The organism is Endozoicomonas sp. 2B-B, from assembly GCF_053470045.1.
Genome location: NZ_JBLZMU010000001.1, coordinates 3,145,331 through 3,260,673 on the forward strand (window position 1 = coordinate 3,145,331; position 115,343 = coordinate 3,260,673).

74 protein-coding genes (2 of these 74 running past the window's edge) are annotated in these 115,343 nt (G+C 48.4%); 39 read left to right on the top strand and 35 right to left on the bottom strand.

Annotated elements, in window-relative coordinates; genetic code table 11:
• From ACOMHB_RS12075 to ACOMHB_RS12090, 4 genes are all read right to left on the bottom strand, one after another.
• On the bottom strand, positions 1-632 hold the start of the coding sequence (locus ACOMHB_RS12075; RefSeq protein WP_448216796.1) for a serpin family protein. Its footprint begins 730 nt before the window's first position; 632 of the gene's 1,362 nt are visible here — the first part of the coding sequence; its start codon is at positions 630-632; its stop codon lies off the left edge, out of view.
• A 227-nt stretch (positions 633-859) separates the two neighbouring features.
• Positions 860-1,270 (bottom strand): serpin family protein, encoded by a 411-nt coding sequence (locus ACOMHB_RS12080; protein ID WP_448216797.1) that lies wholly within the window; start codon positions 1,268-1,270, stop codon positions 860-862.
• 77 nt (positions 1,271-1,347) lie between these two features.
• Positions 1,348-2,721 (bottom strand): serpin family protein, encoded by a 1,374-nt coding sequence (locus tag ACOMHB_RS12085; protein ID WP_448216798.1) that lies wholly within the window; start codon positions 2,719-2,721, stop codon positions 1,348-1,350.
• Positions 2,722-3,039: 318 nt separating this feature from the next.
• Positions 3,040-4,137: a serpin family protein gene (locus ACOMHB_RS12090; protein ID WP_448216799.1), complete on the bottom strand. Its 1,098-nt coding sequence runs from the start codon at positions 4,135-4,137 to the stop codon at positions 3,040-3,042.
• 633 nt (positions 4,138-4,770) lie between these two features.
• Between ACOMHB_RS12090 and ACOMHB_RS12095 the strand changes: the two genes are divergently transcribed.
• Entirely contained in the window at positions 4,771-5,754 is a 984-nt protein-coding gene (locus tag ACOMHB_RS12095) for a transposase (protein ID WP_448216800.1), read from the top strand.
• 285 nt (positions 5,755-6,039) lie between these two features.
• On the opposite strand, the gene ACOMHB_RS12100 is transcribed toward ACOMHB_RS12095, so the two are convergent.
• Both ACOMHB_RS12100 and ACOMHB_RS12105 read right to left on the bottom strand, forming a co-directional pair.
• Positions 6,040-6,516 (bottom strand): hypothetical protein, encoded by a 477-nt coding sequence (locus tag ACOMHB_RS12100; RefSeq protein WP_448216801.1) that lies wholly within the window; start codon positions 6,514-6,516, stop codon positions 6,040-6,042.
• 58 nt (positions 6,517-6,574) lie between these two features.
• On the bottom strand, positions 6,575-7,105 hold the full coding sequence (locus ACOMHB_RS12105) for a YchJ family protein (protein ID WP_422137834.1): 531 nt from the start codon (positions 7,103-7,105) through the stop codon (positions 6,575-6,577).
• 70 nt (positions 7,106-7,175) lie between these two features.
• Here ACOMHB_RS12105 and ACOMHB_RS12110 point away from each other — a divergent pair, with 70 nt between their 5' ends.
• Together ACOMHB_RS12110 and dinG are read left to right on the top strand one after the other, a co-directional pair.
• Positions 7,176-7,460, top strand: coding sequence for a DUF1145 domain-containing protein (locus tag ACOMHB_RS12110; protein WP_422133512.1), 285 nt, complete (start codon positions 7,176-7,178; stop codon positions 7,458-7,460).
• The gene (gene dinG / locus ACOMHB_RS12115; protein ID WP_448216802.1) at positions 7,453-9,603 is read left to right on the top strand and encodes an ATP-dependent DNA helicase DinG; all 2,151 of its coding nucleotides are present in this window, start codon (positions 7,453-7,455) and stop codon (positions 9,601-9,603) included. The genes ACOMHB_RS12110 and dinG overlap by 8 nt, the downstream gene beginning before the upstream one ends.
• Before the next feature lie 101 nt (positions 9,604-9,704).
• Here the strand turns inward: dinG and ACOMHB_RS12120 are convergent, their stop codons facing one another.
• Complete coding sequence (locus ACOMHB_RS12120; RefSeq protein ID WP_448216803.1) at positions 9,705-9,935, bottom strand: hypothetical protein; 231 nt, start codon at positions 9,933-9,935, stop codon at positions 9,705-9,707.
• A 151-nt stretch (positions 9,936-10,086) separates the two neighbouring features.
• Here ACOMHB_RS12120 and ACOMHB_RS12125 point away from each other — a divergent pair, with 151 nt between their 5' ends.
• From ACOMHB_RS12125 to ung, 5 genes are all read left to right on the top strand, one after another.
• Positions 10,087-10,236: a hypothetical protein gene (locus ACOMHB_RS12125; RefSeq protein ID WP_448216804.1), complete on the top strand. Its 150-nt coding sequence runs from the start codon at positions 10,087-10,089 to the stop codon at positions 10,234-10,236.
• Positions 10,237-10,256: 20 nt separating this feature from the next.
• Positions 10,257-11,355 (top strand): peptide chain release factor 2 gene (gene prfB / locus ACOMHB_RS12130; RefSeq protein WP_448216805.1). Its coding sequence is split into 2 segments (ribosomal slippage): positions 10,257-10,331 and positions 10,333-11,355, totalling 1,098 coding nucleotides; the frame shifts between segments, so codons are not numbered across the junction.
• Positions 11,356-11,456: 101 nt separating this feature from the next.
• The gene (lysS, locus tag ACOMHB_RS12135) at positions 11,457-12,950 is read left to right on the top strand and encodes a lysine--tRNA ligase (protein WP_448216806.1); all 1,494 of its coding nucleotides are present in this window, start codon (positions 11,457-11,459) and stop codon (positions 12,948-12,950) included.
• A gap of 208 nt (positions 12,951-13,158) precedes the next feature.
• Complete coding sequence (locus ACOMHB_RS12140; RefSeq protein ID WP_422133518.1) at positions 13,159-13,893, top strand: TetR/AcrR family transcriptional regulator; 735 nt, start codon at positions 13,159-13,161, stop codon at positions 13,891-13,893.
• A 332-nt stretch (positions 13,894-14,225) separates the two neighbouring features.
• Positions 14,226-14,903 carry a uracil-DNA glycosylase gene (gene ung / locus ACOMHB_RS12145; RefSeq protein WP_422133519.1) on the top strand — a complete coding sequence of 226 codons (678 nt, stop codon included), beginning with the start codon at positions 14,226-14,228 and terminating at the stop codon, positions 14,901-14,903.
• Positions 14,904-14,941: 38 nt separating this feature from the next.
• Here the strand turns inward: ung and ansA are convergent, their stop codons facing one another.
• From ansA to ACOMHB_RS12170, 5 genes are all read right to left on the bottom strand, one after another.
• Positions 14,942-15,955, bottom strand: a complete 1,014-nt coding sequence (gene ansA, locus ACOMHB_RS12150) for an asparaginase (protein ID WP_448216807.1) — start codon at positions 15,953-15,955, stop codon at positions 14,942-14,944.
• Between the two features lie 19 nt (positions 15,956-15,974).
• The gene (gene recD, locus ACOMHB_RS12155; protein WP_448216808.1) at positions 15,975-18,044 is read right to left on the bottom strand and encodes an exodeoxyribonuclease V subunit alpha; all 2,070 of its coding nucleotides are present in this window, start codon (positions 18,042-18,044) and stop codon (positions 15,975-15,977) included.
• Positions 18,041-21,799 carry an exodeoxyribonuclease V subunit beta gene (recB, locus tag ACOMHB_RS12160; RefSeq protein WP_448216809.1) on the bottom strand — a complete coding sequence of 1,253 codons (3,759 nt, stop codon included), beginning with the start codon at positions 21,797-21,799 and terminating at the stop codon, positions 18,041-18,043. Before recB ends, recD begins: the two co-directional genes overlap by 4 nt.
• Positions 21,796-25,128, bottom strand: a complete 3,333-nt coding sequence (gene recC / locus ACOMHB_RS12165; RefSeq protein WP_448216810.1) for an exodeoxyribonuclease V subunit gamma — start codon at positions 25,126-25,128, stop codon at positions 21,796-21,798. Before recC ends, recB begins: the two co-directional genes overlap by 4 nt.
• A gap of 143 nt (positions 25,129-25,271) precedes the next feature.
• Positions 25,272-25,556, bottom strand: coding sequence for a hypothetical protein (locus ACOMHB_RS12170; RefSeq protein ID WP_317141800.1), 285 nt, complete (start codon positions 25,554-25,556; stop codon positions 25,272-25,274).
• 137 nt (positions 25,557-25,693) lie between these two features.
• Here ACOMHB_RS12170 and ACOMHB_RS12175 point away from each other — a divergent pair, with 137 nt between their 5' ends.
• On the top strand, positions 25,694-31,606 hold the full coding sequence (locus tag ACOMHB_RS12175) for a transporter substrate-binding domain-containing protein (RefSeq protein WP_448216811.1): 5,913 nt from the start codon (positions 25,694-25,696) through the stop codon (positions 31,604-31,606).
• A gap of 148 nt (positions 31,607-31,754) precedes the next feature.
• Here the strand turns inward: ACOMHB_RS12175 and speD are convergent, their stop codons facing one another.
• On the bottom strand, positions 31,755-34,052 hold the full coding sequence (speD, locus tag ACOMHB_RS12180; RefSeq protein WP_448216812.1) for an adenosylmethionine decarboxylase: 2,298 nt from the start codon (positions 34,050-34,052) through the stop codon (positions 31,755-31,757).
• Positions 34,053-34,593: 541 nt separating this feature from the next.
• Positions 34,594-35,649 carry a CAF17-like 4Fe-4S cluster assembly/insertion protein YgfZ gene (ygfZ, locus tag ACOMHB_RS12185; protein ID WP_448216813.1) on the bottom strand — a complete coding sequence of 352 codons (1,056 nt, stop codon included), beginning with the start codon at positions 35,647-35,649 and terminating at the stop codon, positions 34,594-34,596.
• Positions 35,650-35,897: 248 nt separating this feature from the next.
• Between ygfZ and ACOMHB_RS12190 the strand changes: the two genes are divergently transcribed.
• The gene (locus ACOMHB_RS12190; RefSeq protein WP_422133527.1) at positions 35,898-36,188 is read left to right on the top strand and encodes an FAD assembly factor SdhE; all 291 of its coding nucleotides are present in this window, start codon (positions 35,898-35,900) and stop codon (positions 36,186-36,188) included.
• Positions 36,169-36,612, top strand: coding sequence for a hypothetical protein (locus tag ACOMHB_RS12195; protein WP_448216814.1), 444 nt, complete (start codon positions 36,169-36,171; stop codon positions 36,610-36,612). The genes ACOMHB_RS12190 and ACOMHB_RS12195 overlap by 20 nt, the downstream gene beginning before the upstream one ends.
• A gap of 21 nt (positions 36,613-36,633) precedes the next feature.
• Here ACOMHB_RS12195 and ACOMHB_RS12200 read toward each other — a convergent pair whose 3' ends face one another.
• The 4 genes from ACOMHB_RS12200 to ACOMHB_RS12215 all read right to left on the bottom strand — a co-directional run bounded on the left by ACOMHB_RS12200 (position 36,634) and on the right by ACOMHB_RS12215 (position 41,399).
• A complete protein-coding gene (locus ACOMHB_RS12200; protein ID WP_448216815.1) occupies positions 36,634-37,869 on the bottom strand; it encodes a hypothetical protein in 1,236 nt (411 codons plus the stop codon).
• A gap of 391 nt (positions 37,870-38,260) precedes the next feature.
• Positions 38,261-39,127, bottom strand: coding sequence for a hypothetical protein (locus tag ACOMHB_RS12205; protein ID WP_448216816.1), 867 nt, complete (start codon positions 39,125-39,127; stop codon positions 38,261-38,263).
• A 76-nt stretch (positions 39,128-39,203) separates the two neighbouring features.
• A complete protein-coding gene (locus ACOMHB_RS12210) occupies positions 39,204-39,590 on the bottom strand; it encodes a hypothetical protein (protein WP_448216817.1) in 387 nt (128 codons plus the stop codon).
• Between the two features lie 609 nt (positions 39,591-40,199).
• A complete protein-coding gene (locus ACOMHB_RS12215) occupies positions 40,200-41,399 on the bottom strand; it encodes a hypothetical protein (protein WP_448216818.1) in 1,200 nt (399 codons plus the stop codon).
• 635 nt (positions 41,400-42,034) lie between these two features.
• Here ACOMHB_RS12215 and ACOMHB_RS12220 point away from each other — a divergent pair.
• Positions 42,035-42,799, top strand: a complete 765-nt coding sequence (locus ACOMHB_RS12220) for a helix-turn-helix transcriptional regulator (RefSeq protein WP_448216819.1) — start codon at positions 42,035-42,037, stop codon at positions 42,797-42,799.
• Between the two features lie 222 nt (positions 42,800-43,021).
• Positions 43,022-44,314, top strand: coding sequence for an MFS transporter (locus tag ACOMHB_RS12225; protein WP_448216820.1), 1,293 nt, complete (start codon positions 43,022-43,024; stop codon positions 44,312-44,314).
• Positions 44,315-44,361: 47 nt separating this feature from the next.
• On the opposite strand, the gene nadB is transcribed toward ACOMHB_RS12225, so the two are convergent.
• On the bottom strand, positions 44,362-45,990 hold the full coding sequence (nadB, locus tag ACOMHB_RS12230; RefSeq protein WP_422133534.1) for an L-aspartate oxidase: 1,629 nt from the start codon (positions 45,988-45,990) through the stop codon (positions 44,362-44,364).
• A gap of 669 nt (positions 45,991-46,659) precedes the next feature.
• On the opposite strand from nadB, the gene rpoE reads away from it, so the two are divergent.
• From rpoE to acpS, 13 genes are all read left to right on the top strand, one after another.
• A complete protein-coding gene (gene rpoE / locus ACOMHB_RS12235) occupies positions 46,660-47,247 on the top strand; it encodes an RNA polymerase sigma factor RpoE (protein WP_422133535.1) in 588 nt (195 codons plus the stop codon).
• 128 nt (positions 47,248-47,375) lie between these two features.
• Positions 47,376-48,056: a sigma-E factor negative regulatory protein gene (locus ACOMHB_RS12240; RefSeq protein ID WP_448216821.1), complete on the top strand. Its 681-nt coding sequence runs from the start codon at positions 47,376-47,378 to the stop codon at positions 48,054-48,056.
• Positions 48,057-48,060: 4 nt separating this feature from the next.
• Positions 48,061-49,191: a MucB/RseB C-terminal domain-containing protein gene (locus ACOMHB_RS12245; protein ID WP_448216822.1), complete on the top strand. Its 1,131-nt coding sequence runs from the start codon at positions 48,061-48,063 to the stop codon at positions 49,189-49,191.
• Positions 49,188-49,667: a SoxR reducing system RseC family protein gene (locus tag ACOMHB_RS12250; RefSeq protein WP_422409017.1), complete on the top strand. Its 480-nt coding sequence runs from the start codon at positions 49,188-49,190 to the stop codon at positions 49,665-49,667. Before ACOMHB_RS12245 ends, ACOMHB_RS12250 begins: the two co-directional genes overlap by 4 nt.
• Positions 49,668-49,819: 152 nt before the next feature.
• Positions 49,820-51,241: a DegQ family serine endoprotease gene (locus ACOMHB_RS12255; RefSeq protein ID WP_448216823.1), complete on the top strand. Its 1,422-nt coding sequence runs from the start codon at positions 49,820-49,822 to the stop codon at positions 51,239-51,241.
• Between the two features lie 188 nt (positions 51,242-51,429).
• The gene (lepA, locus tag ACOMHB_RS12260) at positions 51,430-53,229 is read left to right on the top strand and encodes a translation elongation factor 4 (protein WP_448216824.1); all 1,800 of its coding nucleotides are present in this window, start codon (positions 51,430-51,432) and stop codon (positions 53,227-53,229) included.
• 160 nt (positions 53,230-53,389) lie between these two features.
• Entirely contained in the window at positions 53,390-54,208 is an 819-nt protein-coding gene (lepB, locus tag ACOMHB_RS12265; RefSeq protein ID WP_448216825.1) for a signal peptidase I, read from the top strand.
• Positions 54,209-54,304: 96 nt separating this feature from the next.
• Positions 54,305-54,682, top strand: a complete 378-nt coding sequence (locus ACOMHB_RS12270; RefSeq protein ID WP_422133542.1) for a DUF4845 domain-containing protein — start codon at positions 54,305-54,307, stop codon at positions 54,680-54,682.
• On the top strand, positions 54,679-55,368 hold the full coding sequence (rnc, locus tag ACOMHB_RS12275) for a ribonuclease III (RefSeq protein WP_422133543.1): 690 nt from the start codon (positions 54,679-54,681) through the stop codon (positions 55,366-55,368). The genes ACOMHB_RS12270 and rnc overlap by 4 nt, the downstream gene beginning before the upstream one ends.
• A complete protein-coding gene (gene era / locus ACOMHB_RS12280; protein WP_422133544.1) occupies positions 55,365-56,306 on the top strand; it encodes a GTPase Era in 942 nt (313 codons plus the stop codon). The genes rnc and era overlap by 4 nt, the downstream gene beginning before the upstream one ends.
• Entirely contained in the window at positions 56,306-57,019 is a 714-nt protein-coding gene (recO, locus tag ACOMHB_RS12285; RefSeq protein WP_422133545.1) for a DNA repair protein RecO, read from the top strand. The genes era and recO overlap by 1 nt, the downstream gene beginning before the upstream one ends.
• The gene (pdxJ, locus tag ACOMHB_RS12290) at positions 57,016-57,762 is read left to right on the top strand and encodes a pyridoxine 5'-phosphate synthase (protein WP_448216826.1); all 747 of its coding nucleotides are present in this window, start codon (positions 57,016-57,018) and stop codon (positions 57,760-57,762) included. The genes recO and pdxJ overlap by 4 nt, the downstream gene beginning before the upstream one ends.
• Positions 57,759-58,133 carry a holo-ACP synthase gene (acpS, locus tag ACOMHB_RS12295; protein WP_448216827.1) on the top strand — a complete coding sequence of 125 codons (375 nt, stop codon included), beginning with the start codon at positions 57,759-57,761 and terminating at the stop codon, positions 58,131-58,133. Before pdxJ ends, acpS begins: the two co-directional genes overlap by 4 nt.
• A gap of 297 nt (positions 58,134-58,430) precedes the next feature.
• Here acpS and ACOMHB_RS12300 read toward each other — a convergent pair whose 3' ends face one another.
• Complete coding sequence (locus tag ACOMHB_RS12300; protein WP_448216828.1) at positions 58,431-59,246, bottom strand: hypothetical protein; 816 nt, start codon at positions 59,244-59,246, stop codon at positions 58,431-58,433.
• A gap of 257 nt (positions 59,247-59,503) precedes the next feature.
• On the opposite strand from ACOMHB_RS12300, the gene ACOMHB_RS12305 reads away from it, so the two are divergent.
• A complete protein-coding gene (locus ACOMHB_RS12305) occupies positions 59,504-60,487 on the top strand; it encodes a transposase (protein ID WP_448216829.1) in 984 nt (327 codons plus the stop codon).
• Positions 60,488-60,921: 434 nt separating this feature from the next.
• On the opposite strand, the gene ACOMHB_RS12310 is transcribed toward ACOMHB_RS12305, so the two are convergent.
• The 4 genes from ACOMHB_RS12310 to ACOMHB_RS12325 form a co-directional block, all read right to left on the bottom strand.
• Positions 60,922-62,486 (bottom strand): IS3 family transposase gene (locus ACOMHB_RS12310; RefSeq protein WP_448215008.1). Its coding sequence is split into 2 segments (ribosomal slippage): positions 60,922-62,033 and positions 62,033-62,486, totalling 1,566 coding nucleotides; the frame shifts between segments, so codons are not numbered across the junction.
• A 249-nt stretch (positions 62,487-62,735) separates the two neighbouring features.
• A complete protein-coding gene (locus ACOMHB_RS12315; protein ID WP_448216830.1) occupies positions 62,736-63,494 on the bottom strand; it encodes a hypothetical protein in 759 nt (252 codons plus the stop codon).
• Positions 63,495-64,110: 616 nt separating this feature from the next.
• Complete coding sequence (locus ACOMHB_RS12320; RefSeq protein ID WP_448216831.1) at positions 64,111-67,866, bottom strand: DUF4116 domain-containing protein; 3,756 nt, start codon at positions 67,864-67,866, stop codon at positions 64,111-64,113.
• 119 nt (positions 67,867-67,985) lie between these two features.
• Positions 67,986-71,786, bottom strand: a complete 3,801-nt coding sequence (locus tag ACOMHB_RS12325; protein WP_448216832.1) for a DUF4116 domain-containing protein — start codon at positions 71,784-71,786, stop codon at positions 67,986-67,988.
• Between the two features lie 269 nt (positions 71,787-72,055).
• Here ACOMHB_RS12325 and ACOMHB_RS12330 point away from each other — a divergent pair, with 269 nt between their 5' ends.
• Both ACOMHB_RS12330 and ACOMHB_RS12335 read left to right on the top strand, forming a co-directional pair.
• On the top strand, positions 72,056-75,175 hold the full coding sequence (locus ACOMHB_RS12330) for a hypothetical protein (RefSeq protein ID WP_448216833.1): 3,120 nt from the start codon (positions 72,056-72,058) through the stop codon (positions 75,173-75,175).
• A gap of 300 nt (positions 75,176-75,475) precedes the next feature.
• On the top strand, positions 75,476-76,000 hold the full coding sequence (locus ACOMHB_RS12335) for a hypothetical protein (RefSeq protein WP_448216834.1): 525 nt from the start codon (positions 75,476-75,478) through the stop codon (positions 75,998-76,000).
• 102 nt (positions 76,001-76,102) lie between these two features.
• Here the strand turns inward: ACOMHB_RS12335 and ACOMHB_RS12340 are convergent, their stop codons facing one another.
• Positions 76,103-79,810, bottom strand: coding sequence for a DUF4116 domain-containing protein (locus ACOMHB_RS12340; RefSeq protein ID WP_448216835.1), 3,708 nt, complete (start codon positions 79,808-79,810; stop codon positions 76,103-76,105).
• Positions 79,811-80,148: 338 nt separating this feature from the next.
• Between ACOMHB_RS12340 and ACOMHB_RS12345 the strand changes: the two genes are divergently transcribed.
• Positions 80,149-83,268, top strand: coding sequence for a hypothetical protein (locus tag ACOMHB_RS12345; protein WP_448216836.1), 3,120 nt, complete (start codon positions 80,149-80,151; stop codon positions 83,266-83,268).
• A gap of 76 nt (positions 83,269-83,344) precedes the next feature.
• Here ACOMHB_RS12345 and ACOMHB_RS12350 read toward each other — a convergent pair whose 3' ends face one another.
• The 8 genes from ACOMHB_RS12350 to ACOMHB_RS12385 all read right to left on the bottom strand — a co-directional run bounded on the left by ACOMHB_RS12350 (position 83,345) and on the right by ACOMHB_RS12385 (position 101,918).
• Positions 83,345-87,058, bottom strand: coding sequence for a DUF4116 domain-containing protein (locus tag ACOMHB_RS12350; RefSeq protein ID WP_448216837.1), 3,714 nt, complete (start codon positions 87,056-87,058; stop codon positions 83,345-83,347).
• Positions 87,059-87,305: 247 nt separating this feature from the next.
• Positions 87,306-90,965: a DUF4116 domain-containing protein gene (locus ACOMHB_RS12355; RefSeq protein WP_448216838.1), complete on the bottom strand. Its 3,660-nt coding sequence runs from the start codon at positions 90,963-90,965 to the stop codon at positions 87,306-87,308.
• A 186-nt stretch (positions 90,966-91,151) separates the two neighbouring features.
• Positions 91,152-91,364, bottom strand: coding sequence for a DUF4116 domain-containing protein (locus ACOMHB_RS12360; protein WP_448216839.1), 213 nt, complete (start codon positions 91,362-91,364; stop codon positions 91,152-91,154).
• Complete coding sequence (locus ACOMHB_RS12365) at positions 91,303-94,695, bottom strand: PEP/pyruvate-binding domain-containing protein (RefSeq protein ID WP_448216840.1); 3,393 nt, start codon at positions 94,693-94,695, stop codon at positions 91,303-91,305. Before ACOMHB_RS12365 ends, ACOMHB_RS12360 begins: the two co-directional genes overlap by 62 nt.
• Positions 94,696-94,851: 156 nt before the next feature.
• Complete coding sequence (locus ACOMHB_RS12370) at positions 94,852-95,229, bottom strand: hypothetical protein (protein ID WP_448216841.1); 378 nt, start codon at positions 95,227-95,229, stop codon at positions 94,852-94,854.
• On the bottom strand, positions 95,217-98,471 hold the full coding sequence (locus ACOMHB_RS12375; protein ID WP_448216842.1) for a PEP/pyruvate-binding domain-containing protein: 3,255 nt from the start codon (positions 98,469-98,471) through the stop codon (positions 95,217-95,219). The genes ACOMHB_RS12370 and ACOMHB_RS12375 overlap by 13 nt, the downstream gene beginning before the upstream one ends.
• Before the next feature lie 77 nt (positions 98,472-98,548).
• Positions 98,549-98,947, bottom strand: a complete 399-nt coding sequence (locus ACOMHB_RS12380) for a hypothetical protein (protein WP_448216843.1) — start codon at positions 98,945-98,947, stop codon at positions 98,549-98,551.
• Positions 98,948-99,215: 268 nt separating this feature from the next.
• A complete protein-coding gene (locus tag ACOMHB_RS12385; RefSeq protein WP_448216844.1) occupies positions 99,216-101,918 on the bottom strand; it encodes a response regulator in 2,703 nt (900 codons plus the stop codon).
• A gap of 149 nt (positions 101,919-102,067) precedes the next feature.
• Between ACOMHB_RS12385 and cysM the strand changes: the two genes are divergently transcribed.
• The 6 genes from cysM to glpK all read left to right on the top strand — a co-directional run bounded on the left by cysM (position 102,068) and on the right by glpK (position 110,428).
• Positions 102,068-102,958 carry a cysteine synthase CysM gene (gene cysM, locus ACOMHB_RS12390; RefSeq protein WP_448216845.1) on the top strand — a complete coding sequence of 297 codons (891 nt, stop codon included), beginning with the start codon at positions 102,068-102,070 and terminating at the stop codon, positions 102,956-102,958.
• Between the two features lie 243 nt (positions 102,959-103,201).
• Entirely contained in the window at positions 103,202-104,542 is a 1,341-nt protein-coding gene (rlmD, locus tag ACOMHB_RS12395) for a 23S rRNA (uracil(1939)-C(5))-methyltransferase RlmD (RefSeq protein ID WP_448216846.1), read from the top strand.
• A 56-nt stretch (positions 104,543-104,598) separates the two neighbouring features.
• A complete protein-coding gene (relA, locus tag ACOMHB_RS12400; RefSeq protein WP_422133567.1) occupies positions 104,599-106,845 on the top strand; it encodes a GTP diphosphokinase in 2,247 nt (748 codons plus the stop codon).
• On the top strand, positions 106,842-107,663 hold the full coding sequence (gene mazG, locus ACOMHB_RS12405; protein ID WP_448216847.1) for a nucleoside triphosphate pyrophosphohydrolase: 822 nt from the start codon (positions 106,842-106,844) through the stop codon (positions 107,661-107,663). Before relA ends, mazG begins: the two co-directional genes overlap by 4 nt.
• 314 nt (positions 107,664-107,977) lie before the next feature.
• A complete protein-coding gene (locus ACOMHB_RS12410; protein ID WP_422133569.1) occupies positions 107,978-108,793 on the top strand; it encodes an MIP/aquaporin family protein in 816 nt (271 codons plus the stop codon).
• A gap of 126 nt (positions 108,794-108,919) precedes the next feature.
• Positions 108,920-110,428, top strand: a complete 1,509-nt coding sequence (glpK, locus tag ACOMHB_RS12415; protein WP_448216848.1) for a glycerol kinase GlpK — start codon at positions 108,920-108,922, stop codon at positions 110,426-110,428.
• A gap of 69 nt (positions 110,429-110,497) precedes the next feature.
• On the opposite strand, the gene rarD is transcribed toward glpK, so the two are convergent.
• Positions 110,498-111,424 (bottom strand): EamA family transporter RarD, encoded by a 927-nt coding sequence (gene rarD / locus ACOMHB_RS12420; protein ID WP_448216849.1) that lies wholly within the window; start codon positions 111,422-111,424, stop codon positions 110,498-110,500.
• A 195-nt stretch (positions 111,425-111,619) separates the two neighbouring features.
• On the opposite strand from rarD, the gene ACOMHB_RS12425 reads away from it, so the two are divergent.
• Positions 111,620-112,519: a hypothetical protein gene (locus tag ACOMHB_RS12425; protein WP_448216850.1), complete on the top strand. Its 900-nt coding sequence runs from the start codon at positions 111,620-111,622 to the stop codon at positions 112,517-112,519.
• 11 nt (positions 112,520-112,530) lie between these two features.
• On the opposite strand, the gene trmJ is transcribed toward ACOMHB_RS12425, so the two are convergent.
• Positions 112,531-113,292, bottom strand: a complete 762-nt coding sequence (trmJ, locus tag ACOMHB_RS12430) for a tRNA (cytosine(32)/uridine(32)-2'-O)-methyltransferase TrmJ (protein ID WP_448216851.1) — start codon at positions 113,290-113,292, stop codon at positions 112,531-112,533.
• Between the two features lie 207 nt (positions 113,293-113,499).
• Here trmJ and cydD point away from each other — a divergent pair, with 207 nt between their 5' ends.
• Positions 113,500-115,275, top strand: a complete 1,776-nt coding sequence (cydD, locus tag ACOMHB_RS12435) for a heme ABC transporter permease/ATP-binding protein CydD (RefSeq protein ID WP_448216852.1) — start codon at positions 113,500-113,502, stop codon at positions 115,273-115,275.
• Positions 115,265-115,343, top strand: the beginning of a protein-coding gene (cydC, locus tag ACOMHB_RS12440) for a heme ABC transporter ATP-binding protein/permease CydC (RefSeq protein WP_448216853.1). It continues 1,613 nt past the right edge of the window; 79 of the gene's 1,692 nt are visible here — the first part of the coding sequence; the start codon lies at positions 115,265-115,267; its stop codon lies off the right edge, out of view. The genes cydD and cydC overlap by 11 nt, the downstream gene beginning before the upstream one ends.

Sequence of the window (115,343 nt, forward strand, 5' to 3'; positions counted from 1 at the left end):
CAAAATAGATCGTTGAGTTCTTGAGCAAGGCTTTGTAATGATGCACGGTCGGAGAAGTTGACGTTATCTCGAATATCGGCGTTTATTTGTTCAAGCTTTTTTTTATAAGTTTCCTGAAGAGTATGCCTATTGGAGACAAGCAGGCAATTGGCAATACAGTATTGGTCCTGTCCAGAGGCTGTCGCGCCTGATGCTGTGGCACCGAATGGCCCAGAATAATCCTCTCCCAGACACTTTTGAAGCAATTGCCGGGTTTCATCAGTGGCCCCCATCAGTAACAGTGACAGTGTCTGAAAAATGCCATCAGGGGACAGGACCAGATTTTCAGGAGTTGCCTGTGCTGCACGCCTGAATATATCTATGGCAAGACCCAGAGTCCCGTGTGATTCATCTGCCTGTGCACCGGGATTTAAATCATGACCCTCATCAGCAGAATCAGAACCGTCTTTTGTTCGACATAAATAGCAGGGTTCAGATTCTTTAAATAAGTCATCACTGTACTCACGGTCGCACTTTATACAGTTCACTGCCAGAAGTTGTGAGGGTACGAACAGGAAGCAGAGCAAACAGGATAACACTGAAACGTACCTGCACTGCCTGGCTATATTGGAAGCCTTGCCTGGTGAAGCCATGTATGTACCTTGTCGTCTTAATCTTCGGTTAGGAATATCGTCCCTATCTTATGAACCGCTACCCTGCAGAATGGTCAACCTAGTGTTAAATCAGGCACTCAATATAGGATGGTTTCCTGGTTAGCGCCAAAAAAACAAATCAGTTTGAAGATTAAAATCTTTCTAAGCCACATTCTTCTTCGTTTGCAACAAAGGGTGGGGGGGTCGTGAGGCTCCCCCAACCCCGATTACTGGGTACCCGATCCTGAAGTACCTGCTCCTGATTTCCGGGGATCAAGTATCTGCCCGATGAAGATGATTTTTTTTGTTATTTTATTACGCAATATATAAATAAATGGCCGTGTAAATTCAATGGGCTTAGGGCTATTCATACTAAATCCTCTCGAACAACCGATATGTGTTACAGCAGCGGCTTCGGTTCCTTGTTCGTTAACTTCTATGGCGCTGTGTTGATTAAACACATTAATTAAAACAGGTACAGGCTCCGATAGCATGGTTCCTAAGCTGAGTGTATTTGTAAAAAGAGAATGTAAAGTTGTTTGAGTCAATGCCTTTATCGAAAGCCAGACCCTATCGGAATATTTGCTTAGTAAAACCACGTTTGTACCTTGTTGACTTAATTTTAGGGTTGGTCTCAAATCAGAGTGTGTTGACTTTATACAAAATCAGCGAGGGAGCCAAGAGGATCTCCTGATCCCGATTAACGGGTTCAGGATCATGAAGTGTCTCTGAGATAAAATATCCGCCCAATATAGATGATTATTTTTGTCATTCTGTTACGCAAGATATAAATAAAGGGTCGATCAAATTGGATTGGTCGTATTGTATCTCCCTCGTGTGTTCTCTCAAAATCAGTGTGCGTTAAGGTTGCGTCCGGGGCTGCCTGGTCACTATACACATTCATACGAGCAGGCATCGTTGGTATAGCTCCTGAACTCAGATCACTGGTAACAACTGAAAGTAAACCTGAACCTGAACGACTTAAAGCTTCGCTCAAGTGAGTGCTTGTATCAACGCGAGAGGGTGGAAGTCCGTGAGTTGTCGTTGAAATGGACTTTTCGGAGTCTAATGACGATAATAATGCCTTTATTATTTCTGAACTTAGTCCATAAAGCACTATCCCTGCCGGTGGTATAATCAATACCATTTCTTCATTTCCCCAGTTGGGGTAGGGAAAGGAAAATGCCTCCCAATCATTGTGATGGGCGTATTGGGAAGGTCTGATTTCTTCATCCACAATTCTACGCAAAGTGGCGGCCTGGTCGTTAGGTAATGAGGTAAATAAACCTGCTGCATTTTGGGTCCCAAAAGACCTTTCACGCAGCCCTATGAAGTAATAAGCACTTATGAGTTCTGTGGACCAGGATCGGGGCCAGACGTTGGAGTTGCAGAAACGTTGAATTATACCGCTGGTTAACTGGCAAAATAGACTGTTGAGCAACAGGGCTAAGTTTTTTATAGGCCCACGGTTGGTGAAGTTGACATTACTACGAGCATGGCGGTTTGCTTCTTCAAGTCTCTCTCTGTAAATTGCCAGAGGATCAGGCTGACTGGCTGCGAGCCAGTCAGTCATATTCCGGTTTTTCTCCTGTCCGGATTCTGTAGCGCGTGATGATGCTGCACCGGTTGGCTCAGAAGAATACTCTCCCACATAAATTTGACGCAATTGCTCGGCCGCACCGTCAGCACCCACATGTAGCAGCAACATTGCCACTGTCTGAAAAAGGCCATCGGGGGAAATGACAAAATCTCCACGAATATTTGCGGCAACATGGCCAAGTACATTGATGGCATAATCAAGATTTCTCTGGGATCCATTCACTTGCGCACCAGGATCTGAATCAGGGTTTACTCCTGTCGCCCCCTGGGGAGGTGCTGTGTCATGTTGAGGGGGCTGACTCTCAGCTTCTCTATTACATGACGCTGTTGGGCAAAATTTAAAGTCTTCCTGATCGTAATTGAAGCCGCATTGCTCACAAGTCACAGCCAGAAGTTGCGAAGGCAATAAGAATATGTGGAGTAAACAGACCAATACCAGGTCGACTCTGTAATGGCAGTCTGGATCGGAAGATTTTCTGAGTAAAACCACGCTTGTACCATGCTGCCTGAAGTTTTAGGGTGAGCTGGAATAACCTTCCTGTTTTTTTATGGAACGTTATTTTGCCGAACACTCAATCGAGTGTGAAATCCATAGTCCAATATAGGGTGGTTTTCTGATCAGCGTCCAGATAAAAACTAAAACAATTTGAAGGACATAGAGTGTCGACGTCGTATAAAACAAATGTCCATTGTCTTTTGATTGCTTATATCCCTCATTAAATCTTTGGAAGTCCCATTGACCTTCGCTTGCGAGGAAATCAGCGAGGGATTTATGAGGCTCTCCTGATCCCGGTCAGCGGGTTCACAATCATGAGGCGTCTCTGGGATAAAATAACCGACCAATGTAGATGATTCTTTTTGTTATTCTATTACGCAAGATATAAATAAAGGGCAGATCGAACCGGATTGGTTGTATTGTATCTCTCTCATGGTTTCTGTCAGAATCAGCGTGTGTTAAAGCTGCGCCCCGGGTACCCTGTTCACTAAGTATATTCGAACGAACTGTCAGATCTGGCATAGCTCCTGAGCCCAGATCACTGCTAGCAATAGAAAGTAAACCTGAACCCGATCGACTTAGAGCTTCACTCAAGTCAGTGTTTTTATCAACTTCAGAGGGTGGGAATTCGGTAGTTGTCGTTGAACTGGATGAAAAGGGTTCCTTGGAGTCGAACGAGGATACCAAGGCCGATATTATGTTACACTTTAGCCCATAAAGAAACACCCCTGCCGGGGGTAAAACCAAAATTATTTCATTGTCTTCCCGGAAGGGAAAGTTAAATGCTTTCCAATTATTGTGACGTGCGTATTGAGAAGGATTGGTTTTTCCTTCGATAATTCTTTTTAAAGCGTCTGCTTGATCATTGGGTAAGTTAAATAAATAGGCACTATCGGTCCCAAAAGACTTTCTCCACATCCCTATGAAGTATAAATAGCATGCGTGTTCTATGGAGAAAGATAACTGAAAGGAGTAAGCATCGGGAGTGCAATAATCTTGAACAATACCATGGGTTAATTGGCAAAATAGTCTGTTAAGCAGTTGGCCAAGGGTTTGGGTTTGTCCGCGATTGGTGCAGTCGACATTACCAGGAGTATTGTCGACTTGTTTAAGTCTTTCTCTATAAACTGCCAAAGCCTCAGGTTGACTGGCTGCGAGCATGATAATCGAAGAAGGGTCTTTGTTCTTTCCACCGGCTGTTGCGCCTGCACCGGATGGCTCATAATCATAGCCTGGCCAATAAATTCGACGCAATTGCTCGTCCGTACTGTTGGTACCCGCTTGTAACAGTAACAGCGTCATTGTCTGCAAAAGGCTGTCAGGGGACATGACAAAATCTTTAAGGATATTTGCTGATGCCTGGTAAAATACCTTCATTGCAAAATCAAAATTTCCCTGGGATCCATCCACTTGTGCAACATGATTTGAATCAGGTTTAACTGGTGTTGCCCTTTCAGGAGGTGCTGTGTCATGTTGAGGGGGCTCACTCTCAGCTTCTATGTTACACGACGGTGTTTGGCAGGATGAAAGGGTTTCATCATCGTAATCCAGACCGCAATTTCCACAAGTCACAGCCAGAAGGTGTGAGGCTGGCAACGATAAATAGAATAAGCAGAGCAATACCAGAAGGATCCTGTAATGGCAGACTGAATTGAAAAAATCACTGAGCAAAACCACGTCTGTACCTTCTTACCTTGGTTTAAGGTTTTTTACTTGCCATAACCTCTCTGTCTACCGAACCCTTGCCCTATGGATGCGATCAACTGAATACGAAATCCGAAATTCAATATAGGATAGTTTCCTGGTTGTATCCCATCCAGAATTCAATCCACTCGTCGGGTAATTACATAGCCATTGGATTTGACGGTCAGTTTAAAAAGTTGCCTCGTCAGCAATATCTGTGGGGCATTTCTGGTTCGGGCAGCTTGCCCAGTACATGAAAATTAAAAATGAAAATTAAAAAGACACCCATAAATTTGCTTTACCATCCACCTGGTCTACTTTTTCACCCATCACTGATTTTTTACCCAAACAGGTGAGTTCATGGCTCAGGCCCGCAATACTCTGATTGACCCCGGTTCAACGCCTTATTACCACTGTATGGCAAGATGTGTTCGTCAGGCTTACCTCTGCGGAGAGAACCACCTGACTGGCAAGAACTACGAGCATCGCCGCCAGTGGGTGGTGGATAAACTTCGGGAACTGGTTTCAGTCTTTGCTATCGAAGTCTGCGCTTACGCTGTCATGTCGAACCATTATCATGTGGTTTTGCACATCAATCAGCCATCTGCCAGAGGCTGGTCACGGAATGAAGTGCTTCATCGTTGGACGACCTTGTTCAGTGGTCCGCTTCTGGTGCAAAGGCATCTGGCCGCTGACAAACTGGGCAGCGCTGAGTTGGCCCGTATTGATGAATATGCTGAGGAATACCGGCGTCGTTTAACGGATATCAGCTGGTTTATGCGCTGCCTGAATGAATATCTTGCTCGTGAGGCCAACAAAGAAGACGAATGTAAAGGACGCTTCTGGGAAGGTCGCTTTAAAAGCCAGGCATTGCTGGACGAAGCAGCGTTACTGACCTGCATGACCTACGTTGACTTGAATCCGATTCGGGCTGGTAAGGTAGAAACACCGGAAGAATCAGACTACACGTCGATTCAGGAACGCGTGGAGCAGGTTACACACTCTGAGACTAAAAATCAGCCGCTGACCCTGAAACTTTTTTGTTTGCAGGGCCAGAATACGGATGTTGCCCTTCCATACCTTCTTCACGATTATCTGGAACTGGTTGACTGGAGTGGCCGCATTGTCAGGGCAGACAAGAAAGGTTCCATCCCGTCGTGTACCCCTCCGATTCTTCAAAGGTTGGACATTGATCCGGATGAGTGGCTGAAAACCATGCAATGGAATAATCGTTTTTATCGGGCAGTTGGCCGTCTGGAGGCGATGAAGGCTTATGCACTTGAAGCCGGACAGAAGTGGCTTCGAGGTTTAAACGCCTGCAGTCGTTTGTACCTGACAGGTTAGCGTAGAAATCAGTTAAGACGTCAAAGACCCTCTCTTTATCTCTCTTCGACTTATGTCGGAATGAATTTGCATTGTCTGAATTATGGCTTGAACAGCCTCTGTTCGTTGGGTGGCGCTGTGTGGCTCGTTGATACGCTACTTGAAGATAGATTTTTCTGATCCTTTTTGGGAGTACAGATTTTTGAATGTCTTATTTTTTTATTTTTTCCCTTGAAGAGACATTTTTTATGGGTGTCTTATTTTTTTTCTGACGAGGCCTTTTTTTTATGGGTGTCTTATTTTTTGTTAAGAAGGGTTTTTGTTCTGTTCATGGGCTGCTGCACCGGATGGCTTAGAATGATCCTCACTCAGACAATTTTGACGCCATTGCTCGATCGCACCGTCAGGACCCGCATTTAATACTAACAATGCCAGTGTCTGAAAAAGACTATCAGGGGATAATACAAAATTTTCAGGGATATTGGGGGCTGCACGGCTAAATACTTTTACGGCAAACTCCAGATTTCTCAGCGATTCATCCACCTGTGCACCAGGACTTACTGGCGCTGCTGATTGGGAAGGCATTGTGCGATGCAGAAGATCTTCATTTTCAGCTTCTTCCCCACACATTGGGCAGAACGAGAAGTCTTTTCGATTGTAATTGAAGCCGCATTTGTGACAAGTCAAAGCCAGTAGTTGTAAGGGCAGCAACAGTAAGCAGAGCAACACAAGAACGACAGTGTACTGGCAGGTTGAACCGGAAGGTTTAGCAATTAAAAACAAGTTTCACCTCACCTCTCTTAATTAAATTTTGCTGTCTTTTGATAAAGCTGAGAGAGAATCAACCGCAGCACTTTTTGTATTTTTTGCCACTGCCGCAGAGACAAGGGTCGTTTCTTCCAGGCAGTCTGGCAGGTATATCCGGATAAATAAAATACCAGTGACCCTGTTCCCTGATGAAGTCTGAGTGCTCATGGTGCGCTTCTTCCCTGCCGGTGGCGGGGTTCAGGAACCAGGCTTTGAATTCCACTTTTCCCCGGCTGTCAGCACTGCCGCCAGCTTCAGTGCTGACCACGTCCAGTCGGGTCCACCGGGTGGCGTCTGTCTCTCGGTGAATGTCGGCTTTATCCAAGCCATTGATCTGGCGCTGCCAGGTGGTGGCCAGCAGATAATCCGTGTTTTTAAGATAATAGGCTGAAAAGCGGGAACGCATCAGGGCTTCTGCGGTTGGAGCCGCTTGCCCCGAATGGTAAGGGCCACAGCATGCTTTATAGGTTTGGCCTGAACCACAAGGGCAATGGTTGATAGAGGCGTCTGAATAAGGATGTTTGTGCTCAAGGCTGTTTTTAAGCTCAGGGCTGTTTTCAGTCATAGAATTCTTCGAGCAGGAGTGATGGGTTTTCGATAGAATATCATTTTACTTAAATTACAGGATCAGATACATGGGCTTTGGCAAAGCGGTGGTGGTTTTATTCTGGCTTTCAGCACTGTGGAATCTCTTTGTGCCCGTGGCAGAACCCATGGGGTCCGTATTGAATTGGGCTGCGCCCCTGTTGCTGCTGTTGCACACGGCAGAGCATTTCTTCTTCAGTCGCCGTTTTGCCGCTATGGGCGCGCCGCTGTCCATGAAAGATCGCTACATGATTCTGATCTTTGGCGGCTTTCACCTGATGAGTCTGATGAAAAAAATTCCAACCCAGCCGGTGGGTGATCAGCACAGTGCTTGAAGATTCACAGAAAAAAAAGATCCAGAAGGCTTACAGCACGTTTCTGACCAGCAAAAAGCTGAAGGCCCGGCCCGGTCAGAAACAGATGATTGCAGAAGTCGCCCGTTCCCTGGGTGAGGTCAAGACCGACAGTGAAGGGCGCAGAACCTCGGATCCTTCCGTGATTGTCGTCGAGGCTGGTACCGGTACCGGTAAAACGGTGGGCTATGTTCTGCCTGCTGTGGTGATGGCGCAGGCTGCTGATAAAAGACTGGTAATCTCTACAGCCACTGTGACGCTGCAGGAGCAGATTATCGGCAAGGACCTGCCCGATATTATCCTGAAAACCGGACTTAAGTTCTCTTTTACCCTGGCCAAGGGTCGTGGGCGGTATGCTTGTCTTAGCAAGCTTGATCGGTTGTTGCAGGAAGAGCAGTCAACGGCCTCATTAATGGATATGTTTGCCGCAGAAGGTTTCACACTGGCGCAGGACGAGACTTCCCTGAAGCTCTATCAAACTATGTTGGAAGACTTTGCCGCTTCCAGTTGGGAGGGTGATCGCGACAGCTGGCCCGATGCATTGGAAGATCAACAATGGCGAATGATTACCACGGATCATTCCCAGTGCAGTGGCCGCCGCTGTGGCTATTTCAATCAGTGTCCTTTCTATAAAGCCCGGGCAGATCTTGAACAGGCCGATGTGGTGGTAACCAATCATGATCTGGTGCTGGCTGATCTGGCCCTGGGCGGTGGCGCTATTCTGCCTGATCCGAAAGATACCGTTTACGTCTTCGATGAGGGCCATCATCTGCCTGACAAGGCGATCGATCATTTCGCCTGTCATTCGAGAATAAAAGGAACGGCCAGCTGGCTGGAGAAAGCCAGTAAGTCTCTACAGAAAACCCTGTCCCAAAACGCCTTGCCCGGTGAGTTGGGTGAAAGACTCGAAAAACTCATGCCTGAGTTTGATGAACTGGTGAATGCCCTGGGTCACACCCATACTCTGTTACAGGGTGTTGCAACCTTTGAACCTCGAATTCAGGGTGATACGACGGTTGCTGTCTATCGCTTTGAGCAAGGGAAAATACCTGAAGCACTCCGTCAGCAGGCTGAAGTACTCAAAGCCGTTTTCAGTCGTTGCAGTGGTATGGTAGAAAAAATTACCAGGGAACTGGACGATGCCATGGACGGTGATGTCCCGGGTATTGACCGTTGGCAGGCCGAGCAACTGTATCCGGAAATGGGTGCAATGCAAATGCGTCTGGAAAACCAGTTTAAGCTCTGGTTGACCTACACCATGAAAGACCCTGAGGGTGAGCCACCCAGTGCCCGCTGGCTGAAGTGGAGTGAAGGGCCCTTTGGTGAGGAACTGGAGGTTTTCAGCAGCCCAATACTTTCTTCGGCAACACTCTGGCAGACGCTCTGGAATCCGGGTTATGCATCGATTGTTACGTCGGCCACACTCACTGCATTGGGCAACTTCAATCGTTTCCGTATGCGCTCAGGGGTTCCGTCTGAATCCCGTTGCGTTGTGGTTCCCAGCCCTTTTCAGCACAGTCTCGCTGCACAGCTGGTGGTACCGGGTATGTTGTCTGATCCTCGTCAGAGTGAAGAGCACACGGAAGAAATCGTTGAGAAGCTGCCCGATCTGATGGCCAGACAAAAAGGTACATTGGTACTTTTTTCATCACGCAAGCAGATGAAAGATGTGCATTTTGGTCTCAATGATGCCTGGCGCAAGAAGATCCTTTTGCAGGATGATTATTCCCGGGCGGAACTTCTGAAACTGCATCGCAAGCATATTGATGAAGGCAAAGACAGTATTCTCTTCGGTCTGGCCAGTCTGGCGGAAGGGATCGACCTGCCTGGTGAATATTGTGAGCATGTTATTATCGCCAAAATTCCTTTTGCGGTTCCCGATGATCCTGTGGAATCGGCACTGTCAGAATGGCTTGAGGCTCAGGGCCGGAATCCGTTTATGGAAATAACCGTTCCAGATGCAGCCATCAAGCTGGTACAGGCCTGCGGTCGTTTGTTAAGAACAGAGCAGGATACCGGCCAGATCACCCTGCTGGATCGAAGAGTGGTCACAGCGAGGTATGGTCGTATGATTCTGGACTCTCTGCCGCCTTTCAGAAGAGCCATAGAGCATACAGTTTTCTGAATCTTGCAGAGAGCGTTGCTTCTGCTGTCGATGGGGTTCATCGACGGCAGAAGCAGTTGCCGGATGCCAGCTTTTGACTTTGTTCCGGCTTCGCCATCTTTTTACAGCAGTTCAAAACGGTTGTTTTGTTCTGTCGATGTTTTTTCATCCTCCGCAGACTCTTCTTCGGTGTTTGTCTCTTCATTTTTAGCCATCAGGCTTTGAAGGATCAGAACCTTCTCGCTTTTATTGCTCTCATCCTGCTTTGGCTCTTCTTCATCAGCAAAGCCGGACAGGGCTACAGCGGTCAGGGGCAGTATCAGGGCCAGGGCCGTCAATTTCTGTTTGATCATGATGTACACCTCTTGTTGGTTGCTTTTTTTCTGTTCTCATTACATTTGACTGCCAGATGCTGAAAAGGTTCCCTGAATAGTCTCCTGGCCAGACATTCGGGGGCTAGCTTTTGTTTTTCTCTCATTCCAACACTTGGGCTGATCAGGTAGAATGTTCGGCTGTTTTTTATTGTGGAAATCATTCTTTCCTGTCACTGCCCGGGGCAAGCCATCCGGTTCTGTTCCTGTTCAGGCATTTGCCTTACTCATGGTCAATACCGGCAGCCGAAGTGATATTTCCCGATTTTTCATCGAACACTGAACGATATTGAGCGATAAACCATGCTTGAAGTAAACCCTATCAAGGAGCGTATTAAGGATCTGACAGCGCGTACTGACGTGCTTAGGGGGTATCTTTGACTACGCTCACAAGAGTGAGCGTCTGCAGGAAGTAGAGCGGGAGCTTGAAGATCCGGATGTCTGGAATGAACCGGAGCGTGCCCAGGCCCTGGGCAAAGAGCGTTCCATGCTGGAAGGCATCGTTGCTACCATTGATCAGCTGACATCAGGCCTGGCAGATTCCATTGAACTGCTGGAAATGTCGGTAGAAGAGCAGGACGAAGACGGCGTCGAAGGCGTTGTGGAAGAGCTGGACCAGCTGGGCGAAAAACTGGCAGAGTTGGAATTCCGGCGTATGTTTTCCGGAGCAATGGACCCCAACAATGCCTATCTGGACATTCAGTCGGGTTCCGGTGGTACCGAGGCCCAGGACTGGGCCAATATGCTGTTGCGGATGTACCTGCGATGGGGTGAGCAGAAAGGCTTCAAAACAGAAATCATTGAAGTATCTGCGGGCGAAGTAGCTGGTATCAAGTCGGCTACGGTTCAGTTTACTGGTGAATATGCTTTTGGCTGGTTGAGAACAGAAACAGGTGTGCATCGTCTGGTACGAAAGTCTCCATTTGATTCTGGTAACCGTCGTCATACCTCCTTCTCATCGGTTTTTGTCTCTCCGGAGATAGACGATAATGTCGAGATTGAGATTAATCCGGCCGACCTTCGAATTGATACCTACCGCTCCAGTGGTGCCGGTGGTCAGCACGTAAACACCACCGATTCTGCGGTTCGTATTACTCACGAGCCCTCCGGTATTGTGGTGCAGTGTCAGAATCAGCGTTCCCAGCATCAGAACAAGGACAAGGCTATGCAGCAGTTAAAAGCCAAGCTGTATGAGCTGGAGATGCAGAAGCGCAGTGCTGACGCCCAGGCTCTGGAAGATTCCAAGTCCGATATTGGTTGGGGCAGTCAGATTCGTTCCTACGTTCTGGATGATTCCCGAATCAAGGATTTGAGAACCAGCGTGGAAACCCGAAATACCCAGGCCGTTCTTGACGGAGATCTCGATAAGTTTATCGAGGCAAGTCTCAAGAAAGGCCTTTAAAGTCAGCCGTTGGCAGAGAACAGTTTACGCAAAAGTTTACGCAAAGGAGTAGCAGGCAACTGTTAACTCTCGCCCCCCCCTGGGGTTGAACCGGAGAAACTATGTTTGAAGAACAGATCTTAGATACCCAGGAAGAGAACCGGCTGGTGGCTCTTCGCCGAGAAAAACTCACTGCCATTCGTGCTGAACGGGTCGCTTTTCCAAACAAATTCCGTCGTGATGCACTGGCTGCTGATCTTCAAAAAGAGTTTGCAGATGCCAGCAAGGAAGCGCTGCTGGAAGCTGGAAAGAAGGTCAAGATAGCTGGCCGTATCATGCTGAACCGTGGTGCATTCATGGAAATTCAGGATATGTCTGGTCGTATCCAGGTGTACGTGAATCGCAAGGTGCTGGCTAAAGAAGTGCTGAAGGAAGCCAAGACCTGGGACCTGGGTGACATCATCGGTGCTGAAGGCACCCTGCAGCGTTCCGGCAAGGGGGATCTTTATGTCGACATGGAGCAGGTTGAGTTGCTGACCAAATCCCTGCGCCCATTGCCCGAGAAGCACAAGGGTCTGACTGACACCGAAATGCGTTATCGTCAGCGTTATGTGGACCTGATTACCCGCGAAGAGTCCCGGGAAGCATTTCGTGTTCGTTCCCGTATTGTTCAGGTGATTCGTGACTATTTCCATGAGCAGGATTACATGGAAGTGGAAACCCCGATGCTACAGGTGATACCGGGTGGTGCAAGCGCTCGTCCGTTCGTGACTCATCATAATGCGCTGGATATTGATATGTACTTGCGTATTGCTCCAGAGCTCTATTTGAAGCGTCTGGTGGTGGGCGGATTTGAACGGGTGTTTGAAATTAATCGGAACTTTCGTAACGAAGGATTGTCTACACGTCATAACCCTGAATTTACGATGATTGAGTTCTATCAGGCTTACGCAGACTACATTGATATGATGGATCACACGGAAGCCCTCTTTAAGCGTCTGGCAAAAGACGTGACCGGTGGAACCTCAGTGACTTACCAGGGTAAGGAGATCGATTTCGGCAAGCCATTTGTGCGTATGTCCGTTTTCGATTCTATACTGCACTTCAATCCGGATCTTGAGGCTGCTGACATCGATACGATTGATTCAGCAACCCGGGTTGCGGAAAAGCTGGGTATCGAGGTCAAGGGTACCTGGGGCCTGGGCAAGGTTCAGATCGAAATATTTGAGGAAACGGTTGAACACCGGCTGATGGATCCGACATTCATTACCGAATACCCGACAGAGGTTTCGCCTCTGGCTCGTCGTAATGATGACAATCCATTCATTTCTGACCGCTTTGAGTTTTTCGTGGGCGGTCGTGAAGTGGCCAATGGTTTCTCCGAGTTGAACGACTCTGAAGATCAGGCTGAGCGTTTTCATCAGCAAGTCACAGAAAAAGACGCTGGTGATGATGAAGCCATGCATTTCGATGCAGACTACATCAACGCTCTGGAGTACGGTTTGCCGCCAACGGCGGGCGAAGGTATCGGCATAGACCGTCTGGTCATGCTGTTTACTGATGCACCTTCTATCCGTGATGTACTGTTGTTCCCGCACATGCGACCCCAGCAGTAATCCCGGCTGGAATCATGGCAGACAGTTGATCTGTCTGCCTCCTAGCCTGCAGCCCAGTCTTCAGCGGCCATTGACCAAGCCTGGACAATGACACTTTAACCGTCATTTTCAGGCTGAAGTACAAGAAGATTGGCGTAGCTGAAACCTCTCTTTCAAGCGATGGTTTCAAACGTCTTAAGACTAACAGGCAACTGCAAGGCATTTAATCATGGAAGCAACGTACAGTGACGAAAGAAACTGCGTCCTAACGCAGATGGCCCGGAATGAAGGAGCAGCTCTCGGAAATGGAACTCTGAAATACCAAGGGCGTAAAACCAGTCGGGCCAATAGTGAACAGCGCCGTCGAACCATACTGGAGGCAGCACTGAGAATCGTAGTAAGAGATGGCGTTCGTGGTGTAAGACACCGCGCAGTCGCAAAAGAAGCTCAAGTACCTCTCTCTGCGACTACTTATTACTTCAAAGATATTTCCGACCTCATAACAGACACCTTTACCCTGTTTGTGGAAATGGGGGCTGAAACTTTCAAGGCATTCTGGGAAGAGTCTGATGATCAGCTGCAAAAAGCGCTTTCACTGCTGGATGACTCCAGTGATTCCAGGGATCAGTTTGTTGATCAGATGCTGGATCTGGCCGTTGATTATGTTGGCAACCAGCTGACTGAGCATCGTGATTACCTGATCGCAGAGCGGGCTTTCCAGCTGGAGTGCCTGAGAAATGAAAATTTGCGTCCCATCGCTTTTAAACATCAGACCTATCTGTTGAACAGCCTGACTTCACTCTTCAGGCGCACAGGCTCTTCACAGCCAGAAACCGATGCACAACTGCTTGCCTCGTTCATTGCGCAGGTTGAGTATGAGGGGCTGTTGCAGAAAGGTGGACTGGATATGACACCGATTAAAGAAAGACTACATCGCCAGATAATGTTGATGTTCAAACATTGATTAATCACGGACTGTCAACAGGCATTCTGTAAAGTTAAAAATACCGTACACCTCTCTGCTAACGGGTGTACGAAACTATTTTATCAAGTCAGTTTAACATCAATCGTATGTATAAGTGCCTGCCTTGTTGGTTCTGCCTCTCTGGGCGACGTCTTAATCGATCCTTCTGCGTTTCAATTCTGTTAACCTGCCCTGGCTATGGGGTCGTGGCTGTGCCACGAGGGATGAAGAAATCCACTCGCCACTATATGCAAAACCAACTGGTCAGTTACTTGCTGACTCGATTATCATTCAACTCTTATTGTTAATATTTACAGAACCGGGGAAGTCCTATGCAGGAAATCAGACTGGAGCCCTCCTGGAAGTCTCATTTGCAGAGTGAGTTCAACAAGGAGTATATGCAGGTTTTGCGTAGCTTTCTGTTGAATGAAAAGGCCGCTGGTAAAACGATTTATCCTAAGGGCAGTGAATATTTTCGGGCTATGGAGCTGACACCTTTTGAACAGGTCAAGGTGGTGATTCTTGGACAGGACCCCTATCATGGCCCGGGTCAGGCTCATGGACTTAGTTTCTCGGTGCGTCCAGATGTTCGTATTCCTCCTTCACTGATCAATATGTACAAAGAGCTGCAAAATGATCTCGGGATTCCCCCAGCCAGTCACGGTTGCCTCGAACACTGGGCTGAGCAAGGGGTTTTGCTGCTCAACAGCGTCTTGACTGTTGAACACAAGCAGGCTGCTTCCCATCAAAAGCGAGGCTGGGAGCAGTTTACCGACAGAGTGATTGCAGAGCTGAACAATAAGAGAGAAGGGCTGGTGTTTATCCTCTGGGGTAGTTATGCCCAGCGTAAAGGGCAATTCATTGACCGCAGCAAACATCGGGTATTGCAGACTGTGCACCCTTCGCCACTGTCAGCACATCGGGGCTTCTTTGGCAGCCGACCTTTCTCGCAGGCTAATGATTATCTGACTTCCAGAGGCGTTCAGCCCATCGACTGGCAGCTGCCATGATAGCGACTGAATGAGGACTCGAAAGTCCTCATCTTTTTTCAGATCGTCAGCTCACCAGAAATACTCTTTCCGACCAGTTCTCTGATCTCTTGTGTTGAGAGGCCTTTTGACAGTAAGTGATGAAGCTTACAGAACATGGCTTCAGTCGTGGTGTCCAGACCACCAGTTACCCCCGCTTTGGCCAGTGCAGAGCCTGCGGCATAACTGCCTTGATGGACAGCGCCCCTGTGGCATTGGGTCAGATTGACGATGATTTTTCCGGCATCTGTCGCCTTTTTCAGTGCGTTCAGCAGGGCCGGGTCGTCATCAGGGCCATTCCCTGCGCCATAAGTCCTTATGATAAAGGCTTTTTGAGGCTGGTTCAGGGCCGCTTCCAGCCACAGGGCTGTGATACCGGGGAAGAGTTGCACAATGCCGACCTGGGTATCTTCAGAGCATTCAAGATGAAATTCTGGTTTTTTTTCAGGCTTCAACAACAGTAGATCATTGATCTCGATATTGATATCGGCACGTCCCAACCAGGGGAAGTTGGGAGAGTCAAAAGCATCAAAAAGATAGGCGTTTTGTTTGCGAGCCCGGTTGCCGCGCATTAAACGACCGTTAAAGTACAGGCATACTTCATTGATGCGCTCATCAGCGGCGATACTCAGGGCGCCGACAAAGTTTTCCAGTCCGTCACTACGAGGTTCACACAGAGGGATCTGGGAGCCGGTAAAGACAACCGGTTTATCCAGATTGCGAAGCATAAAAGACAGCATGGAGCTGGAAAATGCCATGGTGTCGGTACCGTGCAGAACTACAAAACCATCGTAGTCTTCATAGTGATCAGCAATGTCCGTTGCTATCTGCTTCCAGTTTTTTGGGCGGATATTACTGGAGTCGATCAACTCCCCATACTCCACCAGGCCAAAGTCGGGCAGACCCTGACGGACATGGGGAGGCAGTTTTTCATCCAGAAGCGCCTGCATATTACCAGAGGGGGCATAACCCGAATCAGTGGGTTTCATGCCGATGGTGCCGCCGGTGTAAATAACGTAGATTTTCTTGGTCATAACAGCAATTTCAGGGGCTTTAATGGTTAATGAGTCGGTCTTTCAATCCTGATGAACGCAGGGTCTTCTGTTGAATGGCTTTGACCAGAATCTGCGGCAGTGCAAACAGATCCAGTCTGGCCTTGGCCCGGGTGATGCCGGTATAAACCAGTTCCCGGGTAAGAACCGGTGTCATCTGTTCTGGAAGTGCCATGACGGTGTGGGGGAATTCTGACCCCTGGCTTTTGTGTATGGTCATGGCAAAGACCGTCTGGTGCTCTGGCAAGCGACTGGGCAATAGATGTTTGAGGCTACCGTCGGGTAATTCAAAGACCACTTTCAGGCGGCCATTGCAATCAGGAAGAGCAATGCCAATATCACCGTTGTACAGGCCGAGGTCATGGGCATTTCGGGTAATCAGAACCGGGCGGCCCGGATACCATAAGCCTTCTGATGGAATCAGGTTGCTCCTTGCCAGAGCTGAGCGAATGCCATCATTGAGTCCTTCAACACCCCAGCGTCCTTCCCGCAATGCACAGAGCAAGCGAAAATGGTTAAAGGCAGCGAGAACTGTTTTTTCATCTTGCTGATCATTAATGGCCTGAAGATAGAGGGTATAGCCCTGTGCACAGAGTGACATCAGTTGGGAGTAGCTGCTATCGTCTACAGGGTGCAGGGCAATATCAGCAAATGTTTGCTGAAATATCTTCTTTATAAGTCTGGTGTCGCCTTTATTGACGGCTTTGGCCAGCGTGCCTATGCCCGATCGGTCATCAAATCGGTAACTTTTCTGAAGCTGACAGAAGCGGTCATTGATAGCCCGACTTTTTTCTGAAAAACAGGCTGTCATATCGTTCTCTTTTACTGTGGACATTTGTTGTCTTGTCCATGATTTCAGATCAAAGCCGGTTAATTGTTCCAGTGTATTAGCCTGGGCCTGTGAGTAACCACCTTCGGCAGCGGAACAAATATCACCCAGCACACTGCCAGCATCCACAGAAGCCAGCTGATCTCTGTCACCCAGCAGAATAACTCGGGCATGGTCAGGCAGTGCGTCCAGCAGCTGACGCATGAGTGTCAGATCAACCATGGAGGCTTCATCCACCACCAGAACATCCAGATGCAGTGGGTTGTTGGCGTTGTGGCGAAATTCCGGGCGGTTAGGGATAACACCCAAGAGCCGATGAATCGTTCCTGCCTGAGTTGGGATCAACTTACGCACCTCTTCATTGCAGTGAAGAGCGGGCAGGGCGCCCCCCATCGATTCAGTGAGCCGGGCAGAGGCTTTACCAGTGGGTGCCACCAGTCGGATGTCCGGTATTTTGTCACTCTTCAGTCCTTTCTCAACCAGCATGGCCAGCAGTCTTGTGACCGTTGTTGTTTTACCTGTACCGGGTCCACCGCTGATGATGACCAGGGGTTGAGTCGCTGCCATGGCCGCTGCAACTTTCTGCCAGTTCAGGCAATAGTGTTGCGGGATTGTTTGATCGAAAACCTTAAGGTCTCCAGTCTCTCTGGCAGACAGCAGCGTCTGGATACATTCTTGCCAGTCAATGGCCTCAGGAAATTCTACATCGAGCCATTTTATGAGGTATTCCTGGAGGGCTTTCGAATCGCTGGTATCGGGACGATTCTCAAGAAGAGCGGAATAGTTTCGCTGAAACAGCCGATCCAGAATGGCTCGGGTTTCCTGAAAGTCTTCTGACTGTTTTCCCTCTTTGAGCAGGTGTCGGGCAACCAGACACTCATGTTGCCAGTATCGATAGAGATAGAGTCGCTTAGCGTCCAGAATCAGAGGCGAATTGGTTTCACCCTTGCTGATAACCGGACTTGAGAGTAGAAGACTGATCAGCTTGTCTTCGGATTGACTGTCAATGTCTGCTAAAGCCCTGAGTGCATTGCTGTTTGCCAGACTCAATTCGAACAATGGCTTATGGAATAAATGACTGAACTCCAGACAGAGGTTGCCTCGACCCAGCTCATGACTGATGAGGGCTGCCACCATTACAACACAGGGCGTGTCGTCCAGTTCATGAATAAAACGGGCAAACTGGTAATCCAGGGGGCGAATCTTGCCTTGTTGGTAAAGATGCTTAATGGCATTGATCATGAAGAGACTCCGGTTTTGGTGGAGCCTTCTTCACTTAGGGCAGAGTCTCCATAAAAAAGACGATCCAGTTTTTCAATCAGGATTTTACTGGGGCGACAGTGGAAAATGCCCGGCTGGCCTGGCTCATCTTTTCGTATACCCCTGAGAAACAGGTAATAACCCCCCCCGAAATGTTGCTCAAAGTCATAATCTGGCAGCCTGCTACTCAGTAGCCTGTGCAATGCCAGTGAATAGAGCTGGTATTGAAGATCGTATCGGTGCTCAATCATGACTTTCTGCATGTTCTCCCGGGTGTAATCGACGAGCTGGTCACCCAGCCAGTTTGACTTGTAATCGAGAACATACCAGCGGCCATCTTGTTCAAAGGTCAGATCGATAAAGCCTTTTAACATGCCTTTCACGGTTACAAAGTCCAGTAATCCCGCCTCGGCTGACAGTCTGTCTTCTGACTGCAGGATGGCGTTTAGTTCCCTGGCTCTGAGCCTGCACACCGGCAGATAAAACTCCATCTCGACTTTTTTGCAACGCTTGGGCAGATCACCCAAAGTGAGTCCGTTGTCGTTCAATGGTGCTTTCAGGCAATGATCCAGCATATTTTCGAGGGTAGGGCACCACTTCTCATCAAAGCCTTCCATTTGCAATTGTTCGAGCACATAGCCAGATAAATCCCGGGGCAGGTCATTCAGTGTATCTGCTGTCAGATCTTCGAGGTTTTCGAACAGGGCGTGCAGAAAGGTACCGGGTCGAGCGCCTTTTGGAAATGTGAAAATATCCAATGTTTCCGCTTCGGGCTCTTGCTCATTGCTAAAAGCTGCTTCTGCCTCATTGATTACTTCGATATCCAGACCGGCTGTTTCCAGAGAGGCATCAGGCTCCTGAGCTTTGTGGTGACTCTGCTCTTTTTTATGAGACTGCGAGGTTCTGGACAATGCGGAGTAGCTGGTGACCCACCAGTTCTTCTGGATGTCACCCCTGAACTCTTCTGCGACAAGATGAGGAGTCTCTTCAGATTCGCTCTGGTAATCAGGTAGCTGAAGGTCTTCAACGGGCTGGAAAGTAATGCCAGGGTGGCTTTCGGCCAGATGTTTCAGTTGTTGCTCCAGCGTCGCATAATCAAGCTCTTCAGGGCCGTTCAACAACCAGCCAATGGCGGTTCTGTGCAGATCGGTCAGATCACCTTTTCGTCCCGAACCACTTTTGACGGGAGCCATGCCCATGTAGCAACGATGAACTGAACGGGTGAGTGCTACATACAACAATCGAATGTCTTCAGCCAGTCTTTCTTCATCGGCTTTAATCAGGGCCTGATCATCACCAGACAGGTCTAAGGTGGTGTGCTGGCTGTCATGATAAACCGGCTCTTCCGCTTCCCTGAAACTGCAGATATGGGGCAAAAACACGACAGGGTATTCCAGCCCCTTGGATTTATGGATGGTGACAATCTGGACCCGGTTGCGTTCGCTTTCAAGATGCAGCTGCTGCTCATCGGCATGGGTGTCCGGCTTGCTGATGTGTTCAGACAGCCATCTCTGCAGAGCGTGGGGGCTCTGCAGCTCAAGGCTGGTTGCTGCCAGCAGCTCACCCACATGCAGCAGGTCTGTCAGACGTCGCTCGCCATGGTCTTTTGCTAACAGCTTTTCTGCCAGTTTGCGTTTTTGCACCATGACTCTGAGCATGGGCAAAACACCCTGCTTCATCCAGATCTGGTGGTAGTTGGAAAACTCTTCAACGGCTTCTTCCCAGGCAAGCTCATTTTCATTCAGTGCATCCAGGGCCTCAGCCGTCAGATCCAACAATGGCGTTGCCAGGGCGGATCTCAAGGTTCTGTCGTGGCCCGGATTGAGGCAGGCGGTGAGAATTCTCAGCACATCAACCGCTTCATTTGAGGTAAACACCGAGTCACTGCTGCTCAGATAAACACTGGGAATCCCCTGTTTTGCCAGGGCTTCCCTGATCATCAGGCCTTGTCGGCCAGTTCTTACCAGAATGGCAATATCTCCGGCTTTTAAAGACTTTTGCTGTTGGTCTGAATGAATGGCAGCCTGAGCCTGGCTCAGCAATCGGTTGACTTCACTGGCTGTCGCCAGAGTCATGGTCTGCTCATAATCTGTTTTGCCCACCGTAGTGCCTTCATTATCCTGCCACCAGATTGTCAGAGCCGGAACCTCAGAGTTTGCTTCCAACAGACGTTGACGGTCGGCTTTCGGTGAAGGTTTGACGGATAAAAAGGGAATGTCCTGGTAGATAAAAGGTGGGCGACCTGTGTCAGCGGATGTTTTGAGACATTGCTCAAAAATCCGGTTCACACTTTGCACCATATTGCTGCTGGAACGCCAGTTGGTATCCAGTGAGTAGTGAGCCGAAACCTGCTTTCTTGCCTGCATGTAAGTGAAAATATCGGCGCCCCTGAAAGCATAGATAGCCTGTTTTGGGTCGCCTATCATAAACAGCCCGGCATCACGGTTGGGGCTGGAATCACCGGGATAGATTAGGCTGAAAATAGCATACTGCAGTGGGTCGGTATCCTGAAACTCATCAATCATGGCCACCGGAAACTGGATTCGCAGCCTGTTTGCCAACTGTTCGCCGTAACCTTGGTGCAGTGCCAGATGGAGGCGGGTCAGAAGGTCGTTAAAAGACATCTGATGCTTCAGGTTTTTGATCGACAGGCTTCTCTGCTGAATGCTGGACAGGGCTCTGGCCAGCATCATGCTTTTGAAGGCATCCTGTATGCTGAAGGGCTGATCCAGCAGATCTTCGATGAGGCCAAAAACCCTGTGCCCGGGCAGCTGGCCTTTTTTGGACAGGGCCTTTTCCAGAATCTCCCTGCCATAGATTTCCCAGCTCTCGTTTTTACCAAGAACCGGGAAGAGGGCATCACTATCGGCAAAAGCCGCCATTTTAGCTATTCGCGTGAAAGGTTTGCTTCTTTTAGTGAGACCACAAGACAGCAGCTGATCTTCTATGGCATTGCGATCGTCACGCCATAAATTTCTGATGGCCACAGCGGGTTCAACAAACTTTTGGTTGAAACGTTCAAGGTTATCAGGCATTGCACCGGTTTTGATTTGCAGCCCCGGTTTACCCAATAGCCCTCGCAGATCGTTAAGCAGATCGCCGGGGGTTTTCCAGACAGATCGCGCCAGTCGTGCCAGAGGCTTGTCCAGTGGGTAAAGTTCGGTGCGCCAGAAGTCTGCGGCTGACTGCTCCAGCAGGTGGGATTCGTCGGTAATTAACTCATTGGTAAACAGCGTACCACTTTCAAAGGCATGTTGTTTCAGCATTCTCTGACAGAAGCCGTGTATGGTGAATACCGCTGCCTCATCCATCTGACGCTCTGCGGCCAGCAATAGTTTTGCTCTTTCTGAGTGACGATCAAGGTCGTTCATCAATGTTGCTATGAAGTCATCATCCTTCAGACCTTTTTCAAACGCTTCTCTGGCCTGGTGAAGCCGGGCACGAATTCGGTCTCTCAGCTCTTCAGTGGCTGCCTCGGTGAAGGTGACTACCAGGATCTGGTCCACTGTTAAAGGCTGACAGTGGGCTGATATTTTATGGTTATGCTCAGGTCCGTGGCCAAGGACCAGCCTGAGGAAAAGGTTGGCAATTGTGTAGGTTTTGCCTGTTCCTGCACTGGCTTCGATCAAGCGGTTTCCATGCAGGGGGAAGGTTCGGGCATCCAGCTGTAGTGGTGGATTGGCTATTTCTGCCATGGGCTGGCTTTCCGCTGCAGGCTGTTGAGTGGTATCAGTCATTTGCGGCTTCCTTTTGAAACCACTTCTATCGTCCGGGCCATGGGCTCAAGAATAAGACGACTCAGGTTAGTAAATTCGTCAAAGATGGGTTCCAGTTCAGGAAACGTCCTGTGGATGTATACATTCTCAACTTCGCCATAAATCTTAAAACCCCCATAAAAGGCCGTTTCAGCCGCTTTGCGTGCTTTTTCTTCGTCGTCTTCTTTTTCCAGCCACGCCTGTGAGGTGGTTGGGAAGAAGGGAACAGGTCGGGTTTGCCCCTGCAGGTAGAGAGACACCAGATCGCCAAGGTAGGCTCTGGCCTGTTGTCGGGCAATGGGGGTAAACAGGATCTCATCATCCAGTCCCATTAACCGGGTATGGCCACCGCTATGTGATTCACTTTCCAGGGAAGCGCAATACAAGAGATGTTCAATCCAGGCGAAGAGTTTGTCTTTTGCCTTAAGCCCTGCAGCCCGGTAGCGCAGCAATCCGGAATTCTGACCTGCAAATGAGTAATGCTGTTTCAGCCAGCCAGTGACCTTGATACCGGCTACTGACAGATTAACCTCAACATCATCCAGGGGGGCAAGGGTGGCATCTTTCAGCTTTTCCACGAGTGGTGAGACGGTATTCTGCTGGTCTTCCAGAAGCAGCTCACCAAAGGCACCATGGGGTAGTGTGCCAGTGGCGTTTAATTTTTCCCGGAGGCTGTCCAGCCTGTTATCTGCAAGAAGAGTGTCCAGCATGGACGTTTTGAGCCAATAGGTGTCCAGTGCATCCAGGGCAAAAGGTTCGGTTTCCACCAGCAGGGTGTCTTCCTGCTCGAAGAAAACTTTTAATCTTCGGTTACAGAAATATTGGCTGGGATTACGAAAGAATCTCAATAATTCCGGGACTTCAAGTGCTTCCGGCGTTTCTCGAGTGCTTAGTGGTGAAGCCAGAAAAGGAGCGGATGATTCAGTAGGATTGTTGGCATTCGGTAACCACTCTTTGGCGTAACTGAACAGACCGCTGTCCGGGGTGAAGTTCTCCTGACTGAAGGGTTGTAGCCGGTGTTCTGTGATCAGGTTCTGAAAAGCTTCACTATCGGTGAAAAACTGGCTGCAATATTCCTGCAGTTCCGTTACCAGTACTGAGGGTATACGTTCACTGTTGTCTTTAATGCTTCGACCCGTATAACTGATGTAGAGAGTCTGGCGGGCCGATAGCAAGGCTTCCAGAAACAGGTAACGGTCGTCTTCACGGCGAGAGCGATCACCCCGTCGGGGGCTTTCTGTCATCAGGTCAAAACCGGCTGGAGCAATGCTTCTTGGATAAGCACCGTCATTCATACCCAGCAGACACACCACTTTAAAAGGAATGGATCGCATGGGCATCAGGGTGCAGAAATTGACTCGGCCTGAAAGGAATTTCTGGCTGCTCCGTTCGCTGGTGAGTCGTTCTGTCAGGTAATCCAGTAAGACAGGCCGGGATAACCTGTCGCTATAACCTGCATCCCGAACTTGCTCTGTCAGGTGTTCCAGTGAGCTTCGGACCAGTTTCAGTGCGTATTCGTCTTCTTCATCGGGTTGAAAGAAGTTTTCCAGTATCTGATTGATAAAAAGTGTCCAGCTTTCAATGGAGCGAGATTCGTTAAGTTGCAGAATCAGTTCAGAGGCTTCTTCAACAAAAGCTGCCAACTTTCCGCTCAGAACCGCATTCATTCCCTGTGAAGAATCCAGTGACAGTATGCCCGAGAAAAGTCCGGCATCTTCTGGCAGCGCATAACCCAGCAGCATCCGCTTGAGGCCAAAGAGCCAGGAGTTACTTTCTCTTGGCGGGACGCCAAAGCCACTCTGGTGTTCAGGGTTTAATCCCCAACGAATGCCTGATTCAGCGATCCATCGGCGCAGGAGTTCAAAGCCCTTTTCATCAATCTGGAAGCGTCTCTGAATGGCTGGAATTTCCAGCAATTCCAGCATTTCCTGGGCACCACAGCGCTGATTGTCCAGGTCAAGCAGCTCCAGTAAGCCTTTCAGCAGAGGAAACTCCTGGCGGGCGCTTCGATCTGAAATAGCAAAGGGGATATAGCGTGGATTGTTGTGATGATCCGGCAGTCCACCAAAAACAGCCTGAATCCAGGGGCTGTATTGATCTACATCAGGCAGCATGACAACAACATCTCTGGGTGTGAGATCAGGATTTCGTTCAAACAGTCTTAACAACTGGTCATGAAGAACTTCCACTTCCCTGAGCGCACTGTGGCAGTTATGGAAAACCAGAGACTGATCATCAGGGGCTATAGTGACGGGACCTTCAAGAGTTCTGTCGGTCAGGTCCAGGATATCTTTCTGAATCCGGTGCAGCAGTGAATCTTCCTGACCATCAACAAAGGCCATGATCTCGGTTGCGTCCAGGTCATGCAGCTGATGCATGTAATCTCTGCCCAGCTTGCCCATGGAGGCTAACAGGGGGTTGCTTTGCTCATCAACTAGGGATTCGAACAGGTCAGTCTGTTGTGAAGCGCCCTCAGCTTTATGTGCCGTCGATTGACTGACCTGTTTACTGAAGAGCCGGGTTGCCAGTTTGGCCAGGTATTTAGGGTCTTTCTCGTCACCCCAATAGTATTGGCAGGGGTTGCAGACCATGAGATGGACGTTGGTTTGTTGACCCAGTGCTTTCAGGGTTTCTACAAAATGCGGGGGGAGTGCGGAAATTCCGAAAACAAATAACCTGCGGGGCAGGTCTTGTTTGTGAAGAAAGTGTTTATGAGAGTCGTTCTCCAATGCGCTCAAAAAACTTTGATGCATATTGGCCCGATGCCAGTGTGACTGGCCCGCTTCCGACGTTCTTGAGACCAGTGCTCGCCAGAGCATAGGCTGCCAGAGCTGATCTCTTGCTGTCTTATCCTTTCCCTGTTCCCAGTCAGCGATCCATTCCGGTCGATAGACCAGATATTGGTCAAAAATATCCGCTACCTTGCCTGCCAGCTGGTAACACCGCACGGTGTCGCTATCATCGGCCAGATAGTGCCTGAGAGGCTTGAAGGCCTCTTCTTCCAGCATGTCGGGCAGCAATGACATCAGCTTCCAGGTCATGGCTTCCTTATTGAAGGCTGAACGTCCCGGGACATCCGGTAACACCTTGACGAACATGTCCCAGAGAAAACTGGCTGGCAACGGAAAATTGAGAGATGCCGCGATGCCCATGGATTGAGCCAGCTCCTGCCGAAGCCACTGGGCCATGCCGGGGCTCTGAACAAGAATCTGTTCGTCTTCCAGTGGGTTGGGAAGAGGATCCCGCTGTATCAGATCAATCAGCAGGTCTTTAAGCAGGTCAAGCTGGTTAGAGTGATAAATAGTGAACACGAAAGGAAAATCAGCCTGTATCTATGAAGGTTCTAACTCTTCATGTTCTGGTGGGTTATGTCAACACAAATGGAGGAGTACCAAGACTTTAAGTTAAAAAACAATGCTTTCAGGCAGTAATCACAATCTGCCTGTGTTCCTGATCAGGCTCTGCCATGTCTGTGCAGGGCATTCATAAGGTTCTTGTGCTTCTTTTTCTTCCTTTCCGGGTTGCTGCTTTTTCCGGTGTATTGGCTGGCAATTTCCTTTTCAGCGGTTTTCAGGCTGGCTTCATCAGGCTTGATTCTTTGCAGGTAGCGTCTGCCTGCGCCCTCCTGGATGTTTAGCTTTCCTCGCAGGGCGGCCATTTTGTCCATCAGGTTTTGGGCCTCAAGAATGCAGTTTTTACTCTCATCAAGACTCTGTTGGGATCGTTTTTCAATGTCCATGATTCATCCGGAATGGGTATACCTCTATTTATTCTAGGTTCTTGTCTGTGAAATTGCGTACTTCTCTCAGTGGCATAGCCGTTGATTACAGGTAAAATGTTCGTGCCAAGTCCTATATAGACCCAGAACGAGCTCTTATGTCATACGCTCTAAAAAGCCTTGAGCGTGAAAACAGTCCTGAACCGTTGGTTAGTCTGGAAGCCTTCGGTGAAGAGTCTGTTTTCACTATAAAAAGAAAACGTGGCCTGATTTTTTACTTCGTTAGCCTGCTTTTTTTCTGTACTTTGTCGTTTTCAGCCTGGGCTGATGACAGCAGGCTCAAGTCGGACTCCAGTTATTTCAAGCCTCTTAAAATTGCTTATACGCAAGACTCTCTGCCCTGGGCTTTCACCAATGATGCCGGTGAACCGGACGGTCTGATACTCGACCTCTGGCGGGAGTGGTCTGAACAGGTTGGCGTGCCCGTCAAGTTCTATCCCATGGCTCGACAACAGGCGATCGATCTACTTAAAAATAATGAAATTGATGTCATTGCTCTGCTTGGGTCGGCAGATGAAGTCACCGAAATAGGTGTGATGACCCGCGAGATCTTCCAGAGTCGCAGGGCTTTGTTTATCCGCAACGACATTACCCCAAAGCCCATTGAGGAGCTGTTTTCAGAGCATCAGGTGGCCATTCTGGACAATGACTATCTGAAAGACAAGATCATTAAGCGGTTTCCTGATGTCCGTCTGAAAGAGTATGACAATCAGCATTTAATGATTGACGACATTGCTGCCAGGAAGGTGACGCTGTTTGCCGGTAATGCAGATGTATTGGGGTATTATCTGGAAAGCCGGGGGGTCAGCTCCGAATACTCGCCTTATGCATCGCCTTTGAATACTTCTGTTTCACTTCTGGCCGGGATTAATAAAAAACGTTCTGCCCTGGGTTCTATCATTGAAAGCGGTATGGAAATGATACCGCAGGACCGTAAGAGTCTGGTATTCGAGAACTGGCTTGGGAATGATAGCCAGACTTCTGGCAAACTGGTTATTGCTCTGGAATCAGCCTCGTCGCCGCTGTCTTTTGTGAATGCGCTGGGTAAACCGGCAGGTATGTATGTAGACATCTGGCGAAAGTGGTCAGAAAAAACTTCTACGCCTCTTCGCTTTAGAATGGGAGAACAAAAAGAGATCATTCGGGCACTGAAGAGTGGCAAGGTAGATGTTCTCGGGAGCATTTCGCCCTCCCGGGCTCGCAGTGAGTGGATGCGTATGTCCAATCCATTCTATGGCATCAATTCACGAATTTACTATCGCAGTAACCAGACTCTCAATGATCTTGGGCCTGATCTGGAAGGCAGAAGGCTGGGCGTTGTCACAGACTCCAGTCATGAAGAATTTGTCGACAAGTGGCTTCCGGGGGTTATAGTGGTAACCCGTGATAATGTCATTGAGCTGATCCAGAGTCTGTTTAAAGGTGATATTGATGCGCTCCTGGCTGAGCCTGTGGTGGTTGAGTCTGCCTTGGGCGCTATGGGGCTGATCGGTGAACTCAAAAGTGGCAAATACTTCAATATGAATGAGGCGATTGCTGCCGGGGTAGCTGCCGATAGAACAGATGATCTGATTACTCTGGTCAACACTGGGCTGGGAGATATCTCGCCAGAAGAATACCGTAAGATTGAAGAGCGCTGGATTGTTAACAGTGATAACCGGTATTTTGGCAAGGGCGTTACCAATGTCAACCTGACCGAAGCGGAGCGTCGCTGGCTGGACAGGAATCGTATTATCCAGATTGATGTGCAGGCGGATCATCCTCCGTTCCTTTTTCAGGACGAAGAAGGGAATTATCAAGGCATAGCCGTTGATTATATTCGTCTTCTTGAAGATCGTCTGGGTTTAACATTCCGTCTTAACCCCTCCAAGGTCTGGACCGAATCTCTGGGTCGTGCCTATCGTCACGAAACCGATGTGCTCGGCATGGCACAGAAGACAGACGAGCGCAGTCGTTATCTGGACTTCACCAGCCCGTTGTTTAAGGTGCCTTCCGTGATTCTGGCCAGAACCTCGGATAAAACCATTGAAAATATTCGGGATCTGAGAGGACACGATGTGGGTTATGTGCCTGGCAGTGCTTCTCTTGATTATTTCAGAGCGAAAAATCCCGGTATTAATTTCAAGCCGGTGGCCAGTCTCAGTGGTGGTATCAGTCGGGTTTCCAGCGGTGCTCTGGATGCGGTGATTGCCGACATTGCAGCTTCCAGTTTTGAGCTTGATCGACTCAAAGTCACCAATCTTCGCGTGGTGGGTGAGGCAGGTTTTGAATATGAATATGCTCTTGGTAGTCGCAATGACTGGCCCATGCTGGGTTCCATTCTACAGAAAGCGGTTGACAGTTTGACTGAGGCAGAGAAGTCGCAGATTAACAGTCGCTGGGTCTCTATTACTGAGCTGAGGTGGCAGCCTAACAAGGAACTGTTTATCGGGCTGTTACTGATTTTTGTGACGCTGATTCTCATTATATACTGGAACCGAAGGCTGACTCTGGAAATCGGTGAAAGGGAGCGTGCCGAAGAAGAGTTGAAAGCCCGTTCAGATCTGGACCGCCTGCTCAGTGATATTTCCAGAAAGTTCATTAACAAACCGCTTGAAGAGGCCGTTCAGTACTTCCTTCGCAAATTGGCTGTCTTTATGAGTTACGACATAGCTCTGGTTTATTCGAGAACGGATGGACATGCAGCCATTGAACATTTCTGGTCCGACAGAAAATTTCTGAAAATGGCTGACCTGAATGAGTTGCTCCGGGGTGCTCTCAGTGAGGGAAGCCAGCCATCTGAAGATGGTATAGCAACAATGAAATTGAGTGTTGATAGTGAACAGTTAGCCAAAAGCGAATCTTTGAGAAGCATCAGTAAGGACGGAGTGGTAGCAGGGATTCATGTGGCCATGAGGCTATTCGCTGAAGAGATAGGTGGGGTCATTTTTCTCAATCGCCAGACCGAAGACGAACTGTTGAGTGATGAAGTGGATCTCCTGCGCAGGGCCAGTGAACTGGTGGCTGTTGCGCGTTCAAGACAGCTCTCCGAAGATGCCCTGAGGTCCAGTGAAGAGCGCTATCAGCTGGCAATGGATGCTGCTTCTGATGGTCTCTGGGACTGGGATGTCGCTAATGAACGTATCTATTTCAGTCCCCGATATCAAAGTATGCTCGGCTATGAGGCCGGAGAGCTGATAAATACCCCAGGGGGCTGGCGTCGGCTGATCCACTCAGATGACAAGATTGCGACCGTAGACTTCTTTAACGACCAGTTTGCTCACTCGGATAAAGCCTTCGTCTATGAATACCGGATCAGACGCAAGGATGGCAGTTACGCTACGGTCAGGAACAAAGGTAAGGTTGTTTTCCGGGATAGTCGTGGTCATCCATTGCGAGCAGTGGGCACCATGGTGGATATTACCGAGCAGAAAGAACGTGAGCGTGAACTCTCAATGGCCCGTTTCACGCTGGATCGGGCTGCTGACTTCATTCACTGGTTCCGCCATGATGGCAGCCATAAATATGTGAATGAGTCTTCTTGCCGCGCCCTGGGCTATACCACCGCACAGGTGATGGAACTCAGCATCATGGATATCAATCCTGCGGTGACGGAAACTTCCTGGGAGCGGCTCTGGGATCAGCTGACCATGCGCAAGGCAATGACTTATGAGACCCTGCGCAAAACCCATGATGGCAGGGTTTTCCCGGTTGAAGTGACGGCGAACTATATGGAGTACGAAGGCGAAGGTTATCTCTCTGCTACCGGGCGTGACATCACCGACCGCAAGCACGCTGAAGAAACGCTTCATAAAGCCAAAGAAGCCGCAGATCAGGCTAACCAGGCGAAAAGTAACTTCCTGGCCAATATGAGCCATGAAATCCGTACGCCAATGAATGCCATTATTGGCCTGAGCCACCTGGTGTTGCAAACAGATATGTCTGACAAGCAGCAGGATTATGTCACCAAGATCCAGTCCTCTGCCCATGCTCTGCTAGGCATTATTAATGACATCCTTGATTTTTCCAGAATTGAAGCCGGAAAGCTCAATATGGAGACCATTGACTTTAATCTGGAGGATGTTTTTGACAATGTTTATGACATTACCAACGTAAGGGCAGAAGAGAAGGGTATTGAACTTGGCTACGATATTGCGCCGGATGTTCCGGACCACCTCCGGGGTGATCCTCTGCGTCTTGGACAGGTATTGATTAACCTGATTCACAATGCTGTGAAATTTACCCACGTTGGGGCTGTCAGAATTTCAGTAAGACTACTGTCGCTTAATTCAAAAACTGCCAGAATCTGTTTTGAAGTACAGGATACCGGTATCGGTATCAGTCCTGAACATCAGGCCCGACTGTTTGAGTCTTTCTCTCAGGTTGATGGCTCCACTACCCGTAAATTTGGGGGTACGGGTCTCGGTCTGGCCATCTGTCGAAGTCTGGTCAATATGATGAATGGTGATATTGAGGTGGAGTCCGAAATTGATCGGGGCAGTACCTTCAGATTTGATGTTGAGCTGGGTCTGGGTGTACCGATTGGGCTTAATGATCAGGCGCTGGTCGGCACACGAGTGCTGGTCGTCGATGACACTGATGAGGCCCGGAAGATACTGGTTAGTCAGCTCAACAGTTTTGGCTGTGAAACTCTGGAAGCCTGTGACAGTTCAACGGCTCTGAATATCCTGAGAGAGCACAATCTTGACTCGAATAATCCGGTTACTGTGACTCTGTTGGACTGGCGAATGCCAGATACCGATGGCATTGAGCTGGCAGAGCAGATCAGAGCGATGAATCTCGACTCTGCACCCGTATTGATCATGGTTTCAGCTTACGGTCGTGAAGAGGTCATGATCAGGGCTTCTGGCAGGGTAGACGCTTTCCTGATCAAGCCTGCCAGCAGCTCTGTGTTGATAGAAACCATTCTTCGCACCCTTGATTATAAAAGCTCGGGTGGCGGCCGCAAGGGTATCGACAGAAGTGCCGGCAAGCAGACGTTCAATGGTGATATTCTGCTGGTGGAAGATAATGAGATTAACCAGCAGGTAGCCCGTGAGCTGCTCGAAGGTATGGGGCTGAAGGTGACCCTGGCAGATAATGGTCAGGAGGCTGTAGATATTCTTGAATCCAAAGCTTTTGACCTGGTCTTTATGGATATTCAGATGCCCCTGATGGATGGTTATCAGGCAACCAGAGTCATACGACGAAATTCAGGTGATAAAAATTTGCCGATTGTTGCCATGACGGCCCATGCTATGACCGGTGACCGTGAGCGTTGCCTGCAGATGGGGATGAATGATCATATTTCCAAACCTTTGAATCCTGCTGAGTTGCAGGAAATGGTAGGTCGCTGGCTTCAGGTACCTGAACGAGGAAAGTCATCCAGCCTCGCTGTAAAGGATGCATCAGAGCAAAAAGCGTTTGCAGAAGATCTTGAGAAACTGGAAGGCATTCATCTCCACAATGGTCTGAACCGGGTTAGAGGAAATGTCGATTTATACCGGCAGTTGCTAGTGAACTTTTATCTGGATCAGAGAGAAGACTTGCAAAAGCTCTTGAATTGTCTGGATAAACGGGATTGGCAGGGTGCCCGTTTTATTGTTCATGGCATTAAGGGGGCTGGAGGCAGCCTTGGGGCAGAACAGTTACATATTACTGCGGCTCGTTTGGAGGCAGCCTTGAGAAACCGGGATGAATTGCCTTCAAAAGCGTTGATTGAAAGTTTTGAGCATGCCTTTAACAAAGTGATGGAGAGTCTTAAGCAGCTGGTCGAGAACGGCCCGGAAGAAGAAGTGATAGGCGAAGGTATGGTTGAGGTTGAACGCTTGTCCTTTCTGATGAGTTCCATGATCACTCAACTTCAGGAAGGCGATGTTTCTGCATCAGAGTCTCTGTCTGAACTGGTTGGCGGACTGAACGGTAAGGTTGACAAACAGAAACTGGACAGACTGCAGAAAAGCATCAGAGTCTATGATTTTGAAGTAGCTGAGCAGATTCTTGAGGATTTTCAGTCAGAAATCGAGCATTAAGAAAATGCAGCAATTCCCGACGATTGAATTTATAGTCGGTTCGTTACTTTCAAAGTGCATTTTGTTGACGCGATATTATTGGCACAGCACATTATAAAAGGTTCTTTGAAAAACTTCCCACAGGTGTATTCGCTTAATGATAAATGCTTTACTCACTTTCGCTGAGTACCTGACCGCGCAAGTGCTCAACCATATTAACCGAGTCAGGATTGAAGGCGGCCTTTAAGACCGGAATCGCTAATCCTGGCTGAGCATCACCACAGACAAAGATATCGAACGCCGCGAAGTCCCTCTCTGGCCAGGTGTGCACACTGATATGCGACTCAGCCAGTATTGCAACGCCAGAAATGCCGCCATTGGGCTCGAAGCGATGAAGATGGATATGCAACAAGGTAGCACCTGCCTTTGCAACCGCATCACGCAGTGCTTGTTCCATCAGAGCGGGGTGATCCAGCTTTTCAGCTCCCCAAAAGTCGAGGATCAAATGCGTGCCCGCAAAGGTTATCCCATCACGGGTAATAAAGTGATCCGCCTGTTCTTCACCAGTGATGGAAGTATGGTCGTGGGTGGGCCAACGCCCATCATGCGCTATGGAAACAGCTAATTCAGTAAAAGATCCTTGAGTAACGGAAGATGTCGCTAATAAATTACCTGGTTGATATAGATCTGGACGTCTCATTAGACCAGGATCCCCTGATGGGTTATGTCCTGACTTTCTTCTCAATCCAATAATACATTCCGGTAACAACGGGAGAGCCGGAAGACCCAAACCCAATGTCGCCGCTAACACCTGACTGGTATGTCTTATCCAGGCCTGCTTGATAAGTTTTGAAAGGTGGAACCAGGTTTGAGTTATAGCCTGATTCAAAATAGAGAAGCCAGCACCTAAGCCTACTTTTTCCCATGTGGCTAACCTTTCCAGTCTTTGTGACTCTGCTGTTTCAATATTATTCATAAACATAGCGCCCGTATCACCTGCATCAGGAATGAATGCGGGTGATGAACCGGGTGTTGGCACAGAAGAATCACACTTAACATCAAAACCCGCCCTGGCCCATGTGCGCACTGGGGCAAATCCTGTTCGATAAACCTTTTCAAACAGAGTCGTACAACTGTGTTGATCAGTGTCGTCTACGGATATCCAACCCCATGCCTGCTCTCTGTTTTTTAATCCAAAGGGTCCATTAACCATTTTGATATTGGAACAGTTATTACTGCCAAAAACGCCACCTATATAGTGATAGGGATCTGCTGGATGAGCTGAGTCAATGGATAGATCATTATCATGCTGATCAACGACACTGTTACAGGTAGCATCGACAAAGCTCAGAATATTTTCTCTGGGCCATAAGTTCATGGAGAACAACACACTACGGCTTTGTTGCGATCCAGGTAGTGACCCGGATCTGGGTGTGTCAGTTTCAGTGGGTACAGCTATGACGGTTTTAGTGTTTTTCAGGGTCAAGTGTACTTGCCCTGTTTGCTCAAAACATTCAACATTCAATGCAGCGCTTTGAATGCCTGTTAATCTCTGTACGTCTTGCAGAAGATCAAATTCAGAGTGCATAAATCGATAGATGAAATTTGCCTCTGTTCCCCTGCCATCATAACAGGCACAACCGAGATATATCGGTTTGATCCCCATTTCGTTATCTGCAGGAACCACTACCACTCTGATGTTGTCTGCAACGAAAATACCCGCGCCCCTGAGATCCATAATGCCTGTCGGTGAATAACGCAGTGTGGTCGGGATTGTATCGGACTGTCCCGTGGCAGCTGTCGCTGTTGAAACGCTTTTATCCAGAGGGTTTCTGGAATTAATTTTGATATTCGCCAGATAATACACAGAATCATGATGAGGTGCCGACATCACAAAATGATTCTGTAGAACTCCCCCAATCACAAATTCTGGCAGAATGTCTGCACTGTTCCCCACAAAAGCTGAGTTATCCGGCAGATGAAAACTGTTGATTCTTTTGCCATCGCCAGTTATGAATTCTGACAGTGGTAATTCATAGACGGCGGCTTGTCCCTTACCGGGTGATCGTTCTGCATCAAAAATAAACAATGTTGGATTCGAAGTTTCAAAAAACTCATGACCCGGTTTTTGTGTTGACGCAGATATTTTTATTATCTTGATTGTTTCAGGAATTGGCTCAGACATTGGGGGAGAAGTTGGGGGGATGCCTGAAGAAGCGTCTGAAGAAGTTCCTGGCGAAGATGTTGACGGAAATACCTGATTGTTCTTCTCTCTGATAAGCGCCTTAAAAGCAGGTAAATGGCGACTGCACACATCCCTGTCGACACTGCGGGTCAATTCAGAACAACTTGAAACCTCTCTAACGATGGAACTGTCCGTTGAGCCACCTGTGGGCAAAGCATGACAAGAGAGGGCATAGATTGCTGACAATATCACGACCCCTGACCCGGATCTGGAAATGTTCATAACTGCACTCTGCCTGATTTTTAAAAGTTAAAACAAAAGCATCCGTGCCGTAACAATTCATTTTAAGGGCGCTACTCATCCTAGACCGGAAATTTCATAAATAAAGCTAAAACGTTTTCCAAAACGATATGAAATTTACATCTTTGGATTGTTTGTTTATTGCAGCCGGTAGCGCTACTTTAAACACAGATTACCGGCTTGTGGAGGTTTCAGGACAAACGACAATGTTTTATTTTATCGAAGGGTTATTCGTCGGGAATAGCTCAAGAGAATGAATGCTCAGTATTCAGCTGATGGTGTTCTGAGCATCTGAAGCCAGAGGTACCTCCTGTTAATGTGCAGGTACCCTGGTTTAAGTACTCAACCCTACGAAATCATATTTTCTGACTCATTGTTCAGGCACTCTGACTGCGTTGCAACTCTGGTCACATAGCTTGCTATGTTCCCGTCATTGCGCCTTGCAGAGCACCTGCCCAATAAGCCAGAAATATTCGATTCCGTATGGCTGAGTACTTAGAGTTCACTGGCAGTTAGACACTTTTTAAGATTGCAGTTCCTGTTTGGGATCCACTTCGTAAGGCAGTGGCTGACAGTTGAGTTTTTGTCCTTCACCGCCATCCAGTCGAATATCATTTTCCTGGGCGGATTCAACTCGAATCACCGCCAGCAGTTCTGTTCCCTGTCCGGTTTGAACGCTTTCAATCACTTCACCTATAGCTTTGCCTGTGCTATTGAACAGGCGCGTATCAGGTTCCAGCCTCAGCTGTTGGTCTGAGCTGAGGCGATAACAACGACTCTTGAGCTGCCCCAGATTTTGCATGCGGGCAACTATTTCCTGGCCGGTGTAGCAGCCTTTTCTGAAGCTGACACTTTTCAGTGAGGGCAGGTTGAGATGCTGCGGAATGTAATTATTTGCGGTTTCCGGTGACAGGCAGGGCTCGACTGCGAGACAGTCCAGCAGCTGCCAGTGCTGATGCCCTGCGGGTGAGAACTGCTCAGTGAGTTTGTCCCAGAGTGTTGCCAGATGCTCGAAGGTAATCCATAGTTCAAAACGATTCAGGCTCCCGGAAACATTCAGAAGCCAACCCTGCTGATCAATATTGAGCGCGCTGTTGCCATCGGGAACATCATTAAAGAGACTGGCAATTTTCTCTTCAACAGCATTTCCGGAAAGCCCCAGACAAACATACTTCTGGTCAGGGGTCAGTTCGGTTTTATAAAAAACAGCGTATTTTCCCAGGCCGGTCCGGGTGCTCTCAACCAGCCCCTGATGCATAGCCATCATAAATTGATCTTCACCGGCCATGAGCAGTCTGAAGCTGGTGAACATTCTACCTTTGGGGGTGCAGGCCGCTCCCCCGCAAAACTGGTCAGTCGCAAGCGTATCAAGATTGCAAGTGAGTTGTCCCTGGAGAAATTTCAGACTATCCGGGCCAGAAACCTGCAAAAGTGCTTTTTGATCCAGAACAGATAATATCGGGCTTTCCGGTTCGGCTGCTGGAGAGGCCTCACCAAAGTCAAGCAGTTTGCCGTTTTCATAACGAGCGCCCCGTTCAGTAAAAAACTGTTGTAATCTTTCTTCTTGATCGTTAGTCATGATCCATTCTCTGCAATGTTTCGAAAGTATGCTGATTTCAGTATCCCCGCTGGCTGGCAATGGATACAGATAAGGGCGGGTGAATGTTAGTCGTCATAATATAGAGTATTCAGGACTCTAACTAAACCGTATAATACTCGTCGCTGGAAACAAGATGCTTGTCCTGTCTACTTTTAGACAGGCTTCTGGTCCTGTGACAAGACTTTCTGTTCCTGTTTATCGAACTCAATCAAGGGAGTATTGCGATAATGTTGAGCGCTGATGATTTCAGACGCCTGCAATGGCACAGTCGACGCGGTATGCTGGAGCTGGATGTCTTGCTCGAGCCCTTCACCAATCAGGTTTTTAAAAAACTCTCTGTGGAAGATCAGTCTGTCTACTTGAAATTAATTGATTGCGAAGATCCGGACCTGTTTGCCTGGTTTATGGGAGAAGGTCGTCCTCAGGACCCTGGGCTGGCAAGTATGGTGGACAAAGTTCTGCAATATGCCCGTAGTGGTTTAGCGAGTGGTTTGAAGAATGCGGTTAGCATCCAATGATACTCTGATTGAAGTGCGGGCAGGCCTTTCTGTTCGTCACTTCATACTGGCTGTTTTCTGTTATCTGCTTGCCAGTCTGGCACTGTTTTTCACCTCTCTTGATTTTATCTACTCCCTATTGTTTTTTGCAGGCCTGAATGCCTATGCCATTCATTATTATCTGTTGCGGCTAAAAAAGAGTATTGGTACCAGTGTGCTGGCTATTCGCTGGCATGGAGATCGATGGTTTATCGAGACTCATAAAGGTTGGCAGACATGCCGACCAAGGGGGGAATGGCTGGTATTGCCATGGCTGATGTGTCTGAGATTTCGTGGGGAGGATGAGCGAAATTATTCAGTGAATTTTTTCAAAGACTCTGATCACCCTGAATCGCTGCATGCTTTGAGGTTGCGCTTGCTGTTGATGACTGAAGGAAGAAATTGACAGCCACTGAATCAAAGGGGGCTATTCACCGAACAGGTTTCGCTGGAATCTATAATGTTGTCTCTCGAGTCGACGATCCTGATACTTGACTATCATTAGTGCTAAACCCGCTAAACCTATTCCAATCGCAACGACTAACGCCAAAGCACAATGGATTGAGCAGGCAGGTTCAGGTTTTGCCAGATTTCCGTTTCTATCTCTATTTCCATTTCTGTTCACATATTCAGTATCGGTCTGAACTTCAGTGAGCTGATGAATTCCATCGCCATCAATCCTGTACTCCAGTAAATAGCCGTTTTCGTCACTGAACGAAAAGTAATTCGGCTGCAGGTCAAGACTTAATGTTGCCAGAGTCATCCCGTCTTGATCTTTGGTAATAATCTCTGTACCAACATTTTCAGGAATGGCCGCTGAGGCGTCTGGCAGTATATCTCTTGTTGAAGAGGATATTGATAAAGACCGGGTTGGAGAAGGGTTGATTGTTGTATACGTCATTAGACCAGTGTCAGACAGGGTAACCGAGGTTCTTTCAGCCCTTGCTTTCCAAACGACTTCAATCGAATAATCCAGCTTTTTTTCCAAGCTTAGAATAGGTTTGAAGGGCTTAAACTCACCCCTTTTTGGGATCAAACCCTCTGGCCCGGTGTTATTATGGGAAGTCAAGTTAGCATTTATAAAAGTATCGTTTGAAGACTGGCCTGAATGAGGTGTTAGAATCGTGCTATTAGTGTCAGTAGCGTTGCTGACTGAAACCGGTAAGTCAGACTTATTTAAAACGTTCTGCAAACAGATCGGCGCAGCCGATGGACTGGAAACAGCTGTATCTATAACACTGTCTTCACTCTCTTCATAGTAGCCAAGATACAATTTTGAGGAATCGACCGGGTTTTCAATTAAAACCAGATGGAACAAAACCTCCTGTAATGAATGCCCCCTGAGTGTGTAGTAAAGAAAATCAGACTCCTTACTTTGAAAGCGGACTTTTGACTCAATTTTGTAAATTGGCTGACTCCCCCGCATGGACCTACCCAGCGGGTTTACGGAGACAGATATTTTTTTAGAGGTAGTCAGGGAGTAACCTTTCAAGAATTTTGTGAGTTTAATTCTGGCTCCTGATGCTAATGAATTTATGTAGTTTGTTAGCTTGTGAGTGCCTCCTGAAGAGCCGCCATCTCTTCGCGCTTCCCTTTTGTCCCTTTCAGAAACAACGTCACCTTCTTCATTAACGTCGTACTCATGAGAGTCGTATGGCAACAAACTATTTGCTCCGATCTTCTCATTCCCAGCCCAAAGAGAAGAACAAAAAGGGAGCAGCAGAGCCAAAAGCAGGCTTGAAAATATCTTCATAAATTATGGTAACCAGCTGAAGAGGTTAAAAACCAAAAGAAAAAGTTGTTCGCCGGAAACAACAGCTGACCCGGATGCTCAGACTGGTGGGAAGCTTAGACAGCATATTTTTACTTGTCCAATAAAGAAGTCGTCGATTGCATGAATGGTACTCGTGTTTATTTCAGGTTGCGCTTAGTATTGATGAATGCCGGTGCTTCCATGCATCAAACTATATGTTAAATGTCTTTGAAAAAAACTATTACAGTAGAAACTGCCATCAGTGCTGCAACTGGAGCAAATGAGAAGCGTATAAAAAAACTCAAGGATTTGCGTAAGGTCTCTTCTCCCAATGATTCTCATAATAGTGTATTAATGCGAGTGCACCGACGTAGAGTAATAGAAGCCCAGCAACCACTGAGCCAACCACGATTAGACTGGTATCATCATGTCCTTCTTGAGAGGTGAAAACAATTCTGCCTTGATTCTCATATTCAGTTTCGGTATGAATTTTAGTGAGCTGATGAATCCCGTCCCCATCAATCCTGTACTCCAACAAATATCCGTTTTCATCACTGAATGAAAAGTAACTCAGCTCCAGGTCAAGGTTTAATGTTGCCAGAGTCATCCCCTCTTTATCTTTGATAATGATCTGTGTGCCGACATTTTCTGGAATGGCCGAGGCGTCTGGCAGTATTTCTCTCTTCGAAGAGGCTATTGATGAAGACTGTGGTGATAAAGACTGGGTTGGTGAAGGGTTGATTGTTGTATACGTCATTGTACTGGTGTCAGACATGGCAACAGACGTTATTTCAGACTTTGATTTCCAGACGACTTCGATTGAATAATCCTGCTCCTTTTCCAAACTTAGAATGGGTTTGAAGGGCTTAAGCTCACGTCTTTTTGGCATCAGACCCAGCGATCTGGTGGTGTTGTGGGAAGTTAAATTAGCATTTATAAAAGTGTCGTTTGAAGTCTGACCTGAATGAGGTGGTAAAACCGTGCTATTGGTGTCAGAACCACTGGAAACCGACGTGTCAGATTTATTTAAAACGTCCTGCAAATAAATGGGCGCAGCCGTTGAACTGGAAACAGCTGTATCTATAACACTGTCTTCATCCTCTTCATAGTAACCAAGATACAATTTTGAGGAATCTTCCGGGTTTTCAATTAAAACCAGATGGAACAAAATATTCCGTAATAAATATCCCCTGAGTGTGTAGTAAAGAAAACCAGACTCTTTACTTTGAAATTGGACTTTGGACTCAATTTTTTTTTACTGGCTGACTTCCCCTCAGGGAACTGCCTATCGGGTTTACGGAGACAGATATTTTTTTAGAGGTGGTCAGGGAATAACCTTTCATGAATTTTGTGAGTTTGACTTTGGCGCCTGATGCTAATGATTTTATGTAGTTTGACACCTTATGACCGCTTCCTTTGTAACCGCCTCCTTTGTAACTGCCCCCTTTGTTGCCGCTTCCTTTTGAGCCAACTCCTTTTGAGCCGCCTCCTTTTGAGCCGCCTCCAGAGGATCCACTGCCCCTTCGCGCTTCTCTTCTGTCCCTTTCAGGAACAGCACCAACTCCTTCGTCAGCGGCGTATTCCTGAGGATCGTATGGAAACACACCGTCTGGTCTGATCTCATCATTCACAGCCCAAAGAGAAGAACAAAAGGGCAGCGTCAGGGATAAAAGAAGGCTAGAAAGTAACTTCATGATTTTTACAAAGCACCTGAAGGATAAAAAATCAAAGAAAATTTTATTTTCCGAACATAATAGTTTTGTCAGATGTTTATGGTAGCAGGAAAATTCGATATCACATTGTTATCTGTCCAATCAAAATACATGAGCACTCTCTCTGGTTGTACGATATTCCAAACCACTACAAGCTCTGCGGAAAACGGTTTACAGAAATTCCAGTAGCCATATTGTCTCGCTCTTCTGAGCGGGTTGTTTGGCAGAACGACATTGGTATCAGGGTCAAAAATTATTGTCCTGAATGTGCATACGGGAAGAAATGGTTGGTTTTCTACATTTCCAGGAAAAAGCCTTACATAGCCATCTGCACAAGGTAGACGCTGTGTTTAGTTATTGATGAACACAGCGACGAATATCTGCTTATATTGCTGCCATAACGAATACTGGTGTTTCACTGCTCCAAACAATCAGTTAAATTTCGTTATAGAGGACATGAAAGCTGTAATTGCCACTAATGCTGCAACCGTTGGCAAAAGAGAGCGTATAAATAAACTCAGGGTCTTTTTATAAAGGCACTTCATCAAGTCTCGCAGGGGAACGATTCTTACGATAGTTTATAAATGCTACCAAACCAACACAGCCTAATCCAAATGCGACAAGTCCGGCAATAAAATTACGCATGATGTCAGGCTCAGGTTTTTCCGGATCAGGATTAGATCCGTTTTTTTTCACATATTCAATATGAGTTTGAATTTTAGTGAGCTGATGAATCCCGAACCGATCAATTCCGTACTCTAGCAAATATCCGTTTTCATCACTGAGCGAAAAATAACCCGGCTCCAGATCAAGGTTTAATGTTGCCAGAGTCATCCCGTCTTTATCTTTGATAATAATCTCTGTGCCGACATTTTCGGAAATTTCTGCCAATGGGACTGGCTGTATTTGTTTTGTCGAAGACAATATTGATGAAGACTGGACTGGTGAAGGGTGTATCAATGAAGACACGGTTGCTGAAGTACTGGCTGCTGTAAACGTCATACTACTGGTGTCAGACATTACAACTGACGTTATTGCATCCTTTGATTTCCAGACTACTTCGATTGCATAATCCTGCCCTTTTTCCAAACTTAGTATGGGTCTGAAGGGCTTAAGCTCAGGCTCTTTCGGCATCAAACCCTGTAACCCGGTGGTATTCCTGGAAGTAAGATTGGTATTTATCAAGGTGTCGTTTGCAGACTGCCCTGAATGAGGTGGTAAAACAGTGTTGTTGGTGCTGAATCCATTGATTGTGGAAGCCGATGTGTCAGACTTTTTCAGAACGTTTTTTAGAAAGATGGACGCAGGAGTTGAACTTAAAACAGTGGTATCAATAACACTGTCTTCATCCTCTTCATAGTAACCAAGATACAATTTTGAAGAGTCTTCTGGTTCTTCAATTAAAACCAGATGGAACAAAGGCTCCTTTAATGCATACCCACTGAGAGTGTAATAAAGAAAATTAGACTCTTTATTCTGAAAGCGAACTTTGGACTCAATTTTGTTTATTGGTTGACTCCCTTGCATGGTCTTAGCCAACGGATTTATGGAGACAGATATTTTTTTAGAGGTGGTGATCAAGTAGCCATTCATGAATTTTGTGACTTTAATTTTGGCTTTATGATTATATGGCGGCAGGCCGTCGTCAAAAATTTCATTATTCGCAGCCCGGAGAAAAGAGCAAAAAGGCAGCATCAAGGCTAGAAACAGACTTGAAAGTATCTTCATGAATTATACAAACCATCTTAAAGGATAAAAGCCAAAAACAAAGGTTGTTTTCTGGATGCAATAGCTTGCTTGAATGCCAAGAGCAGCGGGAAGCTTAGACAGCACATTTTTACCTGTCCAGTCAAAACCCTAATGAAAGATTACGAAACGGACTGATTAAAGTTCATTGTGCCACAGCAGGTAAATAGTTGAGAGCTGAGGTCAACGGAGCTGTAAGTACTCAGCCATACGGAATCGAATATTTCTGGCTTATTGGGCAGGTGCTCTGCAAGGCGCAACGACGGGAACATAGCAAGCTATGTGACCAGAGTTGCAACGCATCACGACTGCATGGATGCAGGAGCTAGAGCAACGCAGGAGCAGTTGCCGCGAGTGCCTGAACAATAAGTCAGAAAATATGATTTCGCATGGTTGAGTACTTATGTTCTTTATTTTTTAAAAATATGATCGATCGCACAGGGATGGTCAATATTGGTCTATCCTTGTTCATTCGCAGGTTGGGTTTGCCTTGAATTGCAACTGAATGGATTGTGACTCTTGTCACTTTGAGCTGGCTTTCGGTGAGTATTTCAGAGTGTTGTCCAGATTGTAATTTTTTATGCCTGGCCACGGTGGGCAGGAGCAAACCTGGTGTATTGAGTCATACCGATTGTGATAACAAAATGACCTCTATCGATAACTTACCTTCCGCTCCGGAACTCTCCAGTGACTTTATGCATTTTATGGAGCACGACCGCATGCAGGCCTGGGGTGTGCATGATTGCCATGCCAGAGCGTTCTATATGAATGAGCACTCTCTTCGGTTGTACGGTATTCCACGCCGCTACAAACTCTGTGGAAAACGGTTTTCAGAGATTCCAGCACCCATATTCTCTCGCTGTGCTGACCAGATTGTGGAGCAGAACAACATTTGTATCAGGGAAAAAAAAGAGATTACTGTCCTGAATGTGCATCCGGGAGGAAATGGCTGGTTTGCCTACATTTCCAGGAAAAAACCTCACTACAACCATCTGCACCAGGTAGACGGTGTGCTCAGCCATGGTTATTCGGTGACGCAGTCATGGATGAAAGCAGCCATGAACATCCGCTGTCTGATGAAGCTGGACGGTCGAGCCAGAGGTCAGTCAACATTTCGTGTGGGTGTCATGCCCAACCTGAGTCCCAGAGAGTCCGAGGTGTTGTTCTTCCTGATTTGCAATCAGCAGATCAAGCAAATTGCCGGCATTCTGTCACTGTCTGAAAACACTATCCGGTCCCACATTGAGCATCTGAAGAAAAAGTTTGATGTGCATTCCGTCGCCCAGTTGATAGAGGCAGCGATTTCTGTGGGCTTTCATGACTTCCTGCCTCCTACTTTACGTCTCAAAGAGCTGTCTATGATTATGGCTAACGATCGGTGATGCACCTGGAAACTGACCGGGAATAGACTGCCCTGCGCGGAAACTGCTCCTGCGTTGTCGCGCAGGACAGTCTTAATTCCGACAGGCTCCTGAGCAGGTGCTACTCCCGATCAGGCTCCCAGAAGCGGATAGATGATATCTGATGCTGTTTTGCAGACCTGTTGAGATTAAGTTAAGTCATTTTTTTGCAATATTACTTGTGAATTTTTCAGAGAGTTAGCTATGGCTTTGTCCCAGAAAAAGGTAGTAGCGATTACATCAATGGGCGGACTCCTTGAAGCCTTCGACTTTACTGTGTATGCGTACATGGTAGTCTATATCTCTCAGGTTTTTTTTCCAGCTTCTGGTACTACCAGTTCACTCATTAATACCTTTGTTACTTTTGCGTTTGGGTACATTTCCAGGCCACTTGGGGCTATCGCCTTCAGTCACTGGGGAGATCGCCATAGCCGTAAATCCAGTTTTACGGTCACCATTCTCTTAATGGCTATCTCAACATTATTGATTGGCCTGCTACCCGGTTACGCTCAGTGGGGGCTGCTGGCACCTGTACTCCTTGCTGTTTTACGTTTTTTGCAAGGGTTTTCTTTTGCAGGTGAGCTTTGTGGTGCTTTCGTTTATCTCTATGAAACCGTCCCTGCTCAATCAAAGGGTTTTGCTGTCAGTATCCTGAGTGCAACCACTATGACTGGAACGCTTCTGGGCATTGGCCTGCAAGGGGTTCTTGTTTATCTGTTGACGGTAGAGCAAATGATTGATTGGGGCTGGCGAGTGCCCTTCATACTGGGTGGATCTCTTGGGGCTGTCAGTTATGTCGTCAGAAGACATTTTGTGGAGCCGGAAGCTTTCAGGCTGCTGTTGGCTCAGGGTGAAGCAGAGAGAGTGCCAGCGCGCACCCTTTTGAAGCAATACAAGGCAAAAATTTTTACCGGGTTTCTGCTGGTTATGCCGGTGCTGGTTGCTGTGACAATCCTGGTCCTCTTTATGCCTGGCTATCTGACAGGGCTGCTTGATTATTCGGCCAGAGAAGTGGCGGTGGCCAACGGGATCAGTATGTTTGTCGGAGTGCCTGTCTGCCTGCTGACGGGCTGGCTGGCTGATCGGTTAGACAGGCGCTATCTGATGCTGGGGTCTTCTTTTCTGATTGTTGTGATGGCCTGGCCACTTTTTCATTGGTATGCTTCTGGCGATGCGAATCTGCCGGTGACTGCTCTCATTGGAGCCATCTTATGGGGAAGTATTGATGCTATTTCCTTTTTGTTGCTGGTATCGGCCTTTCCAGTAGGCATTCGTTTTACCGGAGTGGCTTTCGTTTACAATATAGCTGCCATGATTTTTGCCGGATTTGGCCCGGTTATCTCAATGGGGTTGATTCGAGTGACACAGTTGCAGGCAGCACCGGCATTTTACCTGATGGTCGCCGGGGTTGTCGGTTGTCTTGGGGCAATGCTGATATCGCCGGAACAGAGAACGAACCATGCACCTGTTTCTGAAGAGCTGGAACCCAGGGCTTAGAAAAATTTCTTGTCTATAAGCCTGTGGGTTTCAACCCTTTGGAGATATTAAAACTTAATTGCGTTTTCCGGTACAAAATTTTCCGGTATCAGGGTAGTTTCCTTGCTGTGATCCTGTGTGAAGGGGAAGTCCAGATTGAAATGCAATCCTCGTGACTCTTGCCGGGAAAGAGCGCATTCAATAATCAATTCCGCAACCTGAGATAGATTTCTCAATTCAATCAAGTCATTGCTGATCTTGAAGTTGCTGTAAAAATCATGAATCTCATGCTGTAACAATCTGGAGCGGTTTCTGGCTCTTAGCAGGCGTTTGGTCGTTCTGACAATGCCAACGTAGTCCCACATGAAGCGTCTGAGTTCGTCCCAGTTGTGCGAGATTACAACATTTTCATCAGAGTCGCTCACCAGGCTGTCGTCCCACACCGGAATTTCAGGGCAGGGAGGTTGATCGGCGATGGTGCGGTTGATGTCTTCGGCACAACTTCTGGCGCTGACGAAACATTCCAGCAGTGAGTTGCTGGCCAGACGATTGGCACCATGCAGGCCGGTAAATGAACATTCACCGATGGCGTAAAGTCCCGGAAGGTCCGTTTGACCGTTAAGGTCAACAAGAATGCCACCGCAGGTGTAGTGGGCTGCCGGAACGATGGGGAGAGGTTCACGGGTCATATCAATCCCGTATTCCAGACACCGTTCATAAATATTCGGAAAGTGGGAAGTAATAAAATCCCGTGGCTTGTGACTGATATCCAGAAACAGACAGTCTGCACCCAGCTTTTTCATTTCATGATCGATGGCTCTGGCAACAATATCTCGGGGGGCCAGCTCGCCACGGTGGTCGTAGTCATCCATAAAGCGTGTTCCATCAGGGCGAACCAGCATACCTCCTTCTCCTCGAACCGCTTCAGATATCAGGAAGGATTTGGCCTTGGGATGGAACAGACAGGTGGGATGAAACTGGTTGAACTCCAGATTGGCAACCCGGCAGCCCGCACGCCAGGCCATAGCAATACCATCTCCGCTGGCACCATCGCTGTTAGTGGTAAAAAGATAGGCTTTGCTGGCTCCGCCACTGGCAATAGCCTGTGCACGTCCACGGAACAGTTTTACCTGGTCTGAACGAATATCCAGCACATAGACCCCGACGCACCTTTGCTCATCCAGGCCCAGTTTGTTGGTAGCAACGACATCGATGGCCAGGTGGTGCTCATAGAGATGAATGTTGGGTTGTTTTCTGGCTTTATCGATCAGGGTTTCTGAAATGGCTCTGCCGGTCGCATCGGCAGCATGAATAATTCTTCTGGTGCTGTGACCGCCTTCACGGGTCAGGTGAAAATTAAAGTTTTTTTCATCTTCTTCATCACGGGTAAAGGGGACACCCTGGTTAATCAGCCACTGGATGCTGGCATTACCCTGTTCTACAACGTGCCTGACAGTGGACTCCCTGCAGAGTCCTGCACCTGCAAGAAGTGTGTCTTCTATGTGTTTGTCCAGGCTGTCTTGTTGTGTGTCCAGAACAGCAGCGACACCACCCTGGGCCCCGGCTGAAGAGCCGGCCATTAGCTCACCCTTACTGAGAATGGCGACTTGAAGTTGGCTGTCCAGGTGCAGTGCTAGTGTCAGTCCCGCTGCGCCACTGCCAATGATTACTACGTCATAGTCAAGTATTGGATGCATGTATATTCTCTGATCCTTTTATAACAGACTGCTGGGTCTGTACCGGGAGTCTGTCACTGACAGACTCAGGTCTGAAAAATATTATGAACACGGGCAGGGAAATTATCCACTGGGCATCAATAGACAGTGGAGATTCCTGTGTCTGAAGCTGGACATAAAGTGAATATGGTCGTTTTACAGGTGAAACTGGAACTAAGAATCATGGCGGTTAAACTCACTTCCATCTAAAGCTGTGTCATAGGTTGCCGATGGTCTGTACGGAGAATATCACTCACCTTTGCAGTGAAAATCATTACGCTCCCTGAGGTTCGTAATGCAGTCTTCGCTTTTGGCGGTATATAAAGCAGACACAACGTACGGCGTTATAAAACACTGAAAAACTGGTATCTAGTATATAGAAATTATGGCGAGCACTATAGTACGCTGTGATAGTCCGAATCAGTTTTCAGCCGATACTGTGAATTTTTTTGAATGAGTTCGGGAACTTTCTGGCCAAAACATGGTCTATATAGAAGAAAATAGAGTTCACAGCACAAGCATGTGTTTGTGGAAAGGGGGGGAGTCTGGTCAGCCGGGATGCCGATTTGTGGTCGGTCAGCTGACTGTCTCATATTTCCATTCCTTTCCCTTTTGCCCATGTGTTTTCTGCAATAGTGGGAGACCCCCTCTATGGTAGAACAACCACAGGCGGACAAGCAGCTCGTTGAGCGCGTTCAGAAGGGCGATAAAGCGGCTTTCGATATGCTGGTTCTCAAGTATCAGCATCGTGTACTGGGTCTGGTAGGTAGTTACATTACTGACTATCAGGAAGTGCAGGATGTAGCTCAGGAAACGTTTATTAAGGCCTATCGGGCAATAGACAAGTTTCGCGGCGACAGTTCTTTTTATACCTGGCTGTACCGGATTGCTGTGAACACTGCCAAGAATCATCTGGTTTCCAGGGGGCGCAAGATTCCGGAGTCTGAGATTGATGTTCATGATGCAGATTTTCTGGACACTACAACGTCTCTTCGAATGGTTGATACCCCCGAGAGAAATCTTTACCGGGATGAGATTGAACGGGTTATCCATGATGTAATCCGTCGTCTGCCGGATGAGTTGCGAACGGCTGTCGTGCTGAGGGAGTTTGATGGTCTCAGCTATGACGAAATTGCTAATGTTATGGATTGTCCCGTCGGTACGGTAAGATCAAGAATCTTTCGTGCCAGAGAGGCGATTGATAAGGAAGTCGAGCCACTTTTGCGTCGCGGTCCATAACTGGCCGTTAAGGCCATGAGTGAAGAAAATGATTTCCTTATGGTGATCATTTTCGTGTTATGTTGATTGATATTGTTGATACTTGATGCATCGGGTATCAGACAGGTCGGATGACCGGAGGTATGCCTATGAGTGAGAAGACACCTCACAATCATGCCCAGGAAAGGTTGAATGAGTCGCTGTCAGCAGCGATGGACGGTGAAGCTGGAGAGTTTGAACTGCGTCGGGTGCTTGATAATATCGGCAGCGATGAAGATCTTCGGGGCAAAGCTCGCAGGTATCAGATAGCAGGTGATGCGCTGCGGCGAGAAACCAACGAATTTATGAATATCGATCTGTCAGCCGGTATTCGCGACCAACTGGAGGCTGAGCCACCTCATTCTCTGGCTAAAGAAAGATCTGTAACCGGTTACAGCGTCTTGAAGGGTGTTGGGCATTGGTGGTTTAAAGCGGGGCGACTAGCGGTAGCTGCTTCTGTTGCATTGGCTGTGTTGCTGGGTGTAAAAAATTACCACACCACTCCGGAAGCTTTACCTCTGGTCACATCGGTAACTGATCAAACGACACTGTTGCAGCCAGTGCAGATCATGCATAATGGCTATGGTGCTGCCGGGATCCAGGCGGGATACAACTCTCGTCAACATGACAGCATTACCCCGGAACAACTTGCACAGGCCCAGAGAGTTGCAGACAGGGCTATCAAGGAACGTTTCAGGGCTTATGCACTTCAGCATGCTGAAATGAGTGCCATGAATTCAGGACAGGGAATCCTCCCTTTTGCACGCTTGACCACTTTTGAATCACAATGAGTTTATGAAAGGAATTCGATTGAACAGGGGGCGTTTACTGTCATTACTGCTGGTTTTGCTGGTAGTAACAGTGGGTCGTCCCTTTGCTGACGGGGAGTCATCAAAATCGGGCAATCCGTCATCAAAACCTGCCGACCAGTCATCTAAATCTGTCGGTCAGTCATCTAAGCCTGTCGGCCAGTCATCCAAGCCTGCCGATACGCCCGAAAAGTGGTTGGAAACCATGATTCAGGCCACTCAAAATCTTACCTATCGCGGACACTTTGTTTACCAACAGGGTGCTAATCTTGAGACCCTGGCAGTTACGCATACGCTTCAGAAGGTGAATGGTAAGTCAGAAGAGCTGGAGAGTATTGCTTACCTTGATGGATTGCCCAGAGAGATGGTTCGTCAGGGAAACAATATCACTTTTGCCAGCGCTGGAAGAGAGCCTGCAAGGTTTGAGCACGAGTCTCTTGTTCCTATGGTGGGGCGTTTTACTTCCGGTCATTTTGACAAACATTACAAACTGAAGCCAGCCGCACTGGACAGGGTGGCGGGCAGGGAAGCCGTTCAGCTGCTGGTGGTACCAACGGACCGCTTCCGTTACGGTTATCAATTATGGCTGGATCGTCGAACCGGTCTGCTGCTCAAGTCCGTTATGGTGGACAAAGAAGGCAGGATCATCGAGAGAATGCAGTTTACCAGCCTTGAATTTCCGAAAGAGTTGACTTCGCAAGAGCTGGAGCGATTAAAACGGAAACTGCCTGAATCATCGGGCAAGAATGTAGTGAAACTTAGCAGTAAATCAGTCCCTGAAAAGGCTGAATGGAAATGGGAAACTGGCTGGATACCTGAAGGCTTTTCGCCTCGTGGCCACAGCAGTAGAAACTCAGCTGTCAGTAATCAAAAGGTGGATACTCTGAACTTTTCTGATGGACTGGCCAGTTTTTCAGTATTTGTTGAGCCGGATGAAACCCGGGTATTGAGTCAGGCTACTGAGCAGATCGGTTCTATGGCAGCAGTGTCTAAAGTCTTTCGTAACGGTGCAAAGTATTTTCATGTCACTGTTTTGGGAGAGATTCCATTGGGTACGGCCGAGAGGATAGCGGTTTCAGTTCGCCCCAGGGAACAGAGTCGGAAGGCAGATAAATGATTGAGGAAGAAGGCAGGGTTGTGGCTATTGAGCAGGGGGCTGTCTGGGTAGAAACCATTCGCAAAAGCACCTGTTCGAGTTGCAGTGTACGAAATGGCTGTGGTCAGAATCTGCTTGAGAAGTATCGCTCCAATAAACATCAGTCGTATATCCAGGCGATCAATGACTTCTCTATTGAAGAGGATGATCAGGTCATCATAGGTATACCTGAAAGTGCGTTGATGAGAGCCTCGTTTCTGGTTTATCTGATGCCATTGGTAGCTATGATGGGGGCACTCTTGCTGGCCACGGCTGTTGGCTGGAATGATTTTTTTACCGCCTTGTCTGCTATGGCAGGCCTTGCTGCGGGGTTTGTTTCCGTGCGTATGCTGGGTCATTCAACCAGCGACCAATGTCGCGTCAGGGTGATAAAGGTGATGCCCCGCAAGTTGGTCGGACCTGAACTAATCACAATCGATCAGTCCTGGTCTGCATAAACAGCTTAAAACAAAGAAAAATGTTTTTTAACATGAAAAATGAATATGGAAAGTTAGCCATCAGAATATTTTTCATAATAAACGTTATAACCATTCATTCACAAAACCCATTTTGGGTCTCTAATCACAAGGTGTAAGGAGAAGTCAGGTTCATGAACAGGGTCAACCTTCTCTTCAGGAACTTTATTTATTTTCTGAGTCTCTCGCTGCTTTCATTGCAAATGGTTAAGGCCACTGAGTTGCCGGACTTTGACCGATTGTTTGAAGAGGCCTCGCCCGCAGTCGTTAATATCAGCACACTTGCGACCCCAAAACAGGGGCGTGGGCAGATTTATGGTCCGGGCGGCGAAGAGTTGCCCGAGATATTTCGTCGCTATTTTGGTTTACCGATGCCTGAGGCGCCTTCTGGTAAGCCGCAGCCCATGTCCCTGGGTTCCGGATTTATCATCTCTGATGATGGCTATATCCTTACTAACAATCATGTGGTGCAGGGTGCAGATAAAATTATCGTCAGACTGCATGATCGCAGTGAGAAGGTGGCCAAACTGATTGGTGCCGACAAGCGCTCTGATCTGGCGTTGCTTAAAATTGAGAGTGATGCCAGTTTGCCCGCAGTGAAGATGGGTAATTCGGAAGATATTAAACCGGGACAATGGGTGGCAGCTATTGGTTCACCCTTTAACTTTGAGTATTCCATCACCAAAGGCATTGTCAGTGCTCTGGACAGAAGTCTGCCCAGTGACGCCTATGTTCCATTCATTCAGACAGATGTGCCTATTAACCCGGGTAATTCCGGTGGCCCGCTGTTCAACATGAAGGGTGAAGTGATTGGTATCAATTCCCAGATTTTTACCCGCTCCGGTGGTTTCATGGGGCTGTCTTTCGCTATTCCTTCGGACCATGTTGAATGGGCTGTTGAACAGCTTAAGGATAAAGGCTACGTCTCTCGTGGCTGGCTGGGGGTGGCTATTCAGGAGGTGGATCGCGATCTGGCAGAGTCTTTTGGTCTTGAAAAGCCGATGGGGGCCCTGATCAGTCAGATTGTGCCCAGTGGACCTGCAGACAAAGCCAAGTTGCAACCAGGCGATATCATTACCCGGGTCAATGGTCGTGAGATCATGAGATCTGGTGCTCTTCCCATGGCAATTGGTGTTATCAAGCCGGAAGACAAGGCAACGCTTGAGCTGATTCGTGAAGGCAAGAAAAAAATCATTAAGGTGGAAGTCGGCGAGTTGCCTGATGAGCAGGGGCAGGGCTCAGAACGTCCTCAAAGCACAGATATTAAAAAGAACCGTCTGGGCATCCAGGTCGAAGCCCTCAATGATGACTATCGCAACAAGTTGCGCCTTGAAAAGAGTGTTAAAGGAGTGGTGGTGACTGGCGAAATTTCAGGTGTGGGTCGATCCATTGGTCTTCGTAAAGGGGATGTTATCACAGATCTGAATAATGACCGTATTCAATCAGTTAAGGACTTTAACAAGGTAGTGGCTGATCTTCCTGTAGATCGCTCGGTTTCCATGAGGGTAATTCGTGGTGGGCAGTCAGGCTACATCACATTCCGGCTGACCGAATAATTCAGTTCTGGTTGGGGTTTCAGGTCTTCAGGGGTGATCTGTATCTTCAGATGCTGTAGACTTCGTCTGAATTTACAGCAGCTTCGCGCCTTTGTTTCAGGCTCGCGAAGACCCTGCAAGCTGAACAACTGTCCTCGTGAAAGAGATTGAGCTCTGAACGGGGACAAATTTTTTGTAGTGATGCAATCGTGAGCGACTTAAGTCATATCAGGAATTTCTCCATTATTGCCCATATCGACCACGGTAAGTCGACGCTGGCAGATCGCTTTATCCAGACTTGCGGAGGGTTAAGTGATCGTGAAATGCAAGCCCAGGTTCTTGACTCCATGGAACTTGAGCGTGAGCGTGGTATTACCATCAAGGCGCAGAGTGTCACTCTGGACTATACCGCTAAAGACGGTATCACCTACCAGTTGAATTTCATTGATACGCCCGGACACGTAGACTTTTCCTATGAAGTTTCACGTTCTCTTTCTGCCTGTGAAGGTGCTCTGTTGGTAGTGGATGCTGCTCAGGGCGTTGAAGCTCAGTCTGTGGCAAACTGTTACACCGCAATCGAGCAAGGGCTGGAAGTGATGCCCGTGCTGAATAAAATGGATCTGCCTCAGGCAGAACCTGAGCGAGTTGCGCAGGAAATCGAAGAAATTATCGGTATTGATGCCCTGGATGCAGTCCGCTGCTCCGCCAAGAGTGGTCTGGGTATTGACGATGTGCTTGAGCGTCTGGTTCAGACTATTCCTGCTCCAGAAGGTGATGTCGACGGTGAGTTGCAGGCCTTGATTATTGATTCATGGTTTGATAACTATCTTGGTATTGTATCTCTGGTCCGTGTCAAGAACGGTACCTTGAAGAAAGGTGACAAGGTGCTTGTCAAATCGACTGGCCAGACCCACGGCGTAGATAATGTGGGTATCTTCTCTCCAAAGATGGATGCTACTGGTGAACTGAAAGCGGGTGAAGTCGGCTATGTTATCGCCGGCATCAAGGACATTCATGGAGCACCAGTGGGTGATACCCTGACTCTGGCAAAAACACCGGGTGTTCAGGAGCTACCAGGTTTTCAGAAGGTCAAACCTCAAGTTTATGCAGGTCTTTTCCCGGTCAGCTCTGACGACTTTGAGTCTTTCCGTGAAGCCCTGGAAAAACTGAGTCTTAATGATGCTTCTTTGTTCTACGAGCCTGAAAGCAGTGATGCCCTGGGCTTTGGTTTCCGCTGTGGCTTCCTGGGTATGCTGCATATGGAGATCATTCAGGAGCGACTTGAACGTGAATATAACCTGGATCTGATTACTACTGCACCGACGGTTATCTACCAAGTAGAGCTGAAAAATGGCGATCTGGTAGAGGTTGATAACCCATCCAAACTACCAGATCCAGCTGGTATCCAGGAAATCAGGGAGCCCATCGTTCAGGCAAATATTCTGGTTCCCCAGGATTATCTGGGTAACGTGATCTCCCTGTGTGTTGAGCGTCGGGGAGTTCAGAAAGACATGCAGTTCACTGGCAGCCAGGTGGCAATAACCTATGATATGCCTATGAACGAGGTGGTTCTGGATTTTTTTGATCGTCTGAAGTCTGTTAGTCGCGGTTTTGCGTCTTTGGACTACAGTTTTGATCGTTTTGAAATGGCCAACATGGTTAAGCTGGATATTCTGATCAATGGTGAGAAAGTTGATGCACTGGCTCTGATTGCTCATAGAGATCATGCAGTCTCCAGAGGTCGTTCACTGGCTGAAAAGATGAAAGAGATTATCCCGCGCCAGATGTTTGATGTGGCCATTCAGGCTGCAGTAGGTGGTCAGATCTGTGCACGGACCACTGTTAAGGCGCTGCGCAAGAATGTGACTGCGAAATGTTACGGTGGTGATGCTTCTCGTAAGCGTAAGCTGCTTGAGAAGCAGAAAGCAGGTAAGAAACGGATGAAGCAGGTGGGGCGGGTTGAAATTCCTCAGGAAGCTTTTCTTGCTGTGCTTAAGGTAGATAAATAACTGACCTTTGATAAAAAGTGTCAGGGTTACTCAATGGAGAGTCTGTCATAACAGGCGGGCTTCCCATGAATATGAAAAAACATCCCGTTGAGGCAGCTTAGATTCTGCCTTGGCAGCAATTTTGGTAGAAAAAAGATCGGGTATCTGAGAACAAATAACCATGGATATTAATTTTCCACTGCTGTTGGTTCTGGCGGTTTTTATTACAGGTCTGGTTGCGCTGTTTGACAGGCTGGTTCTATTGCCCAAAAGAAAGGCGGCCATAGAAAGCTTCAACTCCAGTTCGGGTTCTGAGCCGGACGAGGAGACTCTGGTCAGTCTGGAGAAAGAGCCCAGTATTGTTGAGACCTCGAAGTCGATATTTCCGGTTCTGGCTCTGGTGCTGGTGGTCCGGTCTTTTCTCTTTGAGCCCTTTCAGATTCCCTCCGGTTCCATGATACCTACCCTGCAGGTGGGAGACTTTATTTTGGTAAACAAGTTTGAATACGGACTTCGTCTACCGGTCATTGGTACCAAAATTGTCTCCATCAATGAGCCAGAGCGTGGCGATGTTATGGTCTTCAAGGAGCCACAAAATCCGAATATCAATTTTATCAAGCGGGTGATTGGTATACCGGGAGATGAAATTCGCTATTTGAACAAGAAACTCACCATCAATGGCAAGCCGGTTCCCGAGAAATACATCGCGCAACTGAGGGATGAAAGTCGAGCTTATCAGCTGTTTGAAGAGACCATTGATGATAAAAGCTTCGAGATTCGCAAGGACCTGGGCGTGAGAAGTCTGCGAGCTGAAGGAATCTGGGTCATTCCCCAAGGGCAGTATTTTATGATGGGGGATAACCGGGATCGCAGTAACGACAGTCGATATTGGGGAACCGTGCCTGAGAAGAATATTGTCGGTAAAGCCGTTTATATCTGGATGCACTGGCCGAGCTGGACTCAGCTGCCCGGTTTCAAGAATAATGGGACAATAAATTAATTATTCTCTCGGTTTGGCTCTGCCTGTTACGGTGAGCAGAGACAGAGTTGTCCCGGGGTTTAAAAAACGGACAATAATAGCCCGGCGGGAGGGATCATGACCGTTGCAAAAAACAGACAAAAAGGACTGAGTACTTTGGGCTGGCTGGTAGCTATACTGGTCGGTGGTTTTATGATCATGTTGACTCTCAAGGTGACACCGGTCTATCTGGATGATTATGCCATCAAGAAAGTGCTGACGTCTTTGGATACCAGGCCAGGTATTAAAGAAGCGGGAGTGCAGCAGGTAAGAGAATGGCTAAATAAGGGGCTCTCGACTAACCGGGTGCAGCTGGCCAGGGAAGAATCCAATGTTCTTCGGAATAAGGGCCAGTCGGTGGCGGTTGAAATCAATTATGAGCGTCGTGTACATCTGGTGCACAACGCTGATCTTGTATTAACTTTTGAACATAACTGGAATGCTAAAACTCAGTGAAGACTGATGAACTTGCCCGGCTGGAAAGACGGCTGGGCTATACATTTTCTGATCGTAACCGGCTGGAGCTGGCTCTGACCCACAGGAGCTGTGGCAGTCGTAATAATGAACGACTCGAATTCCTTGGGGATTCCATCGTTAACTTTGTCATCGCAGAAGCTCTGTTTGAGCGTTTTCCTGATGCCCGGGAAGGCCAGCTAAGCCGACTGCGTGCTCGTATGGTACGAGGAGCGACACTGGCTGAAATTGGCCGTGAATTCCAGTTGGGAGACTCTCTGCGATTGGGTTCGGGTGAGTTGAAGAGTGGTGGCTATCGTCGCGAATCCATTTTGGCGGATGCGGTAGAAGCGATTATTGGTGCCATCTATCTGGATGCTGGCATGGAGGCTTGTCGTGCGCGTATTCGCAGCTGGTTTACTGATCGTTTGGCAGGGCTCTCCGTCACCGATCAGCAGAACAAGGACCCTAAAACCCGTCTGCAAGAGTTCCTTCAGGCTCGTCAGAATCCTCTGCCAAAATATCGGGTGTTGAATATTGAAGGTGATGCCCATGATCAGGTGTTCACTGTGGTTTGTGAGCTGGAAAGTCTGGACATAACCACTGAAGGTCAGGGGCCCAGTCGTCGAGGGGCAGAGCAGCAAGCTGCCCGTTTTGCATTGGAAAAACTGCGAGTAGATAATCAATGATTTCAGCCGTGACCGGATCTGAAGCAGTGACTGAAGGTCAACGATGTGGCTACGTGGCAATTGTCGGGCGCCCTAATGTAGGTAAATCAACGCTGCTCAACCATGTTCTGGGACAGAAGCTGTCCATTACCTCCCGCCGTCCCCAGACCACACGACACCAGGTTCTTGGTATAAAGACGGAAGATAATGTACAAACCATATTTGTGGATACCCCCGGTATGCACAAAGTGGAAAAGAAGGCCATTAACCGTTACATGAACCGTGCTGCCAGCAGTGCTCTGACCGGTGTTGATGCCGTCGTGTTTGTTGTCGATCGTTTGACCTGGACCGAAGAAGACCAACTCGTGCTCACTAAACTCAGTCATGCCAAGTGTCCGATTATTCTGGTACTGAACAAGGTCGATCGTCTCAAGGAACGCAAAGAAGAGCTGATGCAGTTTATGCAGGAAGTTTCTGATAAGGCGAACTTTAAAGCTATTATTCCGGTGTCGGCTCTGCACGGTCATAACCTGAAAGAACTGGAAAAATTGATTGCTGATCTGATGCCTGAGAGTATTCACTTCTTCCCGGAAGACCAGATCACTGATCGCAGTTCCCGCTTCATGGCCGCTGAGCTGATTCGTGAAAAGATCATGCGTCAGCTGGGTGACGAACTGCCTTACGAAATGACGGTTGAGATCGAAGAGTTCAAGCAGGAAATGCGTCCAAAAGGCCCATTGCTGGTCATCAGTGGTCTGATTCTGGTTGAACGCTCCAGTCAAAAGGCGATTGTCATTGGTGATAAGGGTGCCAGACTGAGACAGATCGGTCAGGAAGCCCGGATTGATATGGAAAAAATGTTCGACAGCAAGGTCATGTTGAATCTCTGGGTTAAGGTCAGGGGAGGCTGGTCTGATGATGACAGGGCTCTGAAAAGCCTTGGCTACGACTTCGACTGATGAATGAACTGAGCGCAGCCTGGATGCTGCACAGCAGACCCTACAAGGAGCGCTCTGTTATTGCTGAATTCCTGGTGAAAGACCATGGCCGTATTGCCATGGTTATCAGAGGGGTTCGTCAGGCAAAATCCCGCTCCTGGGCTATTCAGCCCTTTACCCGGCTCTTCGTCAGTTGGAGAGGGCGGTCAGAACTGAAAACTCTCAACAGCTTTGAAACCGCTGCCGCCATAAACCTGAAGGGACAATCACTCTACTGTGGTTTTTATCTGAATGAACTCTTGATGCGTTCAGTGTTGCCAGGACAGCATGTTGAGGGGTTGTTCGACCTGTACAGTGCTGTGCTGCAACAACTGACTTCGGGAGCGCCTCTGCAACCTTTGTTGAGAGTGTTTGAGATTGAATTGCTGGAAATAACTGGCTACGCCCCGTCATTGACTTCTGACGCTGCATCAGGGACAGACATAAAACCCGATCTGCTTTATGAATTCAAAGCCGGAGTGGGTTTTATACCTGTTCTTGAGCTTAGGGAAAAAGACCGGTCCCACTATTTTTCCGGAGAGCTGCTGCTGTCTCTGGCAGAGAGGCGTTTTGACAAGGTTCGGCATTATCCGGGCTATAAACGATTAACCCGTCTGGCACTGGTTCCTCTGGTGGGAGAGAAGCCGCTGAAAAGTCGGGAATTTTTCCGTACCAGGGAGAAGTTTGTCTCATGATTCCTCACAACCGCATCCTGCTGGGTGTGAACATTGATCATATCGCAACCATCCGTCAGGCCCGGGGAGGTACTTACCCTGATCCGGTTCAGGCCGCCATTGAGGCGGAGCAGGCAGGAGCCGATGGTATCACTCTGCATTTGCGTGAAGATCGCCGTCATATTCTGGATCGGGATGTCAGGCTGATTCGCCATGTACTTCAGACCCGTATGAATCTGGAGATGGCTGCTACGGAAGAAATGTTAGCCATTGCTGAAGAGGTTCTGCCTCATGCGGTTTGCCTGGTACCCGAAAAACGCGAAGAGCTGACCACCGAAGGGGGGCTGGATATTGTTGGACAGATGTCTTCCACCTCCTCTGCCTGCTCGCGAATGGCAAAGGCTGGTATTGAAGTTTCTCTTTTCATTGATCCGGATCTGGGGCAGATAGAAGCTTCTGTGGAAGCGGGAGCGCCTGTCATTGAACTACATACTGGTGCATACGCCGATGCAGAAACACCAGAAGCTATGCAGGTAGAGCTGGACAGGCTGAAAAAAGCCACTGAGTTTGCCCTGTCTAAAGGCTTAATAGTGAATGCCGGGCATGGTTTGAACTATCAGAACGTGGAGCCTGTTGCTGCTATCAATGGCATGAATGAATTGAATATTGGTCATTCTATTATTGGTCGGGCATTTTTTAGCGGATTGAAAACTGCCGTGAAAGAGATGAAGACCTTAATGCTGAGAGCTTCTCTTCATAAATGATTGCAGGCATAGGCACGGATATCGCCAGTATTGCGCGATTCAGGAAAATCCTGGAGCGGCGGGCAGAGGCCTTTGCCCGCCGAATTCTTACGGATTCCGAGCTGGAAATCTTTGCGTCTCACCCCCAGCAGGCAGCCTGGCTGGCCAAACGCTTTGCGGCCAAGGAAGCCGCTTCCAAGGCTCTGGGAACCGGCATAGGCAAGGTTTCGTTTCGGCATCTTGAGACATTCAGTGATGAGAGGGGCGCACCTCGTATGCGTTTTTTGGACTACGCCCGGGAACTTCAAAAAGAGAGGGGGATAAAAGCGATCCATCTGAGCCTCTCTGATGAAGCAGAGCATGCTATCGCTTTTGTTATCCTTGAGTGCTAACCCTGATTGTTATTACTCTTGTGGTTAGACCTTGTCGCTGGCTATTTCTCAAGATACAGGCTCTCTTTAATTTCACGTGTGTTTTTGCATCTCCCAAACCGGGACCCAGAAGTTAACAACTCGTTCCCACGCTCTGCGTGGGAATGCATACCTCCCCTGAAAAGCTTACTCTACAGCGCGAGATAGGTATGGGTTCCCACGCTGGGACCCACAGGACCTGAAAGCATGGGAATCAGAGTTTTGCAACAGCCTCTGGTTGGTGGAGGATATCAATAAGAGCGGCCCAAACAATGCCATCTATTCCGTGGCTGAGTTAGCTTTGTCTTCCGGTTTTGGTACAGCCGCATCAATATCAGAAGGATTCCCTTCCAGATCATCTCCAGCGTCGTTAGGGCCATATAAATAGCTGGGCCCGGGATGCTCTTGCAGCATTTCTTTTCCGGATTCAAGCTCACTGTCAGCGGCGTCAACTTCAAGAGAATGTCTCACCTCAAAGGTTCGGGTAGCAATATTAAATGTGACGTCAACAGCTACTGATTCTCCAGTTTTTGTGAAATTAGCCGGACTGACACGAAAAACACTCCTGAGCTTATCTGTAACGTCGTCATTGGCACATAAATAGCTCGTCCCGGGATATAGACTCAGCATTTCTAGCCAGGACTCAGCTTCGCGGTAAGCTGATCTAACTTCAAGAGGATTCTCCATCGTGAACATGGCTTCTATTAAATCGTCGGCTAAAATTGCCTTGTTCACCGAGTTAAAATGCCATGCATTATAGAATTCAGCATTATCAGGAACATGAATGGCGAACAAGCAACCATTAATCTCTGTAGCTTGAACATTCTCATTGATCCCAATCCATTCACGTTCATCCACATGCAATTGTAAGATTTTATTATCATTGTTTTCTGAATTATCATCAGAAGTCTTAATAGAATATGAAGACAATCCTCTAGTCTCAAAGCGATATCTATAATCAGAAGTGTCTATAAAGCGAGGGGCTTTATTTTTATCAAAATTTTCTATGATGGCTTTCTGCCTATCTGGCTCCATTAGCTTCTGGTAAGGACCCGCAGTAGATTGATTAGTTCCATAAGAGTTAAAATTATTCATAAGATTCTCCTTTACTTGGTTGTTGGGTTATTCCGTAGTCACTGCCCAGAATTTGCAGGCGCCTTTTGAACTCGATGAGTTGCAGCCCGGAAAAATCCGCGAGCTTCAGCTCAAAATGAACAACTGCGTCCTGTACTAATTTGGACGCAACCAAATAAAAAAAGTTCCAATCAAAAAGACACCCATAAATTTGCTTTACCATCCACCTGGTCTACTTTTTCACCCATCACTGATTTTTTACCCAGACAGGTGAGTTCATGGCCCAAGCTCGCAATACCCTGATTGATCCCGGCACAACGCCTTATTACCACTGCATGGCAAGATGTGTTCGTCAGGCTTACCTCTGTGGAGAGAACCACCTGACTGGCAAGAACTACGAGCATCGCCGTCAGTGGGTGGTGGATAAACTCCGGGAACTGGTTTCAGTCTTTGCTATCGAAGTCTGTGCTTACGCTGTCATGTCGAATCATTATCATGTGGTTTTGCACATCAATCAGTCATCTGCCAGAGGCTGGTCACGGAATCAAGTGCTTCACCGTTGGACGACCTTGTTCAGAGGTCCGCTTCTGGTGCAAAGGCATCTGGCCGCTGACAAGCTGGGCAGAGCTGAATTGGCCCGTATCGATGAATATGCTGAGGAATACCGGCGTCGTTTAACGGATATCAGCTGGTTTATGCGCTGCCTGAATGAACATCTTGCTCGTGAGGCCAACAAAGAAGACGAGTGTAAAGGACGCTTCTGGGAAGGACGCTTTAAAAGCCAGGCATTGCTGGACGAAGCAGCGTTACTGACCTGCATGACCTACGTTGACTTGAATCCGATTCGGGCTGGAAAGGTAGAAACACCGGAAGAATCAGACTACACGTCGATTCAGGAACGCGTAGAGCAGGGTACACATTCTGAGACTAAAAATCAGCCGCTGACCCTGAAACCTTTTTGTTTGCAGGGCCAGAATACGGACGTTGCCCTTCCGTACCTTCTTCACGACTATCTGGAACTGGTTGACTGGAGTGGCCGCATTGTCAGGGCAGACAAGAAAGGTTCCATCCCGTCGTGTACCCCTCCGATTCTTGAAAGATTGGACATTGATCCGGATGAGTGGCTGAAAACCATGCAATGGAATAATCGTTTTTATCGGGCAGTTGGCCGTCTGAAGGCGATGAAGGCTTATGCACTTGAAGCCGGACAGAAGTGGCTTCGAGGTTTAAACGCTTGCAGTCGTTTGTACCTGACAGGTTAGCGTAGAAGTCAGTTAAGACGTCAAAGACCCTCTCTTTATCTCTCTTCGACTTATGTCGGAATGTATTTGTATTGCCTGAATTATGGCTTGAACAGCCTCTGTTCGTTGGGTGGCGCTGTGTGGTTCGTTGATACGCTACTTGAAGATAGATTTTTCTGATCCTTTTTGGGAGTACACATTTTTGAATGTCTTAATTTTTTATTTTTTTTTATGGGTGTCTTAATTTTTTATTTTTTTTATTTTTTTATGGGTGTCTTAATTTTTTTTGGGTGTCTTAATTTTTTTAATTTTTTTTTTTTAATTATTTTTTAATTTTTTTTATTTTTTTGTACTAATCTCAGCATTGTCAGGTCTGGCATCCCCCTTAAGTACCTAACCAGTTGGTTTCGCACATTCTCGGAGTTTTTCAAGATAGTTGTCCCGAAAACTGAATTTTAGGCTGCCTTTTTCTCGTTAATTCTTGCTTCAGACAACCGCTCAGGATTCAGTGCAACCGCACCTACAGGCTCCCAGTTTCTGATAACTCCTGACCAGCGCGTTGGATTAGCTTCTCGCGCTTTGGTATACACCTGTTTCCGGTGATTCAGGATTTCCTGATCTCTTTTCTCATGCCGTTGCGCAGGTGTCACAAAGCGGATTGAGCTATGGCGGTGTTCATTGTTATAAAAGCGCTCAAACTTCAGCATCCACTGTCGACTGTGTTCTAACGTCAGAAAACCTTGAGATGGCCACTGAGGACAGTACTTCACCGTTTTAAAGATCGATTCTGCAAATGCGTTATCATTACTCACCCTTGGGCGACTATGAGAGGGAATAATGCCCAATTCCTCAAGCTTGGCCTTAAAGGTACTCGACGTCATTGGAGCCCCATTGTCTGAGTGCAGTACAAGCGGTGTTTTAGTGCATTTTTCAGCCACCATTGTCCGGTTAATCAGTTCACTGGCTAACTCACCAGACTCACGGCTATGAATCTCCCAACCAACAATCTTACGACTGTAAACGTCCAGTATCAGGTAGAGGTACCAGAACTGGCCGCGTACCCTGGAAGGTATGTAACTGATGTCCCAACACCAGACCTGGTTAGGGCCAGTAGCAACATAGGTTGTCGGCTTGTTGCTTTTCGATCGCTTTCTTGAACGACCGCGGTGGTGCAACTGACCATACTTTTTCAACACACGGTAAAAGCTAGATTCAGAAGCAACGTATACTCCCTTGTCTGCAAGGGCTGGCACGATCTGCGATGGTGGCAGGCTCGCATACTCATCTTCATTACTGATAGTCAGAATACGTTGCTCCTCTTCCTCAGTCAGTTTGTTAGAGGGTACCGGGCGCAAGGCATCCGGGCGTTTGTCCGTTAACACTGCACCATTGTCATCGCGCCAGCGATTCAGTGTTTTCAGGGATATTTCCAATTGTTCAGCAGCCTTCCAGCGAGAAGCGCCGTTTGCTATAGCCTCATCAAACCATGTCAGCAGTTGGCGGCGCTTATCGACAGGTGTCAGTTGTCCTCGCTGTCTATCCCGTAGAAGGCATCGAGCTTTTTTGATAGCACCAGCAGGGCTGCAGCTTCTGCCAACGCCTTGTCTTTACGGCGAAGCTCTTTTTCAAGGCTCTGATTGCGCTTACGCTCTTGTTTTAATTGCTTGCTTTCCTGGTCTGCACGCTGAGAAGCCTGAACAGCACCTGAAATACAAGCGTGCTTCCACTCCTTGACTTGTTGAGGATAAAGCCCTTTTTTACGGCAGTATTCACTTAACTCTGTTTCTGACAAAGCAGCGGTTTCGACGACCACGGCAAACTTGCTTTCAGCAGACCATTGTTCTGATTTTTGTTCGTTCCCTGGCACAGGTAATCCTTTGTCCCGTAGTTTTTTACGCCAATTATACAGGGTTTGTTCGCTGATACCTTCCTCTCTGGCAACATCCGGCACAGAGCGATTGTGTGGTGGTAACAGTTTTTTCAAAACAGCTGATTTACGTTCCTCTGAAAAACGAGGCATATTCAACGTCCATCGCCCACTGTCTAGCTTTTATTGGTTAATCAGTGAGCGGGACAACTATCCTGACACAGCGGGTTCTGGACGGCGGCTTTTTCCATCCTTCTGCGTTCCAACTCTGGTTGCGTAGCTATGGCTACGCGCCCGTCGTTGCGCCTTGAAGGATGAAAAAATCCACTCGCCAGAATATGCGAAACCAACTGGCCAGGTACTTAAAACCTGTGGTCTGGGTGGCACTGGAGCATTTATGACTTACTTTTTTCTTTTCACTTCAAAGTCGGCCCTGATGCCATAGACCGACATTTCGATATTGGTGACCTTCATAAAGTCACTGCCAGAAGTAATAAAATGGTGACTACGATCAAAAACCCTGTTTTCCGAACTGTTATTAAACTCCAGATCATCACCGCTCACAGCAATAACAACATCGAGTATGGTGCTGGTCAGTATATCCTCGGAAACGTTGATTACGATCTTTGAGTCAGAATCAAGTCTGATTTTTCCGGTGGCGGAAAGCAGGGGGTTCATATTATTGAAATAATCAATCTTTGTAACTGTGATATTGGTGGTACCTCCGGAGCCATTAAAGTCAGCAACAACAGATTCCTGCAGCATTGACAAGGTACCCGCATTCCTCACATTACCACTGCTTTTCATAACTCCGAGGGATGCGACCGCTCCCGCATTATTATTAAAGTGTCCGTTACTCCAGTAACTTGCGGCAGTCAATGCTCCCGAATTGGTGGCCGTCAATGTGCTTCCGGAAATGTTCAGCCCCATAGAGACGTTAATATTGCCACCCACCCTGTTGCTAAAAGGGCCAGTAATATTCATATTACCGTCTATGTTGAGATAGCCTGAGTTATCGATACCGGCAGAATCATAATTTCCGGCCACAGAAAATCTATTGCCTTTGCCCATGACCTCTTCAGCCGTCGCTGGGGAAGCAAGAGTTACTGAAAGCGCTGCTATGACAGTCAAGTTAAAAAACGCTTTTTGAAAACCATCCATGGGTACTAAATCCTTAATTCCGGGTTGAAAAACAGGGCCTTCTACCTGAATAATGTGAGGCAGACAGGTTGTGAAGCACTCAAAAACCGTAAAGGTTCATCCTTGACCAGAAAAATTCCCAATGACCGGTCGAGCACACCAACGCTCTCAATGACAGCATAACTGAAGCTTCCAAGTCTTTACAACGTATGTCTGATTGCACATGTGCTCTTCAGCAATACTGGCAACAACATCTGCTGTGATCAGGCAGAGCAATCTGAATGAGATTGGCTCATTACTTGAGCAAACCTTCATTAACTGCAATTGCTTGCGAGAAGCGCTCTCATAAGAAGGACTCTCATGATCGTAAGGAGTGACAGTACCGGTGAGTGCGTTCGCTGCGTGACCAGCCGATAACCGGGCAGATTTGTTTGCAGTGTCCTAAGTCGGGCCTGATCTTGTAGGTTGAATGCTCTCCATAGCTTTAATCTCCTTGAAATGAAACCCTTACTTTATTCCGTTACCGGGCCTCTTTTTCTGCACTACATCAGTTCACAAAAGCGCACTCAGAAGGTGAAAATCAGAGTCATAGGATGACACACGAACGCTTTTTATCTTTCGGCTTTTCAAGCTAATCTCAACTTTCGGTTTCAGGTTCAACTTCAATCGGGCGCCCGGCTGCAGCCATAATATCCGGATCCGATTTCAGTCTGTCACTGAGATATTTGTAAATGTCGGCATTTTCGTAAGTGCGGGTATTTCCCAAGAGCACTGGCAGGACAAAGTCCTTGTCATTTTTAAGGGACTCAGTTGCATGGATCAAGACCATAGGGTTTTCTGCAATGAGGACTCTCAAGAGGGATTCGTTGTTTTTTACTGTCTGCCCGGCATATTTTATGGAATGAAAACTATATCGGGTAGCTGCCATAACCACATCTGGGGTATTTTTGAGATCGGTACTGGCATACTCAAGCGCAGGATAGCCAGGATCACTAATGGCAAGCATTACCAGAGGTTTATGCTTTTTGAGACGATCGCTGGCATATTCTAATAATCGCCCTCGCGATCCTATTGCAGACTTGGCTATTTCGAAATCATCCCTGAATGCGTCGGAGACATAACGGAATAACATCGGGTTTTGTTCTATCAGGAAAAGCACCAGGTCCTTATCGTGATCTAAATCAAAGTCCTCACGCAAGAGTGTAAAAGTAAGCTCCGGGTGGAAGTCTTCAATGACCATGTGGGTCAGCAGTTCCTTTATTATTCTTGCCGCATCATCGGGTTTGAGTCGTTTGCTGGCGTCGGCTAACATTTGGCGAAGTTCTGAACTTCTGTACGAGCCCTGAAATGCCTCAAGAGTTTCATGAGTATTTTTGGCCATTTCATGTAACAACTTGCATTCGTCGTCCAGATAATCAACGAACGCATAGTTTTTTTGACATTGATGCCTGTTGCGGCTTTCGAATACATCCACAACCAGGCAATGTTTGAATATCCAGTTATTTGCAGAGTCGCTCAGCCCGGTTTGAGACTTTTTAACCAGCGTTTCAAAATTCCATTCGTCAAGATTTTCACCGCGATTAAATTTGTTGATTGACATATCCAGGTCGGTCAGTCCGCTCAGAACAGTCACTAATTTCACAAAGCCCTCTTGTAATGCTTTTTTTGAATCAACCTGAGTGTATTCTATGGTCATTTTCCATGCATTTTTATTGAAACTGATTGCCATTGGCAGTGAATGACTATCAATCGATGCGCAGCGCAGTGTCTGGATCAAAAACCAGAAACGTTTCAATTTACCCTGTAAGTGTGTGTTTTCCTCGTCTTGGGAAAATTTATCAGAGATGTCGAGGCGGAGTGTACGGCCCTTGCCTCCCTCGGCCTGTTCCAGCATGGATATAGTGCAGACGTGTACTCCGAGTGTTGCACTGACAAAAGCGGCATCCACCATATTAAGTATCCGTAGCCTTAATGTGGCAAGTTTGCTCAGTACCGACATGCAATTGTCGTTTAATAGTCCCCAGGCGCCCTGGGGGAGTATATTAATCAGCACTTCGGTGTATGAAATTTTGGTGATTTGTCCCTGTCCTGATGCTGCTGCCACCGAGTCGAGTGCAAGAACGAATTTCTGATGAAGCCAGAAAATCAGGTCGTGGGCAGAACTAATATCGCGCACAAATCTGGACCGGGTCAGTTTTTGCAATCTATCCTGCAAGGTCTGGCAATCGCTTAGCCACTGTCTGAAATTTGCGGGCTGGTCGGGTAATTCCAGACCGGTGGTCAGCGGCAAGACTACCTTTAAGCGCAGTTTATCAATGGCATCTTTCAGGCTTTTGCATTGTTCTTCAAGGAGTCGGATTTCCTTGATAAGATTTTTGACTTGAGATGGTGCAGTATTCGATTCAGATGCTGTGGCCAGACCTAAAAAGTGTTGATAACCAGAGACAAACAGGTCTAAATCCTTCTGTAGTTGCTGAATCTCAAGGTCAAGTTGTTGTAATAGTTTCGATCGGTTTGCTGACATGCTGACTGCCTTACTTCGGCCCGGGCCAAGGCAGCGACTTGTTATACGGTCAGGGTGAAAATAGTCAAGCAACCGGTGATTCTGGCGATTCAGCCAGGCAAAACCGTCGTCGACACGGGTGAAGTCGGGTGGTTCCGCAGGACTGGTTGCGGCTGAGCTGATGATATCCTGACCGGAAATGGTGCTCTTGGCCTGCCAGAAGCCAGACTGGTCGCCGGTCAGCAAACAGGCTCCGGACTTGCCGGCAAAACTGCCTGCCACCAGTGTTACCTGTTGTCCGCTGCTCTGTCTTAATGCTTCAGAATACTGAGAACCAGCCAACAGACAGGGTATACCCGCCTGACGCAGGGTGATGGCAACATGATCGTTAGTTCCTCCCTGTTTGAACACGCAGCCACCCAGACGTTTTAAAATATCGGGTGCCAGCATCCAGTCACTGGCGTGATTGGCAAACAGAATGGTTCCGGGCGGAATCTGTTCCGCATTGACCGGTTCGGTGACCATCAGGGCGACACCACTGCAACAACCTTCACTGACCATGGTTCCTTTAGCCACTGGCAGGGTTGGCACAGGTGCAGAGAAACGGGTACTGCCCGGCAGCTGGGTCACTGGTCGACTCTGGAACATGTGGAGTTGCAGATCGCCATCCACGCCGAACTCAGCATCAATCGGGCAACAGAACATATCTTCCAGCTTTTCTATGTTTTTCTGCAGTTCTTGCAATATCTCGTCAGAGAGCATGATGTCTTTTGCATCGGTGGTTGCCGTGTTGCTGCGTTCGATATAACCCGCTTCACCGGTCTCTTCATCGGTGATTTTTTCCAGGACAAACTGTGTCGTAATATCACCCGGGGTAAATTGCCGATCTGGTTGACTGTTTTTATCGTCACTGCGCCTGATTGTATAGCGATGGGGGCGAATTCCTGTTGTTCCGGAGACCGCCCCCCGCGGCTGACCCAGAGCATATTCCACCTGAATGGCATTGTCCTGTAGTGTTGAGTGGCTGATCACTGCACCCCCCAGCAGGCAATGAATGCACTGCTGCAGGACCAGCGCCATGGGCTTTACCTGTCCGTTTGGACAGACTTCAGGCCGGTAGGCGGAGGACAGGACTTGCAGGCAGGTTTTCAGGATATCGCCGCCACCATGAACCCGGGAATCATAGCGACCGGCCTGGGCATTGCCGAAGCGGTCTTCATCAACGCCGGAACTGCGGACGATGCAGGCTTCGCTGGCTTGTTGCTGAAGCACGAAGTAGCGATGACGAATATCCTCGGCAGCACTGATATTTTCTACCTGTTGATAGAAGTCCTCACTGGCAATAAATTCGGATAACCCCTTGAGCCATTTTGATTGTTGCTGATGCGGTAGTTCGGTAACGGTCCTGCGCAATTGTTCCAGGCTGAATGATGCCTGACTTCGCGTGTCAATATCTGGCAAAAAGGGCAACAGGCATTTTGTGGGGAAAGGCTGTTGCTCGAGCCTGGCGATCAGGGCTGTGTCAACCACAGTGAAGGGTGGAACCGGTATCCTGGCCTGCTGCATACGGTGCAGAAACAGTCCCTTGCCGCCAAAAGAGGATCGGATTTGCTCGTCTGTGATGAGAGTAGAAATGCCAGCTGGCAAGTCATGGCAGGCAGGCTTGCTATTTTTCGTATCCGGGCGTTCGATACCACGAGCGGATAGCGGAGTAAAAGACGGGAAAGCTTCACCTGGATCAACCTCCATTAACCGCAGCTGCTTGTGAGGAGGGCTCTCATGATCGTTAGGAGTGATAGAACGGGTGAGTGCGTATGCTGCCTGAGCAGCCGACAACCTGGCGGATTTGTCCTCAGTCGGGCCTGTTCTTGTTGGTTGAATGCTCTCCATAGCTTTAATCTCCTTGATTTCTCTCCTTGAAATGAGACCCTTACTTTATTCCGCTACCGGGCCTCTTTGTCTGCACCACATCAGTTCACAAAAGCGTACTCAGAAGGTGAAAATCAGAGTCACAGGATGACACACGAACGCTTTTTATCTTTCGGCTTTTCAGGCTGATCTGAACTTGCGGTTTCAGGTTTAACTTTAATCGGGTGCCCGACTGCAGCCATAATATCCGGATCCGATTTCAGTCTGTCACTGAGACATTTGTAAATGTCGGCTTTTTCGTAACTGCGGATTTTCCCTGAGAGCAGCGGCAGGACAAAGTCCTTGTCATTTTTAAGGGACTCAGTTGCATAGATCAGGACCTTAGGGTTTTCTGCAATGAGGACTCTCAAGAGGGATTCGTTGTTTTTTGCCGTCTGCCCGGCATATTTTATGGAATTAAAATTATGTCGGGTAGCTGCCATAACCACATCAGGGGCATTTTTGAGATCGGTACTGGCAAAAGCAAGCGCAACACAGGTAACATCACTAATGGCAAGCATTACCAGCGGTTTATGCTTTTTGAGACGATCGCTGGCATATTTTAATAACCGCCCTTGCGATCCTATTGCAGACTTGGCTATTTCGAAATCATCCCTGAATGCGTCGGAGACATAACGGAATAACATAGGGTTTTGTTCTATCAGGAAAAGCACCAGTTCCCTATCGAGATCTAAATTAAAGTCCTCACGCAAGAGTGTAAAAGCAAGATCTGGGTGGAAGTCTTCAATGACCATATGGGTCAGCAGTTCCTTTGTTATTCTTGCCGCATCATCGGGTTTGAGCTGTTTGCTGGCATCGGCTAACATTTGGCGAAGTTCTGAACTTCTGTACCAGGCCCGAAATGCCTCAAGAGTTTCATGAGTTTTTTTGGCCATTTCATGTAACAACTTGCATTCGTCGTCCAGATAATCAACGAACGCATAGTTTTTGTAACATTGGAGCAGGTCGCGGCTTTCGAATACATCCACTATCAGGCAATGTTTGAATATCCAGTTATTTACAGAGTCACTCAGCCCGGTTTGAGACTTTTTAACCAGCGTTTCAAAATTCCATTCGTCAAGATTTTTACCGCGATTAAATTTGTTAATTGACATATCCAGGTCGGTCAGTCCTCTCAGAATAGTCACTAAATTCACAAAGCCCTCTTGTAATGATTTTTTTGAATCAACCTGTGTGTATTCTATGGTCATTTTCCATGCATTTTTATTGAAACTGATTGCCATTGGCAGTGAATGACTATCAATTGATGCGCAGCGCAGTGTCTGGACCAAAAACCAGAAACGCTTCAATTTACCCTGTAAGTGTGTGTTTTCCTGGTCTTCAGAAAATCTATCAGAGATGTCGAGGCGGAGTGTACGGCCCCTGCCTCCTTCGGCCTCTTCCAGCATGCTTATCGTGCAGACGTGCACTCCGAGTTTCGCACTGACAAAAGCGGCATCCACCATATTAAGCATGCGTAGACTTGCTATGGGAAGTTTGTTCGCTACCGACATGCAATTGTCGTTTAATAGTCCCAAAGCGCCCTGAGGGAGTATATTAATCAGCACTCTGGCGTTTGTAATTTTGGTGATTTGTCCCTGCCCTGATGCTTCTGCCACCGAGTCGAGTGCAAGAACGAATTGCTGATGAAGCCAGTAAACCAGGTCGTGGGCAGAACTAATATTGAGTATAAATGTGGGCCGGGTCAGTTTTTGCAATGTATCTTGCAAGGTCTGGCAATCGCTTAGCCACTGTCTGAAATTCGCGGGCTGGTCGGGTAATTCCAGCTCGGTGGTCAGTGGCAAGACCACCTTTAAGCGCAGCTTATCAATGGCATCTTTCAGGCTTTTGCAGTGTTTTTCAAGGAGATGGATTTCCACGGTAAAGGGTTTGACTTTGGATGGTGCAGTATTTGATTCAGATGCTGTGGCCAGACCTAAAAAGTGCTGATAACCAGAGACAAACAGGTCTAAATCCTTCTGTAGTTGCTGAATCTCAAGGTCAAGTTGTTGTAATAGTTTCGATCGGTTTGCTGACATGCTGACTGCCTTACTTCGGCCCGGGCCAAGGCAGCGACTTGTTATACGGTCAGGGTGAAAATAGTCAAGCAACCGGTTATTCTGGCGATTCAGCCAGGCAAAACCGTCGTCGACACGGGTGAAGTCGGGTGGTTCCGCAGGACTGGTTGCGGCTGAGCTGATGATATCCTGACCGGAAGTGGTGCTCTTGGCCTGCCAATAGGCAGACTGGTCGCCTGACAGCAAACAGGCGCCGGGGCTGCCGGCAAAACTGCCTGCCACCAGTGTTACCTGTTCTCCGCTGCTCTGTTTTAATGCCTCAGAATACTGAGAACCAGCCAACAGACAGGGTACACCCGCCTGACGCAGGGTAATGGCAACATGATCGTTGGTTCCCCCCTGTTTGAACACACAGCCGCCCAGACGTTTTAAAATATCGGGCGCAAGCATCCAGTCACTGGCGTGATTGGCAAACAGAATGGCACCGGGTGGAATCTGTTCCGCATTGACCGGTTCGGTGACCATCAGGGCGACACCACTGCAACAACCTTCGCTGACCATGGTTCCTTTAGCCAGTGGCAGGGTTGGCACAGGTGCAGAGAAACGGGTACTGCCCGGCAGCTCGGTCACTGGTCGACTTTGGAACACGTGGAGTTGCAGATCGCTATCCACGCCGAACTCAGCATCGATCGGGCAACAGAACATATCTTCCAGCTTTTCTATGTTTTTCTGCAGCTCTTGCAATATCTCGTCAGAGAGCATGATGTCTTTTGCATCGGTGGTTGCCGTGTTGCTGCGTTCGATATAACCCGCTTCACCGGTCTCTTCATCGGTGATTTTTTCCAGGACAAACTGTGTCGTAATATCACCCGGGGTAAATTGCCGATCTGGTTGACTGTTTTCGTCGTCACTGCGCTTGATCGAATAACGATGGGGGCGGATACCTGTGGTTCCGGAGACCGCCCCCCGGGGTTGACCCAGTGCATATTCCACCTCAATGGTATTGTCCTTTAGTGTTGAGTGGCTGATCACTGCGCCCCCCAGCAGGCAATGAATGCACTGCTGCAGGATCAGCGCCATGCGCTTTACCTGTCCTTTTGGACAGACTTCAGGCCGATAGGCGGATGACAGGACTTGCAGGCAGGTTCTCAGGATATCGCCGCCACCATGAACCCGGGAATCATAGCGACCGGCCTGGGCGTTGCCGAAGCAGTCTTCATCAACGCCGGAACTGCGAACGATGCAGGCTTCGCTGGCTTGTTGCCGAAGCATGAAGTAGCAATGACGAATATCCCGGGCAGCACTGATATTTTCTACCTGTTGATAGAAATCCTCACTGGCAATAAATTCGGATAACCCCTTGAGCCATTTTGATTGTTGCTGATGCGGTAGTTCGGTAATGATCGTGCGTAATTGTTCCAGGCTGAATGATGCCTGACCCCGCGTGTCAATATCTGGCAAAAAAGGCAACAGGCATTTTGCGGGAAAAGACTGTTGCTCCAGCCTGGCGATCAGGGTTGTGTCAACCACAGTGAAGGGTGGAACCGGGATCCCGGCCTGCTGCATACGCTGCAGAAACAGCCCCTTGCCGCCCACGAAGGCCCGGGATTGCCTGTCATCGGTGGCTGGCAAGGTGGCAGGTTGCAAGTTATGGCTGGCAGACCCGCAGTTATCCGTATTCGGAAGTTTGATATCACGATCAGGTAGTTGAGGACAAGAGAGAACGGTTTTATCTGAATCATCCGTCATGTGCCCCACGCAAGGAGGCGAGTCTTGCCCGGCAGAAATAACAGAATGAGCGAATGCCCGTCCGATGCAGCGGTCTGCTGCACTGGCAGATTCGGGCAAAGTAAAGCCCGTCGTTGTTGGTTGAGTCTTTTCCATGACTGTGATCTCCTTAATCCCTCTTACCTTTGACCGGTGCTTTTGAAAAAAGTTTCAACTACCCGTCAGTCCGGATCCAGGCGGCAGGAACTTTTTGGATATAAAAAAGTCAGAAAGCATCAATACCGGTTTTAAATGAACCTTAATGTCAACACCATCATCCCGATGAAGGCAGTTATTTTATCGTCAGGCTCCTGGCGGCAATACGAGTGAGGTAATTCTAATCCGGACATCACAATGACTTTCCAATGTCTCTAAGGAATATTGAAATGGATTCATTACCAAAAACAAGAAATTTACTCTCGACAGTATCGTTTACCAACTCTGAGAGTTGTTCTGCGCAGTCTGGCAAAAAATCAAACACTTCACATAGTCTGTCCCGGTGTAGCAAAGAACAGCTAAGACAGGAATTGCGGGCAGCTCTGAAGGCAGGCACTTTCGGTGCTCGACAGATTGAGGTGCGCGACTCGGAATCATGTTATACAAGATTCGAAAGAGAGTCGGTTTATCTTGACCATAACGACGAGCTTCCAAAAGCACCAAGACCTGTCAACCTGATTATCGAAGACGTGCCCTCGATGTTAGTAAGACCGAACGATGTCATAGTCGGCATTCTAAAACCCGATACGCTCGCTGCTTATAAAGATCATGCCGGTACATTTTCTTTAGAGGAAAATACGTTAAAACCAGATGAACTGCTTACTAAATGCCAACCTGACCACAGTTCACTGCGATTGAAAAAGCTCGAGCAAGCTGACCGGCTCTGTAGTGTCTATAGAGAGTCTACGTCAGGTGAACTGCGTCCAAATGGCACATTCAAACCGCCCGAATTCAGGGAAAAAGATAATAAAAAGTTAAGACAGCCTGCAGAATGGCTCACGACCGGGTATACAAAATCACAAATCAAGTGTTTTTTGACTGTAAAAGAGAACATTGCCAAAGGTATTAGCGATCATTTGCAGGATAAACACCAATTAGAAGAGGCTTTTGGCATAGACCCATTGCCCTGGCTGGTTTATTCCCGGCAAGGTGGTTCTGCAGAAGTTTATTTTGAGGATGAACTCCACTGTGATCATCTGTTGACGCTTAATGAAGCCAGGCTTGGTGATTTTGCGATATCCCATAACATTTCTGAAGAGATCCTGAAGAGGTTATTGAATCTTCTGCCAATGTCGTTAAAAGCAGAAATTCTGAATCAACAGCATCTGCCAACGGTGCAGTTTCGAGCTCAGGACATTATAAAACTGGTAACGAATCCGGATTGCTTCACTCGTGAACGCTTACGGGAGTTAATAGACCAGGGTTTCCCTGTTCAAAAAAAAGTACTTTACCGGGGAGAATACCAAACAATATTTGATTTATTGATCAAGTCAGCAACCGTATCCTGGCGGAACGATAAGCTTTACAGAATGACGGGTAATGACGAATTCCAGTGCCAGAGCTGGGCAGATTATCAGGAAGATATCATTATCCAATTATCCACTGATCTGGCCAGATGTGGAGTGCCTGTTACTGAGAAAACCACCAGTAGACTTTTAGAGGAATTTTATTCAAAAAGACTTTTCTGCCATTTGAAGGCATTGGGAGTATCCTACCAGGGTGCAGACTTATGGACTTTAATGATTGATCTCGACTCTATCACCGATCCGGCTGTGATGCTGGAGTTTCATCAACGTTGCCAGAGACTCAGTTCAGCACAACTGCAGGAAGCGTTTCACCTTGTCCTTCGAGGACCTTTTGAGGGACATCATCCCTGTAAACAACTTAAGAATTATTTACTGGCGTTGTTTCATTTTGGCAAGCCCAATGAGCAAACATTAAGCGCCATCAGAAAAAAAATAGCAGACACCAGCGCTATCGGCATTAAAAAAGCCCTGGGAACGTTAAGCACAGATGATTATATCCACTGGGTTAAAGCACTCTGGGAATGGCGAGATCAAGAGTCCTTTTACCGGCAATGGCCAGAAAAAGTCAAAACAGAGCAGCAACAAATAGTCAAACTGCAAAAGTCCCTCGGCCTCACCGACTGTCGATCTGTCCAATCCGCCTCCCTGACGCAACCAGAGGCGTTGCAATTTCTCGTCGACGCCTTCAGCGTACCACCGGTTTTGTCCAATGCCAGGGATAACGAGGAGACCATTCTGAAAATACTGCAGCATTATTACCGACGTCCCGGACCGGAGCGAGTCATCCAATGCCTTGGCAGTGACACATTGCCCGGGGTATGGAAGCCTGATCACAACTGCAGTCATGTATTGCGGGCCCGGAACAATCTGATGTGGTATATCGAGTTGCTGGAGAAATTCGATCTGATGCATTTCTCTGAACCTGAAAAGAACCTGTTGTCATTGGCAATCATCTATCATGATGCCGCTGCAGAAGATGTCCCTAAAGAGGATGAAGAAGGCAAGGCGGCTTTCTATTTCAAGCGGGATCTGAAGGGGCAGTACCCACAACATCAGCTGGATGATATTGCCGAAGCACTGGCCCGCAAGGAAGATGACGTAGAGGGTAAGAGTGACCAGAATATTTCCACACGGGTTCGCGGTTATCTGCATGTACTGCGCTTTGCTGACCGCATGGACTTTATCCGATTCACCGGGGTTGATGCCTCGTTCCCGGGGTTCTTGACAGGACGACAGAAGTTCTGGCAGTTTGACCCATCGCGCCTGGATCTGCCGTCGCAACTGACCCGGAATTTCAGCCTTGATCCTGCCCTGAAACCGGACTTGCAACAGCAACTGGAAGCCGCCATGCACGGTGCTGTTGATCTGCTACAGGTCACTGGCAGTGATCATGAAGACCTCCGGACGCTTTCTTATGTTCAAACTTTCCGGCTCCAGCCTGACAGGACCGCTATCACCGATAAATTTGAACAGACGCCCCTGCCTCTGCAGAACATGGAAAAATACCTGGATGATAACGTCCGGCGCTATATTGCCAGCTGTGCAGGTATTAACACCTGTTCCAGCCCTGACCATAGAGAGTGCAAAACGGACCAGCAAAAGGGGATTACCCGTGGCATCCACAACAGTTTCCATGATCTCAGACAAGTCAGAGTGCCTGAAAGAATGACCCGTCTGGAAAAAATGCAATGTCGCCACGGTTTCAGATTGCTGAGCACTGAAACACAAGAGGCCATCGTTCAGGAGGTGCAACGACTGCAATCCGAAGGGATACTCATGAGCCTTGGCACATTAACCCAGAAAACCCTGAAATCACTTCTGGCGAAAGAATCGCTTGAGCAAAGAGGATTTGCGGTGGTTAAGGAGAAGCGCTTCAGGGGATATGACGAGAAAGGTAAGGTAAATCGGCAGGAAATGCTGGTGCCCGTGAAGGTTCCGCCTGATCCTGATGAAGCGAACAAGCTACAAGGCTGGCTGGAATAGATACAGCCAGCCCTCATAAAGAGACGAGGCAAAATCGCAACAAACTGACACCTTGCAGGCAGGTTTGAATGCGGACTGTTTAGAAATGATAAATGATTAATGGAATTATTTTGTAGTGGCACTGTCTAAAGCCGCAGGGATTAAAGAAATCAGCTTAATTCCGTTGTCAGATTACTTGATACTACAAATATGCGCTGAATATTTTGTGAAATATATGATCACAAGTGTCGGTAAAACTTATTCTCTGTGAGGGTAAAGTAATTTGAACGATTTATAATTTAAAAACAGAAGTAACTTATTATGAATGTAAACACTCAAACACCCAGTCATCAAACAATTGACCGAGGTACACAAACGGATTCAAGCACGGATTCAAATGTTGGCAAGTTTCTGCGGCTGACCGTAAAAAAATCTTTCTACGAAAACTTCCTCTGGGATGCCCGTGATTGGACATGTCATAATCCTGCTGAAATACGGTTTGGTCCGGGCTTACAAATGAGGAAAGTCGGTATTTCTACCGGTATCGCTTGCGGTTTGGCTGCCGGGCACCTATTGTCACTTGGCCCTCTGGGGGTTGTGGGTGCTGTGGTAACCGGGTTCATTCTTGGCGGGCAAGCAGGTTTTCAGGCCGAGGCAGCCTTTATTAAAGAATGTCAGCGATTAGGAGATCTTCAAAGAGCAGTTAGAATTCAGGCAGAGCGAGACGCAAACCAGCGTCGTTCAGGCATCCCCCGGGATCAAGACAGAACGAATGCTCCACCCTCATATGATGAATCTGAGCATTACGAGCGCCTTCGCCAAAGTGAAGTAATTTCATCGGATTAATCAGCGTTTCAAGATACTATTTGTCAGTATTTTTACTGAGATTAAATGGGTTGATTGACAGATCCATGGAGGTCAGACCTGACAGAATGGTCACCCATTCCACTACATCCTTTCAGCTGCAGACTGAATATCCGGATCAGATTTCAGTTCGTCGCTAAGGTATACGTAGATTTGGGGAACGCGTGAGAGCAGAGACAAGACAAAATCCTTGTCATTTTTAAGGGAATCAGCGACATAGAACATGGCTAAAGGATTTTCCTCAATGATTGTCTTCAACAGGACTTTATTGTTTTTTGCTGTCTGTCCGGCATAGTAAAAGGCAGGAAAATAGCTTCTGGTAGCCAACAAAACCACTTGCGGGTCATTCCTGAGGTCTGTGCTGGCATATTTGAGTGCATCCGCATAATTATTGACGGCAAGCTTAACCAGCGACTTGTCATTTCTGAGACGTTCGCTGGCATAAGCTAACAAATCTCCTTGCTGTTCTATGGCAGATTTCGCTATGTCAGTATCATCTTTAAACAGGTCGGCGATCAAACCGAATATTTCCGGGCTTTGCTGAACCAGCGAAAGCACCAGATCCCTGTCATGATCTAAATCAAAGTCCTCTCGCAGCAGTTCAATGCAGGCTTCTCGCCCTTGCCACTCGCTTGCAATGGCCATGCTACATAGCAGTTCTTTTATTATTCTTGCAGCATCATTCGGCTCAAGGTGTTTGGTATCAGCATTAAATATTTGGCGAAGTTCTGAATTTCTATTCGGATCTTCAGTTGCCTCAATAAAATGACAAGCTTTACTGGCCATATCAAAAAACAGCTTGTATTCGCTATCCAGATAATCAAGGAAAGTATATTCATGATCCCAATAATCTGCCTCCCTGTCATTGATTGCATCCAATACCAGGCAATGTTTGAACGTCCAGTTATTTAAAGGTTCGTCCAGCCCGTTTTGACACCTTTTAACCAGCGTTTCAAAATACCATTTGTCGTTATTTTTACTGAAATTAAATTGGTTGATTGATATATCCATGGAGGTGAGCCCGGACAGAATGTTCACCAATTCCACAAAGGCCTTCTGTAATGCTGGTGTGGAATCAAACCGGGTATACTCTATGGTCATTTTTCCCGCGCTTTGATTGAAGCTGATCGCCATTGGCCGTGAACTTTTATCTAATGATGCGCAACGCAGTGTCTGGACCAAAAACCAGAAACGCTTCAATTTACCCTGTAAGTGCTCGTTTTTCTTGTCTTGGGAAAAATCATCTGAGATGTTGAGGCGGAGTGTTCGGCCCTTGCCTCCCTCGGCCTGTTCCAGCATGGTTATGGTACAGATGTGCACTCCCAGAGTTGCATTAACAAAGGCGGCATCCACCATATTCAGCACGCTTAGTTCAAATAAACTAGGCTTGCCCAGTACCGAGATGCAATTGTCGTCTAATAGTCCGGAAACTCCCCGGGGGAGTATCTCAACCAGCGTTTTGTCTTCTTCAACTTCGGTAATTTTTCCCTGGCCGGATGCGCCAGCCACCGGCGCGAGAGCGTTGACAAATTGCTGATGAAGCCAGTAGATCAGGTCGTGGACAGTACAGATTTCGCATTCATAACTGGGCTGGTTCAGTTTTTGCAATGTATCCAGCAAGGTCTGGCAGTCTCTCAGCCATTGTCCGAAATCCGTCCGCCGGGAGGGCAATTCTTCATTGCCAGCCAGCGGCGTGACCACTTCTGTGTAAAGGTCATCAATGGCATCCTCCAGGTCTATCAATTGTGTTTCAAGGTACGGGAGTTCATCGGTAAAGGGCTGGATTTTGGAGGGTATAGCAACCGCTTCAGACCCGACGGCCAGATCTAAATAACGCCGATAACCGGATAAAAATTGTTGCAGATCGCCCTGCAGAAGATGAATCTCCCTGCCAAGTTGTGACAACAGATCCGATCGGTTTGCTGACATGCTGATTGCCTTGCTTCGTCCTGGTCCAAGGCAATGGCTTAGTAACCGGTCAGCGCGAAAGTAGTCCAGCAACCGGTCATTCTGGCGATTCAGCCAGCCAAAACCTTCATCGACTCTGGTGAACTCGGGTGGTTCTACAGGAATGGTTGCGGGTAAGCCGATGATATCCTGACCGGAACTGGTGCTATTGGCCTGCCAGAAGGCAGACTGGTCGCCGGTCAGCAAACAGGCTCCGGGGCTGCCGGCAAAACTGCCTGCCACCAGTGTTACCTGTTGTCCGCTGCTCTGTCTTAATGCCTGAGAATACTGACAACCAGCCAACAGACAGGGTATACCCGCCTGACGCAGGGTGATGGCAACATGATCGTTGGTTCCCCCTTGTTTGAACACACAGCCGCCCAGACGTTTTAAAATATCGGGTGCCAGCATCCAGTCACTGGCGTGATTGGCAAAAAGAAGGGTTCCGGACGGGATCTGTTCTGCGTTGACCGGTTCGTTGACCGCCAGGGCCAAACCACTGCAGCAACCTTCACTGACCATGATTCCTTCAGCCATCGACACGGCTGGTGCTGGTGCAGAGAAACGGGTACTGCCCGGCAGCTGGGTCACTGGCCGACACTGGAACAGGTACAATTGCCCTAACATAGACACGCCGAACTCAATATCCACCGGGCAACAGAACATATCTTCCAGCTGTTCTGTGTATTCCTGCAGTTTTTGCAATATCTTGTCAGAAAGCCTGATGTCTTTTGCATCGGTGGTTGCCGTGGTGCTCTGTTCGATATAACCCGTTTCATCGGTCTCTTCGTCGGTGATTTTTTCCAGAACAAACTGTGTGGTAACGTCTCCAGCGGTAAATTGCCGATCCGGTTGACTGTTTTCGTCATCATTGCGCCTGATCCTGAAGCGATGAGGGCAGATGCCTGTATGTCCGGAGACCGCCCCCCGGGGTTGACCCGGAGCAAATTCCACCTGAATGGTATCGTCCTGTAAGGTTGAGTGGCTGATCACTACACCCCCCAGCTGGCAATGGATGCACTGCTGCAGAACCAGCGCCATGGGCTTTACCTGTCCGTTTGGACAGACTTCAGGCCGGTAGGCGGACGACAGGACTTGCAGACAGGTTTTCAGAATATCGCCGCCACCATGAACCCGGGAATCATAGCGACCGGCCTGGGCATTGCCGAAACGGTCTTCATCGACACCGGAACTGCGAACGATGCACGCTTCGCTGGCTTGTTGCTGAAGCATGAAGTAGCGATGACGAATATCCTCGGCAGCACTGATATTTTTGACCTGTTGATAGAAAGCCTCACTGGCAATAAATCCGGATAACCCCTTAAGCCATTCTGATTGTTGTTGATGGGGGAGTTCGCTAACGAACGCGCACAATTGTTCCAGGCTGAATGATTCCTGGCCTCGCATGTCAATATCTGGCAAAAAGGGCAACAGGCATTTTGCGGGGAAAGGCTGTTGCTCCAGCCTGGCGACCAGGGTTGTGTCAACCACAGTAAAGGGTGGAACCGGGATCCTGGCCTGCTGCATACGGTGCAGAAACAGTCCCTTGCCGCCCAAAAAAGCCCGGGTTTGCCTGTCATCGGTGACTGACAAGGTGTCAAGCTGCAAGTCATGGCTGGCAGGTCTGTGGTTATCCGTATTCGGAAGTTTGATATCACGAGCAGGTAGTTGAGGACAAGAGAGAAGTATTTTGTCTGAATTAACCGTCCTGTGCCCCATGCCAGAAGGAGAGTCTTGCCTGGCAGAAATAACAGAACGAGCGAATGCAGATGCTCTGTTGCAGTCTGGCTTACGGGCAGGTTTCAGTGAAGTTAAGCCTGGTGTTGTTGGTTGAGCCTTTTCCATGACTGTGATCTCTATAATTCTTCTCACATCTGACCGGTGTTTTTGAAAAAAGTTTCAACTAATCGTCAGTCCGGGTTTAAGCTGCAGGAACTTTTTTGATGTAAAAAAGTCAGAAACTATAGTGCCGTTTTTAAAAGAACCTTAATACCAACACCATCATCCCGATGAAGTCAGGTATTCATCGTCAGCAGTGACTCACCAGCGGCTCAGGAATGACGTCGGGTTTATCTCTATGTTTAACGCTTCCTTGCTTCAGGAACATCAGGGCGGCAATACGAGTGGGGTAATTCTAATCCGGACATCACAATGATTTTGCAATTACTCCAGGGGTTATTGATATGGATTCATTACCAAAAACAAGAAATTCACACTCGACAGTATCGTTTACAAACCCTGAGAGTTGTTCGGCGCAATCTGGCAAAAATTCAAACACTGCACACTGCCTGTCCCCGGGTAGCAGAGAGCAGCTAAGACAGGAATTGCACGCAGCTCTGAAGGCCGGCACTTTGGGTGCACGGCAGATTGGGGTGTGCGACTCGGAATCATGTTATACAAGATTCGAAAAAGAGTCGGTTTATCATGACCATAATGACGAGCATCCAAAAGCACCAAGACCCGTCAACCTGATTATCGAAGATGTGCCTTCTTTATTACCCCAAACGAAAGATGTCACAGTTGGCATTCTAAAACCCGATACGCTCGCTGCTTATAAAAATCATGCTTGTACAGCTCATTTACAGCTCAGGGGTTTAAAGCCGGATGAACTTTCTACTAAATGCCTCCCTGACCACAGCTCACTGAGATTGAAAAAGCTCGAGCAAGCTGACCGGCTCTGTAGTGTATACAGAAAGTCTACGTCAGGTGAACTGCGACCGAACGGCACATTCAAAGCGCCCGAATTCAGGGAAAAAGATAATGAAAAGTTAAGAAACCCTGCAGAATGGCTAACCACCGGCTATACAAAATCACACATCAAGTGTTTTTTCACTATAAAAGAGAACATTGCCAAAAGTATTACCGATCATTTGCAGGATAAACACCAATTAGAGGAGGCTTTAGGCATAGACCCATTGCCCTGGCTGGTTTTTTCCAGGCAAGGTGGTTCTGCAGAGGTTTATTTTGAGGATGAACTCCCCAGTGATCATCTGTTAAAGCTTAATGAAGCCAGGCTTAGAAATTTTGCGATATCCCACAACATTTCTGAAGAGATCCTGATGATGTTATTGAATCTTCTGCCATTGCCGTTAAAAGCAGAAATTCTGAATCAACAGCATCTGCCAACACAGCGGCATCCGGTTCAGGTTGAGGATATTATGAAACTGGTAACGAACCCGGATTCCTCCACTCATCAACGCTTACGGAAATTAATAGACCAGGGTTTCCCTGTACAAAAGAAAGTATTTTACGAAGGAGAATACCAAACACTATTTGATGTATTGATCGAATCAGCAGGCGAATTATGTCTTTACGACCATCTTCACAGAGAGACAGAAGCTGACGAAGACCAGTGTATGAGCTGGACAGCTAAACAGGAAGAAATTTTTGTCCAATTAGCCACTGATCTGGCCAGATGCGGAGTGTCTGTTAATGAGCAAACCGCCAACAACATTCTAAAGGATTTTTATTCAGTAAGATTTTGCCGCCATCTGAAGGCATTGGGATTATCCTACAAGGGTATTGATTTACGGTCTATGATACTTTGCCACCCATCTTGCAATCATCCGGCTGTGATGCTGGAGTTTCATCAGCGTTGTCTGAGACTCAGTTCAGCACAACTGCAGGAAGCGTTTTACCTTGTCCTTCAACGACCTTTTGAGGGACATCATCCCTTTAACCAACTTAGGAATTATTTGTTAGCACTGTTTCATTTTGGCAAGCCCAATGAGCAAACATTAAGCGCCGTGAGAAAAGAAATAGCTGACACCGGCCCTAAAGGCATCAAAGAATCCTTGGGAAAGCTGAGTGCAGATGACTATATCATCTGGATTAAAGCACTCTGGAAATACCGAGATAAACAGCCCTTTTACCAGCAATGGCCAGAAAAAGTCAAAGCAGAGCAACAACAAATAGTCGAACTGCAAAAGTCCCTCGGCCTCAGCGACTGTCGATCTGCCCAACCTGCCTCCCTGACGCAACCAGAGGCGTTGCAATTTCTCGTTGACGCCTTCAGCGTTCCACCGGTTTTGCCCAATGCCAGGGATAACGAAGAGACCATTCTGAGAATACTGCAGCATTATTACCGTCGCCCCGGTCCTGAGCGAGTCATCCAATGCCTTGGCAGTGACACATTGCCCGGGGTATGGAAGCCCGATCACAACTGCAGTCATGTATTGCGGGCCCGGAACAATCTGTTGTGGTACATCGAATTGCTGGAGAAATCCGATCTGATGCGTTTCTCTGAATCTGAAAAGAACCTGTTGTCGTTGGCGATCATCTATCATGATGCTGCTGCAGAAGATGTCCCCAAAGAGGATGAAGAAGACAAGGCGGCTTTCTATTTCAAGAGGGATCTGAAGGGGCAGTACCCACAACATCAGCTGAATGATATTGCCGAAGCACTGGCCCGCAAGGAAGACGACCTACAGGGTAAGAGCGACCAGAATCTGTCCACACAGGTTCGCGGTTATCTGCATGTATTGCGCTTTGCCGACCGCATGGACTTTATCCGATTCAGCGGGGTTGATGCCTCGTTCCCGGGACTCTTCAAAGACCGACAAAAGCCCAGACAGTTTGACCCATCGCGTCTGGATCTGCCGTCGCAACTGACCCGGAATTTCACCCATGGTCCTGCCCTGAAACCGGACTTGCAACAGCAACTGGAAGCCGCCATGCACGGTGCTGCTGATCTGCTACAAGTCACTGGCAGTGATAGCAAAGACCTGCGGACGGTTCCCTATGTTCAAACTTTCCAGCTCCAGCCAGACAGGACCGCTATCACCGATAAATTTGAACACACGCCCCTGCCTCTGCAGAACATGGAAAAATACCTGGATGATAATGTCCGGCGCTATATTGCCAGCCGTGCAGGCATTAACACCTGTACCAGCCCTGACCATACAGAGTGCAAGACTGACCAGAAAAAGGGGATTACCCGTGGCATCCACAACAGTTTCCATGATCTCAGACAAGTCAGAGTACCTGAAAGAATGACCCGCCTGGAAAAGATGCAATGTCGCCATGGCTTCAGATTACTGAGCACTGAAACACAAGAGGCCATCGTTCAGGAGGTGCAACGACTGCAATCCAAAGGGATACTCATGAGCCTCGGCACATTAACCCAGGAAACCCTGAAATCACCCCTGGCGAAAAGAGCGCTTGAGAAAAGAGGATTTGCGGTGGTTAATGAGAAACGTTTCAGGGGATATGACAAGAAAGGTAAGGTAAAGCTGCAGGAAATGCTGGTGCCCGTGAAGGTTGTTCCTGATCGTGATGTTAGTGTTTTGCCGTATAAGGAATGAAGCGAAGACGCAACAAGGCTGGCTGGAATAGGCACAGCCAGCCTCATAAGTTGTGCCTATTGCTCTATTGCCTGAATCAAGCGTCCTGGTTCCGGGCTGCAGCCTGAATATCCGGATCAGATTTCAGTCTCTCGCCAAGGTATTCGTAAATGCGGACATCCCTTGAGAGCAGTGGCAGAACAAAGTCCTTGTCGTTTTTAAGGGACTCAGGAGCAAAGTCCATGACCTTGGGGTTTTCTTCAATGAGTATTCTCAAGAGGGTTTTATTGTTTTTTACTGTCTGCCCGGCATAGTGAAAGGCATCAAAATGCCTTCTGGTAGCCGCCATAACCACATCAGGGTCATTTTTGAGATCCTTACCGGCATACTTTAGTGCACAGCCATCACTTTTAATGGCAAGCATTACCAGCGCTCTATCCTTTTTGAAACGAGCGCTGGCATATTTTAATGACAGCCCTTGCTGTCCTATTGCAGATTTGGCTATTTCAATATCATCCTTGAATTTGTCGGAGATATATCTGAATATATCCGGGTTTTGTTGCACCAGGAAAAGCACCAGATTCCTGTCGTGATCTATATCAAAGTTCTCACGCAAGAGTAAAATAAAAATCTTTGGAAAGTGGGTTTCAATGGCCATGTGAGCTAGCAGTTCTTTTGTTATTCTTGCAGCGTAATTCGGCTGAAGGTGTTCGGTAGCAGCGGTCAGGATTTGACGAAGATCTGAACTTCTATCCGGGCCTTGAGTTGTGTTGAGAAAATCATCAACTTGTTGGACCATTTCATGGAAGAACCTGTATTCGCCGTCTAGAAAATCAAGGAACGCAAAGTCATAGTAATATGAGGGTATATTCCGGCTTTTGATGACATCCAATACCAGGCAATGTTTGAATATCCAGCTATTCAGGTCGTCGTTCAACCCGTTTTGGCACTTTTTAACCAGTGTTTCAAAACACCACTTATCAGTATTATCTCCGCGATTAAAATTGTTGATTGATATATCCATTGAGGGCAGTCCTCTCAGGACAGTGATCAATTTCACAAAGCCATTCTGTAACGCTAAGGTGGTATCAACCTGGGTGTATTCTATGATCATTTTCCCCGCGTTTTGATTGAAACTGATCGCCATTGGTCGTGAACTTTTATCAATTGATGCACAACGTAGTGTCTGGACCAAAAGCCAGAAACGTTTCAATTTGCCCTGTAGGTGTTTTTTTTCCTCGTCTTGGGAAAAACGATCAGAGATGTCGAGCCGAAGTGTACGGCCCTTACCTCCCTCAGCCTGTTCCAGCATTGCTATGGTGCAGATGTGCACTCCGAGGGTTGCATTAATAAAAGCGGCATCTACCATATTAAGCATGCGTAGCTTTACTACGCCAAGTTTTCTCAGTACAAAAAGGCAATTGTCGTTTAATAGTCCGGGAACTCCTTGGGGGAGTACGTCAATCAGTGTTCTATTTTCTGTGATTTTGGTGATTTGTCCCTGCCCTGATGCTGCTGCCACCGGGGCGAGAGCGCTAACAAATCGCTGATGAAGCCAGTAAATCAGGTCGTGGGCAGATTGGATATCGGTCACTTCTTTGGGCTGGTTCAGTTTTTGCAATTTATCCAGCAAGGCCTGGCAATCTCTCAGCCACTGTCTGAAATTCGCAGACTGGTCCGGTACTTCCTGGTCGGTGGTCAGCGGTATGACCACTTTTGAGCGCAGGTTAGCAATGGCATCTTTCAGACAATTGCTTTGTGTTTCAAGGGATGGGAGTTCCTCGGTAAAGGGTTGGACTTCGGCTGCTATTGCATTCGATTCAGACGCTGTGGCCAGCGTTAAAAAGTTTTGATAACCGGATACAAACCGTTGTAAATCCTCTTGTAGCTGCTGAATCTCGATGCCAAGCTGTTTTAATAGTTTCGATCGGTTTGCTGACATGCTGACGGCCTTACTTCGCCCCGGGCCAAGGCAGAAGCCTGCTAACCGGTCAGGGTGAAAATAGTCCAGTAACCGGGTATTTTGGCGATTCAGCCAGTCAAAACCTTCGTCGACTCGGTTGAAGTTCGGTGGCTCAGCAGCACCAGTTGCGGGTGAGCTGATGATATCCTGTCTGGAACTGGTGCTATGGGCCTGCCAGAAGGCAGACTGGTCGCCGTTTAGCAAACAGGCTCCGGGGCTGCCGGCAAAACTCCCTGCCACCAGTGTTACCTGTTGTCCGCTGCTCTGTCTTAACGCCTCAGAATACTGAGAACCAGCCAACAGACAGGGTATACCCGCCTGGCGCAGGGTGATCGCAACATGATCGTTGGTTCCCCCCTGTTTGAAGACGCAGCCGCCCAGACGTTTTAAAATATCGGGTGCCAGCATCCAGTCACTGGCGTGATTGGCAAACAGAAGGGTTCCGGGCGGAATCTGTTCTGCCTTGACCGGTTCGGTGACCGCCATGGCTACACCACTGCAGCAACCTTCGCTGACCATGATTCCTTCAGCCAGTGGCAGGGTTGGCACAGGTGCAGAGAAACGGGTACTGCCTGGCAGCTGGGTCACTGGTCGGCACTGGAACACATAGAGTTGCTGATCGCCATCCACGCCGAACTCAATATCGACCGGGCAACAGAACATATCTTCCAGCTGTTCTGTGTATTGCTGCAGTTTTTGCAATATCTCGTCAGAGAGCATGATGTCTTTTGCATCCGGGGATGCCGTCGTGCTTTGTTCGATATAACCTGCTTCGCCGGTCTCTTCACTGGTGATTTTTTCCAGAACGAACTGTGTGGTAACGTCTCCAGCGGTAAATTGCCGATCCGGTTGACTGTTTTCGTCATGACTGCGCCTGATCGTATAGCGATGAGGGTGGATACCTGTATTTCCGGAGACCGCCCCCCGGGGTTGACCCGGTGCAAATTCCACCTGAATGGTATCGTCCTGCAACGTTGAGTGGCTTATCACTACGCCCCCCAGCTGGCAATGAATGCACTCCTGCATGACCAGCGCCATGGGTTTTACCTGTCCGTTTGGACAGACTTCAGGTCGGTAGGCGGAGGACAGGACTTGCAGGCAGGTTTTCAGGATATCGCCGCCACCATGAACCCGGGAATCATAGCGACCGGCCTGGGCGTTGCCGAAGCGGTCTTCATCGACGCCGGAACTACGGACGATACAGGCTTCCCCGGCTTGTTGCCGGAGCCTGAAGAAGCAATGGCGAATATCCTGGGCAGCACTTATATTTTCGACCTGTTGATAGAAACCCTCACTGGCAATAAATTCGGATAACCCCTTGAGCCATTCTGATTGTTGCGGATGGGGGAGTTCGGTAACGATCGTGCGCAATTGTTCCAGACTGAATGATTCCTGGCCCCGCGAGTCAATATCTGGCAAAAAGGGCAACAGGCATTTTGCGGGGAAAGACTGTTGCTCGAGCCTGGTGATCAGGGTTGTTTCAACCACAGTGAAGGGTGGAACCGGGATCCTGGCCTGCTGCATACGCTGCAGAAACAATCCTTTGCCGCCTAAAGAGGATCGGATTTGCTCGTCTGTGATGAGAGTAGAAATGTCAGGTGGCAAGTCATGGCTGGCAGGCTTGCTATTTTTCGTAACCGGATGTTCGACACCACGAGCGGGTAGCGGAGTAAAAGACGGGAAAGCTTTACCTGGATAAACCTTCATTAACTGCAGCTGCTTGCGAGAACGGCTCTCTTGATCGTAAGGAGTGACAGAACGGTTGAGTGCGTACGCTGCCTGATCACCCGATAACCGGGCCGATTTGTCCTCAGCCGGACCTGATTTTGTGGGTTGAATACTCTCCATAGCCTTGATTTCCTGGATTTCCTTGATTTCTTTGAAATAAGACCCTTACTTTTGAAAAAAGTTTCAATAAATGAACACCAGACCTCTTCTTGCACAGAGCTAACAGAATGAGAGGTGTTTCTTGAGGGGTGTAGCGAAATCTTCGGGACAACATCGGGTACCGGGCATCTTTTTCTGCACCCCATCCGTTCACAAAAGCGCACTCAGAAGGTGAAAGTCAGAGTCAGAGGATTACACACGAAGAGCCCTAGTCTGTCGGCTTTTCAGGCTGATCTGAGCTCGTGGTTTCAGGTTCAACTATATTCCTTTGACTGGCTGCGGCCAGAATATCCGGATCAGATTTCAGACTCTTGCTGAAATATTTATAGATGCAAGGCTGTTGTGAGAGCAGTGGAAGAATAAATTCCTTGTCATTTTTAAGGGAATCATCAATGCATGCGAAGGCTAAGGGTTGCTCCTTAATGATAATTCTCAACAAGGCTTTATCGTTTCTTGCTTTCTCCCCGGCATCAAGAAGGGGAGACGCAATCTTTTTCACGGCCAACAGAATCACCTCGTGGTCATTCCTGAGCTCGCTGCTGGCATACTTGATTGCATGACCATCTTTATTGACGGCAATCTTTACCAGCATTCTATCATTTCTGAGACGGTCACTGGCATATTTTAAAAAATCTGGATTTTGTTCTATTGCAGTTTTAGCGATGTCAACATCATCCTTCAATTTGTCATCGAGAGATGCAAATATCTTTGGATTTTGCTTAACCAGCAGAAGCACCAGACCTCTATCCTTATCCAAATCAAAGTCCTCACGCAAGAGTTTAATAGCAACATCATCTATGCGCCGCCAATCATCCAGACTAGCCATACAAAATAACAGTTCTTTTATAATTCCTGGTGCAGCCTTCGGCTCAAGGTGGCTGGTAGCAGTGGTCATGATTTGGCGAAGTTCCGTATGGTTATTCGAGTCCTCAGTTGTCTGAAGCCAGTCTTGGACTTCTTTGGCCATTTCATAAAAGAGCCTGTATTCACTTTCCAGATAATCAAGGAGCGAAACACGAGGTCCGTAGTGGTCTAGACGATCTTCGAAGTCATCATCCCTGCCCCCTGAGATTGAATCCAATAGCACGTATTCTTTGAAATCCGTCTTATTTCTTATGATTGCATCCAATACCAGGCATTGTTTGTATGTTGACTTATTTAAGGGGTCGTCCAGTCCGTTTTGGCACCTTTTAACCAGTGTTTCAAAATCCCACTGATCAGTAGCACCCTGATAAGAATTGCTGAGTGACATATCCATGTCGCGCAGTGCTGACAGAATAACCAACAATTTCACAGAGGCCTCCTGTAATGCTGATGTGGAATCAACCTGATTGCACTCTATGGTTATTTTACCCGTGCTTTGATTGAAGCGGATCGCCATTGGCCGTGAACTTTCATCAATCGATGCACAACGGAGTGTCTGGACCAAAAACCAGAAACGCTTCAATTTACCCTGTAGGTGCATGTTTCTCTGGTCTTGGGAAAAATCGTCCGAGATGTCGAGGCGGAGTGTACGGCCCTTGCCTCCCTCGGCCTGTTCCAGCATGGTTATGGTGCAGACGTGTACTCCCAAGGATATAGTGGCAAAAGCAGCACCCGCCATGTTAAGCACACTTAGCTTCAATCCGGGAATATCCTCCAGTAACGAGATGCAATGGTGGTTTAATAGTCCGTAAGCGCCTGGGGGGCGCATATCAATCAGCGATCTCTTTTTAGCAAATTTGGTAATTTCTCCCTGTCCTGATGCTTTAGCCACCGGGGCAAGAGCTTTAACAAATCGCTTATGAAGCCAGTAAATAAGGTCATGGGCAGAATGGATAGCTGTCACTTCCCTGGGCTGGGTCAGTGTTTGCAATTTATCCCGCAAGGTCTCGCAATCCTTCAGCCATTGTCTGAAATTCGCAGGCTGGCTGGATACTTTCAGGCCAGTGGTCAGCGGTATGACTACTTTTGAACACAGGTTATCAATGGCATCTTTCAGGCTCTTGCATTGTTTTTCAAGGAGCTGGATTTCATTGCAAAAGGTTCGCACTTTAATGTGTGCTTTATCGGATTGAGACACTTTGGCCAGATCTAAAAAGTGCGTATAACCGGATACAAACAGTTGCAAATCATCCTGCAACAGCTGAATCTCCATGCCAAGCTGTTGCAACAGATCCGATCGGTTTGCTGACATGCTCACGGCCTTGCTCCGCCTCGGACCAAGGCAGTGACTGAGTATTCGGTCAGGGAGAAAATAATCCAGCAAGCGGTTATTTTGGCGATTCAGCCAGCCAAAACCTTCGTCGACCCGGGTGAAGTCCGGGGGTTCTGCAGCACCTGTTGCAGGTGAGCTGACGGTCTCCTGTCCGGAATGGGTACTATTGGCCTCCCAGAAGGCAGACTGGTCGCCTGTCAGCAAACAGGCTCCGGGGCTGCCGGAAAAACTGCCTGCCACCAGTGTGACCTGTTGCCCGCTGGCTGCCTCAGAATATTGAGAACCAGCCACCAGACAGGGTATACCCGCCTGACGCAGGGTGATGGCAATATGATCGTTGGTTCCTCCCTGTTTGAACACGCAGCCGCCCAGACGTTTTAAAATATCCGGTGCCAGCATCCAGTCACAGCCGTGATTGGCAAGCAGAATGCTACCGGGCGGAATCTGTTCCGCGCTGACCGGCTCGTTGACCACCAGGGCCAGGCCACTGCAGTAACCTTCACTGACCAGGGTTCCTTCAGCCAGGGGCAGGGAGGGAGCGGCTGCACGGAAACGGGTACTGCCCGGCAGCTGGGTCACTGGTCGGCACTGGAAGACGAAGACATTCCCCTGGTGATCGACACCGAACTCCACATCCACCGGGCAATAGAACATATTTTCCAGCTGTTCTATATGTTTCTGGACTTGTTGCAATATCTTGTCAGTAAGCCTGATGTCTTTTGCATCGCTGGTTGTCGCAATGCACTCTTCAACATAACCCTCTCCACCGGTGATTTTTTTCAGAACAAACTGGCTGCTAACGTCTCCCGGGGTAAATTGCCGATCCGGTTGGCTGTTTTCGTCATCACTGCGCCTGATCGTATAGCGATGAGGGCGGATGCCTGCATTTCCGGAGACGGCCCCCCGTGGTTGCCCCTGTGCAAATTCCAGCTCCATGGCATCGTCTTCCAACGTTGAGTGGCTGATCACTACACCCCCCAGCCGACAATGGATGCACTGCTGCAGGACCAGCGCCATGGGTTTTACCTGCCCGTTCGGGCAGACCTCAGGCCGGTAGGCGGATGACAGGACTTGCAAGCAGGTTTTCAGGATATCGCCGCCACCATGAACCCGGGAATCATAGCGACCGGCTTGGGCATTGCCGAAGCGGTCTTCATCGACGCCGGAACTTCGGACGATGCAGGCTTCGCTGGCTTGTTGCCGGAGTAGGGTGTAGCGATGGTGAATCTCCCTGGCAGCAGTGGTTTTTTCGACCTGTTGATAGAAGTCCTCACTGGCAATAAATCCGGATAAACCCTTGAGCCATTCTGATTGTTGCTGATGAGGGAGTTCGGTAATGATCGTGCGCAATTGTTCCAGGCTGAATGATTCCTGGCTCTGCGTGTCTATATCTGGCAAAAAGGGCAACAGGCATTCTCTGGGGAAAGGTTGTTGTTCCAGCCTGGCGACCAGAGCAGTGTCAACCACAGTGAAGGGTGGAACCGGGATACCGGCCTGCTGCATATGGTTCAGAAACAGACCCTTGCCGCCCACAAAGGCCCGGTCATTGTTGGGTTGCAAGCTGGACAAGTCATGGCTGGCAGGCCTGTGGTTATCCGTATTCGGAAGTTTGATATCACGAGCAGGTAGTTGAGGACAAGAGAGGACAGTTTTGTCTGAATTATCCTTCATGCAGGGTGGGAAATCTTGCTTGGCAGAAATAACAGAACGAGCGAATGCAGATGCAGATGCTTTTTCGCATTTTGGCGAACAGGCAGATGTGGGTAATGCTAAGCCCGATGTTGTTAGCTGAGTGTTTTCCATGACTGTGATCTCCATAATCCTTTCTATATTTGACTGGTGTTTTTGAAAAAAGTTTCAACTATCCGTCAGTCTTATCCTCAACAGGGCTTCAATGTTTTTTGCTAACGACCTGGCATAGTCAAAGGAATAAATATTTCTTCTGGTAGCTGACAGAATCACATCATTGTCATTTTTGAGATCTTTACTGGCAGAGTGGAGAGCACAATCAATGATTATTGACGGCAAGCGATACCAGCGATGTATTGTTTCTGAGACGTTCGCTGGCAAAGGCTAATAAATCAGTTTCCTGTTCTATGGCCGTTTTAGCTATGTCAATATCATCCTTGAATAGGTCGGCGACATTTTTAAATATCCAAGGGTTTTGCCGAACCAGCAAAAGCACCAGATCCTTGTCATGATCTAAATCAAAGTCCTCACGCAGGAGTTCAATGCAAGCGTCCTGCAATGGCGAGCCGCTTGCAATAGCCATGGAAAGTAACAGTTCTTTTATTATTCTTGCGGCATCATTCGGCTCAAGGTCTTTGGTATCAGCATTAAATATTTGGCGAAGTTCTGAATTTGTGTTCGGATCTTCAGTTGCCTCAATACAATGACAAGCTTTATTGGCCATATCAAAAAACAGCTTGTATTCGCTATCCAGATAATCGAGGAAAGTATATTCATGATGCCAATAAGCAGCATCTCTGTCATTAATTGCATCCAATACCAGGCAATGTTTGAACGTCCGGTTATTTACTGGTTCGTCCAGCCCGTTTTGACACCTTTTAATCAGCGTTTCAAAATACCATTTGTCAGTATTTTTACTGAAATTAGATTGGTTGATTGATATATCCATGGAGGTGAGCCCGGACAGAATGTTCACCAATTTCACAAAGGCTTTCTGTAATGCTTGTGTGGAATTAACCTGGGTATACTCTATGATCATTTTCCCCGCGCTTTGATTGAAACTGATCGCCATTGGCCGTGAACTGCTATCAATCGATGCGCAACGGAGCGTCTGGACCAAAAACCAGAAACGCTTCAATTTACCTTGTAAGTGCTTGTTTTTCTCGTCTTGGGAAAATTTGTCCGAGATGTCAAGGCGGAGTGTTCGGCCCTTGCCTCCCTCAGCCTCTTCCAGCATGGTTATGGTGCAGACGTGCACTCCGAGGGTTGCATTAACAAAAGCGGCATCCACCATATTTAGCATGTCTAGCTCTACTACAAAAAGTTTGCTCAGTACTGAGATGCAATCGTCGTTTAATAGTCCGGGAACTCCCTGGGGGAGTATATCAATCAGCGTTCCATATAATGTAATATCGGTAATTTGTCCCTGACCGGATGCTTTAGCCACCGGGGCAAGAGCACTGACAAATCGCCGATGAAGCCAATAGATCAGGTCGTGGGCAGAATGGATATCGCACGATCTTCCGGGCTGGTTCAGTTTTTGCAATTTATCCAGCAAGGTCTGGCAATCTCTCAGCCATTGTCTGAAATTCGTCCGTCGTGTGGGTAATTCTCCTCTGCTGGCCAGCGGCGTGACCACTTCTGTGTACAGGTCACCAATAGCATCCTTCAGGTAGCGCCATTGTTTTTTAAGGAACGGGAGTTCATCGATAAAGTAACTGACTATCGAGCCCGCTGTAGACCCAATGGCCAGATCTAAAAAACGCTTATAACCGGTTATAAATCGTTGCAAATCGTCCTGCAGAAAATGAATCTCCATGCCAAGTTGTAGTAACAGGTCCGATCGGTTTGCTGACATACTGATCGCCTTGCTTCGCCCTGGTCCAAGGCAATGGCTTAGTAACCGATCAGTGCGAAAGTAGTCCAGCAACCGGTTATTCTGGCGATTCAGCCAGGCAAAACCTTCGTCGACTCTGGTGAAGTCGGGCGGTTCTACAGGAGTGGTTGCGGGTAAGCCTATGATATCCTGGCCGGAAGTGATGCTGTTGGCCTGCCAGAAGGCAGACTGGTCGCCGGACAGCAAAAAGGCTCCGGGGCTGCCGGCAAAACTGCCTGCCACCAGTGTTACCTGTTGTCCGCTGCTCTGTCTTAATGCCTCAGAATACTGACAACCAGCCAACAGACAGGGTACACCCGCCTGACGCAGGGTGATGGCAACATGATCGTTGGTTCCCCCCTGTTTGAACACGCAGCCGCCCAGACGTTTTAAAATATCGGGTGCCAGCATCCAGTCACTGGCGTGATTGGCAAACAGAAGGGTTCCGGGTGGAATCTGTTCCGCGCTGAGCGGTTCGGTGACTTCCATGGCCACACTACTACAGCAACCTTCACTCACCATGATTCCTTCAGCCATTGGCAGGGCCGGTGCTGGTGCAGAGAAACGGGTACTGCCCGGCAGCTGGGTCACTGGTCGGCACTGGAACACGTGGAGTTGTTGATCGCCATCCACGCCGAACTCAATATCGACCGGGCAACAGAACATATTTTCCAGCTTTTTTATGTATTTCTGCAGCTGTTGCAATATCTCGTCAGAAAGCATCATGTCTTTTGCATCCGAGGTTGCCGAGGTGCTCTGCTCGATATAACCCGCTTCACCGGGGATTTTTTCCAGTACAAACTGTGTGGTAACTTCTCCAGCGGTAAATTGCCGATCTGGTTGACTGTTTTCGTTATCACTGCGCCTGATCCTGTAGCGATGAGGGCGGATGCCTGTATTCCCGGAGACCACCCCCCGGGGTTGACCCGGAGCAAATTCCACCTGAATGGTATCGTCCTGTAAGGTTGAGTGGCTGATCACTACCCCCCCCAGCTGACAATGAATGCACTGTTGCAGGATCAGCGCCATGGGTTTTACCTGCCCGTTCGGGCAGACTTCAGGCCGGTAGGCGGACGACAAGACTTGCAGGCAGGTTTGCAGGATATCGCCGCCGCCATGAACCCGGGAATCATAGCGACCGGCCTGGGCATTGCCGAAGCGGTCTTCATCGACGCCGGAACTGCGAACGATGCAGGCTTCGCTGGCTTGTTGCCGGAGCATAAAGAAGCAATGGCGAATGTCCTGGGCAACACTGATATTTTTGATCTGTCGATAGAAATCCTCACTGGCAATAAATTCGGATAACCCCTTGAGCCATTCTGATTGTTGCTGATGGGGGAGTTCGGTAACGATCGTGCGCAGTTGTTCCAGGCTGAATGATTCCTGGCTCCGGGTGTCAATATCTGGCAAAAAGGGCAACAGGCATTTTGCGGGGAAAGTCTGTTGCTCCAGCCTGGCGATCAGGGTTGTGTCAACCACAGTAAAGGGTGGAACCGGGATTCTGGCCTGCTGCATACGCTGCAGAAACAGCCCCTTGCCGCCCATAAAGGCCCGGGTTTGCCTGTCATTGCTGGCAGGCAAGGTGACAGGCAAGGTGGCAGGCTGCAAGTCATAGCTGACGGGCCTGCGGTTATCCGTATTCGGAAGTTTGATATCACGGGCAGTTAGTTCAGGACAAGAGAGATGAGTTTTGTCTGAATTATCCTTCATGCAAGGAGAGGAGTCTTGTCTGGCAGAAATAACAGAACGAGCGAATGCAGATGCTCTGTCGCAGTTTGGCTTTCGGGCAGGTTTGAGTGATGTAAAGCCCGATGTTGTTAGCTGAGTGTTTTCCATGACTGTGATCTCTATGATCCTGGCTAATTTCGACCAGTGCTTTTGAAAAAAGTTTCAACTAGTCAGTCCGGGCTTAATTGAGGTGTGCGACTCGCATCCACTGAGCTGGCTATGAAGCAGGCAGCCTTTGTAGTGCATGGGATGCAGAGATTTGGATCAGTATGAGACTTCCATCCTTTGCGCTGCAGCCTGAATGTCCGGATCAGATTTCAGGCAGGTTTTCAGGATATCGCCGCCGCCATGAACCCGGGAATCATAGCGACCGGCCTGGGCGTTGCCAAAGCGGTCTTCATCGACGCCGGAACTGCGGACGATGCAAGCTTCGCTGGCTTGTTGCCGAAGCCTGAAGTAGCGATGACGAATATCCCGGGCAGCACTGATATTTTCTACCTGTTGATAGAAATCCTCACTGGCAATAAACCCGGATAACCCCTTGAGCCATTCTGATTGTCGCGGGCGGGGGAGTTCGGTAACGATCCTGCGCAATTGTTCCAGGCTGAATGATTCCTGACTCCGCGTGTCTATATCTGGCATTGCTGAACCAGCGAAAGCAGCAGGTCCCTGTTATGATCTAAATCAAAGTCCTCACGCAGGAGTTCAATGCAAGCGTCCTGCAATGGCGAGTCGCTTACAATGGCCATGCGTAATAATAGTTCTTTTATTGCTCTTGCGGCATCATTCGGCTCAAGGTGTTTAGTAGCAGCGGTAAACATTTGGCGAAGTTCTGAATTTGTGTTCGGTTCTTCCGTTGTCTCAATACAGTGATAAGCTTTATTGGCCATTTCAAAAAGTAGTCTGCATTCGCTATCCAGATAACTGAGGAACGTATATTCATGATTCCCGGCTTTCTCATTGTTGATTGCATCCAATACCAGACAATGTTTGAACGTCCAGTTATTTACTGGGTCGTCAAGCCCGTTTTGACATCTTTTAACCAGCGTTTCAAAATACCATTTGTTAGTATTTTTACCGCGATTAAATTGGTTGATTGATACATCCATAGAGCTCAGCCCTGACAGAATGGTCACCAATTCTACAAAGCCCGCTTGTAACGCTGATGTTGAATTAACCTTGGTATACTCTACAGTCATTTTTCCCACGCCTTGATTGAAGCTGATTGCCATTGGCCGAGAGCTTTTATCAATTGATGCGCAACGGAGTATCTGGACCAAAAACCAGAAACGCTTCAATTTACCCTGTAAGTGTGTGTTTTCCTCGTCTTGGGAAAAATCATCAGAGATGTCGAGGCGGAGTGTGCGGTCCTTGCCTCCCTCAGCCTGCTCCAGCATGGTTATGGTGCAGACGTGTGCTCCGAGGGTTGCATTAATAAAAGCGGCACCTTCCATATTAAGCACGCGTAGACTCGCTGCCATAAGTTTGTCCAGTACTGAGATGCAATTGTCGTTTAATAGTCCGGAAACTCCTCCGGGGAGTATATTAATCAGCGTTCTGTCTTCTGTCATTTCGCTAATGTTTCCCTGCCCTGATGCTGCTGCTACCGGGGCGAGAGCACTAACAAATCGTTGATGAAGCCAGTAAATCAGGTCGTGGGCAGATTGGATATCGGACACTTCTTTGGGCTGAGTCAGTTTTTGCAATTTATCCAGCAAGGCCTGGCAATCTCTCAGCCACTGTCTGAAATTCGCAGACTGGTCCGGTACTTCCTGGTCGGTGGTCAGCGGTATGACCACTTTTGAGCGCAGGTTAGCAATGGCATCTTTCAGGCAATTGCTCTGTTTTTCAAGGGATGGGAGTTCCTCGATAAAGGGTTGGACTTCGGCTGCTATTGCATTCGATTCAGACGCTGTGGCCAGCGTTAAAAAGTTCTGATAACCGGATACAAACCGTTGTAAATCCTCCTGTAGCTGCTGAATCTCGATGCCAAGCTGTTTTAATAGCTTCGATCGGTTTGCTGACATGCTGACTGCCTTACTTCGCCCTGGGCCAAGGCAGAAGCTTGCTAACCGGTCAGAGTGAAAATAGTCCAGCAACCGGGTATTTTGGCGATTCAGCCAGTCAAAACCTTCGTCGACTCGGTTGAAGTTCGGTGGCTCAGCAGCACCGGTTGCGGGTGAGCTGATGATATCCTGTCTGGAACTGGTGCTATGGGTCTGCCAGAAGGCAGACTGGTCGCCGTTCAGCAAAAAGGCTCCTGGGCTGCCGGCAAAACTGCCTGCCACCAGTGTTACCCGTTGTCCGCTGCTTTGTCTTAACGCCTCAGAATACTGAGAACCAGCCAACAGACAGGGTATACCCGCCTGGCGCAGGGTGATGGCAACATGATCGTTGGTCCCCCCTTGTCTGAACACGCAGCCGCCCAGACGTTTTAAAATATCGGGTGCCAGCATCCAGTCACTGGCGTGATTGGCAAACAGAAGGGTTCCGGGTGGAATCTGTTCCGCGCTGAGCGGTTCGGTGACTTCCATGGCCACACTACTACAGCAACCTTCACTCACCATGATTCCTTCAGCCATTGGCAGGGCCGGTGCTGGTGCAGAGAAACGGGTACTGCCCGGCAGCTGGGTCACTGGTCGGCACTGGAACACGTGGAGTTGTTGATCGCCATCCACGCCGAACTCAATATCGACCGGGCAACAGAACATATTTTCCAGCTTTTTTATGTATTTCTGCAGCTGTTGCAATATCTCGTCAGAAAGCATCATGTCTTTTGCATCCGAGGTTGCCGAGGTGCTCTGCTCGATATAACCCGCTTCACCGGGGATTTTTTCCAGTACAAACTGTGTGGTAACTTCTCCAGCGGTAAATTGCCGATCTGGTTGACTGTTTTCGTCATCACTGCGCCTGATCCTGTAGCGATGAGGGCGGATGCCTGTATTCCCGGAGACCACCCCCCGGGGTTGACCCGGAGCAAATTCCACCTGAATGGTATCGTCCTGTAAGGTTGAGTGGCTGATCACTACCCCCCCCAGCTGACAATGAATGCACTGTTGCAGGATCAGCGCCATGGGTTTTACCTGCCCGTTCGGGCAGACTTCAGGCCGGTAGGCGGACGACAAGACTTGCAGGCAGGTTTGCAGGATATCGCCGCCACCATGAACCCGGGAATCATAGCGACCGGCCTGGGCGTTGCCGAAGCGGTCTTCATCGACGCCGGAACTGCGGACGATGCAGGCTTCCCCGGCTTGTTGCCGAAGCCTGAAGAAGCAATGGCGAATATCCCGGGCAGCACTGATATTTTCTACTTGTTGATAGAAATCCTCACTGGCAATAAACCCGGATAACCCCTTGAGCCATTCTGATTGTTGCGGGTGGGGGAGTTCGGTAACGATCTTGCGCAATTGTTCCAGGCTGAATGATTCCTGACTCTGCGTGTCTATATCTGGCAAAAAGGGCAACAGGCATTTTGCTGGGAAAGGCTGTTGCTCGAGCCTGGCGATCAGGGTTGTGTCAACCACCGTGAAGGGTGGAACCGGGATTCCGGCCTGTTGCATACGGTGCAGAAACAATCCCTTGCCGCCTATTGAGGATCGGATTTGCTCGTCTTTGATGAGAGTTGAAAAGTCAGCTGGCAAGTCATGGCTGGCAGGCTTGCTATTTTTCGTATTCGGACGTTCGACACCACGAGCGGATAGCGGAGTAAAAGACGGGAAAGCTTCACCAGGATCAACTTTCATTAACCGCATCTGATTGCGAGAAGTTCTCTCATGATCGTAAAGAGTGACAGTTCGGGTGAGTACGTACGCTGCCTGACCACCCGACAACCGGGCAGATTTGTCCTCAATCTGGCCCGATCTTGTTGGTTGAATGCTATCCATAGCCTTAATTTCCTTGATTTCGTTGATTACCTTTAATTAAGACCTGTATTTTTGAAAAAAGTTTCAATAAATCAACATCAGGCCTCCTCTTGCACAGAGAGACCAGAATGAGAGGTGTTTCTTGAAGGTTGTAGCGAAATTTCCGGGCGACCTTTGGAGTACAAAAATAGCACAAAATAGCAGACATCCACCCTGAATACATTGAGAAATCCCTGGGAACGCTGAGTGCAGATGATTATATCCACTGGGTTAAAGCACTTTGGAAACGGCGTGGTCAAAAGCCCTTTTACCGGCGATGGCCAAAAAAAGTCAAAGTAGGGCAGCAACAAATAGTTGAACTGCAAAGGTCCCCTGGTCAGCCACTGTCGATCTGTGCAACCTGCCTCTCTGGCACAACCAGAAGCGTTGCAATTTCTCGTCGACGCATTCAGAGTACCACCGGTTTTGCCTAATGCCATGGATAACGAAGAGACCATTCTTAGAATACTACAGCATTACTACCGTCGCCCCGGGCCAGAGCGAGTTATCCAATGCCTTGGCAGTGACACATTTCCCGGGGTATGGAAGCCTGATCACAACTGCAGTCATGTATTGCGGGTCCGGTGGTTAAGGAGAAGCGCTTCAGGGGATATGACGAGAAAGGTAAGGTAAACCTGCAGAAAATGCTGGTGCCCGTGAAGGTTCCGCCTGATCGTAATTAAGCGAAGACGCAACAAGGCTGGCTGGAACAGAAGCAGGTAGCCCTCATGCAATAGCTACTGCTTCCTTCGACCGCTGCCAGTCCAGAAGCTCTTTAATGGCTTTAATCACTTCTTCAACACCATGAATAATAGGGCTTGAATTGAGGTGGGTACTCTGTTTGAGGCTGGTTTCAAGCTCCAGACAGGCTTTCAGAAGTTTTGGTGCCGCGCAATATCGGCAAGCTCCGTGAAGTCTGTGAACCCGATCCAGTAACGGCTCATGGAGATGGTTTCGGAAGCTCTCTTCGATGGTCTGCAAATCCTCTGGCAAACCATCAAGCAGCATGTCCAGCATTTCTCTGGCCAGTTCCCGGTTGCCGGCTGCCAGTTGTATGCTCTTCTCCACGTCTATTGGTGAGGAGTCAGGCTCTAGCTGAACGGATAGGCTCTCTTCAGTCGGGTCATCCGGTGCCTGCACTGAATTGCCTGTCCAGTGACTGATGGTAGAGACCAGCTGACGGGTGTTGACGGGCTTGGTCATATAGTCGTCCATCCCGCTTTGCAGGATCTGCTTGCGTTCTTCAGGCAGTGCGTGGGCAGTCACAGCAATAATAGGAATACGGTTGTAAATAGTGTTGATATTTCTGATTCGACGAGTCGTTTCCAAGCCATCAATCTCAGGCATCTGAACATCCATCAGTATCAGGTCGAAGATTTTCTGATGGCAACATTCAATGGCTTCAAAACCATTTTTGGCAGTGACTACAGACTGATCCATTTTTAACAGAATGGTTTCCAATAGCTTAAGGTTGACCTCATTATCATCCACGATCAGGATATCCAGTTTTTTTTCAAACACTGCTTTGGCAGGCTGCATGACATCGGCTCCGGGGGCGGGGTTCGAAGTCATCCCTTTAATCGCCCGCAAGAGCTTGTTTCTGGCTACGGGTTTAAGGAGGCAGTGAATCCCTGAGGGCAGCGTATCCAGCAGGTTGCTGCTACCGGCCACGGCAAGAATCAGAACCGGGCTTTGCTGGAGATAGTTTACGGCGATTTTTAGGGTGCGCTGCAGATGATCGTCACCCTGGCTCAGCAGAAGCAGGTCATGGTTGTTATGAGTTTCAACGTAAGTCTGCAGTTCTGACAAAGACTGAAAAGAAGTGACTTTTAATCCCAGGCTCTGTGCCTGATGCCCAATGGAAAGTCTGGAGAGTTCCTGAGGCTCGTATAATAATAAATGACGACAGCCGGGTAAGGGCTCCGGCTTAAACTGAACGCTCTCATCTTTTATCGAGCGGACTCGAATGGTAAACCAGAAAGTAGAGCCTCTGCCCAGATCAGAATCGAGTCCGATTTCCCCCTGCATCTGTTCTACAAGACTTTTGCTGATGGCGAGTCCCAAACCAGTACCACCGGCTTGTCGTGTTCTGCTGGAGTCAGCCTGAGAGAAAGATTTGAAAATGCGGGAGTGCTGTTCAGACGTCAGCCCTGAACCAGTATCTGTGACGGTAAACTTAAGTGTATGGATGTCAGCGTCATCCACTTGCTCCAGCATGACTCGAATGGCGACACTGCCGTAATTGGTGAACTTGATGGCGTTGCTTACCAGGTTGGTCAGAATCTGGGAGAGCCGCAGCTTGTCGCCAATGATATCTTCAGGAGTATCTTCATAAATGAAACTGACCAGTTCCAGCGATTTATGGTGTGCCGCAGGGGCCATAATAGCCAGGACATCGTCGATCACTTCCCGGATACTGAGTTGCTGATTGTCCAGTTCGAGCTTGCCTGCCTCGATTCTGGAGAAATCGAGAATGTCATTCAGCATGGTCATCAGACCCTGGGCAGATTTCTCAATAGTGCACAGATACTCCCTTTGCTGTGATTTAAGTTCCGTTTCAAGCAGCAGGGCAGTGTAGCCGGAAATACCGTTTAGAGGTGTCCGAATTTCATGGCTCATATTGGCCAGAAATTCACTTTTACTCTTATAGGCTTCAAGGGCTTCTTTTCGGGCCAGGTCCAACTCAACATTCTGGATTTCTATGGTTTCCAGGGTTTCGTGTAATTCATTGGTGGATAAGTCAGCGCTTCTTTGCAATACCTCCCGGGAGTGAGTGAGCCGCTCCAGCAGTCTGTTGATTGCCAGCTCCAGAGTAAAATAGAGACTCCCGGGAGAGGCTTCCAGTCGGCTACCCTGATCATCTGCATCGATTTTATCCATGGCATCGGCGATGGATCGCATGGGGTTGATCAGGGAGCGGGACAGCTTCATGTAGAGAGACAGGACAGTGCCAATAGCCAGAGCCAGCAGAATAACGGCCACAAGCGTGGCTCTGTGTTTCTGTATACGTGTTTCCGAATAAGCGTATTCAATCTGCAGCCAGCCAAGGGTTTCAGTCGAATCACCACCGAGTCGAACCACAGGGGTAATAGCTCTTAAAGTATCCCGGGTGGTGAAAAGAGTCAGAGTGTCGGGAAGTGGTTGATCCATGCCTATAGGGAGCAGGTTGGGGCCGGTATGGAGTAATTCCCTGCCATTTCGATCGAGCAGGCTGACTGCCCTGATATCAGTATCATCCAGAATCCGGACCGCCAGATCACGGGTGTTCTGCATCCCACCGCTTTCTATTGAATAAACTACAAGCGTCGCCAGCTTGCGAGTCATATCTGTGGCTTTCGTGATCAGCTGCTGGTCAAGTCCGGATAAATGTGCCCAGAGGTAAAGGCTGCACATAAGGGCAGAGATGAGGGTGCCTGGCAGCAGTGCCAAAACCAGAATCCTGCGCTGGACAGTCTGGAAAGATGTTTTCATAAGTAATAATTGTACAGACTGGATTATTATCATTTATGCTGGGGGCATCATAAGAGTTATGTGTCAGTTTTGGAAGTTTTGGTTTAGGAAGTTTTGGTTTAGAGAGTATGGATTACCCCACAATCGAGTCGCTGGTAGGCAACACTCCTCTTATTCGGCTGCAGAGACTTTCTGCCGGGCGGGGGAACACTATTCTGTTGAAGATGGAAGGGAATAACCCTGCGGGATCGGTCAAGGATCGTCCTGCGCTCTCCATGATATCTGAGGCGCAAGCCAGGGGCGTCATCAAGCCCGGTGATAATCTGATCGAAGCGACCAGTGGCAACACCGGTATAGCACTGGCCATGGCTGCTGCTATCAAGGGTTATCGAATGATTCTGATCATGCCCGATAACATGAGCGAAGAACGCAAGGGTGCCATGACTGCTTATGGTGCAGAGCTTAAAATGGTGAGCAGGGAAGAGGGTATGGAAGGGGCCCGGGATCTGGCGCTGGAATTGGAAAAGCAAGGTCTGGGCAAAGTGCTCAACCAGTTCGCGAATCAGGATAATCCTCTGGCGCATTACAAAGGCACCGGCCCTGAAATCTGGCAGCAGACTGGTGGTGAGATCACCCACTTTGTCAGCTCCATGGGTACTACCGGCACCATCATGGGTACCTCAAGGTTCCTGAAAGAACAGAACCCGGATATCCAGATTGTAGGTCTGCAACCTGCTGATGGAGCCAGCATTCCCGGTATTCGGCGCTGGCGACCGGAATACCTGCCGGAAATATTCGATGACAGTCGTGTAGACAGAGTGATGGATATCCATCAGTCCGAAGCCGAAGAAACCATGAAAACCCTGGCCAAAAAAGAAGGTATATTCTGCGGTGTATCTTCCGGTGGCTCTGTTGCGGGAGCATTAAGACTGGCTGAAGAAGTGGAAAATGCCACCATCGTCTGCATTATCTGTGACCGGGGTGATCGTTATCTTTCTACCAACGTCTTTAACCGATAGGGGAATCAACGCATTGACTGTGTCGTCTAAAAGCGGGTTCAAAAAACATTTACACAGTCATTGCTCTCCAGTACTGAAATTTTATACAGCTGTAGGTACAATTCTCAACGGTATTAATTTTTACGCAGCTACTCCCGTGAAAATACAGCGTTATTCACTCCGGCACTGCTTCTTGTTGTGAGGGGGTGTGTTGTTTCGTTGACAGGCTGCGTGTGTATTTCTGAATCTGAAGGATACAGTTTCATGCGATCTCAGAAGGCTTCTCCGGGCGCCAGACGTCGGGTCGTTGGAGAAGTTCTTGTACAGGGTCTTTCCCATGATGGTCGGGGTCTTGCCCGATTAAAAGGCAAAACCCTTTTTGTCGAAGGGGCGCTTCCCGGGGAGCAGGTTTCGGTCCTGCTGACAGAAGATCGACGTCGTTTCAGCAGTGGTCGGGCCACTGATATAGAGTCTGCTTCAGATGAGCGCGTCTCTCCTCCCTGCCGACATTTTAAAGTCTGTGGTGGCTGCAGCCTGCAATACTGGTCCCATGAGGGTCAGCTTCAGGGCAAACAAAGTATTGTACTGGATCAGTTGCAGCGGTTTTCGTCGCTGACGCCCATGGCAATAGCTGAACCTCTGGCTTCTCAACCCTATGGTTATCGTTATCGTGCCCGTTTGTCGATCCTCTGGAAGAAGGGCCACTTATCACTCGGGTTCAGGGAGAAAAGCAGTAAACAGATTGTCGATGTTCGTGAGTGTCCGGTCCTGGCAGAACCCTTGCAGTCACTACCGGCGTTGCTGCGAGAATGTTTACCAGAACTGAATCAGCGAGAAGCGATCAGTCATGCTGAACTGTTGCTGGCTGATTCCGGCCGCGCCATTCTGCTCAGACACACCAGAGGGTTGCCGCCCGAGGATTTGAACAGGCTGGAAGCAATGGCCCGGGAGCAGCAATTGCACCTGTACCTGATGGGGGATGAGAAGCTTACCCGTTGCCTCTCCTCTCCGGTGGCTGATCCCTGGCTGTACTACCGGATACCGGAGATGGACCTTAGGTTTCAGTTCAGGCCAACAGACTTTACCCAGGTCAACTGGCCTGTTAATCGTCAAATGGTGGCACAGGCTCTGGATTGGCTGGAATTGACACCGCAAGACCGGGTGCTGGATCTTTTTTGTGGTCTTGGCAATTTTTCTCTGGCAATGGCCAGAAAGACAACTTCTGTCGTTGGTGTCGAGGGCAGTGCGGGGGCTGTTGAGAGAGCTGTATTCAATGCCGGTCTGAATGGTCTGAAAAACACTCACTTTTATCAGGCCAACCTTGCTGCGCTGGTTGAGGGGAACAAGTCAGGGGAGGGCTGGTTGCATCAACATTACGACGCCATGTTGCTGGACCCTCCCAGAACCGGTGCTATTGAAATTATTGAACACATGAAAGGTCATATACCCGATCGGTTGCTTTATATCTCGTGCAACCCTGCAACCCTGGCCAGAGATGCCGGAGCCCTCGCCCAACAGGGGTTCAAGCTGGTCAGATTAGGCGTGATGGACATGTTCCCGCAAACCGGGCATGTCGAATCCATGGCACTTTTTAAACAGTCCTGATTCAGGAGATCCCTTCATTCAGGCAGTGCCTCCGAAGAAATAAGTGGAAAACTTGCATGGTAAAGGTAAGAGAAGATCATCCCGTTCGCTTTGATGGCTCCATCGATTTGGATGCCTGGCTGGTGCGTATGCAGGAAAGCTTTGGTGTGACCGGAACGGATCGCCTCAGGGCTGCCTGTGAACTCAGTCGTTGGGCCGAGCTTGAGGCTCGTCAGCAGGCAGATACTGTCTGGCCTACAGGTCTGGGTTGTTTTCGTACCGGCCTTGAGATGGTTGAAATCCTTGCAGAGCTGAGGCTGGATACTGAAACGCTGGTGGCTGCTGCTCTCTATCGGGCTGTTCGTGAACACAGACTGTCCATGAAACAGGTGGAAGAAGACTTCGGCAAGACCGTCGTTCGTCTGATTAAAGATGTTCAGGGTATGGCCGCCATCAGTGAACTCCTGAACCCGGCCAGAACCCAGGTGCTGGATCAGAGTCAGGACCAGCTGGAAAAAGTCCGCAAGATGCTGGTTTCTATTATTGACGATGTTCGGGTAGCACTGCTCAAGCTGGCAGAGCGTACCTGTGCCATCAGAGCTTTGAGAGATGCTGATAAAGACAAGCGCCGCCGGGTGGCCCGTGAGGTTTTTGAAATCTATGCCCCCCTGGCTCACCGCCTGGGTATCGGTTATATCAAGTGGGAGCTGGAAGATCTTTCCTTCCGCTATCTGAATCCTCAGGATTACAAACGTATTGCCCGCCTGCTGGATGAGAAAAGAACCGATCGCCAGCAATATATTGACCATGTTGTCGATCAACTCAGGCAAGCGCTGGGTGAAGCTCAGATAGAAGCCAATGTTTATGGTCGCGCGAAACACATCTACAGCATCTGGCGAAAAATGAAACGCAAGGGGCTGGACTTCAGGGACCTTTATGACATTCGTGCTTTTCGGGTGATTACCAGAGAAGTCAGGGATTGCTACGCGGCTCTGGGTGTTGTGCACTCTCTGTTTAATCATATCCCTCAGGAATTCGATGATTACATCGCAACGCCCAAGGAAAATGGTTATCGCTCCCTGCACACAGCGGTCTTTGGACCGGAAGGCAAAACGCTTGAGGTACAGATTCGAACCGAAGCGATGCATGAAGAAGCTGAGCTGGGTGTTTGTGCCCACTGGAAGTACAAGGGCACCGACGTTAATACCAAAAGTGACAGTTATGAAGAAAAGCTCAACTGGCTGCGTAATGTTATGGAGTGGCATGAAGAGCTGGGTGATCTGGGAGGCATCGCTGAAGAGTGGCGTTCTGATGTCGAGCCGGATCGTATTTATGTGTTCACAAAAGCAGGTCATGTAGTGGATCTGTCTCTGGGTGCTACGCCCATTGATTTTGCTTTCAGAATTCATTCAGAAGTGGGTTTGAAGTGTCGCGGCGCTAAGGTGGGAGGCCGCATTGTGCCTCTGAATCACAATCTTAAAACCGGAGATCAGGTAGAAATTCTGACCGGACCCAATGTTCAACCCAGTCGTGACTGGCTCAACCCGGATCTCGGTTATGTCAATACCAATCGGGCAAGAGCCAAAATTACCAACTGGCTGAAAAAGCAGGATCGCGACTCCAATATTGTTGATGGCAGTAGTCAGCTCAACGCTGAGCTTAAACGTCTGGCTCTGACGGGTGTTGATTTCAACGATCTCCTGCCTCAGACGCCCTTTAAGGAAATGGATGATATGTACGCAGCCATCGGAGCTGGCGATTATCGTGTCACCCAGGCCGTAGCCCTGGCTCAAAGAGAGCTGGAGCCGGAAGCAGAAAAAGAGTTTGAGATACGTACCCGGGCACCTCAGGAAAAAGTGTCAGACAGTACTATCACCATTGACGGGGTGGGTAATCTGATGACCCAGATGGCCGGCTGCTGTCAACCGGTGCCCGGTGATCCCATCATAGGCTATATCACGATCGGCCGTGGTGTCACCATTCACCGACAGGACTGCAATAACGCCCTGAATCTTCAGGAGCTGGAACCGGAAAGACTGATAGAGGTGAACTGGGGCTATTCTCCGGAATACATGTACCCGGTGGAAATTATCATCACCGCCTATGACCGCTCAGGGCTGCTGCGCGATATTACCATTGTTCTGGCTAATGAGCGTGTCAATGTTCTCTCAGTACAGACGCGAACCAGCAAGGAAGACAACATTGCCAATATGTTGTTGACGGTTGAAGTTCAGAGTCTGCAGCAACTGAGTAAAGTCCTGGCTAAAGTCAATCAGCTGCCCAACGTGGTCGAAGTTGCGCGTTATCGCAAGGAAGGCAGATGAGTCAGAGTAGCCTGGAGGATATGCTGTATCTTATGAGCAGGCTTCGGGACCCCGAAGCTGGTTGCCCCTGGGATCTGGAGCAGAACTTTACGACTATAGCCCCCTATACACTGGAAGAGACCTGTGAAGTTCTGGAGGCCATTGCCAGCGAGGATTTTGAAAACCTTCGTGAAGAACTCGGTGATTTGCTGTTTCAGGTAGTGTTTCATTCAAGAATGGCAGAAGAGGCCGGGCTCTTTGATTTTCATCAGGTCGCTGCTGGTCTGGTGGAGAAAATGGTGCGTCGTCATCCCCATGTTTTCCCTGACGGAACCCTGGAATCCAGAATGTCGCCGAATGATGACACCACTTCCGATCAAGTCGTTGAAAGTTGGCAGGCGATCAAGCAGAAAGAGAAACTGGCAAGGGGGGAGAAGACTTCAGAGTCTGTCATGCCGTCAAAATTACCGGCTGCTCTACCCTCGTTAACAAGAGCGTTCAAGCTGCAAAAAGCGGCTGCAAAGGTCGGTTTTGACTGGCCAGAAGTCGAACCCGTGTTTGACAAGATTCAGGAAGAAATGGAAGAAATTCGTGAAGCTGTGCGAGAACAGCAGGGCAATGATCGGATTGCAGAAGAAATAGGTGATCTGATGTTTGCCTGTGTCAATCTTGCGCGTCATCTTTCAGTGGATGCGGACTTGTCATTGCGCAAAGCCAGTGACAAGTTTGAGAAGCGTTTTCGAACCATGGAATTAAGGGCTGCTGAAGAAGGCCATGAGTTTCAACAGTTAACACTGGAAGAAATGGAAGCGTACTGGCAGCTGGGAAAAGTTCGTTAGTGGGCTTTTTTGACCCTTTGCAGAAATAACATTGACATTTTTCCACCCTGGCCCTACGAAAGGCACGACATTGAAAAAATAGCAGAGCAAGATGCTTGACTCTTTACATTATGCGCGGAGTGATGGACCTGATTAGAAAAAAAACGAACATGTTTGAACATTGGTTGACTTAAATCAATGGTTTGGCGTTGATGAGTTTTGTTGTTGTTTGAAATAATCTGCCCGCTGTCGGGGCTGCTAAAAATTAACAAGTTTTTATAAGGCCTCGCAATTAATATCTTGGATGTATGCCTACGTGGGCGGAGCTCATTTTTATGCGAAAATCTTTCTTTGGTGAATGTCTGGCTGAGTTTATTGGCGTTGGCCTTCTGATTTTCTTCGGTGTTGGCTGTGTTGCCGCATTGGTTCTGGCAGGCGCGGATTTTGGTCAGCTGGAAATTTCTATTGTCTGGGGGCTGGGCGTCTCTATGGCGATATACGTAACCGGTGGTGTTTCCGGCGCTCATCTGAACCCGGCAGTCACTTTAGCATTGACTGTGTTTAAAGGTTTCGAAAAGCACAAGGTTGTGCCTTACATCCTTGCCCAGATTTTGGGTGCTTTCTGTTCCGCTGCATTGGTTTATTTTCTTTATAGTAATCTGTTTGCCGATTTTGAACTGTCTCAAGGTATCGTCCGTGGTTCCGAAGAGAGCCTGGCCACAGCGGGTATCTTTTCCACCTATGCGCACAGTGCTCTGAGCAATATGCAGGCATTTGCTGTGGAGTTTGTGATTACTGCAGTGCTGATGGGGGTTATTCTGGCTATTGGTGATAACAACAATGGTGACTCCAATGGTGCGCTGTCTGCCCTCCTGATCGGTTTGCTGATTGCAACCATTGGTTCTGCTTTTGGCCCACTGACTGGTTTTGCCATGAACCCTGCCCGGGATTTTGGTCCCAAGCTGTTCACCTATATGGCAGGTTGGGGTGAAGTGGCTCTGACCGGCGCTCGAGCCAATCCCTATTTTTGGGTGCCAATAGTGGCTCCGATCGGCGGCGCAATGGCTGGCGCATGGATTTACATTAACCTGTTAGGTAAACAATTAGAGCCCGAGACAACATCGAGCCAATTAGAGATAAAAACCACATAACACGGTAAAACCCGTTACGCACCCTGTTACATAGAAAGCGCGGTCTTTTTCACTGTTTTGTATAACAGGCTTAACTGGGTGCACTGCTGATATCAGCCCAGAGCTGAATGATAAAGAAGATTGATTATGACGACTGAGAAGAAATACGTTGTTTCATTAGACCAGGGTACTACAAGCTCCCGAGCCATTATCTTTAATCACGACGGTGACATGGTGGGTACTTCACAGCGTGAATTTACCCAGTACTACCCACAGGCGGGTTGGGTTGAGCACGACCCAATGGAAATCTGGGCGACCCAAAGTTCTGTGCTGACGGAAGTTCTGGCTAAAACAGGTATTCGTTCTGACGAAATCGCTGCTCTGGGTATCACCAATCAGCGTGAAACCACTGTCGTTTGGGATAAGAACACTGGCCGCCCTGTTTATAACGCCATTGTATGGCAGTGTCGTCGTACAACCGAAATCTGCGAACAGCTGAAGAAAGAAGGTCTGGAAAACTATATCCGGGAAACCACCGGTCTGGTTCTGGATGCTTATTTTTCGGCAACGAAAATCAAGTGGATTCTGGACAATGTAGAAGGTGCTCGTGAAAAAGCTGAAAACGGCGATCTGCTGTTCGGTACTATCGATACCTGGCTGACCTGGAAGCTGACCGAAGGTCGTGCCCATGTCACCGATTATTCCAATGCTTCGCGCACCATGCTGTACGATATCAATAGACTGGACTGGGACGAAAACCTGCTGAAGGCTATGGGAATTCCTTCCTCTATGTTACCGGAAGTGAAATCCAGCTCTGAAATTTATGGCCAGACTAACATTGGCGGAAAAGGCGGTACCCGCATTCCTGTAGCCGGTATTGCGGGGGATCAGCAGGCGGCTCTGTTCGGCCAGATGTGTCATGAAAAAGGTATGGCCAAGAATACCTATGGCACAGGATGCTTCCTGCTGATGAATACGGGGAGTGAGCCGGTCAAATCAGAAAACGGTTTGCTGACCACCATAGCTTTCGGTATTGATGGCAAAGTGCAATACGCTCTGGAAGGTGCCGTATTTATGGGTGGTGCTTCAGTTCAGTGGCTTCGTGATGAACTGGGACTGATCCGTGATGCTGCCGACACGGAATATTTCGCCAATAAAGTCGACGACACTAACGGTGTTTATGTAGTGCCTGCTTTTGTAGGTCTGGGTGCCCCTTACTGGGATCCCTACGCGCGTGGTGCGATCTTTGGCCTGACCCGGGGAGCTAACCGTAACCACATAGTTCGTGCAACACTGGAAGCCATTGCTTATCAGTCCCGTGATCTGATTGACGCAATGGAACAGGATTCCGGAATTGAAATGAAACAATTGCGCGTCGACGGTGGTGCGGTAGCCAATAACTTTTTGATGCAGTTCCAGTCTGACATTCTCGACACTGAAGTGGTTCGCCCGACAGTTGTAGAATCCACTGCCGCAGGTTCGGCCTATCTTGCGGGCCTGGCCGTTGGTTTCTGGAAAAGCACTGATGAGTTAAAGGATAAGGTTTCCGTTGATCGAGTCTATGCTCCGTCGATGTCCGATGAAGATCGTCTGAAACTTTACGACGGTTGGAAGAAAGCGGTCGTTCGTAGTCAGTCATGGGAAAATCAGGAGTGATGTAAATTTTTCCTGATACTATTGCAAATGAGCCTGCTCAGGCAGGCTCGCGATTGCAATGGGGGTTATTTACTCTGCGCTCTGAGTCTTGACTGGGTTCGGTTTCTGGTTCATTGGAGATGACTTTTTACGCAAGCCATCAAAGGTGAAAATAATGAGCGCCAGCCAGATCAGACCAAAGGTGATTAATTGAGCCTGAGTCACCTGTTCTTTGTAGACGAACAGTCCAACCAAAAAAGAAATGGATGGACCAAGATACTGCAGGATACCGATAGTGGTTAATGTCAGCTTTTTGGCCGCAGTGATAAACAAAACCAGAGGGACGGTGGTCACCAATCCGGCCAGAGACAACAGTAGACTGGTGTGAGGGTCCGAGAAACGGAAACTGTGGTTGCCACTTTTGTAGAGCCAGAAAAAATATCCCAGAGTCACTGGCAGCAGAATCAGAGTTTCGAAAGCCAGGCCAGGTACAGCCTCCACCTGAGTCTTTTTCCTGACCAGTCCGTACAAGCCAAAACACATAGCCAGGGCAAAAGCAACCCAGGGCACAATACCTAACATCAGTATCTGATAGATGACAGCGACAGTAGCCAGCAGGATAGCAATCTGTCTGAGCGGTGACAGTTTTTCATTCAAAAACAGATAGCCCAGAAGAACATTAAACAGTGGGTTGATGTAATAACCGAGACTGGTTTCAAGAATCCTGTCATTGGTCACACCCCAGATAAAGATCAACCAGTTTGCACCAACGAGAATAGCGGATAGTGTCAGTGTTCCCGACAGTTTGATACTGGAGAAAATCTGCTTTAGCTCTGAAATCGTACCTGTTATTTTCAGTAGAGCCAGCAGCAATAAAGCTGACCAGAATACGCGGTGTCCCAATACTTCCAGCGGAGGTACGTGTTCCAGAGCTTTGAAATAAATGGGTACCAGCCCCCAGATGGTAAAGGCCATTATACCCAATGCAAAGCCAGAGAAATCTCGTTGTTCGGACACTCTTTTTCCTTAAATGGTTACTTCTAATTACGCAGTTATGGTGACGAGCATGGTGTTCTGTTTTTCACGAAGGGACATTGTGCCTGAACATTTGTTTCGAGTTAACCCACTTCTCTATTGATAAGCACGCATTGAGAAAAAAGCCCTTAAGCCGATGACTTTACTGATGGATGAGTAAAGGATGCAAAGGCTGCGATGCGATGGATTACCGGTTTTACGATAGTTCTGTTGAGTCTGTTTACTCAGGCCGAAGTGCGGTTACCTGTTTATCGTGTAGCGATCATTGATCGCTTTTTCCCTCCGGCCGAAGGTTTTAAAAATGATGAAGAGCGGGTTCTCCATGGTTGGCTGTATGGCATGATGGACTTAGACGACGATGAACGTCGGGAGCCTTTTTATCATGGTGATGTGGTTCGGATGATAGCGTCTCACCCTCAGATTACGTTTATCCAATACCCGATTCTGGATGGGAAAAAGCCCATGTCAGAAATCCTGGTCAACCTTCAGAATATTCTGGCTCGCTTCGAAAAACAGCCCGTTGATGCCGTTCTTCTTTCCTGGGAGTCTTCCACGTTGATCAGCACATTCAAGGCGCCACTTCAGTTGCAGCGGTCAGGAGAGTACAAGGAGAAAGTCAGGGAGATGGGGCAGGCGGATGAAGTCTGGAAAACCACTTACCAGATTATAATGGCTCTGGAGGCACTTACTGCTCAGGGTATACAGGTCTATACCATAGCCGGTAATGGCGGGAGAGGAATGATCAATACTTTTTCTCTTGCGGATGATGTAGTCACGGTCGGCTCTGTGGAACCAGAATTGCAACACTTTGTTGCTAATAATCCCTTTGTTGATACTTACGCCCGGGCTGCCTACGAAGTCATCCGTATTGATGATTCTGAAGGTGAGCCCGTTGGTTATGACCTCAATGGCGACCAGTGTGTAGATATTCCTTTAAATCGACTGACCGGCTATTCACGAAAAATGACTGAGTACCCTAAAAAATTCTGGCGATTGCTGACAGGCTCTTCATTTGCCGCCCCTGCTGCTCTCAAGGCGGCATTGTTTAACAGCCTGCCGCTAAGAGCCTGTAACTGACCTGCAAAACGTCATTCGTTGTCTTTTGTGATGGGGCTATTTTCCCTGCTGACTGACTTTTGGACAGCGGCAAGAATGCCTCTGAGCATATTCAGTTCTTTGGCTTCAGGCCTGGCCCGGTTAAACAGACGACGAAGGCGGGTCATTACCAGACCAGGGTGCTGTTTGATAATAAAGTTGATGTTGTTGAGCGTCTCTTCCAGGTGCTCGTAGAAATATTCAAGCTCACGGGCCAGTGGATATTCTTCTGCTTCGTCGCCTGAGAAATCCGGCTGGCTCACGCGCAATTCTGCCTTGCGAATGTCGTAGCAGAGAATCTGAATGGCAGAAGCCACGTTGAGCACGGGGTATTCAGGGTTAGCATCAATGGAGACATGATAATGACATTTCTCCAGCTCCTGATTGGTGAGCCCCATAGTCTCCTGACCAAAAACCAGTGCCACCGGATTTCGGGCCGCTTCAGCAACCAGCTTGTCGGCACAAACTTCAGCCGTCAGCATGGGTCGGTTAAAGGTATGGTTGCGGGTGCGGGCACTGGTTCCTATTACCATTGAGCAGTCAGCAATCGCTTCATCCAGAGTCTGAAATACTCTGGCAGCTGCCAGAACGTTCTGGGCTCCTGCTGCCATGGATTCGGCATCCGGATCCGGGAATCGTTGCGGGGAGACCAGGCAAAGATTTGAGAGTCCCATGGTTTTCATGGCCCTGGCGGCGGAGCCAATGTTTCCGGGATGAAAGGTATTGATCAGAATAATGCGAATGTTAGACAGCATCGTAACCCGAATTAGCACTGAGAAGAGGGGTTAAAAGCAGGTCATTATACGTTGAGTCGTTTTAACTTACGACCGGTTGGGTGAAACCGGATTGAATTATTGCCATTCCATCTGAAGAGTGACGGTAATTTACTGTTGCCTGACTGTATAACCACCCGAGTTCAGATAGAATAGTCTTCTTTTCCCCCTCAGGTTGTGTCCTCTGCTATGAGTCGTATTACGGAGAAGCAGGCTTATAAATGGTTGATTGGCCAGCTCAGTCCTACCCGGAACTGGTTGCTGGTAGCCATCATACTGGGCTTGATCAATGGTCTGTTGTTTCTGGCTCAGGCTGGGTTGCTGGCGAAAATTATTCATCAGATCGTAATGGAAGGCGCAGTCAGGGAGTCTTTGATCCATGACCTGATTACGACGGCTATGATTATCCTGCTTCGGGCACTCTGCCATTGGGGCAGGGAGATCACCGGGTTCAGAGCCGGGTTGATCGTCAAGGAGACTATTCGAGGAGCTATTCTCAATAAGCTGAAAGCTCTTGGTCCTCTTGTCATTGCAGAGCAGCCAGCTGGTAGCTGGTCGACCATGGTGGTAGAGCAGGTGGAAGAGTTACAGGACTTTGTTGCCCGTTACATTCCGCAAATGGCTCTGGCAGTTCTGGTTCCGCTGGTCATACTTATCGTGGCCTTTCCAGTGAACTGGACTGCCGGTCTGATTTTCCTGGGAACAGCCCCTTTGATTCCTGTATTTATGGCCTTGGTCGGGATGAAGGCTGCCGAAGCGAATCGACGGAATTTCCGGGCCCTGGACCGACTGGGTGGTTTTTTCCTTGATCGTTTGCAGGGCATGGAAACGCTGAGGTTATTTCAGCGGACCCATCATGAGCACCAGTCGCTGAAATCGGCCAGTGAGGACTTTCGACACAAAACCATGCAGGTACTGCGACTGGCCTTTCTGTCTTCTACGGTGTTGGAGTTTTTTGCTTCTGTTTCCATTGCTATTCTCGCCGTCTATCTGGGAATGAGCTTTCTGGGCTATCTGAATTTTGGCAGTTATGGTGCCGGGGTCACGCTCTATACCGGCTTGTTTCTACTGTTACTGGCGCCTGAGTTCTATCAGCCATTGCGTGATCTGGGAACGCACTATCACGCCAAGTCAAAAGCGGTGGGTGCTGCAGAATTGATCCTTGAGCTGCTAGAGCGCAAAGAGTCCGGGATGCATCAGGGCAGCAATTCAATGGCTATGGACGTGCCGGTTTCACTCAGTGCTGATTGTCTGACGGTTCAGGGCAGTGCCGGTGGCAGAGCTTTGCTCAGGGATGTTTCTTTTGATATTGCAGCTGGCGAGCGAGTGGCCATCATTGGTCCCAGCGGGGCAGGTAAGTCGACTCTGGTAAATACCCTCATGGGGTTCTGGAACTACCAGGGTAAAATCAGAGCCGCAGGTGAAGACCTCTCCAGCCTGTCAATGGATGACTGGCGCAAAAGAATTGCCTGGCTGGGCCAACAGCCCCTGATTATTCATGGCTCGGTCTATGAAAATGTTTCATTTGGTCGGGATCTGGATGAATCTCAGGTCAATCGGGCTCTGGCAAAGGCTCAGGCTATGGAGATTGTCGAACAGCTACCGGAAGGGCTGAACAGTCTGCTGCAAGAACAGGGAGGCAACCTTTCCGTAGGGCAGGCACAGCGGATAGCTTTGGCAAGAGCTATAGCCGAGCCGGTAAAACTGTTAATTCTCGATGAGCCAACGGCCAGCCTGGATGCCTACAATGAGCGTCTTGTCCTGGATGCTCTGGAAGCCATCGATCCGCAATGCACTGTCATTACTGTCACCCACCGACTCAAGCAGATAGATTCGATGGACAGAGTGTTGATGTTTGAAAACGGGGAGTTGGTCGCTGATGGTGAACCCGGTGTCCTCAGGCAGCAGTCTGCGGTGGTGCAAGCTTTTGTGGCCGGTTTAGCAGGGAGTCTGGATGATGAGTGAGTTGTTGCCTTATTTAAAGCTTTATCGCAGGCACTGGAGTGCACTGTCTGTGGGTATGTTTTTGGCTC

Excerpts from the sequence above, each read along its gene's own strand:
- ACOMHB_RS12215 (WP_448216818.1), bottom strand. The coding sequence starts at position 41,399 with ATGAAGATACTTTCAAGTCTGTTTCTAGCCTTGATGCTGCCTTTTTGC.
- pdxJ (WP_448216826.1), top strand. The coding sequence starts at position 57,016 with ATGATTCCTCACAACCGCATCCTGCTGGGTGTGAACATTGATCATATC.
- ACOMHB_RS12125 (WP_448216804.1), top strand. The coding sequence starts at position 10,087 with ATGTTCGGCTGTTTTTTATTGTGGAAATCATTCTTTCCTGTCACTGCC.
- ACOMHB_RS12380 (WP_448216843.1), bottom strand. The coding sequence starts at position 98,947 with ATGGTCTCTTCGTTATCCATGGCATTAGGCAAAACCGGTGGTACTCTG.
- ACOMHB_RS12190 (WP_422133527.1), top strand. The coding sequence starts at position 35,898 with ATGTTGAGCGCTGATGATTTCAGACGCCTGCAATGGCACAGTCGACGC.
- cysM (WP_448216845.1), top strand. The coding sequence starts at position 102,068 with ATGGATTACCCCACAATCGAGTCGCTGGTAGGCAACACTCCTCTTATT.
- recB (WP_448216809.1), bottom strand. The coding sequence starts at position 21,799 with ATGACTGATACCACTCAACAGCCTGCAGCGGAAAGCCAGCCCATGGCA.
- ACOMHB_RS12255 (WP_448216823.1), top strand. The coding sequence starts at position 49,820 with ATGAACAGGGTCAACCTTCTCTTCAGGAACTTTATTTATTTTCTGAGT.
- ACOMHB_RS12305 (WP_448216829.1), top strand. The coding sequence starts at position 59,504 with ATGGCCCAAGCTCGCAATACCCTGATTGATCCCGGCACAACGCCTTAT.
- ACOMHB_RS12245 (WP_448216822.1), top strand. The coding sequence starts at position 48,061 with ATGAAAGGAATTCGATTGAACAGGGGGCGTTTACTGTCATTACTGCTG.
- ACOMHB_RS12375 (WP_448216842.1), bottom strand. The coding sequence starts at position 98,471 with ATGGATAGCATTCAACCAACAAGATCGGGCCAGATTGAGGACAAATCT.
- ACOMHB_RS12340 (WP_448216835.1), bottom strand. The coding sequence starts at position 79,810 with ATGGAAAAGGCTCAACCAACAACACCAGGCTTAACTTCACTGAAACCT.
- ACOMHB_RS12140 (WP_422133518.1), top strand. The coding sequence starts at position 13,159 with ATGGAAGCAACGTACAGTGACGAAAGAAACTGCGTCCTAACGCAGATG.
- ACOMHB_RS12320 (WP_448216831.1), bottom strand. The coding sequence starts at position 67,866 with ATGGAGAGCATTCAACCAACAAGAACAGGCCCGACTGAGGACAAATCC.
- ACOMHB_RS12270 (WP_422133542.1), top strand. The coding sequence starts at position 54,305 with ATGACCGTTGCAAAAAACAGACAAAAAGGACTGAGTACTTTGGGCTGG.
- ACOMHB_RS12410 (WP_422133569.1), top strand. The coding sequence starts at position 107,978 with ATGCGAAAATCTTTCTTTGGTGAATGTCTGGCTGAGTTTATTGGCGTT.
- ACOMHB_RS12365 (WP_448216840.1), bottom strand. The coding sequence starts at position 94,695 with ATGGAAAACACTCAGCTAACAACATCGGGCTTTACATCACTCAAACCT.
- ACOMHB_RS12250 (WP_422409017.1), top strand. The coding sequence starts at position 49,188 with ATGATTGAGGAAGAAGGCAGGGTTGTGGCTATTGAGCAGGGGGCTGTC.
- ACOMHB_RS12315 (WP_448216830.1), bottom strand. The coding sequence starts at position 63,494 with ATGGATGGTTTTCAAAAAGCGTTTTTTAACTTGACTGTCATAGCAGCG.
- ACOMHB_RS12300 (WP_448216828.1), bottom strand. The coding sequence starts at position 59,246 with ATGAATAATTTTAACTCTTATGGAACTAATCAATCTACTGCGGGTCCT.
- ACOMHB_RS12425 (WP_448216850.1), top strand. The coding sequence starts at position 111,620 with ATGCGATGGATTACCGGTTTTACGATAGTTCTGTTGAGTCTGTTTACT.
- glpK (WP_448216848.1), top strand. The coding sequence starts at position 108,920 with ATGACGACTGAGAAGAAATACGTTGTTTCATTAGACCAGGGTACTACA.
- relA (WP_422133567.1), top strand. The coding sequence starts at position 104,599 with ATGGTAAAGGTAAGAGAAGATCATCCCGTTCGCTTTGATGGCTCCATC.
- lysS (WP_448216806.1), top strand. The coding sequence starts at position 11,457 with ATGTTTGAAGAACAGATCTTAGATACCCAGGAAGAGAACCGGCTGGTG.
- ACOMHB_RS12195 (WP_448216814.1), top strand. The coding sequence starts at position 36,169 with ATGCGGTTAGCATCCAATGATACTCTGATTGAAGTGCGGGCAGGCCTT.
- ACOMHB_RS12370 (WP_448216841.1), bottom strand. The coding sequence starts at position 95,229 with ATGCCAGATATAGACACGCGGAGTCAGGAATCATTCAGCCTGGAACAA.
- recD (WP_448216808.1), bottom strand. The coding sequence starts at position 18,044 with ATGATCAATGCCATTAAGCATCTTTACCAACAAGGCAAGATTCGCCCC.
- ACOMHB_RS12175 (WP_448216811.1), top strand. The coding sequence starts at position 25,694 with ATGTCATACGCTCTAAAAAGCCTTGAGCGTGAAAACAGTCCTGAACCG.
- acpS (WP_448216827.1), top strand. The coding sequence starts at position 57,759 with ATGATTGCAGGCATAGGCACGGATATCGCCAGTATTGCGCGATTCAGG.
- ACOMHB_RS12350 (WP_448216837.1), bottom strand. The coding sequence starts at position 87,058 with ATGGAGAGTATTCAACCCACAAAATCAGGTCCGGCTGAGGACAAATCG.
- ACOMHB_RS12355 (WP_448216838.1), bottom strand. The coding sequence starts at position 90,965 with ATGAAGGATAATTCAGACAAAACTGTCCTCTCTTGTCCTCAACTACCT.
- recO (WP_422133545.1), top strand. The coding sequence starts at position 56,306 with ATGAATGAACTGAGCGCAGCCTGGATGCTGCACAGCAGACCCTACAAG.
- ygfZ (WP_448216813.1), bottom strand. The coding sequence starts at position 35,649 with ATGACTAACGATCAAGAAGAAAGATTACAACAGTTTTTTACTGAACGG.
- ACOMHB_RS12330 (WP_448216833.1), top strand. The coding sequence starts at position 72,056 with ATGGATTCATTACCAAAAACAAGAAATTTACTCTCGACAGTATCGTTT.
- ACOMHB_RS12335 (WP_448216834.1), top strand. The coding sequence starts at position 75,476 with ATGAATGTAAACACTCAAACACCCAGTCATCAAACAATTGACCGAGGT.
- ACOMHB_RS12225 (WP_448216820.1), top strand. The coding sequence starts at position 43,022 with ATGGCTTTGTCCCAGAAAAAGGTAGTAGCGATTACATCAATGGGCGGA.
- ACOMHB_RS12240 (WP_448216821.1), top strand. The coding sequence starts at position 47,376 with ATGAGTGAGAAGACACCTCACAATCATGCCCAGGAAAGGTTGAATGAG.
- ACOMHB_RS12345 (WP_448216836.1), top strand. The coding sequence starts at position 80,149 with ATGGATTCATTACCAAAAACAAGAAATTCACACTCGACAGTATCGTTT.
- ACOMHB_RS12105 (WP_422137834.1), bottom strand. The coding sequence starts at position 7,105 with ATGACTGAAAACAGCCCTGAGCTTAAAAACAGCCTTGAGCACAAACAT.
- rlmD (WP_448216846.1), top strand. The coding sequence starts at position 103,202 with ATGCGATCTCAGAAGGCTTCTCCGGGCGCCAGACGTCGGGTCGTTGGA.
- ACOMHB_RS12120 (WP_448216803.1), bottom strand. The coding sequence starts at position 9,935 with ATGATCAAACAGAAATTGACGGCCCTGGCCCTGATACTGCCCCTGACC.
- mazG (WP_448216847.1), top strand. The coding sequence starts at position 106,842 with ATGAGTCAGAGTAGCCTGGAGGATATGCTGTATCTTATGAGCAGGCTT.
- ung (WP_422133519.1), top strand. The coding sequence starts at position 14,226 with ATGCAGGAAATCAGACTGGAGCCCTCCTGGAAGTCTCATTTGCAGAGT.
- ACOMHB_RS12095 (WP_448216800.1), top strand. The coding sequence starts at position 4,771 with ATGGCTCAGGCCCGCAATACTCTGATTGACCCCGGTTCAACGCCTTAT.
- trmJ (WP_448216851.1), bottom strand. The coding sequence starts at position 113,292 with ATGCTGTCTAACATTCGCATTATTCTGATCAATACCTTTCATCCCGGA.
- ansA (WP_448216807.1), bottom strand. The coding sequence starts at position 15,955 with ATGACCAAGAAAATCTACGTTATTTACACCGGCGGCACCATCGGCATG.
- cydD (WP_448216852.1), top strand. The coding sequence starts at position 113,500 with ATGAGTCGTATTACGGAGAAGCAGGCTTATAAATGGTTGATTGGCCAG.
- speD (WP_448216812.1), bottom strand. The coding sequence starts at position 34,052 with ATGAACATTTCCAGATCCGGGTCAGGGGTCGTGATATTGTCAGCAATC.
- nadB (WP_422133534.1), bottom strand. The coding sequence starts at position 45,990 with ATGCATCCAATACTTGACTATGACGTAGTAATCATTGGCAGTGGCGCA.
- rpoE (WP_422133535.1), top strand. The coding sequence starts at position 46,660 with ATGGTAGAACAACCACAGGCGGACAAGCAGCTCGTTGAGCGCGTTCAG.
- ACOMHB_RS12110 (WP_422133512.1), top strand. The coding sequence starts at position 7,176 with ATGGGCTTTGGCAAAGCGGTGGTGGTTTTATTCTGGCTTTCAGCACTG.
- ACOMHB_RS12325 (WP_448216832.1), bottom strand. The coding sequence starts at position 71,786 with ATGGAAAAGACTCAACCAACAACGACGGGCTTTACTTTGCCCGAATCT.
- lepB (WP_448216825.1), top strand. The coding sequence starts at position 53,390 with ATGGATATTAATTTTCCACTGCTGTTGGTTCTGGCGGTTTTTATTACA.
- era (WP_422133544.1), top strand. The coding sequence starts at position 55,365 with ATGATTTCAGCCGTGACCGGATCTGAAGCAGTGACTGAAGGTCAACGA.
- ACOMHB_RS12170 (WP_317141800.1), bottom strand. The coding sequence starts at position 25,556 with ATGGACATTGAAAAACGATCCCAACAGAGTCTTGATGAGAGTAAAAAC.